The following is an 84,341-nucleotide window of genomic DNA, read 5'->3' on the forward strand; positions in this document are numbered from 1 at the left end:
TTCTCTTATGAAATTTATCCGTACATTAGATAAAAACATGGAATTCCTAGAAATGGATCCAGAAATGGCACAACGTTACTTAAACGAAGGTTTCTCTGGTGGAGAGAAAAAACGTAATGAAATCCTTCAATTAATGATGATTGAGCCAAAAATCGCAATCTTAGATGAAATCGACTCAGGTCTTGATATCGATGCATTAAAAGTTGTATCTAAAGGTATTAACGAAATGCGCGGCGAAGAGTTCGGTTGCCTAATGATTACGCATTACCAACGTTTATTAAACTACATCACTCCAGACTTCGTTCACGTTATGATGAACGGTCGTATCGTTAAATCTGGTGGCCCTGAGCTTGCACAACGTCTAGAAGCTGAAGGTTACGACTGGATTAAAAAAGAATTAGGTATTGAAGACGAAACAACAGAGCAAGAAGCGTAAGAGAGGAGCATAAACATGACAATCGGTACATTACCTTTCGATCAAGAAACAATCCGTCAACGCGCAAGCGAAGTAAACGAAGCTGCTTGGTTGACTGAGTTCCGCTTACAAGCTCTTGCACAAGCAACTGAACTTCCAATGCCAACGCCTGATAAAACGAAAATTGACAAATGGGACTTTATCGGAAAAGGCGACGCTGCTAAGCAAGAGCCTGTAAGTTCTTTAACTGAACTTCCAGAAGCAGTGAAAAACTTAATCGATGAAAATAACAGCGTATTAGTACAACGCACTGGTACAACTGCATTCGTTTCTTTAGCAGACGAAGCAAAAGAAAAAGGTGTTATTTTTACAGACATCGTAACAGCAGCAACTGAGCATGCTGAACTAGTACAAAAGTACTTAATGAAAGACGGCGTGAAAGTAGACGAGCATCGTCTAACTGCACTTCATGCTGCATTAATCAACGGTGGTGCATTCGTATATGTTCCGAAAAACGTTGTTCTTGAAACTCCACTTCAAGCTGTATTCTTAGTAGACGGCGAAGAAGCTAACGTATATAACCACGTACTATTCGTAGCTGATGCGAACAGTACTGCAACTTATGTAGAAAACTATGTTGCAAATGAAAATGCTAAAGGTATTGCAAATATCGTAGCAGAAGTAATCGTGGAACAAGGCGCACAAGTGAAATTCGGTGCGGTTGATCTATTAGCAAAAGACGTAACAACTTACGTTAACCGCCGCGGCGTTGTAGGACGCGACGGCCGTATTGATTGGGCTCTAGGCCTTATGAATGACGGAAACACAATTTCAGAGAACGTTACGAACTTAATGGGCGACGGTTCATATGCTGATACGAAAACAGTAACAATTGGCCGTGGTAACCAAACACAAAACTTTACAACTAAAGTTGTTCACTTCGGTAAACATTCTGAAGGTTGGATTTTAAAACACGGTGTACAAAAAGATAGTGCAACATCTATCTTTAACGGAATTGGTAAGATTGAACACGGTGCATCTAAATCAAATGCACAACAATCTTCTCGCGTTCTTATGTTAGATGAAAAAGCTCGCGGTGATGCAAACCCAATTCTTTTAATCGACGAAGATGATGTAATGGCAGGTCACGCAGCTTCAGTAGGTCGCGTAGATCCAGTCCAACTATACTACTTGATGAGCCGTGGTATTCCAAAACGCGAAGCAGAACGTTTAGTCATCCATGGATTCTTAGCACCTGTAGTTAATGAGCTTCCAATTGAAGGAGTAAAGGCACAGCTTGTTGAGGTAATTGAAAGGAAAGTTCGCTAATGAATATTCATGAAATACGCAAACAGTTTCCAATTCTTGATCAAAAAGTGAACGGCAAACAACTTGTTTATTTCGATAGTGCAGCAACTTCTCAAAAACCAATTCAAGTCATTGAAACGTTAGAACGTTACTATAAAGAATATAATTCTAACGTGCATCGCGGTGTTCATACGCTCGGTACGAAAGCTACCGACGCGTATGAAGGTGCACGTGAGAAAGTTCGCAAGTTTATCAATGCGAAATCAATGGAAGAGATTATTTTCACGCGCGGAACGACAACTGCATTAAATACAGTAGCGGCTAGCTATGGTCTTGAAAATGTAAAAGAGGGCGATGAAATCGTTATTTCTTACATGGAGCACCATAGTAATATCATTCCGTGGCAACAAGTTGCGAAGAAAACTGGTGCAACTTTAAAATATCTTCCGCTTCAACCAGATGGGACAATTTCAATAGAAGATGCTCGTCAAACAATTACACCGAATACAAAAATCGTTTCTATCATGTATGTTTCTAACGTACTTGGAACGATTAACCCTGTAAAAGAAATCGGAGCAATTGCACACGAAAATGGCGCAATTATGGTCGTTGACGGTGCACAAAGTACACCTCACATGAAAGTAGATGTACAAGATTTAAACTGTGATTTCTACGCATTATCTGCTCATAAGATGTGTGGCCCTACAGGTATCGGCGTATTATATGGTAAAAAAGAATTGCTAAACAATATGGAGCCAATTGAATTTGGTGGTGAAATGATTGATTTCGTAGATTTACAAGAATCTACTTGGAAAGAGCTTCCGTGGAAGTTTGAAGCAGGTACACCGATTATCGGTAATGCAATCGGACTTGGTGCGGCAATTGATTTCCTAGAAGAAATCGGTCTTGATAATATTGAAAAGCATGAGCATGAATTAGCGCAATACGCTTTAGAAAGACTATCAGAAGTAGATGGCGTTACAATTTATGGTCCAAAGAATCGCGCTGGTCTTGTTACATTTAATATTGAAGACGTACATCCTCACGATGTAGCGACTGTATTAGATGTAGAAGGCATTGCAGTTCGCGCAGGACATCACTGTGCACAACCGCTTATGAAGTGGCTAAAAGCTTCTTCAACAGCACGTGCGAGCTTCTATTTATATAATACAAAAGAAGAAATTGATACATTTGTTGACTCGCTAATCAAGACAAAGGAGTATTTCACAAATGTCATTTAATAATTTAGATACGTTATATCGTCAAGTTATTATGGATCATTATAAAAATCCTCGTAACCATGGCGTATTAGAAGATAGTGTTACCGTTAACTTGAACAATCCAACTTGCGGCGATCGTATTCAACTTACGATGAAAGTAGAAGAAGGTATTGTGCAAGAGGCGAAGTTTGAAGGCGAAGGATGTTCAATCTCAATGTCTTCAGCTTCAATGATGACACAAGCAGTAAAAGGTAAGAAAATTGAAGAAGCACTTCAGCTTTCGAAAATTTTCTCTGACATGATGCTAGGAAAAGAGTACGATGACAGCATCGATTTAGGAGATATTGAAGCATTACAAGGCGTATGCAAGTTCCCTGCACGTATTAAATGTGCAACATTAGCGTGGAAAGCGTTAGAAAAGGGCTTAAACGAAGATAAGTAATGTTAAAGGTTCCTAAAAACGAGGTTATCTAAGGAGGGACACACCAACATGGCGAAGCAACTGCCAGATATCGGCGATTATAAATATGGTTTCAAAGACAAAGACGTTTCGATTTTCCGTGCTGGACGCGGTTTAACAAAAGAAATCGTTGAAGAAATTTCACGTATGAAAGAAGAACCACAGTGGATGTTAGACTTCCGTTTAAAATCACTGGATAAGTTCTACGAAATGCCAATGCCACAATGGGGCGGCGACTTAAACGACTTAGATTTCGATGAAATTACGTACTACGTAAAACCATCTGAGAAATCTGAGAAGTCTTGGGATGAAGTACCTGATGAAATTAAAGCAACATTTGATAAATTAGGTATTCCAGAAGCTGAGCAAAAATATTTAGCTGGTGTATCTGCACAGTACGAATCTGAAGTTGTATACCACAACATGAAAGAAGACCTAGAAGCTCTAGGAATCGTCTTCAAAGATACAGATAGCGCATTAAAAGAGAACGAAGATATTTTCCGTGAACATTTCGGAAAAGTAATCCCACCAACAGACAACAAATTCTCTGCATTAAACTCTGCAGTTTGGTCTGGTGGATCATTCATCTACGTTCCAAAAGGTGTTAAAGTTGATACACCACTTCAAGCGTATTTCCGTATTAACTCTGAAAATATGGGACAATTCGAACGTACGCTTATCATTGTAGACGAAGGCGCACACGTACACTACGTAGAAGGTTGTACAGCACCTGTTTACACTACTAACTCACTTCACAGTGCGGTAGTAGAAATCATCATTAAAAAAGATGCTTATTGCCGTTATACAACAATCCAAAACTGGGCGAACAACGTATACAACCTAGTTACAAAACGTGCGGTTTGTGAAGAAAACGCAACGATGGAATGGATTGACGGTAACATCGGATCTAAATTAACGATGAAATACCCAGCAGTTATCTTAAAAGGCGAAGGCGCTCGTGGTTTAACATTATCTATCGCGATTGCTGGTAAAGGCCAACACCAAGATGCTGGTGCGAAAATGATTCACTTAGCACCAAACACGTCTTCAACAATCGTTTCTAAATCGATTGCGAAGCATGGTGGTAAAGTAACTTACCGTGGTATCGTACACTTCGGACCAAAAGCGAAAAACTCTCGCTCTAACATCGAGTGTGACACGTTAATCATGGATAACCAATCTACATCTGATACAATTCCTTACAACGAAATCAAAAACGATTACGTTTCACTTGAGCACGAAGCGAAAGTATCTAAAGTATCAGAAGAACAATTATTCTACCTAATGAGCCGTGGTATTTCTGAGCAAGAAGCTACAGAAATGATCGTAATGGGCTTCATTGAACCATTCACTCGCGAACTTCCAATGGAATACGCAGTTGAAATGAACCGCCTAATCAAGTTTGAGATGGAAGGTTCTATTGGTTAAATAGAAATGCGGAGCCGACTGTTCAGACCCGTTGACTAAGGTTCTTTCGCACAGAAGATGCTTTTTATCTTCTCGTGCGGAAGGTTCTTAGACATGAGGGTCTAGGAGGCAAAGCTGGATAATATATGTATGAAGAAAGCGCCCTGCTGTGCAGGGCGCTTTTTTGTTTTGCGGATTTGTCTTGGCTTGGGAGAGGATACCCGGGTGGGTGTTCAGTTAAATATATCAGCGATTTTTCAAATATATCGACCATAAACAGGAATATATCAGCGATTATTTCAATATATCAACGTTTCGACAAGGAATATCGATTTGTCGACAAGATAAGACAAAAGAAAATCCTCACATACCCCAAACATTTTATAAGAACAGAGAACGACTAGGTTTAAGAGAAAGATACTGACAAATCCACTTGAACAACCACCCACTGAATTCTCTATTAAACTTTTTGACAAATCCACCCCTCCCTTCACTATCTGGAATTCTTTCCTGCATTAGCAAAAGTTTCTCATATAAAAAGGACAATCTTTTGCTTTTTCTCACAATGCGAGTACAATGTAAAATAGCAAGAAAAGACGAAAAGTATTTACAGGATTATTGTGTGCGCATAGCGTAAATGGCAGTAAGGAACTGAGAGGAGGTTTTTTCTCTGAATACAAATAAAGAAACAATCATCCACCTTTATCATACAAACGATATACATAGTCATTTTGAAAATTGGCCGCAAATTTCTCGGTTTGTTCTAGGGGAGAAAAAGCGAAGACAGGAAGCGGGAGAGACTGTTTTGACGGTTGATATCGGCGATCATGTGGATCGTTTTCATAGTATTTCGGAAGCGACGAATGGACTTGGGAATACGAAGCTTTTGAATGAGGCGTTATATGATTATGTAACGATCGGAAATAATGAAGGAATTACGTTAGCGAAGGAGCATTTGAATCGGCTCTATGATGATGCTGGATTTGAAATACTTGTCGCAAATTTATTTGAAAAAGAAGGGGTACGTCCGTCATGGGCAAGGCCTTATAAATTGCATACAACGACGGATGGGATTACCATTGCTTTTATCGGATTAACGGTAGCTTATCCAGAGTTTTATCAGATGCTCGATTGGCATATTGAAGATCCCATTATTCATTTAGAGTCTATTTTAGAAGAAGTGAAAGATGAGGCTCATATTACGGTTGTCCTTTCTCACCTTGGAAAAAGTATGGATGAGTATATGGCAGAGCATTATGATATAGATGTTATTTTAGGAGCACATACGCATCATTTATTTGAGCGTGGTATTCTACTGAATAATACTTTACTTTGTTGTTGTGAAAAGTGGGGGCGTTACGTTGGTCACGTGCAGCTTACTGTGGATATAGAGATGAAGAAATTGCTGAAAAAAGACGGTAGAGCGATTAAGACGGAACGTTTAGGTGCTTATAACGAGCCGTTATCCACAATTGAAATACTGCAGGAAGAAAGTGAGCATATAATGGCAGAGTCTGTCGTTCATTTAAAAGAGTCATTACCGGTTGATTGGTTTCATGAGACGCCGTTTTCTCACATGTTAGCAAGTGCGCTGAAAACATGGTGCAATGCAGAGATTGGCATGGTGAACGCTGGTGTACTTCTTGAAGGGTTAGAAGAGGGTGTTGTAACGCGCGGAGATATTCACAGAATTTGTCCACATCCAATTAATCCGTGTGCTTTGAAAGTTCCAGGAAAGATATTAAGAGAAGTTATTTTGAAAGCACGTAAGCCGAATATGGAGAATCTTGAGGTGAAAGGATTCGGATTTCGGGGAAAAGTGATGGGGAAAATGATTTACGCTGGTGTAGAAGTCATTCCAGATACGATTCCCGGGAATAAAATTTTACTCGAAGATGTATTAATTAACGGGGAATCGCTGGAATTAGATCGTATATATACAGTAGGAACGATTGATATGTTTACATTTGGCTACTTATACCCAGAGCTATCCACACTTTCTGACAAACAATATTATATGCCAGAACTACTTAGAGATGTGTTAACAGATATGTTAATAACTTATACATCTTCCGTTAAACTATAGGCTAGTTAACTTGTAACACTCATTTTTCTCTTGTCATACAGATAAGAAAGAGAGGAGTGTGAACTATGGTTAATGTGGAGCCAATTATAATTGATAATTATACGTTTATTGCAGTTAGCGTGAAACTTCCAAAGACGAATTTGCTAGCTGTAATGAGCGATAAAGGATATATTATGTGTGGTGCATTAGATGTAGGTCTTTTAAATGAGAAATTAGGTGATCGAGGAATTATTGCTGGCCGTGCGGTTGGTGTAAGAACGATTGAACAACTTCTTGAAGCGCCACTAGAATCGGTAACGACTGGAGCTGAAGCATTAGGCATTCCAGCAGGTACGATTGGAAAAGAAGCATTATTAAAAATGAGATAAGCATATATCGTCCCTCCTTCTTGCATAGAAATGATATAAGAAGGAGGTTTTTTTATGAGTATATTTCGCTCGAAAAACTCGCGGTTTCGAAGGGGACCTATTGCCTTTCGGTATATACTGCTTATGTCGTTTATTCTTTTTGTTATATTACTTACGCAAGGGTTGTGGATTGTGAATAATAATATTCAGCCGATCTTAATTAAATATGGGGAAGTAGAGACACATAAAATGGCGACGGCAATTATGACGAAGGCAGTAAAGGATCGAATTAATGAAGGATTCGATGTAGATTCATTAATGAAAGTACAGAATGATAAAAACGGAAAAGTATCCACAATTAATTTAAATACAAAGCAAGTAAATGAAATCGTAACATCAACGACCACATACATAGAAAAATATTTGCAGCAAGTAGAACAAGGGAAGTTGAAGGAGCTAGGTATTGCTGAAAAAAACGGCGCGACTATGGCAGTTCCTTTTGGGCGTGTAACTGATAATGCACTTCTTGGTAATATAGGACCAGATATTCCGATTCATTTCACGCCAGTTGGACATGTGAATACAGATATTAAACAAAAAATTGAGCCGCATGGGATTAATACTACAGCGATTCAAATTGTTATGGAAATGGAAGTAACATTGCAAGTGATTATTCCATTTCATACGAAAGAGATAAAGGTGAAACAAAATGTTCCGATTGCGACGCGTATCGTTCAAGGGGAAGTGCCTACGTATTATGGAAGCGGAAGTGTTGCTGTACCTGATAAAAAGAAAACAGATAGTTAGTTGCATATAAAGTGAAACTCGGCTCAGTCAGGCTTTTACTGGATAAAAAATAACCGTAGCAATGCAGCTACGGTTATCGTTTTGTATTTGCTCGTTCTTTGCGCTCCCAAAGGCTTAAATGCATGTATGGATCGAAGGCCCATTCTGTATAGCCATTGTCTTTATACATGCCAAAATGTAAGTGGGGCGGAAATTTTCCGGCTGTGCCAGGAGGTCCATAACCAGTGCTACCAACAAATCCGATTACTTTCCCTGGCTCAACAATTTGTCCAAGCTGTATTTCTTTTGAAAACCCGCCTAAATGAGCGTAATAATGGTAATTGTTATGAAGGTCGCGAATACCAATGCGCCATCCACCAAGGCGGTTCCAACCTTTCGTTTCAATAATGCCATAGCAAGTCGATCTTACTGGCACGCCATATCCGGCAAAAATATCGGTTCCTTCATGAATCCTTCTGCCGCCAAAACTTCTTCCAGCGCCGAAAGTACTACGGTAGCTATGGTCACTACGGATCGGAAGAGGAAAAGCATTTCCTTCTAAATTAATACGTCCATAATGTTTATAAATTTGGGCGTATTCGCTAATTAAATCAACTGTTTTGGCACGTCTATAATATTCCCAGAGCATAATTTTAATACGGTCTTCTGATGTTCCTTGTTTCCTTAAAATAGTCGCTGCGGTATGCAGAAGATCACGGTCGCTATTTGCATTTGCAAATCCATCTTTGTCACCATCTAAACCTATTCCGCCAAATAGAGAAATTGTATGGGGAAGAGTATCGTTACTATTAATAGGTCCAGCCCATATTTCTGGTTTGAAATAAAGGGAAATGATGGCATCTGGTTTTTTCGGAATATCTTTTCTTACGCTCCGTATATTTCTTTCATATTGATCCATTGCAGCTAAGTAATACCATGGAATGCCTGAAGACTGCTCGGTTTCTTTATATAGTGCCATGCGCTTTTCGTATATGCTTTGCTGATTATCTTCACCGTAAGCGATGTTTTGGTGGAGAAGAAAACAAATAGAAAGCAAAAGAGAAATTTTTCGAAGCATGAAATAGACTCCTTTCACAACATCACTCTTTTTAGTGTGGGATATACGGAGTATTTCATTATAGGGAACGATTGGAAAAAATCTTAGAATCTTCATTTGAGCAAATCGCTTTCATACGTTAGAATAGATATGTTACATTGAAAGAAGCGAACACGGTAAACTATTTCATATTGTGCGGAGTTGATAACCATGACAAAACAAACAGAATATAAGCGCAAGCCCGAATGGTTGAAAATTAAGTTAAACACGAATGAAAACTATACAGGCTTAAAGAAAATGATGCGTTCTAAAAATCTTCATACAGTTTGTGAGGAAGCAAAATGTCCGAATATTCATGAATGCTGGGCTGTAAGAAAAACAGCAACATTTATGATTTTAGGTGCGGTTTGTACACGTGCTTGTCGTTTTTGTGCGGTTAAAACAGGCTTACCAACTGAGCTTGATTTACAAGAACCAGAACGCGTGGCAGATTCAGTAGTACAAATGGGCTTAAAGCACGTTGTTATAACAGCGGTTGCACGTGATGATTTAAAGGACGGGGGAGCAGCTGTTTTTGCTGAAACAGTACGAGCAGTACGTCGTAAAAACCCATTCACGTCTATCGAAGTATTACCATCTGATATGGGTGGAGTAGAAGAAAACTTAAAAATGTTAATGGATGCAAAACCAGATATTTTAAACCATAACATTGAAACAGTACGTCGATTATCTGACCGAGTTCGCGCTAGAGCAAAATATGAACGTTCATTAGAGTTTTTACGTCGAGCGAAAGAAATGCAGCCTGATATTCCAACTAAATCGAGCATTATGGTGGGCTTAGGTGAAACGAGAGAAGATTTAATTGAAGCAATGGATGACTTACGTGCAAACAATGTGGATATTTTAACTCTTGGGCAATACCTACAACCATCTAAGAAGCACTTACCAGTTCTTAAATATTACCCACCAGCAGAATTTGCAGAGCTTAAAGAAATTGCACTTAGCAAAGGATTTAGCCACTGTGAAGCTGGCCCACTTGTGCGTTCTTCTTACCATGCGGATGAGCAAGTACGTTCTGCAAAAGAAAAAACAGCAGAAGCTAAATAATGAAAAAAGAGAGCTAACGATTAGCTCTCTTTTTGTTTATACTCTAAAACGGTATTTGGACATGTTAATAAAATCTTTTTTAATTCTTCTGTGGATAATTCAATTGTAAATTCAGGTACACCAGGTGTAATTAAAATTTTATCGTACGTATAAATAGCGTTATCCACAATAATTGTTACATCGTGTGAATATCCGAAAGGAGCCACACATCCCGGCGTACAACCAGTTTTGTCTCGCAGTTCATCAGGAGAACAGAGAGATAAGCGTTCTCCTGTTAGTTCTTTCATCTCTCCCCGGTTGAGCCTTGTGCCCTCTAACGTAAAAAATACGTAATAATCTCCAGACTTTGATTTTAAAAATAAGCTTTTACTTGGAGTGCCTTGTAAGCCGAGTCTCTCACGTACAATCCGATCTGTCTCATAATCGAGTACTGGTTCGTGTTCAAATTTTTCATAAGAAACATTTGTTTTATGTAGTAGAGCAAGTACATCTTCGTACATATGGAGTGATACCCCTTTCTATTATTAGTACAGTTTCTTCTCGTGGCGTCAACTGAATGTTTTGGAAAGGGATATTACTTAGACGATGCTTCCCATAAGCGTTTTATGATACATTGTTCGTCGATTGTAATTTCGTAAATATCAGGATTCGTTAAAGTTCTCCATTCATTAAAGCCAATCGTATGATTAAAATGCTTTAAAATGAGCGTAAGTAAATTGCCATGTGTAACAAGTAGTGTTGTTGTATGGTTTAATTGTAAAACGTCTTGAATAAGCGATATGGCACGGTCTGTTGCTTGTTTTGTTGACTCTCCGCCTGAAAAGGCAATATCTATATTTGTAAAAGTAGATTCTAGTTTTTGCATCCAATCATCCATTGGAACGTTGCTCAATATGCGTTCAGTTAATCGTTCATCTTCTTGGATAGATAAGTTAGCTTGGAGCGCATAGGGCCGAATGGAATCGATAGCTCGGACAAACGGGCTTGAAATAATATGATCGATTTGTAGATGATTTTCTAAGAGGAATGTAGCAAGGGTATTTGCTTGGTCTTTTCCATCGGTCGTTAATTCAGCATCACGTTTTTGCCCAGTTGCTGAACAATGTCGTATTACAATAATTTTCTTCATAATTCATCCCCATCTTTCAAGTTGACGCTATATACTTCGACAAATGTGGAAATAATTCCTTTTTCTTGTAAAACGGCATATGGATTTAAATATGTGGAAAAGTAATGTGGATAATGAACATTTGAGGTGCAATCATGAATAAAATGATATGTATTGTAGTTAGTCTTTGTTTTTTAATACACTTGTCCACAACTTATGCAGAGTCGAATCAAAAAGTAAATTATCCAAGCAATCGAAATAAGTCATTTGTGAGTGAGGATATTTTTTATAAACAGTTAGATAAGAAAATCTATAAAGAATACAATAATGCAGCATATAGTGTTCGAAAAAAAATCTTATTTAAAGAAGTGCCCGATGAAGAATTTTCTTTCCTACAAAAAACAGCCGTGGGTTGTCGGAGTAGTGTGATGCTTCAAGATTTTTTTGTTCATCCTGATCGCCAAGTTTATTTTTTTGCTTCCTTTTCTCAAAATGAAGTAGAAGAGTTTCATAAATATATCGTTATAGATGCAGAAACAAAGAGGGAGCTGCAAGAAGGAAAAAGCTATCATCATTGCGACAATCCATAAAAAACAAACCACCAATCGGTGGTTTATTTTTTACTCCGGTACACTCATTAATTTCGCTTTCATTTTGCGAATAAGAACGACAGCGCCAATTGTACAAAGAAGTGTAATTCCTTCTGCAACGAAGATATTGATTGTTTTTGTTTGGTAAAGTGCCGCGAAAAAGTCTACAAATGCGTGGAATAGTATAGCGTATACTAGGAAGATATATTTCTTCTGTTTTACTGCGTATAAAACAAGCATTGTAAAGGCAATTTGAAGCACGAGTGCCATAATTCTTTCTAAGCTACCAAGGAAGTATAAGTAGGCAGGTTGCTGAATTAACATGTCCTGTAAAATGCTCAGCTCGGGTTTTTGTTCAATCAGTCGAGCGAAGCTACCATCGTTAATAGAATTAGCAAAGATTAATGCTTGTAATGCAGAAAAACCGCCAATTAAAATAGATTCAATTCCGCCGTGACCAATTCCATAAGCGAAGCCATCTTTATATTCTAGATATTTTTTTAGTAAGAAGAAGAAGGCAACGAAGCGTCCTAATTCTTCAAAAATACCAGCAGTCAATCCGCTATAAATTGCGAAGACAAACGGATTTTCTAAAAATGGAGCGATTGTTGGATTACCGCGCATAAATAGGTGGAATGGTGTTTCAAGAATTTGGGTAAATCCGATAAAGATAAGAACACCAATGCCGACTACTTTCCAATTCATATTATATTTTTTACGGAAATAAACGAGTACAATAATTGGGACCAGAATCGAGACAATGAGTTGAAAGATGATGCTGGCAATTACAGTATTTGAAACCATACTTTCACCGCTTTCTAATATATGTACATAACTATTATGCATCAAATATAGGAGAGATGAAACTTTTTAAGATAAAATGAATTTACTTATTGACTCTAACGTTGCGTCATACTTTATCGTATGTACTAAGGGGGAGATACAAATGACAATGAGAGTAAAAGAAGTAGCTGATTTAGTTGGAATTAGTGTGCGCACACTGCATCATTACGATGAAATTGGGTTGTTAACCCCAGACGAGACGACAGAGTCTGGATATCGTCTGTATTCCAATGAAAATTTAGAGACATTGCAGCAAATTTTGTTTTTTAAAGAGCTTGGCTTCCCTTTGAAAAAAATTAAAGAGATTATCATGAGTCCATCATTTGATCGCGAAGAGGCACTAGAGCTTCATAAGAAAATGCTTCTTGAAAAGCGTGCTAGATTAGATAAGGTGATTGCGACGATTGATAAAACAATTCAGCATACAAAAGGAGAGATTGAAATGACGAACAAAGAGAAATTTGAAGGATTCGATTTCAGCCATAACCCATATGAAGAAGAAGCACGTGAAAAATGGGGAGACGCAGCTGTAGATAAAGCAAATGAATATGCAAAAGGTATGTCAAAAGAGAACCAAGAGGAGTTTAATGCTATTTATAGAAATTTAGCAGCGCTTAGACACGGAGCACCAGATTCTAAAGAGGCACAAGAAGCAATTGGGGTGTGGTACGATTACTTGCAAAACTTCGGTGAATATTCATTAGATGCTTTTAAAGGACTTGGTCAAATGTACGTCGCTGATGAGCGCTTTACGAAAAATATCGATAAGTTTGGTGAAGGGTTAGCGCAGTTTATGTGTGATGCGATGGAGGTTTATGCGGATCGTAATAAAAAATAAAAAGTAAAACAGGTGGAGATTTTCTCCACCTGTTTTACTTTTTAATCATATCATTCAAAGTCTGATCTCCCGTATTGTTCAAATGAGGATTTTTACTCATTTCACGTTTTAGCATATCGAGGCTTTGCGTATATTCTGTATCATTTAATGCGCCAGATTGAAGACCTTGAATTTGGGAAATCAACTTTTGGTCTGTTGATACATATGCTTTATAATAGCGAGGGACGATGGACAAAGCAGCTCTATATACTTGATCCGCTACGAGTTTTGGATCCGTTGTGTTTGCACGGTATACAACAAATACTTCATCATCGGTAACGAGCGTAGCAGCGTTTGTAACGTCAGGAAGTTTGACTGTCATGCTTGTAATCATTTCAGCGACTTTCTCACGGTTAATGGCCCCTACTTGTTTGTTAGACACTTCATGCTTTTGTTTAGATGAATAACCGACTCTCGTTAATCGTGTATTTGTATTTTCCGTATGATACATGTCGTTTTTGTTGGAAACAAGAACACGGCTTCCTTCTTCACGTTCCATTTCGGCTTTATTCGTTGATTGGCAGCCTGCAAATAAGGAAAGAGTGAGGAGAGAGAGTATAATTTGTTTTTTCACGATGTATCACCTCCTTCTCCATAGCATGCACTAATTTTCAATTTTTTGTATTTGAAATTGTTGGTTGTTATGCTTTGTGATACGATAAAAAGAAGAATGCTTAGAGAGGAAGTTAATGATGGAGCAAAAGCAAGAGATTCATGCTACGGTGAGCATTAATAATGTGCAGTACGAAGTAATTAAAAACTTTCGTGACGGTTTTAGTGAAGAAGCATTTAAAGAGCGCTATGCAGAAATTTTAAATAAATATGATTATATCGTTGGAGACTGGGGATATGAGCAACTTAGACTGCGCGGATTCTTTGATGATAGTAACCAGCGTGCGACATATGATACGAAAATTAGTACGTTAACGGAGTATTTATACGAGTACTGTAACTTCGGTTGTGCACACTTCGTATTGCGAAAAGTGAAGAAATAAAAAAATCCTCTTACGATTGTAAGAGGATTTTTTGCATTATAAACAAATCGAGATATAATCTCCTTGAGATAGTATTGTATTTGGTTTCATTTGTTGTCCGTTCAATTGAATATCTCCGTTTTTAATTTTATCCACAATGCGTGTACGGCTCCAGTCAGAAATATATGTGGATAAGGCTTTATCCATTCGGTGGGAACCGAAAACGATATCTAATACAATTGTAATTTCAGCTACGCCACTTTCTTTATGCTGTGTAATGGAAATAGTAGTAGTTGTTTCCGTTTGATCTTGCTGAGGCATATCGACTGTTTCCACATGATCAGTAAATGATTTATAAATACGCAGTTTTTGATTCCACGTATGATCTTTCGGACATTTATAAATGGCAAAGCGGTATATGTTTTTTCCGTTGGCGTTATGCCTACGAATATTTGTGTCGGTAAATAGGGTAGTGCGTCTGCAATTTTTACAATACTTTTCGATTGTGTTTTGTTCATTTTCATATAAACTCCAAGAAAGTTGTACTTTCTGCATTTTCCTTCACCTCTTATAGTAGTGGCAAAGGAACGTAATACAGCTATTTGGATGTCTTGTAGTATGAAGACATGAGAAAAAGACAAAAATAAAAGGAGGTTCCCTTAGGAACCTCCGTAAACATCATACTACAGATGCGTTACGTTCCTTTGTAATGGGAATGGGCAGACTACTCCCTTGAAAAAGCGTGGTGCTTTTTTGAGAGTAATGCTATCCAATTGCTGGTCCATTACAAAGTAAATGTTGGCATACGTAGATAACGTCCTTTCTATCCAAATAGATTTATTCTTAATTATAACATATTAGTTTGAAAATTAAAAATAATTACAATGAAAAAACACCAGCTAAAACAGCTGGTGCCTAAGATAAATTATATAAGTTCAAATAAAAATGAGCGTAGTTCTTCTGCAATTTCTTCAGTCATAGAAAATGCGTGCTCTAAGTAGCCTGGTTCGTTTAAATCGTCAGCGCCGATGATTGCAAATTTATTGCGCTGCATATCAAGGACAATTGTTTTACCGTAATGACGATCGGAGTATAATAGCGCTAAATCGTGACGCTCATTTTCTCCCATAAAGCTAACGAAACGAGTTTTTGTAGCGACAGTATCGTCGTACAGAAAGAAACGTTCTTCCATACACATGGCTCCTTTATTAAATATCTAAGTTTAAGTGTGGTTTATGATCTAAATGGTGATGCGTTTTAATGAATCGTACTGTTCTTGTTTTGTAACGCATTACGATAGAGTATGTTTCAGCTAAATCTCCACCAAGGAATTTAACACCGTCTAATAACTCACCAGCAGATACACCAGTTGCTGAGAAGATTGCATCATCCCCAGATACTAAGTCATCTAACATAAGAAGTTGACGAGGATCTTCTAATCCCATTTCACGACAACGAGCTTCTTCTTCTTCGTTCATTGGAACTAAACGAGCTTGCATTTCACCTTCAAGGCATTTTAATGCTGCTGCAGAAATAACACCTTCTGGAGCTCCGCCAATACCTACGAATAAGTCGATACCCGTTCCAGGTAGTGCTGTTGCGATTGACGCACCAACATCACCGTCACCAAATAATTTTACGCGTGCACCTTTTGCACGAACACGGTCAATAATATCTTGATGACGTTCACGTTCTTGAACGATAACTGTTAGATCGCGAATCTTTTTATTGTTAGCTTCTGCTACAATTTCAATTGTTTTTTCAATTGGATCATCTAAGCTAATTTTACCAGCTGCTTTTGGACCAACCGCGATTTTTTCCATGTACATATCAGGAGCATGAAGAAGGTTCCCTTTGTCTGCGATTGCAATAACTGCCATTGCATTTGCAAGACCTTTTGCAACGATGTTTGTACCTTCTAATGGATCAACGGCGATGTCTACTTCTGGACCGTTACCTGTTCCTAGTTCTTCACCAATATACAACATCGGTGCTTCATCAAGTTCTCCTTCACCAATTACAACTGTACCTGCCATGTTTACTGAATCGAACATATCACGCATTGCTGTAGTTGCTGCATCATCTGCTTCATTTTTCTTTCCGCGGCCCATCCACTGTGCGGATGCTAAGGCTGCTGCTTCTGTTACACGGACAATTTCTAGTGCGAGTTCACGTTCCAAGATTCCATTCCTCCAATTTCAAAAATCATACAAATATAACTATAACAAATAACGGAGAAAAGGTGAATTCGAAAAATTGTCGATTTTTTCAGAAGAAAGCGTTACAATTAAAATGTAAATGCTTTAATTTCCAGGTAGGTGACATTCATGTATTTTGTAGACAGAAAGAAAATAGAACAAATGCTAGTATGTTTAGAACGAGCAACAAGTACATTTCAAGAGAAAAAGATATATGAAACCGAGTTTGAATTTTACGCATTAGAGCGCATAGCCCATCTTATTATTGATTGTGTATTAGATGCCGGGAATGCGATGATTGATGGATTTATTATGCGCGATCCAGGAAGCTATGAAGATATTATTGATATTTTAATGGACGAGCGAGTGATAAGTGAAGAAGATGGACAAGGGATGAAAGAAATTATCCTTCTTCGAAAAATGCTTACGCAAGACTATATTCAAATGAATCATGATGAATTATATAAGACGATTCAAAAACATATTGCAGTGGTAGAGAAATACCCAGCAAATATTCGCAGTTATTTAGAAAAGGAATTAGGACCTGTATCTGCATTTGTACCAGAATAATTATGCTTATAAGATCCCCAGAGAATGCCTTTTGGGGATCTTATATTGTATGTGAGAAAGAAAAGGGAGAAGGGTGAAGTATGGGGGAAGCACGTACGACGAAAGACGAAATTGTACAATTGTTGAAAGTAAAGGGAGAGCACACGGTAGCTGAACTAGCTGACGTTTTAGAGATTACAGAAATGGCGATCCGAAGACATTTAAGTAATCTTGAGAAAGACGGACTCATTTATTCTAAGATGGTAAGGCAACATGTCGGAAGACCAACTTATTTGTATGGATTAAGTGAAAAGGGAGAAGATACATTCCCGAAAGAGTATAAGCAATTTGCGATTGATATGCTAGAAGATTTAGCTCGAATGGGTGATGAAAAAATACTTCGTTACGTTTTAAAAGAGAGAACGAAGCGAATGGAAGAACAGTTACAAAAGAGAGTGAGTAATCAAAAGAATTTAGCATATAAAGTGCAAGAGATAGCAGCTATGCAAGAGAAAAACGGTTATATGGTTCAAATAAAGAGAGATGGAGAGAATTCTTTCGTAATTGAAAAACAAAACTGTCCGTTAAAGGAAATTGCAGAGAGATTCCCGCAAGTATGTAAAGATGAAAAAGAGATGTATAAGCGTTTATTTGCAGGAGCAGATGTAAAGACGTTAGCAAATATGTGTGAGGGCGATTGTAGTTGTTCTTACCAAGTAAAAGAGAAAAAATGAACGTTATGGGGCGCTTTTAGGTAAAGCGTTTTTTTCTTTGGAAAAAGCGGGTAATATAAGAGTGGTATGATAAGGTGAGAACGTTAGCATAGAAGGAGAGACATAATCGATGTATAAAGGTTACTTAATTGACTTAGACGGTACGATGTATCGCGGGGAAGAACAAATTGAAGAGGCAAGCGACTTCGTAAAAGCATTAGGAGAGCGCGGCATTCCTTATTTATTCGTTACGAATAACTCAACGCGTAAACCAGAACAAGTGGCAGAAAAACTTGTTCGTTTCGATATTCCAGCGAAAGCAGAGCAAGTATTCACAACGAGTATGGCGACTGCGAACTTCATTTATGAACGTAAACAAGACGCAACTGTATATATGATTGGTGAAGAAGGCTTACACGATGCACTTGTGGAAAAAGGATTTGAACTTGTGGATGAAAATCCTGATTTCGTTGTTGTTGGTTTAGATCGTGACATCACATATGAAAAGTTAGCAAAAGCGTGTCTTGCTGTGCGTAACGGCGCAACGTTTATTTCCACAAATGGAGACATTGCCATTCCGACTGAGCGCGGATTATTACCAGGTAACGGCTCATTAACATCAGTTGTAGCAGTATCAACAGGTGTGGATCCAATCTTTATCGGAAAACCAGAATCAATCATTATGGAACAAGCTTTAAAAGTACTTGGCATAGAAAAAAAAGAAGCATTAATGGTTGGGGATAACTACGATACAGACATTTTAGCAGGAATAAATGCTGGCATGCATACCCTTCTTGTCCACACTGGAGTCACAACTGTGGAGAAGTTAACAGAATACGAAGTACAACCAACGCAAGTTGTGCATAACTTGACGGAGTGGATTGAGAAGATGTAATGAAATGCAGGTAACCGAAGAGGTTACCTGTTTTTTATGCATAATTGCATATGTACTATAGGTATATAGAATGTAAAATTTAAATGTATTGATATAAAGGAGGGATAAGAATGTACTGGATGTCATGTATTATGCTTGTTTTTACATTATGTGTTTTGTTCTTTGTTCTATGGAAAATATATAAAATAAATGAAATGAAAAAAAGCGCAGGAAAACTTATTGCAATGTATCCTCGGGTGAAAAGACGTTGGATTGCATTACTTGGACCAGCATATTTCATTGGACAATGTATGTATATATATGCTCAGTACGTAAGTGGCGATATTGATACAGTTGAACAGTTTTTTATTCAGCTAGGTATTCATGCTGTAGCAAGTTGTTTTATGACTTTAATAGCTATACACCTTATTAAAAGTGTACAAATATATGAAAAAGGTGTAATAGATGGATTAAACTTTTATTCATATGAAGAATTGAAAGGCTATAAAACATCAACATGGGAAAATCCAAAAGAAAATATATTTTTATATCGTGGGCGAGAAAAAATGAATGACAATGTGAATTTACTTATTAGACAGGAAGATATGAACGAATTAGAAAGCATTCTTCAAAGATATATTCCGAAATTAATGATGAAATAAAAAAACTCCGGTTTTAACAACCGGAGTTTTTTATTAGAACGCACGATTCACAACGTCTTTAACCTCTTCAAGATATTGTTTACGCACACTGTCATCCACAGAAGGAACACTTGTATAGAATGTATGCTCAATTGTTTCAATGCCTGTAAATTCAAAAATACCAACATCCGCTGTTTTCTTCATTGCATCAAACATGCCGCCTGCTGTGTATGCCTCTTTCGTATTACCCATTGTAGATAATAACAATCCTTTTTTACCGCTTAATAACTTTTCAATACCGTTTTCACCGTAAGCATAAGCAAATCCATGGCTAAACACACGGTCAACGTATCCTTTTAAAATAGCAGGAAGTCCCGCCCACCAAACTGGATAAATAAATGTAATGCTGTCAGCCCAAGAGATATGCTCTTGTTCTTCTTTAATATCTTCTGGTGTATTTCCTTTAGAAAATGAGATGAAATCGGAAGCGCCTAATACTGGATTAAAGTTTAATTCGTATAGATCGCGAACGCGTACTTCGTGACCTTTTCCTTCTAATTCACTTTTTACCGTTTCTAAAATCGCATGGTTGAAGCTTTCTGTATTCGGGTGTGCATAAACGATTACATGTTTCATTTTTCTTCCTCCTATTTGTGGATATGTGAATAGTTATTTGTATATCTGTAACTATTATGGTTACTACCTTTATAGAAGTCAAGTAATACATATGTATGTATAAAAAGACGCCCGAAAATCGCCTTTTTATACCCCGCTCATACAAAGTACAAAAAAGACAAATAAAATAATGACAATACCAATGCCGAAGTTAAATACGAGAGTACTATCCATATATGTAGCCTCCTTGTTTGAAAGTAAAAAGCACTCTAGTTAAGAGTGCTTTTTTATTTTGAATCTACTTTATAACTTTTAGAAAGTGATTCATGCGTGTAATGATTTACATTATTTTATGTATTTATACTTTGAAATGAGTAAGTCCTTGTTGGATATAGAAAAAAAGACACTCGTGGAGTGTCTTTTAAGATGACAAAATGTGCCAATTGCTTGAGGTTGATAAGACGCTAATTTCCGTGTTAACGCCTTTTCTTTAATCAAGAAGTGTAGCAACAGCGATTCAAATAGATTGTACCATTTGTTTAATTGTGGTGCGTATGCAATTGTGCATATTATGATCATGAGGTAGGTAATGAACTGTGAATAATTTGAAGTGATTTATTTACGATTTCTTCTGCGGCATATATGCCGATTGCGTCTGTTTTTAAAATATGAGGTTGTAAGTTATCATGCATTGCCCCTAACTCACCATGAAGTGGTGCGAAGGCATGGTTCGCCTTTTCAAGCATGCATAAATCAAGTAAAGAATCCCCAGCTGTAATAATCGTATCTATTTGCAAAATTTCTTTTATATATTGCACGGCGTCCCATTTGTTAATTGGTTTTGGTACAAAGTATAGCTTTCTACCTTGAAGTGAATGATTCCAGCCTTGTTTGTCTAACCAGGAAGTGAAGGATGATAATTCATCATAAGGAATGTTCTCCCGTTTAATAATGCAATAATGGAATAGATCATCAGCTGTTTTTTGTGATATAACCCAATCTTTATGAGCTATTTGTCCAAATTCCTTTAGTATGTCGTTTCCCTCTATACATTCAAACGATAGTCTTTCTTTTACTATCCTGTTCCAAGTACCATCTTGTTTACCGTTATGAAGGATATTACCGCCGTTACTTGTAATGGCGTATTCGGGAATGATTTCGTCTTGGAATAAAGAAATACGCTGAAACTGCTCAATAGTTCTTGTTGTAACTGGGATGAAATGTGAGTGCAGTTGCAATTTTTTTAGTAGTGAAATGGTTTTATGTGATATGAAAGAAATTTCTTTCCCATCTAAAGTTTCAATGAGTTGAATTGATTCATCTTCTATAGGGGCACGAAACGATTTCCGGGAATAAATAAGCGTCTGATCAAGATCACTGGCGAAAATCATATCGTTTCCCTCTTAAGAGGCTTAATGAGCCCGCAACATGAATAAGCCATATTCTCATAGATTTCAATAGGGACATTCTTTTCTTTAGCAAGAAGTAAAATATGCTTTAAATCGGGATTGTTTTGCTTACGTATTAAAATTTTCCACGGTATTCTCCGGAGTAATACGCGAGTTGTTTCACCGACTCCTGGTTTAATTAAGTTAATATCGTCAATTTCAAAGTGATTTTGGATAGACTGTATATCTTTTAATCCTTGCCAAGAGGGATCAGTGTAAGTTGAAGTAATATAACGTAATTGATTATCTATATGAGAATGAACAGAAGGGAATAAATCTGTTACCTCATCAACGAAGAAATTTGATAAGTCTTCTTGCTCTAGCTCTTTATAATATTTAACACCATGAAAATCATTTGGACCGATATAGGTGTCATTTAGTACAGTGCGGCTAATGAGTCCAGAGACTGTTGCATTTAAGCAAGCGCTAGGAATAAGAAAATCTTCACGTGTACCGTAAATTGAAGTACAGTAACCGGGATCAGCAAGCACAGCCATACAATGAGAAATGTGTGTATTATTTCGTTCGTTAAATGTGTGTACTGCATATTCTAATTCTTTTTTTATTGCACCTTTTCCAGTCCACCCATCAATGAATTGAATTGTTTCTTTAGGGTGATGTTCCAAAATATAATGGAGTGCATTTTCATCAATACCGCGTCCGCGAACAATAGAAATACAATAGTGAGGTACGTCAAGGTTGTATTGATAGCGTATGTAGCGTTTGATAAGAATGCCAATAGGTGTACCAGCACGAGCTAATGAAACGAGGACAAGGTTAGTTCCTTTAGTTTGTATAATCTGTTCGGCGACAACTCCAACAGCGATGGCTAGTTTGTGTTTGTATTGTTGCAGGGAAGAAAAGAATAAATCCATATACGCTTTAGAGGGTTTATATTCCATTGGTAACATTTCGGAATAATGTGTGCCAGCTTGAATTGCTTGTTCTCTAGTTTCCGTGGAACTTTCTTTCATTAAATCACTAATATCTTTTAATAGAAAAATAGCATCATTTGGATTGTAACTACTAATATGAGAATTTACTTTTACCATAATTATCAACCTTCCTTTTCTATGCTATTTGAAAATGAGACGATATGAATAAAAGGAATAACTGTTTGTAACTGCTGTAGAAGAGGAGATAGGGCTTCTTCCCCTAAATCACGCTCAATGAAAACAAATACTTCATCGTAATCATGAGGTGAAATATTATAAAAGTAATTTGTAATAGTAGAATCTTCAGGACTTGGATATGAGAAATGATTATGAATGGCGTAGTTCACATCATTTGAAACAGAATGGATAGGGCTTCTTGTTGTAGATTGATATAAAATATTTTCACCCATTTCAGCAGCAATTTTCATTGGGATATACATAAATTCACCCGTTCCGAGACAGAGTGTTCGTTTTCCAATTCTTTCTCTTTTTAAAGTTTTTCCTGCTTCTTGGGCGAAAGAATGAATGTGCTTTTGTTCATATGCTGAAATGCCAAATCGCCCAGTATATTTTATATAATTTGATGTATAGGGTGATTTTAGGCAGGTAAGGGTATGTTTTTTGAAACCAGGTTTTGTTTCTTCAATTTGAATCTCTTTTTTTGCAATATTTAATGGTTGGCCAGTTGTATGAATACTGCCTTCTAATAAAGAAATAACATGAACCTTAATTTGAAGTTCTTCTTCTAATTGTTTAAATTGTTTTCTATTAGTATGAGAACGCCAGTCTAACAAAGAAGCAATTATATATTCTTCTCGTGGGAATTTATTTTGAATAGATCTAATAATATTTAATGCTGTTTTTCCTGTTGTCATCTCATCATCTACGAGAACAATTGGATTGTTGTTTTGAAAAAAGCTTTCATCTACATAACAACGGTGTGATGTTGCATGAGAATGTTCTTCCTCAAATGTAATGACAGATTCTAGGTGGGGTATCGATTCCCTAGTTGTATGTACATACTTTGCATTTTGAAAGCATTGAAACATAGAATGACCAAGTGATGTCGCTGTTTCAGCGAATCCGATGAACAAAACTTCTTCTTGCAGAGGATATTGATAACGAAATACTTCCTCTGGGATTTCATCAATTTCTAATGAAATGAGATTTAAAATTTCTTTTTGAAATGGATGAGAAATATTATGTAGTATTTCCATATATCTTGCAGCGAGAGCAACTCCACTTGATAGAGAGACTGCAGGTTTAATAGGAAGATGCTTTCCAAGGATTGTACTCACAAATAAAAAACTACGTTTCTTATTTATTCTCGCAGCCATTTGAAAAAGATTGTCTAGCGCTAAATTATATGGATTATCACGTACTTCTACATGAACTTGTATATTATTTAAAACGTTATACGTGTTGCTTTGCGTTTGTAATAAGGAGATCGGTGAATTGTTTGTTTTCATGTAGCACCCCGTAAATATTAGATTTTAAAATGGTTTTGCGAGCCCACCCATAATGAGGTTTTACTTCATTCATTTTGTTAGAAAAACTGCTTTTTAGCACTCCATTATACGTATCTGCATTTTGTAAAATTAATCTCGCATCTAAATAATCTTCCATTGTGACAATGTGCATTGCCTGTACAACTTTAATATGAGATGGGTGAATAACTGTCTTTCCGATTAAGCCATTTGCATGGTCAAGTGATACCTCTTGAATAAGCCCTTCTTCATGATCATTAGAAAAATATTCCCATACACATCCTGAAATAATATATTCATTTGTTGCCCTTGAGAAAACGTTAATAATGTCTGAAATACAATCACGGACAACAGTAATATGATAGATAGGTGTGTATTTATTACGCCGAATACTAAATATACTTGAAAAATCAGTAGCACCAATACGTACATTTAAGATGTAATCGTGATAAGAATCTAGTAAATCCTTTATTTGTAATAATGATTCTGCCCGTGTTTCCTTATACATAATTTCGGGTGATTCTAAAATCGGCATGCCATATAGCGATAATGAGTATAACTCGTTTATATATGCAAGCTGATCGATATAAGTCTTTCCGTTAATCGGTGTGAATTTTGGAAAGACAAAACCACATAAACAATGAACGGCACTACCTAATTCAGTAACAATTTTCTTCATTTGACTTGGCTGTCGAACTCTAATAAAAAGGAGTGGGATGTCTGCTTGATTTAGTATGTTGGCACTGACTAAGTTAGCGATTTGCTGTATTTGAACGACGATGTTTTGCTCTGCAAGTTTTACTTCCTCATCGCTGATAGCGTCCTCTAGACAAAGAATAATTGAGATAGCATCCACATGTTTCCTTCTAATTATATCTTCCGCAATCGTTTCTTTCGTGCCAGGAGTATATAGTGTAGCGCCTAGTGCGTAAGCTAGTTGTTCTTTTCCTATATTTTTTGAAAAACTAAGAGGTTCTTTATAGAAAAAATTTTGCCGTTCTTCTGAGGAGAGATAAGAAAAGTAATTCAAATTGTCACCACCTTATTTATAATGATTCTGTTTAATCGTAACATAATAAGAAAAATCTTCCATAAAAATGAAGCAAGAAATTAAAAAATATATTGAGAAAGATGAATTATAAGATGAATATCGAATATTGTTAATAGAAATATAATAGGGGGAAAGAGAAAGTGGATATACATAAATTAACAGAGGTAGAAGCAAATGAGATAAATACTTGGACGTACGAGGAACCATATAATTTATATAGTTTTTCAGGCGAGAAAGAAGTAATGGAAGAGCTATTAGATGGAACGTATTATGGCTGTTGTGATGATCAAGGAGACCTCATCGGTTATTTTTGTTTTGGAGCAAATGCACAAGTACCAGGTGGAAGAGATGCTCATTTATATGGTGGAGAAGATGTGATTGATATTGGACTTGGCATGAAGCCGGCGTTAACTGGGAAAGGAATGGGGAAAGAATTCTTCCAAGCTGGAATAGCGTTTGCCACGAAAGAGTTTAATGCAAAAATGTTTCGATTAAGCGTAGCGACATTTAATACAAGAGCGATTACGTTATATAAAAATATCGGATTTAAGCAAGGGCCTATTTTTTTGAGTCGCGGAAGAGAATTTATGCTGATGGAATATGAAAGACCGTCAGCATGAACCTGACGGCCTAGAAAACACTATTATTCTGAGTGCTCAGCTCGGTGTGCTAAACGGCTTGAAGCAGCGGCAGCGATTCCGCCAACGATATCATCAAGGAACGTGTGCACCTTTCCAGTTGATTTATCATTTAAGTATTCTAAAATACCAGGTTTTAATTTATCAATATATCCAAAGTTCGTGAAACCGATAGAGCCGTACACATTCACGATAGAAAGTGCGATAACTTCATCAATTCCGTATAAGCCTTCGTCACGTTTTACAATATCTTGTAACGGTTCACTTAGCATTCCCTTTTCAGCAAGGACATCAAGCTCGATACCAGTAATCAGTGCGTTTTGTACTTCACGTTTTGATAGTACACGTTCTACATTGTAACGGCATTCTGACATCTCTAAATTTGGATGATATTTTTTTTGAAGAAAATGAACAAGTTCAGCAATATCGTCAATTGTTACACCGCGTTCTTGTAATAGTTTTAATGCTCTTTCTTGTAGTTGATTTGATTCTTTCATGTTTATCACCTTTTTTTCTTTTTAGTATTTGTATACGTTTCGTTGCTTTATCATGTGCATAGGAATGAAAGGCGAGCACAAGCTCATATATATAAAGAAAAACCATAGGTGGCGACTGCGATGATTCAGCATATTTATGAGCATTATCACATGCATGTTAAAGAATTAATCCCCCTTGGCCCCTATAAAAGCTTTTGGATTCGCAACAAAATTTATGTACTTGTTCCAATTGGAGAAATGGAGGAAGAAGTACTTGTAGAGATGAAAAAGCTCAGTGATTATATGAACCAGCAAGGGGATATAACTGTAGCGACTTTCGTTCCGACTATACACGGCTACTATGTAAGTGAGATAGAAGAACAAAATTATTGCTTATTAAAAGGTATGCGCACGTTAGAACGACATGCTATGTCATTAGGAAGTGAGCTTTCTATATTCCATAAACGAGGTGCATTCTTTCCAGAAGAAATTGAGCAATTAAGCCGAATTGGTGAATGGAAAGCGTTATGGGAAAAAAGGCTCGATCAATTAGAAAAGTTTTGGCAATCACAAGTGATGAACCACCCTTCAGATGTATTCGATCAATTGTTTATTGAATCCTTCCCGTATTACTTAGGAGTTGCAGAAAATGCCATTCAATATGTTGTCGATACAGAAATGGATGATACGCCGCAACTAACGGATGCAGCAACAATTTGCCAAGAACGATTCACACCTTTATTATGGCATCAAACGAAGCGGCTCAAACTCCCTTTTGATTGGGTGTATGATCACCCGAGTCGAGATATTGCAGAATGGATCCGCCATATGACGATAGAAAAAAAGAAAGACTGGGAGCAAACAATCGTTCAATTTGTTACAGATTATGAACGGAATTATTCGCTATCCTCATTTGGCTGGCGCTTATTATTTGCAAGGCTCCTGTTCCCGCTTCACTATTTTGAAACGGTCGAACGATATTACCAAACTGGAAACGAAGAACAAAAAAGCATATATAGAGATCGCTTAGAAGCCATTTTACACGATGTGAACCGCTCAGAGCAATTTATGAAGCATTTTTATGGCTCACTTCGTTTACCAGTAGATAAGCTTGGGATTAGAAAATTAGATTGGTTATCTTAAAAATATAAAAAAGAGACCGAGTGAGGTCTCTTTTTTATATACCACAATTTTATGTAATACATTATGCCCCTACCTGCTGATCTGTACATATATTTAAAACGAATTGATGCCTTTCGAGCTTTTCATTTACTTTACCCAATAATTCTTGCTGGATTTCTTTAAATAAAAATTGATAGCTTGTATTCCACGTTGGTATAGCGGATGAAAGGCCTAATAAATACTCTTTTTTCTTTTCTAGTTCTTGAATTGTTAAAAAAGTGTTCCCCATTTTTGGCATGTGTCGTCCCCCTATGTTTTTTACTTTATATGTGTGAACGATTCACTATATAGTATTAATTATCGCATTTTTTGAGAGGGATTTCCAATTTTGTTTTATGATGTTAACGGATAAATGTGATTTGAATAAAAAAAGGAGACCAAATTTGGTCTCCTTTTAGCAAGTGACTTTGAACGAGCCGCTTCCGCTTTTAATTAAAATACTTGTTCTACTTCGATAACGCCTGGTACTTCTTCAAGTAACGCGCGCTCGATACCAGCTTTTAGTGTGATTGTAGAACTTGGGCAGCTTCCGCATGCACCCATAAGGCGTAGTTTTACGATACCTTCTTCAATGTCTACTAATTCAACGTCTCCGCCATCGCGAAGTAAGAATGGACGTAATTTATCTAATACTTCTAATACTTGTTCTTGCATATGTGGGTTTTCCATTTTTATCGACTCCTTTCATCAGTTTTATTATAATCAAGATAGAGGGGAAAATCTATTTTTTCTCTTCTTGTTTTATTGTCGAAATTTTGTATCGTGTTTTTTCAGTATAGGGGTATGGAATAAGTTTGTAAAATGATGTGCTTATGTAATAAGACATCTGAATATACTGTTGGGACAAGAAGTGGGGGAGAAGAAATGGTTAATGTTCAAGTGTATGGGACGAAAGTAATTTGTGCGAGCTGCGTTGGAATGCCATCTTCAACAGAAACGTTTGAGTGGTTACAAGCGGCAATTGGTCGTAAATATGAAGGACAAGAAAATAAATTTAATTTCGAGTATATTGATTTCCAAGAAGAACAAGAAGATGCGGATAAAAAAGCATTCGCAGAGCGCGTAGTGGAAGAAGATTTATTTTATCCGGTCGTTCTTGTAAATGGAGAAATTGTTGGAGAAGGAAATCCTCGTTTGAAGGATGTTTACGAAGAAATCGAGAAATATTTATAAAACAAGAAGTCTTTGCGAATTTGCAAAGGCTTTTTTTATTGGAGGGATAGATATGAAAAATGGAGTGAAGCATGCGTTACCAACGGAAGTAGAGCAGTTAATGGAGCGGTACACAGTAGAATTAAAAGAAATTTTTTTGGATGAAAAAATAGTCGGGGTATATATTTACGGATCCATCGCACTAGGTGCATTTCATAAGGAAACGAGCGATGTTGATTTTGTTACAGTGATAAATGATTCCGTGAATGAAGCTGAAAAACAGCAGCTTGTGGAACTACATAAGAAACTTAGTGATAATATGCTAGGTAAAAGAATGGACGGTATGTATATTCCGCTTGCTGACTTAGGGAAATACAATGATGAAATGAACGAGTACGTGTATTGTGCAGATGGTAAAGCTAATGTTGGTCATTGGGACATTAATGCGGTCACATGGTGGACGTTGAAAAATCAAGGCATTACAGTTACCGGAAAAGAAGCAGAAGATCTTCCGCTGCAAATACAATGGAATGATGTAGTAAATACGATGAAATACAACGTAGAACAGTACTGGAGTGAAAAGGCGAAGAAGCCATATTTATTTTTTATAGAAGAGTGGGTAGAATCAGCTGTCGTTACGATGGGACGTATTTTATATACACTAAATCATAAAACAATCGTTTCAAAAGATAGAGGCTTGCAATACTTGTCAGAACGTTCAGCGGAAGAATGGGAGCTTTTATTAAAAGAAGTAGCGAGAATACGGCAGAACCCAAAAGAAAAGCGAATGCTCTCAAGGTGGAGAAGGGCAGATATGACGAAGAGGTACTTACTGCATTTAATTGAGATGTGTAGAGAGAAATGGTAGGGAAGAAAATGGACAATACAGTGGGGTGTATTGTCTTTTTTATTTTGTAGTAGATAGAAAAGTATTTACAAGTATTGTGTGGAGGAAAAATAATAGAAAAAAATATGCGCATGGGGGAAGATGATGAGTAAATATAAATTACATATAGATAAAGAACAACTATGGAAAGGCTGCGTTTTAAATTCGATTGCCCATGCAATTAATGTAGCGCATTGTCCAGATTTCTCACATGAAAGTTCATGGGATGGATTTAACTATAGTATGCAAGATAGCCAAGGCGGACAAGGGGCAATTACGTTTCATCCGAATTACACGATTGTATGTCTTCAAGATGTGAATAGTGAGAGAATGGATGAGTGGATTGATGCGAAAAGTTATTTTGAAGGGGCACCTTCGGAAGTAATAGATATTGCGAAAGAAGAAGCACTTCAATACGTATTAGAAGAAGTAGAAGGCGAAACAGTTCCTTTTATTACAACTGCATTTTGGATTGAGGATAGTGGTGCGTATTCAATTGATTCATTTGAAGAGATGGAAGAGCACGGTGGATTCTTATTAGAAATTCCATTACTTGATACAGAATCAGCAATGGAAAGACTGGAAGAAGAGTATGAACTGACAGAGGAACAAATAGAGCTTTTACAACTCGTGTATGAGAAAAAAATCCAAAGGCCAAATGAGGAAATTAAGTTGTCTAAAGAAGAAGTAGCAATGATTGGAACGGAAGATAGCGAAGGATTGGAAGCTAGTAAGGAGTCATTTGCAGAAATGAATATTACTTGGGAGTTGTAGGATAGGATATAAAATTGTGATAAAGGACTAGTAGAAAGAACAATGTGAAATTACATTGCACTTTCTACTAGTTTTTTCATATACATATCAACTTCGTGAAAGAATATGGGCTCTTTTTCCTTAGTATTCAGATGCACGGTGCAATGTAAATATTGCTGTAAGTAGCGATTAGCTTGTTCGTACTGTTTTAATTTGTAGAAAGAAAAACAGGTAAGAAGTAGAAACGCTTTTTCTTCTAATATTGGAACGACAGCTAGTACCGGAGTAATGGAATGTATATTTATTTCCACTAAATTTTCATAAGATGTCCATGTTTGAAACCAGTCGAAAATAGTAGAAAGGTAATTCGGAATGTTGATAGTTTCATGTGAAACATTATGCAATAGCTGGTTCTGTTTGATATGTATAGGCTCTATTCTCGTTTGTAGAATGCAATCGAATATTGAAATGTTTTCTTTTATTTGTAATTGGTGCGTAATAAGCTGCGGGAGACCGATAGGGTGGACTCCTATATTTATATAAAAGTCATCTCCAAACTGGCTTTTTTGTATGTTAATGAGCTTATAAAATCCGTTTTCAGCTTTGAAAAATGTATGTCTTTTTTTCTTAAAGCCGAGTGGTTTTAAAGTGGCGTGTAAATTTGTAATAAAATCTTGCTCCTTTTTAGAGCCAGGCTTATTCTTCGTCATATTCATAAGTAGTTAAGTTTTGTAAGAAACTTTCAAAGTTAGGTGCTAATTCAATAATTTCCTCAAACTCATTATCGATAAATATAACTGGAGGATTTTCAGCTACATTTCGATAGTCTAATGCAATCCATGTATGTCCATCACCAGATAAAAGTATGATATTCTCAGGCATTTCCCATTCTCGAATTAAATAGCGGCTCTCTAAAATACTAGATTCATTTTCATCAAAAGAAATACCATATAAACCAGATACATTAACGTGATCGTCTGCCCAAGAATTTGGCTTTGAAGTAGGGTGAACATCGAGACGAAGAGTTCCCCCATTTTGTTCTTTTAGAAGGTTTATATATGATTCTGGAAGCTTTACGTTCAGTACTTCTTCTGCTTTTTTGATTAGTTCATCGTTAATGGGTGCTAGTTTTAAATAGTCATCGTCTGCCCAAATTGTACTCTTCATATTCGATCACCTCAAATAATAGTTTTAAGAATCTTATGTCATATATTATAGTTAGTTTAGATAACATGCAATAGAGGGAGGGACGGAGTATGGATGTGTATGAATACCTCGATCACGTAAATTCTAAAGAAGATTTATTAAAATTTCTTGTATACCTCCAAAAGGATTTTAAAGTGAATAGAGATGAATGGGAGAATGTAGAGGTAGAGACTTATTTAGAGGCATTAAATAGTTGGTTAGGTTCTTGTGAATCGGTTTATATAAATCAAGGAGAGAAGTTTCCAGAAAATATTTCATGGAAGTTTATTGCTCAAATGTTACTTGCGGCAGCTCATTATGAATAAAATTAGATTTTTAAAAGATAGAATGGAGAAGATATCTTGATTAACCATAATAAAATTAAACAACTTTTAGCACATGTAGATCGTGCTGATGATAATGAAATTGAGCTAGAGTATGAATCTGAACCTATGACGATAGAATTGTTTAATAGTGAAGAAATAGAAGAAGGGCAACTTGGTTATAGTTTTGATGAAGAAGGACAAAGCTTAGTCGGGAATGAAGAAGGAGATTGGAAAGAAGGATGGATTGTAATAGGGATAGATTCATATCTTGGAGACCCGATTTTTGTAGATAGTAATGATGAGAACTGTCCAGTTTATACAGCTATGCACGGTGAGGGAGAATGGGAGCCGGAATGTATAGCGGAGCGTATAGAAGATATTATTGAGAAAGTGAAGGGGAATGTGCGAGAAATAAAATAGTATTTCAATGTGATTAAGAGGGAGGAAATGTAGTATATATTCACTAAAAAAGATGTATAAAAATGATTTTGATGCATCCTTTTTAGTGAATATATAAAATAATTAACTTAGTGTATTAAATATATGATACATGATTATTTTAATATATTTAAAAGTAAAATGAAATAAGAAACGGATAATTGTCGGAATATATTCGATTTCCGTTCATTTTTATGAAATATGTGTACTTTTTGTTAGATTCCTTCATTTTGTGCATATACAATAAATGTATATAGAAATAAGAAAAGGATGATGTACGTGAAGGACACTGTTTTAAAAGAAACGATTTCTCCACAAGAATTACATAAAGTTGTTCAAAAGAATACAGCTTATTATGACTTTAAGTGGGGGAAAGTAGAAAATCCAGCGCAAGGGAATACATGGAATTGGGTAGCCTTTTTCTTCCCAACTTTTTGGTTAGCTTATCGAAAAATGTATAAGTTATTTATTATATTTGCGTTATTGGCTATACCTAGTATATTTATACCCCCTTTTATAGATATTCCAGATGGGATTTATGTAACATTTAGTTTAGCTCTTCAATTAGGAATGATGATATTTACTGGATGGCAAGGAAACCGTTTATATTATAAGCATGCTGTTCGTGTTTTTCGTAAGGGAGAAGATGCGTCTGATCATGAGAAGGCGTATTTCTTACAATCAAAGGGTGGCGTGAGTATTGCTGGTATGATTGGTTTACAGATTATAGTCGGGATTGTGTTTGGGTTAGCTGCGTTCGGGCTGTCCTTTTTACCAACTGAACCGAATATTAAAAACGTTGTTCGTTCAAGTGGTGAAGGGGTTACGTTAGAGATTATGACTGATAATCCAACTTGGAAGTTTGTGAAGAAAGAAAAAGATTATGACGTAGTAGAGTTTACTGGTTATGATTATACAGAGAAGAAAAACGTGAAAATTAAATTTGCTGTTTATTTCGATGAAGATTATTTCGAGTGGCAAGAGGTATATGAAAATAATAAGAAGTTAAGTGAAGAAGAAGTGGAAGAATATCAAATTTACATTGAAGAAAATAATTTGGGTTTCTAGAGAGAACTCGTTCATTTTGAAAAGAAGAATCTTGTGAAGGTTCTTCTTTTGTTTATTAGGGGGAGAGAAATGATTTCAGCATGGATAGAAGCTCTAATAGGATCTATTAGTTTAAGTACGGGTTTACACACGAAAAAGATTGATGTTAACATACGTTACTTGCAGCAGTATGAATGGTTTCGAATGATATATGAAGACGAGAAGTATCGAAAGTTATTTATTACGAACTACAAAGTTCGCTCATATTTACAAAGTAAGCTAAGAGTTCGATTGCTCGTAAAAAATAAAAATGCACAACGAAGATTTTTAAAATTAGTAGAAGAGCAAATAGAAAAACGGCATACAAATTGAAATTTTGTAAAATACAATAAAAAATGAGAATTTGAGGTAGGGTTGTCAATAACGTGAGACTATGGCACTATAAAGAAATGCTATACAAATTTTATTTATCGAGATGTAAACATCAATTTTGATTTTTACGTATAAATAATGAACGGAGGAAATGAATTTATGGCTACTTTACCAAATTGTCCAAAATGTAATTCAGAATATACGTATGAGGATGGCGTTCTTTTCGTATGTCCAGAATGTGCTCATGAGTGGGGCCAAGAAGCAGAAGCTGAAAATAATGATGGTGCAAAAGTTGTAAAAGATGCGAACGGAAACGTTCTTCAAGATGGCGACGCTGTTACTGTTATTAAAGATTTAAAAGTAAAAGGAACTTCTTCAGTTGTGAAGATCGGTACGAAAGTAAAGAGTATCCGTCTAGTTGATGGCGATCACGATATCGATTGCAAAATCGACGGTTTCGGAGCTATGAAGTTAAAATCACAGTTCGTTAAGAAGGCGTAAGTAAATAGAAGAGGAGGCGAATAGCCTCCTCTTTTTATTATGTCACTTTTTGTCGGTAAATCGATATTTCGTACAAAATCGTTGATATATTCTGAGTTATGATAGATATATTTGAAAAATCGTTGATATATTGCAAGTTATGATAGATATATTGAAAAAATCGTTAATATAATTTCACTCACCGAGAACGATGCATCATTTACTGAGCGAAAGTTACGATTTACCTCGCATCATAGTCAACCTCTTTCAACTGACATCGCTTATTAAAGAACGTTTTATATCCAAGCTGTAAAAAGATAATGACAGCAAAGGCAGTACTTCCAGAAATACCGAGTATGATGGCGATTTGATATTGAATGGCTGTGAATGGTGATACACCGGATAATATTTGACCAGTCATCATGCCTGGTAAGCTTATAATTCCCATTCCGACCATAGAATTAATTGTTGGTAAAATAGCAGAGTCAAAAGCGTCTCGAATGAGCGGAGCAGCTGCTTCTTTCGGTGTTGCGCCGAGCATAAGTGCACCTTCAATTTGACCTCTTTGCGATTTCATATTGTTTAAGAACGTATTTGCACCAAGAGAAACACCAGTCATGGCATTCCCAACTAACATTCCTGTAATAGGGACGATATATTGCGGAGCATACCAAGGGTCATGACCGATAATAACAAAGATAAATAGTAGAAGTGGCCCAATTGATCCGGCAATCATGGAAAGGGCGGCTACTCGTTTTAATTCTTTAGACATTGGGATGTTAACCCGTTTATAAATATTAAAAATTGCAAAGGTAGTAATAGAAGTGATGAGAGCGATTGTATAAAATGGATTACTGTTTTCAAATACGTATGTAAGGACATATGCAACAAGTACGAGCTGAATCGTCATACGGAATGTTGCGAGCGCGATTTGTTTTTCGCGAGGTATTCCTTTTAATTTTACAAGTCCAATTAAAATAAGAATGAAAATATAGGCAGCTGCAAGTTGCCAAATTTGGAGTTCAATAACGCCCTTCAACTGAGAGCACTTCCTTTCTAGTTGCACCCTTTGTTTTGCTAATTTCAATAATATCGTCTGCAATTTCTTCTGGAAGTTGTTGCGAGTGTGTGATGAAGATAACTGTTTTTTTCTTTTTTCGTGCTAGTTCAGTAAATTGTTTCATAACGCGGCGTTCTGTATCACTGTCTAATGCTGAAGTGGGTTCATCTAATAAATAGACAGGCGGATCCATAAGTACGATACGTGCAAAGGCAAGTCTTTGTTTTTCACCGCCGGATAATGAGGAGGTGCTATCTTCTAATTGCTTGTCTAAGCTAACGGTTTGTAATGCACTCCGCAGGGCATCATCATTTGGAAATGGTTTTTCAGAAAGACGAAGTCCCATTAATAGGTTGTCTTTAACGGTTCCATCAAAAATAGGTGGAGTTTGCCCAAGCATAACTACGTCCCGACGTAATTGAATAGGGTAATAATCAGAAATTAACTTTCCGTTATATTCAATTGTACCGGATGTTGGGGATTGTAAATCGTTTAACATGCGAAGTAATGTGCTTTTTCCGCTTCCGCTTTCACCGATAATACAAGTAATCTTTTCTTTTTGAATCTGTAAATAAGGAATGTGTAGTATATCTTTATATATAACGTCTTTTAATATAAACATAAATCGCTCCTTTCTGATTCTAGTTATATCGTATCAAAAAAAGAGGGGAAAATGGTTATAACGAACAACGTTTTTTCTTCGTCTTGAGTTTTATTAATAAGTTAAGTAAACGATCTAATTCTTGGCTGAAAGAAATCACTTTATCATGAGTGAATCCGTATCGTTCAACGAGATAGATTAGCTCTTTCTTTTTTGCTTCTATTCGATTGTTTAGTTTCGATAAGTTCATAAGTGGAATGTAATGCCTCCTACAAAAGTATTTATCACATAAAAAATAAGACCGAATGAATTCGGTCTTAAAGGAAGTAATAAAACAACTTACAAATAGCATACAATGTTTATCAATATTTTTTAATATAAAAATGAAAAATAAATCATTATAAATATTGAGAAAGATGTGTCTGATAATTTTTAAAAACTGATGCAAAGAGGCTGCCTACATCGTAGACAGCCTGTAAAGTATTAACCTTTATGATATTTGTACATCCAAAGAAGACCAGATTTTAATAATCTCGGTACACGTCCCATTAATGGTTGGTTTGCTAGTAAACCAAAGCCGTGCTTCTTACCAAGAGATCCTAGAACACCTTTTAATTTAATAACAGGTAGTTCATCCGGGAGTGGTTCATTATTCCAACGTTTTAATAATATTTGGACAATTTGTTCTCCTTGACCTTCAGCCAGTTGGGCAGATGGTGCATGTGGAAGTGCTGCGCAATCTCCTACAACGTAAACATGATCGTTATTTGGAATATTATGATATTTAGTTAAGACAACCCGTCCGCTACCATCTTGTTCAACTGGAAGGTTTCGAACAACTTCATTTGCTTGAATACCAGCTGTCCAGACGATTGCATCACATTCAAGTGGTTCATCGTGGTTGTACACAATATTTGGTTCTACTTTTGTAATGTTAGAGTTTCGTATAATGTTAACTTTATGCTTTACAAACCATTCTTCTACGTATCTACTTAATTTCTCTGGATATGGGAATAAAATTCTATCTTTTCGATCAAATAAATAGATTTTTAAATCAGAACGGCTTTCACGAAGTTCACTTGCTACTTCAACGCCACTTAAGCCAGCACCAACGACAGCTACTGTTGCATTTGGTTCTAGACTATTTAATTGTTCATATGTCTTACGTGTTTGTTCAATTGATTGTAGACTATGTGTATATTCTCTAGCTCCAGGAACGTTATGATATTTATCTTCACAGCCAAGTCCGATAATTAAATCATCATATTGGATCGCTTCGCCGCCATCAAGATGAACAGCTTTTTCTTCGAGGTCAATATTTGTTACTGTGCCGTATTGAATATTGAGGCGTGGGTGTTCAGGAAACGGTATACGAATATGCGTTTCTGAAATAGTACCCGCAACTAATGCATAATATTCAGTTTTGAAGCAATGATATGGTACTTTGTCGATTAATGTCACTTGTACATCATCTGGAAGTTGGTTGCTTGGAAGTAGCCTTTGCAGAATTCTCATTCCACCGTAGCCGCCACCTAGTATTACGAGGTGTTTCATGATGGATTACCCCTTTTCTGTTGAAATATCCCCTAATCATAAAATTTTATATTAATAAAATATTTTGACTTTACTCAATCAAATTATATCGAATTTGTGAACAAATAACAATGCATGAATGAATACTCTGTTGTACAATAAGAAGAAAAGTAAACTGTTTTTCTTTTTAAGTTACTCTTTCATTGTAAGTAGCATGTTATATAGAAGAAATCATCTACTTTGAAGTGAAGTAATGAAGTAACTAAATAGTTTAGACTGTGTAACGAAAACAACAAGAAACAGCTTAGTTTTCTTCTTATAGATAAAGTGAAAAGGTAATTTGTTTTGTAGTACAGGGGGGAGAATTTTGATTAAACCATTAATTGAATTTTGTGTAGGTAACCTTGCAAGTGGTTCACAAGCAGCTCTAGAAAAATTAGAAAAAGATCCGAATTTAGATGTAATGGAGTATGGTTGTTTAGGATATTGTGGCATTTGTTTTGAAGGACCATTTGCACTTGTAAATGGTGAAGTTGTACAAGGTGCAACAGTAGAAGAGCTTGTTAATAATGTATATGAGTATTTGGATGAAAATCCAATGTTTTAAGGTGTTGCGAATTAGCAGCACCTTTTTCATTAGATAAAACTTTATTTCGTGGGGAAGACTAATACTCAGTATTAGTCTTCCCCAATCGAAAATAGTAGGATAAATAAAAAAAGGCCCTTTTTAGAAGGGCTTTTTTCTTACACAAATTGTGTAAGAGTGGCTCATCGCCAAACGTTGTCAAATATGAGAAACGGGGGACATTCATATTGTGTTCTAAAAGCATGCATTTTATACTTAACATAACAAATTATTTTTGGAGTGAATATAAATGAGCCAATTTTCTTTTACAAAAATGCATGGTCTTGGCAATAGTTATATATATGTAAATATGTTTGAAGAGCAAATTCCTGAAGAAGATTTAGCCCTTGTGGCCGAAAAGGTTTCAAATATTAATACTGGTATTGGAGCAGACGGGATGATTTTAATTTGCCCTTCAGACGTAGCTCCGGTGAAGATGCGTATGTTTAATAATGATGGTTCTGAAGGAAAGAGCTGTGGTAACGGTTTACGCTGCGTAGCGAAATATGCGTATGAGCATAAACTAGTAGAAGAAACAGTTTTCACAATTGAAACGTTAGCTGGTATTGTAACGGCTGAAGTAACAGTAGAAGATGGTGTCGTGACATTAGCAAAAATCGATATGGGAGCACCTCGTCTAACACGTGCAGAAATACCGATGCTTGGTGAAGGTGAAACACCATTTATTCGTGAAAACTTCTTATACAATAATCATCGTTATGCATTTACAGCTGTTTCAATGGGAAATCCGCATGCGGTTATTTTTGTTGATGATGTAGAAAAAGCACCTCTTACAACACTTGGACCAGTTCTCGAGACACATGAAATGTTCCCAGAGCGAGTGAATGTTGAGTTTATCGAAATTTTGAATAATGACGAGATGAACTTCCGCGTTTGGGAACGTGGATCTGGTGTAACGCAAGCTTGCGGAACAGGAGCGTGCGCTGCAGTTGTAGCTGCTATTTTAAATGGAAAGATGGAACGTGGTAAGGAAATTACAGTCCATTTAGCTGGCGGCGATTTAATGATTGCGTGGACTGAAGAAGGAAACGTGTTGATGAAAGGACCTGCGGAAGTAATTTGCCGCGGAGTGTATGAGTACAAGATAGAAGCGTAAAGATGTATAATGGACTAAGAACAGAAAGGAAGGTGTATTTCATGATTGAAGTAACAGAACAAGCAGCTTTTCAAATTAAAGATATGTTAAAAGATGCTGAAGATGGAGAGAAGTATGTGCGCCTTGCTGTACACGGCGGCGGATGTAGCGGTCTTTCTTACGGCTTAGGATTTGAAGTAGAACCAAAAGAAGACGACACAGTGCTTGAGTTTTTCGGTGTTGAATTTGTTATCGATACAGAAAGTGCTCCAATTGTTAAAGGAGTAAAAATTGACTATAAACAATCTATGCTTGGCGGCGGATTCACAATCGACAATCCAAACGCAATCGCATCATGCGGATGTGGATCATCTTTCCGTACAGCATCGAATGCTGGTAAGCCAGAAGAGTGCTAAGTTTTTAGCAGAAATAGAGAAAGACCTTTTTAGCGATAGAATAAAATCGTTAGAAAGGTCTTTTCTTTTTGCGTTAAAACAGGAAATGTATGTAAAGTTACTTTAGATCTTAATTTAAATGTTATTATATATGGTATATATGATTAATGCTGTGAATTCGAGATTCATATTGTTCATTTTAAGATAAGATTATGTAGAAAAAATGTAAATGATTAGCAAAAATATACTATTTATTAGTTATATTTAATGTTAATATTTGTAACGAAGATGATTGGCGAGGGCTGATTAAAGTTTCACTTTATACAAAAAAGGGGCATGAGGGAGAAGGTTATAGCCAATTGTATAGAACTGAATACTTCCGTATTAATTAAAATACATTGATTACTAGATATTAAAAAACACCGGGGGGATTAGAGTGAGGTCATTTAAGAGAGTATTTATAGTAGGGATGGCGTTGACTACAGTATCGATTTTGGGAGCTTGTTCTAGCGATACAGACGTATTAACAAAAGCAGGAGCAAAGCAACCAGCGAAGGCGGAAGGTGAAGTACTAAAAGATCAGAAGAAAACACCTATGACTACGAGCAAACGTGAAAGTATTAAAAATGAGGATGCACCATCATCACAAAAGCGTTATATTTCTCATGATGAATCTCAAAAGATTGAGGAAGGTATGACGTATACGGATATTCTTAATACGATTGACTATGGTGGTGAGAACATAAAACATTATAATAACCATGAAAAACGCGTATTTTATACTGAAAAAGATACGGATGGTACATATGAAATTATGGTTGAATTAAATACATATGGTTATGTTGTAAATATTGAACGTACTGCTATAAAGGATGAAGATAAAGATACAGATAAAGAGAATCAGGTATTTACGAAACGTAGTGAAGAGCCTGTAAAGGAATATGAAGAAAAAAACGATCGTGTACCGTGGTATAAAGATGTAAATAACAATTCGGCAGCAGTAAGTTACAATCATTATTTGAAAATCAAAAAAGGTATGCCCGCGAATCAGGTAAAAGCTGCAATTGGACAGCCACATGTGATTGAGAAATATAAATCTTATTCAGTATATGACTATACTGGTTATGGTGGAGAAGGATCATTACGTGTAATCTTTGAACCGAATGGAACTGTTACGGATGTAGTGGAAGACGGTTTACCACGATAATAAATTAGTTACGGGAAGAATTGTAGTAAAGTTGTCTTTGATTTTATAAAGTTTTTGGGAGCATCTCCGAATATAGGTGAAAAAATAATTCTCTTAGCCATGTTAACTACAGTATTAGTATTTACCGAAGTTTCTTCCAAATTCAATAGCGTTATCGTGGATGTTGTTGTCGTATTATCTTTGTTGATATATACCGCAGTAGGGCAGAAATTGTAACTGGACGCGGAGGAGTAGCAGCTTCCTTTTAAAAGAAGGAGGAAAATATGATGGAGGATATTCTTGAATTTATAGGGAGATACGTAATTAAACCTATTATTAGTTTAGTGAGATATCTTGTAATAGAGATTATAATTGAGGGCATAATAGAAGGCGTAATAAACGGTATAAGGAAATTACGTGATAAGTGGCGAAATTGGCGTGAAAGACGTTATTGGCGGTAGTGTAGCTGATGAGCGTGAGAAACAAAAACGTTATACAGAAGCTTAATGGAATGACAATTTCTAAAGTGAAGAAATAATTATTATCTTACAAAAGTGTAATGTTCATGTCATGTTTTTGAATTTCTTCTTTAAGCTCCGGGCTTTAAGATAAGAATATAAGAAAAAACATATGAGGTGAAGGAAATGAAAAGATACATTGCACTATTTAGTATTTTAGTTGTATTTGCAAGTTTGTTAGTTGGTTGTGATTTAAACCGTATGGGTAAAGATGAGTATTATGTTCAAATTACAGTAGATGGAAAAGAATTTGATAGTAAAGCTAGTAATGGGCAGAAATTTAAAGATTATGAATATAAGCTGACTGGCTTTGATAAAGACGGTAAAGAGAAAGAATTAGAATTCATAGCTCAAAAAAATCTTCGTAAAGAAGCATTCCTACGCGTATACCACTCAGATAAAAAAGGTGTAACAGCTTGGGAAGAAGTGAAAAAAGACGAGCTTCCAGCGAAAGTGAAAGAAAAACTAAGTGTGAAATAAGACAGATAAAAAGGAATTGACGAACAGGGTCAATTCCTTTTTTTGTTTTCAAATTCTTCTTCTGAAATGACTTTAAATCCGTGTCTTTTAAATAAAGCAGTTGTCACTCCGAAACCAGTTTGCTTATTACCGTTAAATTCTCCAGTGTAAATCGTAGAACTACCACAAGATGGGCTGCGTTCTTTTAAAATAATATATTCTGGGTGTAAATCTTTAATTTGTTCTAATGCTTTATAAGCACCATTTACGAAAGCTGCTGTGACATCTTCACCATTTTTTGTTATCACTTTCGCTTTTCCGTCTAAAACGTCGTCGCCATTCCCGCCAATAATTTCAGCGGAAGGACGAGGTGTTGGTAGTCCTCCTAATACTTCAGGGCAAATGAGGACTGTATCTTCTTTTTGCAGAAGCTCCTCTATTTTTGAAACGAGATTGTCATTCCCGTCATAACGGCAAGCAATCCCACCTAAACAAGCGCTAATTACGATCATATTTTCATCTCCATTAAAAAATATTAACTATCACGCCAATTTCGCTTCCTGCCTCTTACTTATAAATGAGGTGATATAAATGGGAAGCTTATATAATTTAATGAAACCATATAGTGAATTTCGAAGTAAAGAAGAGTTTAATACATATCAAAAACAAGTTTTGAAGTGCTACCGATTTCAATTGAATAAAACTGATTCTATCATTATTCATTTTTTAGGAAAATATGCGGTGAATGAGAAACAAAAAACAGTAGGAGTCGCTTGTCCATTAATGGGGACGATTGCGACGAATGTTGGAAAGAGTATTCGTACAGTACGCCGTTCAATTGCAAAGTTAGAGGAACTAGGAATTATAAAGCGTGTTGCAACAAAAGAAAGGCATAAACGCGGCGGGTATAGTGCGAACTTATATGTATTTCTTACATCTGCGATTGACCGCATGGATGACCGTATGAAAATGTCCGCTTGTAAAACTGAGGATAATGCAACTGGCTGTAGTAAAAATGAGCAAAAAATTGCTGGGGAAACAATTCTTTCTAAAAACATTTCACAAATAAAAGAGAAAAGAAAAGGAACGTATGAGCTTGATGAGACGTATTGCCGTCATGATATACCGAAGCCTTTTATATACGCACTGGTGCCGATGACGAGTAATCCGAAGAAAATTAATATATTTTGGAGTAAGGTCGAGCTTGCGTATAAAAAGAGTGGGTTACTAGAACAAGGTGTTTTACTGGAGCAAATATTAGCTGACGAAGAAGTGTATGGAAATTTAATTTGGCGCGTGAAAAGTGTTGTAAGAGCATATAAATATGGGGAAATTCGTAAAGACATTGGGGCACTTTTATACAGTACAGTGCGAGATTTATTTTTAGAGGTTGGATTAGAATGGGGAGCAGCATTAAGGAGAAGTAAGGGAATATCACTATTTGATCCATTCAAAAAAGAGCCATGCGTATAATACATGACTCTAAGTGGCTAATCGAACTTCCTTACAACTGGAACACGAATCGCTACAAATAGTACGAAGACGATAACAGCTATTGCACCACTTTTCATAACGGTTACGATTGGAATTCCCATTGCAAGTGCAAGTGATGTGAATGCATAAGAGAGCGGGATAAAGCCCATTGATGATAGCATAAGTAAACTCATTACGCGTCCCATCATTTCTTCTTTTACTGTCGATTGAATCATTGCCATAAGCGGTACAATCGCCATTGCGATTGTAATACCATAAAACATGCCGGCTAATAGTGCTTGCCAAAGTACGGTACTAAAGTTGATAGCTAAGAAGAATATACCAGACAATAGCATCATGATAATACAAAATAGACCGCGTCTACGATTAATATTTTTTAAACCGACAATGACAGCACCGATTGCCATTCCGCCACCTACAGATGCTTCTAAGTAACTAAACTGGAGCGAATCACCATGCAGAACGTTTTTAACAAAAAGAGGGAAACCAACTTGCATCGGGCCGATTAAAAATAAGTTTAAAAAAGCGCTACAAATAAGGAAAGTTGAAAGGAATGGCGATTCCTTTACATATAAGATTCCTTCTTTAATGGAAGTGAACATACCTTTATCTGTATCTTTTTGTTCTGGCATCGTAAATTGTATTTTTTGAACGAGTATGGCAGCGACAATCAGTAATAAAATCGTAATGGAAAAGATTGTCTCATAGTTCGTAAATTTAATGAGAATACCACCAAGTACAGGGCCTAAGATGACCGATGCTTGGTTCGTCATTTGTGTAAGTGAATTTGCTTGTGTTAACCGGCTTTTTTCTACCAATTCCGGTAAGATAGATCCATCCGCTGACCAGAAGAAAGCATCAGCAAGTCCAAAGAATAAAGCGAATAAAGCAAATGTATATAGTGTTACATCACCGACAATGAACCATGTGAGAATGGTTGCGACAAGAATCGCTCGAATGATATTGGAGTAAAACATAATGTTTTTTTTCGGGAATTTATCAGCTACAGCGCCGCCGACAATCATAAAAATAAGCCTTGGAACACTAAGGGCTACGAAAACAACACCGAGTGAAGCTTCAAGGTTTAATGTTTTTGCTATGTACCACGTTTGTGAAAAAGTAAAAAAGGCTAAAGCAAAGCTTGAAAAAAGAGTAGCTGCCCAAAGAAAAAGGAAATTCGTATTTTTTAATAACGGTTTTCCGCTTCCTTCTAAAGCAGTTTTATTTTGTTGTAGTTCCTCCATATTGCTTCCTTTCTATGTGACGAATTTAAACTAAAAAACTTATTAACAATCGTTTTATACAGTTTCTAATATTTCTATACTGCACTTTCTCATTGTAGACAATAATAATGAATTTGCCCAGTAGCTATTTAACGACAAAAAAAGATGCCGAATGGGCATCTTTTTTTAGGCTAACGCAATATAAATATCCAATTGTGCATGATTTGGGTCTAATGCTCTTTCATCGTAAAGCTCAAAATCTGTTGTGAAGGCACGTTTATTTTCTTTCGACCATTTCCAAATATATTCCCAAGCTTCACAAACGACTTCAGCAACTGGTCCCTTTCTTGTTGTAAATACCGCATATGTAGCGGCAGGTATTGTTAAAGTTGTCATATTTTCAGGAACGTCTTCTAATGAAGAAACGGGCGTACCGATTGTAAATGTATATGTACCAGTTTCATCTGACTCGTAGTTTGAGTAGAAAGCGGATGTTTCTTTCGTTTGTTGATTTGGGATGTGATGCATCATTTGTTCTTGAAAGTATTGGTTCCAAAGCCCGGGAATTTGTCCTTCAGTAGATGCCTCTTTTTCATTAGTCGTCGTAACCGAAACGCCGATTGCGTGGAAAGCTTCTTTTTTTACGATAATGGGTTCGTGTAGCATAAAAAATTCCTCCCTTTAAAAAGAACGTTTGTTCTTATTTAATATAACATATTTTTACATGTAACGGTTGTTATTTTTAGAAAATTTTAATCATAAAAAACAAACTGAAAATAACTAAAAAATGGTAAATTTTCTATTGTATGTATAAATAGGATGAGGAGTATGTTAAAATTTTTAAGTATCCTTTAACTGTTATATAAACCTATACAGCACGGTGTTTTTACTATATTAAAAGTATGGTAAAGGTTTGTATAAGTGTCCGGTATATATGCTATTTTTGATAAATTAAAATAGTAATATTCTATGAGATTTATATTGTTGACATTGGGATTTCAACGATACATTTTCGTAGGTCGGATTGTTGCGAGTGGATATATATTGCTATGTATTCGGCTACTAAATGAAAGGGTTACTGAAATGAAGTAGGCGGATAGCAAGTATATAGAAAGGAGAAAGGTAGAAAATATGAAGCAAGTATTGAAGTGTTTTAATGTCGTAACAATGATCACACTTCTTCTATCCATCATATTGCCTTCGCCCAGTGCTTTTGCTACAGAGATAAATAAAAAAAGCTGGGATGAGTTACAAGGAAATGATGTGAAAATTAAGGCAGATCAAGTGAATGCTGAAATGTATAAGGGAGAAGTAGCGGAGAGGGAGCACGTATTTCAATATAATATTGAAAATACGGGAGATACACCAATCCGAGAATTAGTAATTAAACAAAATAATGACAATGGAATTGAGTTTCTTTCGCAATCTGTGAAAGTAAACGGAGAGAAGTTACTTGAAAATAAGGTAGCGGATTTCTATGTAGAGGAAAAAGATAATGGAGGAAAGGTTCTTTCTTCTAATCTTAAAATTCAAGATTTAAAATCACATGAAAAAATGACTGTATTAATAAAAGCTCGTCGTGCGCAACATTTTAATAAAGAGTATAAGCAAAAAATTAGTGTGCAAAAGGATCAACTACAAATAGGAAACATGTCTGTAGATGTTGAAGGGCTTCCTTCTGAAGAGAAGTTAGAAGCTAATACCGATGATGAGGCTGACAGTAGTAAGAAAGCTATCGGATCAACAACTGATTCAAAAACTAAAGAAGTGGATGGAAAATTAAAAGTATCTGTAGAAGATAAAAATACATCTGCACAAAAAACAGAAATAGAGAAGATAAAACAACCTGAGGCTGAGAAGCAACTAGAAAAAGAGAAAAAGCAATCACCTTTAGCAGTAAAGCAGAGTGATGCAGAAGTACAAGCTGCATCAGAAAATGCTTCGAAGGTTCAAATCCAAACAGGAGATAAACAAGGATTTGGAGACCCGTTGTATTCTACAATTGCTCCTGGTAATTTAGTACAGACTGGTAATGTGACGCTTGGTTTAACAGATAATCATTATACTAGGCAAAGTGTTGGTGGCAAAACCAATAAAAAAGCTGTAGATGTTGATAATGATGATACTACATTTAATTCGTCAACAGGTGCATTTCCTAACATTCCTGCTGGAAGTAAAGTGAAAAAGGCGTATTTGTTTTGGACAGCTGCTATGGGGACTCCGAGTGATGCAAGGACAGATTATAGAGTTAGCGATGAAGATGTAAGACAACCCGTTAAAATGAAGATGGGAAATAAGCAATACGCTGAAGTAAGTGCTGATAGTATACGAAAAGCGGATTCTTTACCGTATATTGCAAATCACTATGGCAGTGGTGCAGGATACGTAGCGTATGCAGATGTAACAAATGTAATTGCACAGCAAGGTATTTCTCAAACGGTGACAGTTGCAAATGTGCCACAAATTAAATTTGAAAAAGGCAGTGGATATTACTGGGGTAACTGGAATCTTATCTTAGTTTATGAAAACTATAAAGAAACAGTAAAAGACATGAAGATTTGGGAAGGGCTAGTCTCTCAAAAAAGTACAGCCTGGACAGATATTAATGTTAATAAAATAAACACACCAAAAGAAGGTGCTTTTAAGGCGAAATTTAGTTATTTTTCATCGCAAGGTGATCCAGCTGATAATGATGGATATGCCTATGATTATGGAGAGTATGATTTTGGGTTAGGGTATCAAAAGTTTAAAAATATTAAAGGTAAAGATAATGATGTTAATGACTCATCTATGACAGAAGTACAAGTAGATGGTACTAACGAATTTGTTACGAAAAAATACCCAGGATATAATCCAGATTGGACAAATTCTTTCAGTACAGATATTCATACGTATCACCTTGAAGGACCCACTCAAGTGAAAAATGATTTAAAAGAAGCAAAAATGCGTTTTAGAGCATATGGTGGTGGCGGTGATATTTACGTATTAAATAACGCTACATTCGTTACAGAACATAATGCTCCAAACTTACAAGTTGATAAAAAGGCATTAGATAGTGCCGGAAAAGAAATTAAGGACGTTAAAGTTGGTGAAGAGTTTACGTATCAAATTGAAGTGAAAAATGATACGAAAAATAACCAAGCGCCGGTATCAAATGTAAAAGGTTTTGATAAATTAGATGATCGTTTAGAGTATGTTCCAGGGTCTATACAATATGTTTCTGGAAGTAATAAAGGAAATAAAACAGATAATGCAAGCGATGATGAAGCAGAGTTTGTAAATAATCAAATTGATTTCCGTGTTGGTGAGGGTGCAGATGCTAAAAACGGTGGTGTTTTAAAGCCTGGTGAAAGTACCGTTATTACATTCAAAGTAAAAGTGAAAGATTCTGTACAATCAGATACAACAGTAAAAAATGTCGTTGTTGTAAAGGGACAAGATAGTGCCGAGATAAAGTATGAAACTGAGGACGATGCAAATGTTACGGTTACTACCCCAAAAGAAGTTCCAGGGGAAATAGAGGCGAGAAAAATAGCTTCTAATAAAACACCGAAGTTAGGTGAAGAGGTAGAGTATCGTATTACATTTAAAAATAAGACAAAAGATGGACGTCTAGATGTATTGACCATTGAAGATGAATTACCAAGTAGTCTTGAATACGTGAAAGATAGTTTGAAAGCAGAAGGTGCAAAACCAGAGCCAGTAGAGCTGAAGTTTGAAAATGGAAAAGTAATTGCAAAGTATCCAGAAATTATGGATATGGAAGAAAGAAGTATCGTCTTTAAAACAAAAGTAAAAGAAACTGCAAAAATTGGTGAAGAAATTGTTAATAAAGCAACCGTTAGAGATAAAACAAATCCACCAAAGAATCTAGAAGAGAAGATTACACCACAGCATAAGGCCGGTAAAATTGCTGCAAAGAAAAAAGCAACAAATAAGAAGCCGAGGCTAGGAGAAGAAGTTGAATATCAAATTAGCTTCAAAAATACGGTGGAAAACGGAAAACTAGATGCAGTTACAATAGAAGATGAAATTCCAGCTAACTTAGAATTTGTTCAAGGCAGTGTGAGAGCTGAAGGTGCTGCACCAAATCCAGTAGAGTTAAAAGTAGAAAATGGTAAGATAATCGCAAAATATCCAGAGATTACGGATACAAAAGAGCGAAGCATTGCCTTTAAAGTGAAAGTAAAAGAAGAGGCAAAAGCGGGAGAAACGATTGTTAATAAAGCGGTTGTGAGTGAGCCAAATGGACAAACTGAGCATCCAGAGGAAAAGATTACGCCGGATTATAAATACGGTAAAGTGGATGTAGAAAAAAGCGTAACGAATCAAACACCAAAACTAGGAGAAGAAGTGGAATACCGAATTACATTTTATAATACGGTAGAAAACGGAAAACTAGAAAAGGTGCTAGTAGAAGATACACTACCTAAAGGTGTTGAATACGTGAAAGATAGTTTGAAAGCTGAAGGTATAAAACCAGAGCCAGTAGAACTAAAAGTGGAAGATGGCAAAGTAATGGCCAAGTATCCAGAAATTACGGATACAGAAAAAAGAAGTATTGTTTTTAAAGTGAAAGTAAAAGATTCGGCAAAAGTAGGGGAGGCAATCGTAAATAAAGCAATTGCAAAAGATCCGAAAAATGAGCCTGTTGAATCAAAGGTTGTTATTACACCGCAAAGTAAAAAAGGTGAAATTGCTGCTACAAAGGTAGTTAATAATAAGAAGCCAAAGTTAGGCGAAGAAATCGAGTACCGCATTAGTTTTCATAATACGGTTGAGAACGGAAAACTAGAAAAGGTGCGAGTGGAAGATACAATTCCAAAAGGTCTTGAATATGTAGAAAATAGCATCAAGGCCGAAGGAGAAGCACCTGAACCAGTAGAATTAGCTGTTGAAAATGGGATAGTCAAAGCTAAGTATATCGATATTATGGATATGAAAGAAAGAAGTATCGTCTTTAAAGTAAAGGTGAAGGAAGAAGTAAAAGTAGATAAAGAGATTGTCAATAAAGCAATTGTTGATGATACGAAAAATCCACCGATTGAACCGGAGGAAAGAATTACTCCGCAACATAAGGATGGAATAATTGATTCGAAGAAGACAGTAGATAATCCATCACCAAAACTAGGAGAAGAAGTAGAATACCGAATTAGCTTTAAGAACACGGTAGAAAATGGAAAACTAGAAAAGGTAATAATAGAGGATACAATTCCTAACGGTTTAGAGTATGTAAAAGGCAGTGAAAAGGCTGAAGGTGATAAACCAGCTCCATTAAAGTTAAGTGTGAAAGATGGAAAAGTTATTGCTGAATACGACAATATTACGGATATGAAAGAAAGAAGTATTGTCTTTAAGGTAAAGGTGAAGGAAGAAGCGGAAGTGGGGAAGGAAATCATCAATAAGGCAATTGTTGATGATATGAAAGATCCGAAAGAACCAGAAGCGAAAATTACACCATTACACAAAGATGGAAAAATTAAAGCGAAGAAAATCGTAAATAATGAAACACCGAAGTTAGGAGAAGAAGTAGAATACCGAATTAGTATGAAAAATACGGTAAAGAACGGAAAGCTAACAGACGTGACAGTAGAGGATACTTTACCAGAAGGTTTAGAGTATGTAGAAAATAGTTTGAAAGCAGAAGGTGCCGGAATAGATTCAGTAGAGCTGAAATTTGAAAACGGTAAAGTAATGGCAAAATATCCAGAAATTACGGATACAGAAGAAAGAAGTATCGTTTTTAAAGTGAAAGTAAAAGAAGAAGTAAAAGTCGGTAAAAAAATCATTAATAAAGCAACTATTGATGATTCGCAAAATAAGCCAGTTAATCCGACAGCGGAAATTACTCCTCAGTATAAAGATGGAAAACTTGAAGCAAAAAAGATAGTAAATAATGAAACGCCGAAGTTAGGAGAAGAAGTGGAATACCGAATTAGCTTTAAAAATACGGTAGAACATGGAAAGCTAACAGAGGTAAAAATAGAAGATGATTTACCAAATGGATTAGAGTATGTGAAAGATAGTTTAAAAGTAGAAGGTTCTAAGCCAGATCCAGTGGAATTAAAATTTGAAAACGGTAAGGTAATGGCAAAGTATCCTGAGATTACAGATACAAAAGAGAGAAGTATTACCTTTAAAGTGAAAGTAAAAGGTAAAGTGAGCGATTCAATTGTTAATGAAGCGATTGTGAGCGATACGAAACATCCGCCAGAAACACCGACAGCAGAAATTATTCCGCAACATAAAGACGGAAAAGTGGAAGCGAAGAAGACGGTAAATAATGAAACGCCGAAGTTAGGAGAAGAAGTAGAATACCGAATTAGTTTTAAAAACACGGTAGAAAACGGAAAGCTAGCAGAGGTAAAAATAGAAGACAATTTACCAAATGGATTAGAGTATGTGAAAGATAGTTTACGAGCGGAAGGTACTAAGCCGGATCCAGTAGAACTGAAAGTGAAAGATGGAAAAGTAATCGCCAAATATCCAGAGATTACGGATACAGAAGAAAGAAGTATCGTCTTTAAAGCGAAAGTAAAAGAAGAATTTAAAGTTGGTGAAGGCCTTGTCAATAAAGTGGTTGTTGATGATACAAAAGATCCAACAACTTCAGAAGTAACAATTACGCCAGAATATAAAGACGGTAAGCTTAAAGCAGAGAAATTTGTAAACAATAAAAAACCGAAATTAGGAGAAGAAGTAGAATACCGAATTAGTTTTAAAAACACGGTAGAAAACGGAAAACTAGCAGAGGTAAATATAAAGGATGCATTACCAAATGGTTTAGAGTATGTGGAAGGCAGTATCACGGCAGAAGGTTCTAAACCGAAACCAGTAGAGCTACATGTGAAAAATAATAAGGTAATGGCAAAGTATCCAGAAATTACAGATACAGAGGAAAGAAGCATTGTCTTTAAAGCGAAGGTAAAAGAAAGCGTAAAAGTGGGAGAAGAAATCGTAAATGAGGCAATTGTAGATGATACAAAGAATCTGCCAGAAGAGCCTTATGTACCGATTACACCACAATATAAAGATGGGAAAATTGAGGCAAGAAAAGAAGTAAGTAACCATGAACCGAAGTTAGGTGAGGAAATCGAATATCGAATTATTTTTAATAACACGGTGAAAGATGGAAAACTAGCAGAGGTAAAAATAGAAGATAAAATTCCAGCTGGATTAGAGTTTGTAGAAGGAAGCGAAAAAGCTGAAGGTGAAGAGCCAAAACCAGTGGAGTTGAAAGTAGAAAATGGTAAGGTAATGGCAAAGTATTCAGAGATTATGGATACGCAAGAAAGAAGTATTGTCTTTAAAGTGAAGGTAAAAGATTCGGTTACAATAGGGAAGGACATTACAAATAAAGCGATTATCCATGTTGATGATCCGAACCATCCAGTAATTGATCCGACAGCAAAAATTACACCACAATATAAAGATGGTAAAATTGCTGCTCATAAAAAGGTGAATAATCATAAACCGAAGCTAGGTGAAGAAATCGAATATCGAATTTCATTTAATAATACGGTGAAAGATGGAAAACTGGCAGAGGTGAAAATTGAGGATGAAATTCCGTTTGGTTTAGAGTATGTGAAAGATAGTCTAAAAGCAGAAGGTGATAAGCCGGCCCCAGTAGAGTTGAAAGAAGAAGCTGGTAAGGTTAGTGCGAAGTATGAAAATATCACTGACATGAAAGAAAGAAGCATTATCTTTAAAGTGAAGGTGAAAGATTCCGTTGAAGTGGACAAGGCAATTGTAAATAAAGCAATTGTTGATGATACAAAAAATCCACCAGAGCGACCAGAAGTAGATATTACACCGCAGCATAAAGATGGTAAATTTAAAGCTAATAAAAAGGTAAGTAAAAAAGATCCAAAGCTAGGAGAAGAAGTAGAGTACCGAATTAGTTTTAAAAATACGGTAGAAAACGGAAAACTAGCAGAAGTGAAAATTGAGGATCAACTACCAAATGGATTAGAGTATGTGAAGGATAGTTTAAAAGCAGAAGGTAATGAACCAAATCCGGTAGAGTTAAAAGAAGAAGCTGGAAAAATTACAGCGAAGTATGAAAATATTACTGATACAGCTGAGCGTAGCATTATCTTTAAGGTAAAAGTAACAGAAGCAGTAAAAGTCGGGAAGAAAATCGTGAATACGGCAATTGTGGATGATGATCATCCGAAGAATCCTCCGCAAAAACCAGAAGCGATTATTACACCGGAGTATAAGAATGGAAAAATAAAAGCTGAGAAAACAGTAAATAACCCAGCTCCAAAATTAGGAGAAGAAGTAGAGTATCGAATTACGTTCCGTAACGTAGTTGAGCACGGAAAATTAGCGAAGGTGAAAATTAAGGATGAATTACCAAACAGTTTAGAGTTTGTAGAAGGTAGCGAAAGAGCTGAGGGGGATAATCCAAAACCGTTGCATGTAAAAGTGAAAAACGGCATAGTACTCGCAGAATATCCAGAAATTACGGATACGAAAGAAAGAAGTATCGTCTTTAAAGCAAAAGTGAAAGAAAAAGCTAAAATTGGAGAAGCGATTGTGAATACGGCGGTTGTGGAAGATACTATAAATCCACCAGAGAAACCGAATGTCGCGATACAACCTCAACATAAAGAGGGTGTATTACAAGCTGAAAAGACAGTGAGTAACCATGAACCGAAGTTAGGAGAAGAAGTAGAATATCGAATTAGTTTTGAAAATACAGTAGAAAACGGCAAACTAACTGAGGTAAAAGTAGAGGACGAAATTCCAGCTGGTTTAGAATACGTACAGGATAGTATAAAGTCTGATGGGCCGGAACCAAATCCAGTAGAACTTAAAGTTGAGAATGGAAAAGTAACAGCAAAGTATCCAGAAATTACGGATACGAAAAAAAGAAGTATCATCTTTAAAGTGAAAGTACAAGAAACGGTACAAGTAGGAAAAGAAATTATAAACAAGGCGGTTGTGGATGATAATAATCCGACAAATCCACCAGTTGAGTCACTTATACCAATTACACCTCAATATAAAGATGGGAAACTAGAGGCAAGGAAAGAAGTAAGTAACCATGAACCAAAGCTAGGGGAAGAAATCGAATATCGAATTACTTTTAACGGCACAGTAGATGGCGGGAAGTTAGTTGATGTAAAGATTGAAGATGAAATTCCGTCTGGTTTAGAGTATGTGAAAGAAAGTCTGGAGGCCGTAGGTGATAAGCCTGTGCCAACAGAACTTAAAGTCGAGAATGGAAAAGTAACAGTGAAGTATCCAGAAATTATGGATACGAAAGAAAGAAGTATCATCTTTAAAGTAAAGGTAAAAGAATCAGTAAAAGTTGGAGAGGAAATAACAAATAAAGCGATCATTCATGTAGATGATCCAGATCATCCAGTTATGGAACCGACAGCGACAATAAAGCCAGAATATAAAGATGGTAAGTTAAAAGCGACGAAGACAGTAAATAATAAAGAACCGAAGCTAGGAGAAGAAGTAGAATACCGAATTAGTTTCAAAAATACGGTAGAAAACGGCAAACTAGCAGAGGTAAAGGTAGAAGATGAAATTCCAGCCGGTTTAGAGTACGTGCAAGATAGCATTAGATTTGAAGGGGCTGAACCAAATCCAATAGAGTTAAAAATGGAGTTTGGAAAAGTAATAGCAAAGTATCTAGAAATTACAGATACGAAAGAACGTAGTATTATTTTTAAAGTGAAGGTAAAAGCAGCACCAAGTAAAGGGATAACAAATAGAGCGGTAGTGGACGATAAAATAAATCCACCACTTGAGCCTACAGTTACAATTTTACCGAAAACAAAAGAAGATCTTAAGATACCAGAAGAGCCGAAGGAACCAGAAGTGAAACCAGAAGAGCCGAAGGAACCAGAAGTGAAACCGGAAGAGCCGAAAGAACCAGAAGTGAAACCGGAAGAGCCGAAAGAACCGAAGGAACCAGAAGTGAAGCCGGAAGAGCCGAAGGAACCAGAAGTGAAACCAGAAGAGCCGAAAGAACCGAAGGAACCAGAAGTGAAGCCGGAAGAGCCGAAGGAACCAGAAGTGAAACCGGAAGAGCCGAAGGAACCAGAAGTGAAACCGGAAGAGCCGAAGGAACCAGAAGTGAAACCGGAGGAACCGAAAGAACCAAAAGAACCAGAAGTGAAACCAGAGGATCCGAAAGAGTCGAAGGAACCAGAAGTGAAACCGGAAGAGCCGAAAGAACCGAAAGAACCAGAAGTGAAGCCGGAAGAGCCGAAAGAACCGAAGGAACCAGAAGTGAAGCCGGAAGAGCCGAAAGAACCGAAAGAACCAGAAGTGAAACCGGAGGAACCGAAAGAGCCGAAGGAACCAGAAGTGAAACCGGAGGAACCGAAAGAACCAAAAGAACCAGAAGTGAAGCCAGAAGATCCGAAAGAGCCGAAGGAACCAGAAGTGAAACCGGAGGAACCGAAAGATCTGAAGAAACCAGAAGTGAAACCGGAGAAACCGGAAGTAAGACTGGAAAAGTTAATTAAAGAACCGCAAGTAAAAGTAGAAAAAGAATTACCGAAAACAGGGGGAGCACATTCATGGATGATGTCAGTTGGTGCGGGAATTTCATTCTTAGTTGGCGGAGTATTATTCGTATTAGGTAGAAGAAGAAAACAATAATTTTTTAGACGAAAAGCACACTGAGTTCGATAGTTTATTGGACTCAGTGTGCTTTTATGTTATATAAAAGGAAAGCTCCTTCCACGTATGGAAGGAGCTTTATTTTTGCATATTAAAACATACTTGAGCTATGCATCGGTTGAAGTTTTGCATTTGGATCGAAGTAAGCTTTTGCATTGTTTACTGCTGTCGGTGCTTCGCCAAATCCACAAGCGATAAGTTTTACTTTTCCTTCATATGTACAAATGTCACCAGCAGCGTAAATGCCAGGAATATTTGTTTCCATTTTTGAATTTACAAGGATGCTGTTTTTTTGTATATCTAAGCCCCAGTTTTTAATTGGGCCAAGAGAAGAAACGAAGCCGTAGTTTACGATTACGTCATCAACATCGATGATAATTTTTTCCTCCGTTTTTACATGTTGAAGAACGACTTGTTCAATCTTGTCATCACCAATGAGTTCTACTGGAACGTATGGTGTACTTACTTCTGCACGAGAATTCATTAAGCTTTCTACGCTATGTTCATGCGCACGGAATTTATCACGACGATGAACGATTGTAACTTTTTCAGCAATCGGTTCTAACATCATTGTCCAGTCTACTGCTGAGTCGCCACCGCCAAATACTACGACGCGCTTACCAGCAAATTTATTCATATCATCAACGAAATAATGTAAGTTTTTCTTTTCGTATTTCGCTGTACCTTCTAATTCTAAGCGGCGTGGTTGGAAAGCACCATTGCCAGCAGTAATAATAACTGATTTAGAATAGTGAGTTTGCTTATTCGTAACAAGTTTAAATATACCGTCAGCTTGTTTCTCAAGCGTATCGACAGCTTCTTCTAAACAAACAGTTGGGTCAAATTTCTTCATTTGCTCTTTTAAGTTATCAACTAATTCTTGTGCGCGCACTTTTGGAAATCCAGCCACATCATAAATGTATTTTTCAGGGTAGAGTGCGGATAATTGTCCGCCAAGTTGAGGTAAGCTTTCAATGATTTTTACACTTGCTTGTCTCATACCGCCATAAAATGCTGTGAACAGTCCCGTTGGACCACCACCAATAATTGTTATGTCGTAAACTTTTTGATTTTCTGCCACTTTCATTCCCCCTATAGATGGAATTTTGATATTGATTTCATATATTGTTCATATGTACACGAAAATCCTGCAAATGATGACACTTTCAAATAAATGATAGCATATTTGAGTTCATAATACTTCTGAAAACGACTGAATTGTGTGTAAGTTTTCGCATCGGTTCTTTTTTATTGTATAAAATATACAGAAAGGAAAATACATGAAAAAAAGGCTAAAAAACCCTTGAAAACGCTATGTTATTTTAAAATATTGATAATTCTCCAGACGCTTGAATTCTGGAATAAAACCGACTAATATAGGGAAGTATTATGTTAAATTTCTATGACAAAATTCGTACGATTTTTTGACTGCGTTTTGTTATGATATAGAATGTGATAAATTCCACATTCTTGACAAATAGAGTTTTTAGTACTTGGTATTATTTTTTATTACTATTATATAAAGAAAAGGGTTGTGATTTGGTGAAGACTCCAAAAATCGTAGTTTTAGGTGCAGGTTATGGCGGGATGATTACGACTGTTCGTCTGCAAAAAGCATTATCTGTAAATGAAGCTGAAATTACGCTAGTAAACAACAACAGCTATCACTACCAAGCGACTTGGTTACATGAGAGCGCAGCTGGTACATTACAAGATGAAAAAATCTGTCTAGATATTCAAGACGTTATTGATACAAATAAAGTGAACTTTGTACAAGACACAGTAGTAGAAATTAAAGCTGCTGAAAAACGCATTATCTTAAAAGATGGTGAGTTAGAGTATGATTACTTAGTAATTGGTCTTGGTTTCGAATCAGAAACATTCGGAATTACAGGATTAAAAGAGCATGCATTCTCAATCGCTAACATTAATGCAACTCGTGAAATTCGTGAGCATATGGAAGCTAGTTTCTCTAAATATGCAACTGAACAACGCGATGAGTTAGTAACAATCGTTGTTGGTGGTGCTGGATTTACTGGTATCGAGTACGTAGGTGAGCTTGCAAACCGTGTTCCTGAACTTTGCAAAGAGTATAATGTACCACGTGAAAAAGCACGTATCATCTGTGTAGAAGCTGCTCCAACAGCACTTCCAGGTTTCGATCCAGCGTTAGTAGAATACGCTGTAAAACAGCTTGAGAAAAAAGGTGTAGAATTCCGCATCGGTACAGCAATTAAAGAAGCAACTGAAGAAGGTATTATCGTTGCGAATGGCGATGACACTGAATTAATTAAGTCTGAAACAGTAGTTTGGGCTGCAGGTGTTCGTGGTAATGGTATTGTGGAAGAGTCTGGCTTTGAAGCAATGCGCGGACGTGTAAAAGTTGATGAGTACATGCACGCTCCAGGATACGAAGATGTATTCATGGTTGGTGACGCAGCGTTAATCATTAATGAAGAAATTAACCGTCCTTACCCACCAACAGCACAAATTGCAATTCAACAAGGTTACAATATTGCACACAACTTAACTGTATTAGTTCGTGGCAAGGGCGAAATGAAGAAATTCGCATTCGATAATAAAGGATCTGTATGTTCTTTAGGTCATGACGATGCAATGGGCGTTGTTATGGGTAAAAAGTTAACAGGTTGGAAAGCTTCCTTCATGAAGAAAGTAATCGATAACCGTTACCTATTCTTATTAGGTGGACCTTTATTAGTTCTTAAAAAAGGTAAATTAAAGTTCTTTTAATATATAGTAGAAAAAGCAGAAACGGCTAAGAGCTGTTTCTGCTTTTTTCATATTAAAAATATAGTATAATATATAAAAGAGAAAGAATATTCTGTCCGTTCTGATGGAGGAGGTTATTACATCATGGAGAAACGAGGGAAGGTATGGCTAGCCGTTAGTGGTTTAGTAGCTACAAAAGATGGTAGGTGGCTATTTGTTAAGAAGAAATACAGTGGATTAAAAGGGAAATGGTCTTTACCGGCTGGTTTTGTAAATGAAGGTGAGACGGTTGATGAAGCTGTGAAACGCGAAGTGTTAGAAGAGACAGGCATTGTTGCTCATGTGAAGGGGATTATTGGTGTTCGATCGGGTGTTATTCGTAATGAGATTAGTGATAATATGATTATTTTCCTTTTGGAACCTGAAGGAGAAAATATTATTGTACAGGAGAAAGAATTGTCTGAAGTGGCGTTCTTACATCCGGATAAGATTGTAGACGATCCGAATACGTCTGTGCTTATTAAATATTTGTTAGAAGGAAGATCAGAACTACATCTTGAAGTGGACAAAACATTAAATCCAGGTGAACCATTTGGTTATACAGCTTATCACGTATTTACGGCACGTGCGAAGGAGAGGGGAAAAGAGTGAGTATACCGGTACTACTTATTTCAATGATGTTATTCTTTATTTTGTTCTTTGGAATTGGATTTTTACTCAATATGATTTTGCGAGCTACTTGGGTAATGGTTATTGTGTATCCGATTGTTTGTATGCTTATTATTAATAAAGCGAGTATGTGGGATTATTTTTCAAAACCGAAAGAAGCATTTTCTTCATTTGGGACAAGTGTATCGCACTTAGGACAAGCAGACGTATTTATTCTATCTACTGGATTAGTAGGGGCTGCTTTAGCAGGAGTCGTAATCAAGAAACTTCGGAAAAGCGGATATCAAATGTTTTAATCTCCAATTAAGTTGGAGATTATTTTTTTGCATATTCCTTCATCGTATAGGGAATGATTAACGATGAAGGAGTGTGGAATATAAAAATGTTAAAACGATATTGTATTCGCATTATGATGACTTGTTTACTTGCAATTGCATTATGCGTAACATGGAATGCTTTCACAGGAGTTTCTTTATTAGAGATTGTAAAGATATATGAAGGAATGAGTGCAAAAGAAGTACATGCAGCAGAAGTTAAGAGAAATGTTGCTCCGAGTAAAGAAGTGATAAATGCTTTAGAGCAGGCAAACGACTGGTCTAAATATCGTTCAATTGAAATGACTGCAACAGGTTATACATCGGGGATTGAGTCAACTGGTAAGAGGCCAGGGCATCCAGAGTATGGTATTACATATTCAGGTGTCAAAGTGAAAAGGGATTTATATTCCACAATTGCTGCGGACTTACGCGTATTCCCGATTGGAACGATTCTCTTCGTGCCAGGTTACGGGTATGGTGTAGTAGCTGATAAGGGCGGTGCAATAAAAGGAAACCGTCTTGATCTATATTATGATACGGTGAAAGATGTTTATAGCCAATGGGGTAAGAAAAAAGTAAATGTGTACGTAGTAAAAGTAGGAAATGGTAAGTTTACAGAAGAAGAGTTAACGATGTTAAATCAAGACGAAACGATGCAAGTGTTTCGTGGTCAATATTTAAAACAAAGATAGTCTAGTCGTAATTACGCTAGACTTTTTTTCTTGGCTTATTTCATGATAGAGGAGATTTTGGATCTGCGATTTTACACGCCATATAACTGTAGTTAGAATTATCGCATTTTATCGAAAATAAAGTTATAATGGTGGTAGAGAAATTTAGGGGGTCTGAACATGTTTCAAGTACAAAAAGAATTAGCAGGTCATGAAGCGGTAATTGTTGCTTTATTTGAAGAAGAGAAAATGAGTAGTTTTGTACAAGAACTGGACAAAGCGTTTGAAGGGCAATTACAAGTTTTACTAGAAGAGAAAGAATTATCTACGAAGAAAAAGGCCATTTCGAAAGTACATAGCTTAGGGAAAACAAATGTGAAACGTTATTACTTTGTTGGTTTAGGAAAGAAAGAATCTTACACGACAGAAACGTTACGTGCGGCTCTTGGTAAGGCGTTTAAAACACTGCAAGCAGCAAAAGTACGAGATGCAGCAATCTTACTTGATTCTTTCGTAACAGAGAAATTAGACGCGATTGATGTCGCTCATATTGCGGCAGAGGTACAAGGCCTTGGTACATATGAGTTACAAACGTATAAATCAGATAAAAAGGATCGTGTAGAGTTAGAGAAGTTCACGGCTATTACAGCGGAAGATGCACAAGAAATTGAAGCAGCATTAACAGTTGGCTACGTACATGGACGTGCAACAAATTCAGCTCGTACACTTGTAAATATGCCGCCAAACGTATTAACAGCGACAAAGCTTGCTGAGTATGCTGTTGAATTAGCGGAGAAATATGATATGGACTATAAAGTTCTTGAGAAAGAAGAGATGGAAGACCTTGGTATGGGTGCGTTACTTGCAGTAAACCAAGGTAGTGTAGAGCCACCAAAAATGATTGCTCTTATTTATAAAGGAAAAGAAGAGTGGACAGATGTCATTGGGTTCGTTGGAAAAGGTATTACATACGATACTGGTGGTTATTCTTTAAAACCACGTGAAGGCATGGTTGGTATGAAAGGTGATATGGGCGGTGCAGCTGCTGTATTAGGTGCGATGGAAATTATCGGTGAACTTCGCCCAGAACAAAATGTGATCGCTGTTATTCCTTCAACTGATAACGTTGTAAGTGGTACGGCATTTAAGCCAGACGATGTAATCACATCTATGAGCGGAAAAACAATTGAAGTATTAAATACGGATGCAGAAGGTCGTCTAGCTTTAGCTGACGGTATTACGTATGCGAAAAAACTTGGTGCAAACTACCTTGTTGATGTTGCAACATTAACAGGCGGTGTAATTGTTGCACTTGGAAACTATACGACAGGCGCAATGACAAATAATGAAGAGTTATTTGAGCAAGTGCTAGAGGCTTCTATGGAAACAGATGAGCCAATTTGGCAACTACCGATTTTTGATCGTGATAAAGAACGTGTGAGAAACAGTAAGTTTGCTGATTTAAATAACTCACCAGGCCGTGAAGGACATGCGGTTATGGCAGGTACATTCTTAGGCGAATTCGCTGAAGATACACCATGGGTACACTTAGATATCGCTGGAACATCAGAAACAAAAGGTGCGCACGACTTAGGTCCAGCTGGAGCAACTGGCGCAATGGTACGTACACTTGCAACACTTGTGGAGCGTTTTGGAGAAGAATAAGAGTATAAGTGAAGACTGTTCCGATATTTTGGAACAGTCTTCTTTTTTATAGGTTTGTTTATCCCACTATTTGCCGGGTAGTAAGACCCATAACTCAAAATTCAGCGAAAGGAAAGCAGTTAGGTCGGATTGCCGGTAAACGCTCGATTGGTGAGGGCTGATTAAAGTTTCACTTTATAAAGAAATCGTATACAAAACCCCATTTAAAGCAAAAGAAGTACGGCCCGTTTCTTCAGAGACAACTAATATAAGTGCATCACTCTTTTCAGATAAGCCAATTGCAGCTCTGTGACGTGTTCCTAGCTCAGGATCAACTTCTGTACTTTTCGTTAAAGGAAGAATATTAGCAGCTGAGACAATATGATTATTTTTTACGAGAACGGCACCGTCATGAAGAGGGTTACCTGGATAAAATATTGATTCGAGTAATGGCGCAGTTAAATGAGCGTTTAATGTCGTTCCAGTTTGAATGAGAGCTTCAAGCGTCTCGTTTCGTTCCACGACGATAAGAGCACCATGTTTTCTGGCGCTTAAATGTTGGATAGCTGTCGTAATAAAAGATGAACTTTCCGTATAAGGTGATAAATATGCCTGAATATAGTATGTAGCTGCCAATGTTTGTACATTTGCTAACATATGATGAATATCTTCCATTTTGCATAAAATACATTCGTCTTCTTTATCGATTGCGTTCCTCATAATCGATAGTTCTTTTTCAGCAATTTCAATCATTTGCTTTGTTTGTATTTTGAGCTCTTCTGACAAGCCCCATTCGTGCATAATCCTCATTCCCTTTAGTGGAGTATTTAACAATAGTGTATACAAATATTCCTAGTAAAATCCTGTTAGATTTTATAAAATATTGAGATACAGCATGTTTTTTTCATATAATAAAGGTATGACGAGCGAGAGGAGAGAGAAGAATGAATTGGAAACAAGAATTTAGTCGCTGGCTTTCTTACGCACAATTAGATGCAGAATTAAAAGAACAGCTAGAAAATATGAAGCAAGATGAGAAGAAAATCGAGGATAGCTTTTATAAAAATCTAGAGTTTGGCACAGGTGGTATGCGTGGTGAACTTGGTGCTGGTACGAACCGTTTAAATGTATATACAGTTCGTAAAGCAACAAAAGGATTAGCAAGCTTTATCGAAAAGTTAGGTGAGGAAGCGAAAAAACGCGGTGTTGTTGTAGCCTATGATTCTCGTCATAAATCACCTGAGTTTGCAATGGAAGTTGCTGCTACACTTGGTGCACGCGGTATCACAACATATGTGTTTGAAAGCTTACGTCCAACGCCAGTACTTTCTTTCGCAGTTCGTCATTTACATACAGTAAGTGGAATCGTTCTTACGGCAAGCCATAATCCACCTGAATATAACGGATACAAAGTATACGGTGAAGATGGTGGACAGTTACCTCCAAAAGAGGCAGATGAGTTAATTAGCTACGTAAATGCAGTAGAAGATGAATTAACAGTTGAAGTCGCTGATGTAGAGCAATTAAAAACTGACGGTTTATTACATATTATTGGACAAGAAGTAGATGATGCATATGCTACAGAATTGAACAATGTCATCATTAATAAAGAAATGGTGGAAAAGGTCGGTAAAGACTTAAAAATCGTCTTTACACCATTACACGGAACATCAAATATTTCTGTACGCCGTGGTTTAAAAGAAGTTGGATTTACAGATGTAACAGTTGTAAAAGAACAAGAGTTACCAGATCCAAACTTCTCTACAGTAAAATCACCGAACCCAGAGGAGCACGCAGCGTTTGAGTATGCAATTCGTGACGGTGAAAAGGTAGGCGCAGATGTATTAATCGCAACTGATCCTGACGCAGACCGTCTTGGTGTAGCAGTGCGTAATCATAATGGTGAGTTCCAAGTATTAACAGGAAACCAAACAGGTGCATTAATGCTTGATTACTTACTATCTCAAAAGAAAGAAAACGGAACGCTTCCAGAGAACGGTGTCGTATTAAAAACAATCGTAACGTCTGAAATTGGTCGTACAATTGCAAAAGCATACGGTTTAGATACAGTTGATACGCTAACTGGATTTAAATTTATCGGTGAGAAAATTAGACAGTATGAAGAAAGCGGACAATATGAATTCCAATTCGGTTATGAGGAAAGCTATGGTTATTTAATCCGCCCATTCTGCCGTGATAAAGATGCAGTACAATCTGTTCTATTTGCATGTGAAGTAGCTGCATACTACAAATCACAAGGGAAAACGTTATATGACGGTCTATTAGAAGTATTTGAGAAGTACGGCTTCTTCCGTGAAGACCTTGTATCGTTAACGTTAAAAGGAAAAGATGGAGCGGAAAAAATCCAAGAGATGATGGCAACGTTCCGTGAAAATCCTCCGAAAGAAGTGGCGGGCTTAACAGTCGTAGCAGTTGAAGACTATAAAGCGAGCGTTGTTACATCTTTACAAGATGGACATAAAGAAGAGATTCACTTACCGAAATCAAATGTGTTAAAATATCAATTAGAGGATGGTTCATGGTTCTGCCTACGTCCATCTGGAACTGAGCCGAAGATTAAGTTTTACTTTGGTGTGAAAGATAGTTCTTTACAAAATAGTGAACAAAAGTTACTTACTATTAAAGAAGACATTATGAATCGTTTATAATACAAAGTAATTTTAAGTAGTAAGGAACAAAAGGGAGCGAAATCTCCCTTTTGTTTTATGTAGGAAATGATTGCTATTGATTCCGACAGGAGAGAGGGTATTTTGTGATGAAAAAAGTAAGAAAAGCGATAATCCCAGCAGCTGGATTAGGAACACGTTTTTTACCAGCAACGAAAGCAATGCCGAAAGAAATGTTACCGATAGTAGATAAACCAACGATCCAATACATTGTAGAAGAAGCAGTGAAATCGGGAATCGAAGATATTATTATTGTTACTGGTAAAACAAAGCGCTCTATCGAAGATCATTTTGATAACGCATTTGAACTAGAACAAAACTTATTAGAGAAGAAAAAATATGAGTTGCTTGAAAAAGTACAAGCTTCTTCAAAAATGGTAGATATTCATTACATCCGTCAAAAAGAGCCGAAGGGACTAGGACATGCTGTTTGGTGTGCACGTAAATTCATTGGTGATGAGCCATTTGCAGTGTTACTAGGTGATGATATTGTCCAAGCTGAGAAACCGTGTTTACGTCAATTAATGGATGAGTATGAAAAAACACTTTCTTCTGTTATTGGTGTACAAACTGTTCCAGAGTCGGAAACACATCGCTATGGAATTATCGATCCATTAGAACAAGAAGGTCGTCGTTACCAAGTTCGCAATTTCGTTGAGAAACCAGCACAAGGTACAGCTCCTTCAAACTTAGCGATTATGGGGCGCTACATTTTAACGCCTGAAATCTTTATGTTCTTAGAACAGCAACATGTCGGTGCTGGTGGTGAAATTCAGTTAACAGATGCAATCCAAAGCTTAAATGAAATCCAACGTGTATTTGCCTACGATTTCGAAGGAAAGCGCTACGACGTAGGTGAAAAGCTAGGATTCGTTCAAACGACAATCGAAATGGCTCTGCAACACCCAGAATTACGTGATGACATGGTTGCGATGATGAAGAAAATTTTAGAAGAACAAGCGGATCAAGAGTCATAATAAAAAATGAGTTATTTCAGTATACTGAAATAACTCATTTTTTTATTATGAAATCGTCGAATGAGAATGCTGATAAGCAGAACGACGCACAGCATAATATATGCGAGGTGCGATAATAGCACCGATAATTGTAAATGCAATATCTTTTACTGCAAACCACATCATAATCATCCAAGCAGCTTTATAGCTCATATTACCGCCCATAAAGAGATTGACTGCCCCGTACATGTAAGTAGTACCGATTATATAAGTTAAAATAATTCCTGTGAAAGAGGCAATTGCAAATGTAATGAATGTTGGTCTTTCTTTTTGTTCTACTAGTTTTCCGGATACGTAAGCAACGATAATAAATGCGATAATAAAACCACCAGTAGGATCTAAAAGTGCTCCAAATCCAGCTTTGAAGTTAGCGAAGATTGGTGCGCCGGCTACGCCAACGAGCATATATACAGTCATGGATAAGGCACCAAGTCTACTTCCAAGAAGAAGACCTGCTAAAATTGCGAAAAATGGTTGCATAGATAATGGGATGCCTGCTACTTGAAGGAATGGTGCCCAAGATACAATATTTGCACCGATTGCCATAAGAGCAACGAACATGGCAGCTAATGCTAAATCTAAAACATGAAATCTCCTCATAATGTTAACCTCCTGTTGTTTTTAGGTTAACATTATCGTAGCGAAAATATTTACTTGTTGTCAATCAAAATATTTTGATAAGAAGGCTTTAAATAGTCTCTTAGCAACGTATATGGAATACGAAATTGCGGAATTCCACTTGAATAGGGAGCAATCTCATATAAAGGGAAATAAATGACGAGATTGTCTGGCTCTAAAAAGAAGTGGAATTTTTTCATACTCATTACTTTTTCAGTTGCATCAGGAAAATAAATGCTTTCATTTTGTTTAATTTGTCGTACAATCTCCGCACGGATTACATCTTTATATTTATCCTTTTGTTCAAATAAATCGTCTAAGTGCAGTACCTTTTTTTCGTTTAAATCGAATGTATTTGCCTTCCACGTATAAAGACCGTGTGCTCCGCCAGTATATTGATAGTAATTCACATATAGGCTAAGAAAAGGTGGTTTGTTTAAAGAGACTTTATAATCAACATTTGCTACGTACGGATGAAATGGTGTACTAGATCCTTCTGTCTCTTTATAATATTTTTTTGCTTCTTTTTCTAATTTGGTTTTAAATTTGTCAGTGGATTTTTTGTAGTATAAATTGAGTTTATTTTGAAATTTAGAGTCAGAAAATTCGTGAAAAGAAGGCCTGTTTATTTGATATTCTATATAAGGTTTCTTACCTTTTTGCGTTACAGTCTTAACATCGATTGTCAGGTTAGATGCTTTGGCTGTTATTGCACAATTTGGTACAATAGTCAGCAAGGAGAACATAAGCAGTAATATACAAAATTTCTGTTTCATTTAGGTGAAGCCTCCTTATATAAGTGTTATAAGTAGTTTGAAAATAAATAGGTAAAATTATACATTTAATTAAAGTAAGAGAAGGGGGAAGCGATATGGCAAAAACTTTAATGGATTCACTTGGAATTGAGTTGTTAGAGATGACAGAAGATAAGGTGGTTGCTACGATGCCTGTTGATGAGCGTACGCATCAGCCATTTGGATTTTTACATGGTGGTGCATCGGTTGCATTAGCAGAAACAGTGGCAAGTGTTGGTTCATATAATTTAATTGATCAAGAAAAATGTATTTGTTTCGGATTAGAAATTAATGCGAACCACATTCGCTCAAAGAAAGATGGAATTGTAACAGCGATTGGAACACCAATACATAGAGGACAATCGACAATGGTTTGGGATGTTCGCATTATTGATGAAAATGATGATTTACTATGTATATCAAGATGTACAGTAGCAATTAAAGAAAAACGTGAAAAATAAAAAAGAGGCGCTCTTATGAGCAGCCTCTTTTTCTTATAATTAGAACTGGATTTTCTTCTCTAAGAAACCTTTTAGTTCGCTAATTGGCATACGAACTTGTTCCATTGTGTCACGGTCACGTACTGTAACAGCTTTGTCTTCAACTGAGTCGAAGTCGTATGTGATACAGAATGGTGTACCGATTTCGTCTTGACGACGGTAACGTTTACCGATAGAACCAGTTTCATCAAAGTCTACCATGAAGTCTTTAGCTAATTCTGCGAATACTTCAGTAGCACCTTCAGATAGCTTTTTAGATAATGGTAAGATAGCTGCTTTGTATGGTGCTAAAGCAGGGTGGAAACGAAGAACTGTACGAGAATCGTTTTCTAATTGCTCTTCTTCATATGCATCACATAAGAATGCTAATGTTACGCGGTCTGCGCCTAAAGATGGCTCGATGCAGTATGGTACGTAACGCTCATTCGTTTGTGGATCGATATAGTTAAAGTCTTCGTTTGAGTGTTCCATGTGACGTTTTAAGTCGAAGTCTGTACGAGATGCAACGCCCCAAAGTTCGCCCCAACCGAATGGGAATTTGAATTCAATGTCAGTTGTTGCATTACTGTAGTGAGATAACTCTTCTTCACCGTGGTCACGAAGACGCATGCTCTCTTCAGACATACCAAGTGAAAGTAACCAGTTTTTACAAGTTTCACGCCAGAATGCGAACCACTCTAAATCTTCACCAGGCTTACAGAAGAATTCAAGTTCCATTTGTTCGAATTCACGTGTACGGAATGTGAAGTTACCAGGTGTGATTTCGTTACGGAAACTCTTACCGATTTGGCCGATACCAAATGGAAGCTTTTTACGCATAGAGCGTTGAACGTTTTTGAAGTTTACGAAAATACCCTGTGCTGTTTCAGGACGAAGGAAGATTTCGTTTGTGCTAGACTCTGTAACACCTTGGAATGTTTTGAACATTAAGTTGAACTGACGGATTTCAGTAAATTCTTCACTACCGCAATCAGGACATTTTACTTCATGTTCTTTCATTAAGTCAGCCATTTGGTCGAAAGTAAGACCGTCAACAACCATTTCGATGCCTTTTGCATCTAAAGCATCCTCAATTAATTTGTCAGCACGGTGACGAGCTTTACATTTTTTACAGTCGATCATTGGATCGTTGAAGTTACCAACGTGACCAGAAGCGATCCAAGTTTTAGGGTTCATTAAAATAGCTGCGTCTAAACCAACGTTGTGTGGAGATTCTTGAATGAATTTTTTCCACCAAGCTTTTTTAACGTTATTTTTTAATTCGATTCCAAGTGGACCGTAATCCCAAGTGTTTGCAAGACCACCGTAAATTTCAGAACCAGGGAAAACAAAACCGCGATGTTTCGCTAAGTTTACAACTTGTTCCATTGAATACATAAGAAAATCCTCCTTTTGAAAGTTAACGTATTGGCGATGACATACTCTGATACTTTGGAAACGGGCAGTATATGTTAAAAAGAACATAAAAAAACGCTCATCCCAAGGCTTATTTGCCTAGGGACGAGCGTTTGCCCGCGGTTCCACCCTAGTTGATACACAAAAGGTGCATCCACTTTATCATGTATTGCTCGAGACTGCCGTTTCCTTGCGTCTTCAGGCTTTCACTATCCCTGAATCGCTTTTTATGCAAGTACTTATAAGTCCGTCATCGCTACTTATATTAATAATAATGAACATATTCTAACACGTTCTTTTTTAAATCTCAATAGAGGAACGCGTCTATCTATGATAGAGTCTCGCCTATTTTTTCATTATTTATTCCGTAATTTTGCTTAATATGCTTAATTGCTTCACGCTTACTTAATGGAGCGAGCTCATTGTTTTGCACGTATTCCCAAACTACATCCTGATTTGTTTTTGCATATTCACGAAGGACCCAGCCAATTGCTTTTTGAATGAAAAATTCTTTTGAAGAATGTAGTTGTCCAATAATCCAGAAAAGAAGTTCTTCATCCATCTTTTGTTTATATTTGAGTTGGAATAAAATAGTGGCACGTTGTAACCAAATGTTATCTGATGCAATCCATTTTGGGATATAGGCAGAAATCAATTCTGGATGTTGTAAAAAGATATTACCTAAAAATGTAGGTACGATGCTATCGACAGTGTCCCACCAAGATTTTGTTACAATCAATTCTTCTAAGAAGGGGATATGTGTTTCGTTTATATGCTTTTTATATTTTTGCATAATATCAAGTGCAGCCGCTTGGAATTCACGTTCTGGTAAGTCCCAAAGTTCACGTACGATAATTTGGAAGTCTCTTTTATCTGGGAGAGTATGTATTTGAATGATGTCTTTTAATAATTGGCGTCTTTCCGGTGTTTGAATACCTAGAAATGGGAAGTGATTTTTCATATAACGAGCCATGGGTTCTGCTTTTTCAAGATTTTGATGAGCTGTAAAATGCTCTTGTAATGCTTTTACAAATGGATGCATACGTGTTTCTCCTCTCTTATTCTCTTTCTTCTCTTATTATACAAAGAGTTTGGATAAATTTTAAAACATAACTTGCAATGTAATGAAATATGTTGAAAGTAGAGAGGAGAGGATAAGATGGAGGATCAAGGCGTACTAGCAGGTTTCTTTGCTCTTAGTTTTGCGTTTATTCTTGTTATATTGATTTGGGCAATTATTTCATATTTGTTAACGGCTTTTGCACTTTATTCGATGGCGAAAAATGATGGTGCAACGGACGGGGTGCTTGCGTTTATTCCGTTTTTGAATAGTAAGACGTGGGGGGACTTAGCAAAAGATAAATTACCAGATTTTTTGAAAGAAGAAGCAGGGTGGAAAGTATTCGGCATATATGTTGCATGTTTCATTTTTAATTTCGTACCAATTATAAGTTTACTAGCAACAGCTGTATCGATTGTATTGTCCATTTATCTTATCTACGCTATTTTAGACAGATACGGAACGAACTCTATATTATTTACGATTATTCATGTAATCACATTTTCGGTGTTCTTACCGATTCACTTATTTATTATTCGAAATGAACCGGTGAGATATAAAGAGTAGATTTTTCATTTTTGTTGATAAGTAGCTATAAGTAAAAAAGCGCCCTGATTATCAGAGCGCTTTTTCTACTACATAAGGTAGCGTAAATAAATATAAATGTGAGAAATGATTAATGAAACGATCATAATTGGGAAACCGACTTTTAGGAAGTCCATGTAACTAAATTTATGTCCTTCGCGGCTCGCGATACCTGCAACGATTACGTTAGCAGAAGCTCCGATTAATGTTCCGTTTCCGCCCAGACAAGCACCTAGTGCTAATGCCCACCATAATACATCGATTTGTGCGTCAGATGGTGATAAGCCTAGCCCAACTGCCATATCGTTAATAAGTGGAATCATTGTTGCGACGAATGGGATGTTATCAATTGTTGCAGAGGCGATACCAGATACCCATAAAATAAGGATGGATGCGTAAGAAATATCTCCGCCTGTTATACCAATTACTTTTTGAGCTAACATTTTGATAAGACCGATATCGATAAGTCCTCCAACAAGTACGAATAACCCTGCGAAGAAGAAGATTGTTACCCACTCTACGCTTGCAAATACTTCTTCAATTTCATGCTCTTTCACACCAATTAACATAAGTACAGTAGCACCAGTTAAGGCGATAATAGCGGCATCGATATGGAAAATAGAATGAGTCATGAAACCTACAATCGTAAGTCCAAGTACCGTTAAAGATTTTTTCATTAATACTGGGTCTTTAATGTATTGTTTTTCATCTAAGCTCATTAATTTTTTAACTTGTACAGGATCGGCAATTAATTGTTTGCGATACATGAAGTAAAGTATTATCGCTGTAACTGCAATAATAATAATTACAATAGGTGCTAGATTCAATAGGAAAGCATTGAAGTCTAAATGCTTATTTGCAGAACCAATCATAATGTTAGGTGGATCACCAATTAATGTTGCTGTTCCTCCAATGTTTGAAAAAATAATTTCAGAAAGTAAATAAGGAACAGGATTTACTTGCAGTATGCGCGTAATAGATAAAGTAACTGGAACAACAAGAAGTACAGTTGTAACGTTATCTAAAAATGCGGAGCCAAGCGCGGTAAGTAAGGAAAGTGAAATTAAAATTTTAATTGGATTTCCTTGTGCCCCTTTTGCTGCTTTAATGGCAACGTATTGGAAGACACCTGATTTACTCGTAATGTTCACCAAAATCATCATACCGATGAGTAGCGTAATCGTTCCCCATTCAATATGTTTCGTAAAGGCGTTATGTAAATCGACGCCCCCCACAATTACCATGAGTGCTGCACCAAGAAGTGCGATGACAGCGCGATTAATTTTTTCAGAAATAATAATGGCATATGTAATTAAAAAGACTGCGATAGCAAAATAATACTGCCAGTTAGCGAGTTCTTGCGTTGTTTCGTGCAAAAATCTCATCTCCTTTCATTCACTTTTTCTTAGTGTGTCAAAAATGCTCTAGAAGAAACACACATAACGTCATTATAAAGTAGGAAAATGGCGGATGTAAATGAAAGGAGAGATTTTGTCATATTTTCTGCATAGGTCATTTTTTCTTATTTTTTAAAATATTTGTGGGCATTTGACATATATATAAGATACATCCAATCTGAATATTTAAAATGGAATTAGCATTCGAGCTTGTTCGTGTAGGAGTGTCAAATAGAAAGGAATGACAAAAATGATAAGGAAGGGATCGTATGGATGAACAACGATTTTTATTTTTAGACTTTGAGTTTACGATGCCCCAGCATAGAAAGAAACCGAAAGGATTTTTTCCAGAGATTATTGAGGTAGGACTCGTTTCAGTTGCTGGCTGTAAGGTAGAAGATACGTATTCATCACATGTTAGGCCGAAAACATTTCCCTCTTTAACGGATCGATGTAAGAAGTTTTTAGGAATAAAACAAGAAGTCGTGGATAAAGGGATTTCATTTCCTGAACTCGTTAAGAAGCTTTCAGAATACGAAACGAAATGTAAACCGACAATTGTAACGTGGGGAAATATGGATATGAAAGTGCTGAAGCATAATTGTGAAATGGCAGGGATAGCTTTTCCATTCTTCGGACAGTGTCGTGATTTATCGCTTGAGTATAAGAAGTTTTTTGGAGAAAGAAATCAAACAGGATTATGGAAAGCAATTGAGGCGTATGGAAAAGTAGGGACAGGGAAGCATCATTGTGCGCTTGATGATGCAATGACGACGTACAACATTTTTAAACTAGTAGAAAAAGATAAAGAGTATTTAGTAAAACCAGCACCTCCAACATTAGGAGAACTTGTTGATTTTTCAAAAGTGTTAAAGAAAGTGAGCACACAGTAACGACCAAATTGCACATTATGTAATTTGGTCGTTTTGTTTTTTAGAGTTTGTAGTCTTTCTTTAACTGTTCTAATGTTTCTAGACTACGCTCTGCAAAAGGTGAATCATCTTCAGAAAATGAATTCATTTGAGTTTCTAATGCTAATTTTAGTGAATCTGTATAATCCGGAATTTCTCCTTCATATTTCTTCACCATTTGTTCTGGAATGTTCGTTTGCTCACGAAAAGCTAAAGCACGTCTTTCGTGGAAAAATGGTACGTCAGCTTGTTTTACGTTATGTAAGTCACCTTGCACCGGATGTTTTAAAACAGCTAATACTTTTACGACGTAACTGCCAGGGCGGCTATTTGTAACCTCGCCAATGTATTTTCCTGTTTTATAAATACCAGTAACGATTTCACCAATTTCAAATGTTTCTCTCATATTTTTCACCTCAAGTTTATAGTAAGGAAAGTGAGGGAAGGAGTCAAAGAAATCCTTCGTTTTCAGAACGCCCCTTGAGAATATGGGTAGGTTGCACTATAATTTAAAATGATATAACAGAAAATTCTGATGTTTTATAAATCCTATAATAAGGAGTGTTCTATATGATGCCTTTATATTTTCCGGAAGATAAAACAGAATATATTATTCCGGGGATTGTTTGCGTTCTATTTATTATCGGTGCTATTGCCACGTGGCGCATGTTTATTCGTATATCAAAAAGAGAAGCAGACCGATTACAGAAAGTTGAAGAAAAACTATTAGCTGAAAAGAAACAGTAACTCATTTTTGTATGTTTCCTTCTATGCTCGGACAATCTAAGGGCAGAATATATTTTGGAGGGAATAAAATGAAAAAACGGCTTTTTTTCAGTTGTTGTTTACTATTTCTGATGGCAGGTTGTGACCAAGGAAAGCCGAAAGAAATTGACGTGAAATTACATAATGCTTCAGGTGATGAAGTGGGGACTGCGAAAGTAACTCAGCAAACAAGCGGAGTGAAAATTAAGATTAAAGGGGAAGGTTTCACGCCAGGCCCGCACGGCATACATGTGCACGAAATTGGTGAGTGTAAAGCACCACGATTTGAATCATCTGGGAATCATTTTAATCCTGATAATAAAAAGCATGGACTCCTTAATCCGAAGGGTGCAGAAAACGGTGATTTACCGAACGTAGTTGCAGATGGTTCTGGAAAGATTAAAGCAGAAATCGATGCACCTCACATTACACTTGAAGAAGGGAAAACGACGATTCATAGAAAAGATGGAGCGTCTATTATTATTACAGAAAACCCTGATGATGGTATGACTCAACCGACAGGTAAATCAGGGGATCGAATTGCTTGTGGCGTAATTGTAAAAAAAGCATCGGATATGAAGAAAAAGTAAAAGCTACCGTGAATGGTAGCTTTCTTTGTGAAATGTAATTGAAAATATATCAGCGATTATTGGAATATATCGACTGTAACTCAAATTATATCGGCGATTATTGGAATATATCGACCGTAACTTGAAATATATCAGCGATTATTGAAATATATCGACTTACCGACAAAATATGATAAAGGAGTCTGCCCAAGAATGATTAGGGGCAGACTCCTTTCTTATTATGAAAACGTATGACGCAGTCTGTTTAAAATTTCTTCTAAAACAGATCGTGGACAGCCGATGTTAATTCGAATATGTTCTTCGCCACCTAACCCGTATTTCTCACCAGGTTCAACGATGATTTTTCCTTTTTCCTCAAGTAGTGCGGTACGCTCGTTTTGAGAAAGCTTTAGACGAGAACAATCAATCCATAATAAAAAGCTACCTTCTGGCTTCGTTACGGAAAGAGCAGGTATGTGAGTTTTAATATATTCACAAGCAAATTGAGCATTATCTTCTATATATAATCGAATTTCGTTTAGCCAATCATTACATTCTGTATAGGCGCTTTGCATCGCTGTATAAGCGAAGATATTTAACCCGTGGAAGCCTTGTCTATACTGGATAGCTGTAAAGGCATGACGGAGCTTTTCGTTTGGAATGATAATGATCGACGCTTGTAATCCAGCGATATTAAATGTTTTACTTGGAGCCATGCAAGTGATAGTGCGCTCTGCTAATTCTTCAGATAAGGAAGCGAACGGTGTATGTGTATGGTCTGCATAAATGATATCGGAATGAATTTCATCCGCCACAACGATTACGTCATATTTAGTACATAACGATCCGAGCTGCACAAGTTCCTCTTTCGTCCAAACGCGTCCGATTGGGTTATGAGGGCTACAAAGAAGCATGAGTTTGATGCCTTGCTGAAACTGCTTTTCTAAATGCTTGAAGTCTATCACATATGTATCATTTTGTTTCTGTAATGGACTCACGCATAACTGCCTGTTGTTTGTTGTGACCATTTCAAAAAATGGAGGATAAATAGGTGGTTGTACGAGAACAGATTCGTTTTCTTTGGTGAAAGCCTGTATGCTCGTACTAAGAGCTGGAACGATTCCGGCGCTAAAGACAATCCATTCTTTTTGAATATCCCAGTTGTATTGTTGTTTTGTCCAGTTACAAATAATATCTCCAATATTTTCGGGAGGAAGTGTATAGCCAAAAATCGGATGTTCGATTCGTTGTTTTAAGGCAGTTTGAATTGGTTTTGGTACTTCAAAATCCATATCAGCAATCCAAGCATGGATAAGTTCTTCGTTTTTATATGTATCCCATTTTATACTATGCGTTCCACGTCGATTGATTGCTTTATGAAATAGTTGCATAAGTTTGCTCCCTTCTTCTGTAAAACCAATAAGTTATGAAAGTTCTCTCTCTTCTTATAGAATAGCTGATGTGATAGGATAAAGAAAAGTATTAAAAAGTGAAAAGGCGGGAAGCGAATGGGTACATATGAAAAGATGATAGAGGTTGTGAAGAATTGGGATCCGTTTCAAATGGGACCGGAGTTTTATGAAACAGAAGCGAGCGATGTTGTGAGCGTCATAAGTGTGTTTGACGATCCAAAATATATCGCAAAGAAGATTCAACATATATACTTTATGTCTTTTGAGGAAGTACCTGCGCTTGAAAAATGTGAGAAATTAGCTGTGGAATTACTTGTAATAAAAGAAGGCGGAAGCTGTTCATTATAGGCTGTCGGGATTTCCGACAGCCTTTTTTATATTATCCCGCTATTTGCTGGGTAGTAAGACCTTCACCTCAAAATTTAGCGGAAGCAAAGAAGTTAGGTGGAGGCTGATTAAAGTTTCATTTTATTGCGCGGAAAAAGCGATAATTTCTTCATAAACATGTTCAGGCTTTTCTTCAGGTAGTAAATGTCCTGTATTTTCGTAAGAAATAAATTTTGAATTCGGTAAATCTTTGTGTAGACGATGACCTACATGTACAGGGACGACGCGGTCTTTTTCACCCCAAATGAGTAGGATAGGTGTTTCGATTTTTTGTAATTCAGTTGAAGATAAGTCACCTTCACGGTCTCGTATCATGCGAGTTAAAGCGGGAAATATACGGTCGTCATAAAAAGGAGCGGAGTAACCTTTTTTCATTTCATCGTCAATTAATGAGTGATCATGAACGACATTCATTAAGTTATGAACAATGCCGCGCCTTATAATCCAGTTCTTTACGTATAAATGAAAGAACGGTAAATAAGAAGAGTATAGTAAAGGTAAGGTTGCGCGCGCTAAATAGCTCGAGCTACATAGTAAAATCGTCTTTGAAATGAGTTCAGGACGTATACGGTTTACATAGAGAGAAATTTGCCCACCCATAGAATGCCCAACTAATACAATGTTTGAGAGAGATAAATGTTCAATTAAATCAATAATAATCGTTGCTAAATTGTGATAAGAATACTTAAACAGATGAGACTTATCACTTTTTCCGAACGGTGGCAAATCAAGAGCAATGACTGTTCCTTCCTTCGATAGTAAAGGAATTAGACGGCGGTAACTGAATGAGGAAGATAAAAAGCCGTGAACGAGTATGAAAGTAGGACGTTCTGTTTTATTATCATGTTCATACAATTCGTAATGAACAGTAGTGCCGCGAGTGGAAAAAGTGAAATAAGGACAAGTATATTTATGATTCATTTTTTGTCACTCCATTGATTTTTGTTCATATCATCTCCAAGGAAGAAGAAAATATGTTAACAAAAAAAGGCAAGATGACGATGTCATCTTGCCTTTCGTTTATTCAGTATTACCCGCGAACAATATTAGGCGGTGTTTTTCCTTGTAACCCTGCAACTAAATTTTCAGCGGCGGTCATGGCCATTTGCTGACGAGTTTTTAATGTTGCAGATCCGATATGTGGTAAAGTCACAACATTTTGTAATGATAAGAGTGGATTATCTTTTTGAATCGGCTCTTGTGTAAATGTATCGATACCTGCTGCAAAGATTTTCTTTTCTGTTAAAGCATGGATTAACGCTTTTTCATCTACTGTTTTGCCGCGAGAAGCATTAATGAAGATTGCTGTGTCTTTCATTAATGAAAATTCCTTTTCTCCAATAAGGTGATATGTTTCATCTGTTAATGGAGTAAGAAGAACAATAAAGTCAGACTGATTCAGTAGCGTCTGTAAATCACAATATGTAGCATCGAATTTTTGTTCAGCTTCTTCTTTACGACGGCGGTTATAGTAAAGAACATTCATATCAAATCCGAATTTTGCTCGTTTTGCAACGGCTTCTCCAATTCGGCCCATACCGATAATACCAATTGTGCTATGGTGTACATCTAGTCCGAAGTGTTCTTTTCCGATTTCAGCGTTCCATTCACCATTTTTCACGTAAGAATCGAGTTCGCAAACGCGGCGCCCAGCTGATAGCATAAGGGCGAAAACGAGATCAGCTACTGTATCATCTAATACGTATGGTGTATTTGTTCCGATAACATTTCGGTTTTTCATCGCTTGTAAATCAAAATTATCGTAACCGACAGAAATGTTGCTCACTACTTTTAAGTTAGGAGCTACTGTCAGTAATTCTTCATTAATAGCAGATCCGAAATTTAATAACCCATCTTTATCTTGTATTTTCTCTAATAGAATATCACGAGGTACTTTCTCATTTTGATCCCATTTTTCATAATCACAGTGTTCTGATAAATAGTTTTCTACAAATGTTGGAACTGGTTCAGCAATATAAACTTTTGGTTTCACGGTTCCATCCCCTTTCGCTTTATCCCGCATTTTTCCGCTGATTAAAGTTTCACTTTATTTTGACATAATTCAATAGAAAAATCTTCTTTTCAAACTTGAAAGGGTATTTGTATAATTTAGACACAAACGAAAAGGAAGGATGATTTATATGGTGACAGAAAAAGAATTAGAATTATTAGCTTGTCTTGAAAAGAGTAGTCGATTATCTGTAGATACATTAGCGAAGCTGTTAAATATAGAAGTAGAAGAAGTAAAGAAGATGGTTGCGAGATTAGAAAATGAACAGATTATTGTGGATTATGTAACACATATTGATTGGACGAAAGTGAAAGAACATACAGGTTTAACGGCAATGATCGATGTGAAAGTTACGCCAAAGCACGGCGTTGGATTTGATGCGGTTGCTGAGCAAATTTATCGTTATTCAGAAGTGAAATCCGTTTATTTAATGTCAGGGACATATGATCTTTCTATTACATTAGAAGGGAAAACGATGGGGGAAGTAGCGATGTTTGTTTCTGAGAAATTAGCAACAATTGAATCTGTCGTTTCTACAACTACTCATTTCATTTTGAAGAAGTATAAACATGAGGGTGTTATTTATGAAAAAGACGATGATGATAAGCGAATTGTGGTGACACCATGAAGCAATTTGAACTATCTAGATCAGCAGAATCTTTAAAACCATCTGGTATTCGAAAATTTTTTGATTTAGCAGCAAATATGAAAGGTGTTATTTCCCTCGGGGTAGGAGAGCCAGATTTTGTTACCCCTTGGAATGTAAGGCAAGCATGTATTCGTTCTTTGCAACAAGGGTATACGTCATATACAGCAAATGCAGGATTATTAGAGCTCCGTCAAGAAATAGCAAAGTATCTAAAAAAACAATTTGCAGTATCTTATGACCCAAGTGATGAAATCATTGTTACAGTTGGAGCGAGCCAGGCGTTAGATGTAGCGATGCGCGCCATTATAAATCCTGATGATGAAGTGCTCATTATTGAACCAAGCTTCGTTTCTTATGCACCACTTGTGACATTAGCTGGAGGAGTTCCAGTTCCTGTGGCGACTACTTTAGAAAATGAGTTTAAAGTACTACCAGAACAAATTGAAGCAGCTATTACAGCGAAAACAAAGGCGATTTTGCTTTGTTCACCAAATAACCCGACAGGTGCAATGCTAAATAAATCCGAGCTTGAAGAAATAGCAGTGATTGTTGAGAAGTACAATCTAATTGTATTATCTGATGAAATTTATGCAGAGCTTGTATACGACGAAGTATATACAAGTTTCGCGAGTATTAAAAATATGCGTGAGCATACGATTTTAATTTCGGGATTTTCAAAAGGGTTTGCGATGACAGGATGGCGTCTCGGTATGATTGCAGCTCCTGTTCAATTTTCAGAATTAATGCTCAAAATCCATCAGTATTCAATGATGTGTGCACCGACGATGTCTCAGTTTGCAGCACTTGAGGCGTTACGGGCAGGGAAAGATGAAGTGATTCGAATGAGAGATAGTTATAAGAAGCGTCGTAACTTCATGACGAAATCTTTCAATGAAATGGGTTTAACGTGTCATGTGCCAGGCGGAGCATTTTATGTTTTCCCTTCTATATCTTCAACAGGATTATCTTCAGCGGAATTTGCAGAACAGTTATTGCTGGAAGAAAAAGTGGCTGTTGTCCCTGGTAGCGTATTTGGCGAAAGTGGTGAAGGTTTTATTCGTTGTTCTTATGCAACATCGCTTGAACAACTTATGGAAGCAATGAAGAGAATGGAACGGTTTGTAGAGAATAAAAAAAGGACAAAACGTAATACGTTTTGTCCATAAAAGGGGGGGAATACTAGAAAGCCATGTGTTAGTATTCTATCCCAATATTGGATAATTATACTTCTTTAAGGGAAATTTTTCATGAATTTTGAATGAGTTCTGTCATAGTGGTATAATTTACTAATATAAGGTATACGCATTCTAGATAACGTTATCTAGAATGCGTACTAACCAATCGGATATTTAAAATAAATATATCTGCTTTGCTCTCTATAATTGTAGAGAGAATGGTAAACGTATGGGAGTGTTTCATATGTCAGAACAATATACAACAGGAGTGGTTGTAACAGGGAAAGTGACTGGAATTCAAGATTACGGTGCGTTTGTAGCGTTAGATGCAGAAACACAAGGGCTTGTGCATATATCTGAAATTACAAATGGATATGTAAAGGATATTCATGACTTTTTAAAGGTCGGCGATACAGTAGAAGTAAAGGTACTTTCAATTGATGAAGAGCACAGAAAAATGAGTTTATCGTTAAAAGCGGCGAAAAGAAAACAAGGAAGGATTCTTATACCGAACCCATCTGAAAACGGATTTAATACGCTGCGAGAAAAGTTGGCAGAATGGATTGAAGAGTCCGAGTTAACAAAGTAAAAGAGGAACGCATATGAGCGTTCCTCTTTTACTTTATCTTATGATATATATTTGCAAATATGATTGCATGCAATCATATTCGTATGTCGGAGGTGAAAGGACATACTGATTATCGAATTTCGTTTGTTTCTGGGTGCGTACCAAGATTTTCAGATGGTTTAAACAGTAAACCAAGGTTGATAAGCCCAGATATACCAACGATGCCGTAAATAATACGTGCAAGAGCTGAATTTTGTCCACCGAAAATGGCTGCTACTAAGTCAAACTGGAAAAACCCGATTAGTCCCCAGTTCACAGCGCCAATTACAGTAAAGACTAATGCGATACGTTGTAAAGTACTCATGAAAAAGCCCCCCTTAATTGTGAAGCATGAGCAAGCGATGAGTTAATTAACTCTTTTATAGAATGGGGTAGTTATGTTGTTTTTATACATAAAAAATGTTTGAAAGAAGATGTATATACATCTATACCGAAAAATGCGAATTTTTATGCAAAAAATGAACTTTTTCTAAAAAATATATATTGGTTACGTTTACAATGTTTGAATCGCTTGATTTACAACTTCAGTTTCGCTAAAGTGAATACAGAAATACATATCCATAATTGGAGGGAAAAAGATGAGTACACATGTAACGTTCGACTATTCTAAAGCGTTATCCTTCATCGGTGAACATGAAATCACTTATTTACGTGATGCAGTGAAAGTAACACATCACGCAATCCACGAAAAAACTGGAGCTGGGAACGATTTCCTTGGGTGGGTAGACCTTCCGCTTCAATATGACAAAGAAGAATTTGCTCGCATTCAAAAATGCGCAGAAAAAATTAAAAATGACTCTGACATTTTACTTGTTGTAGGTATCGGTGGTTCTTACTTAGGAGCACGTGCAGCAATCGAAATGTTAAACCATTCTTTCTACAATACGCTTTCTAAAGAACAACGTAAAACTCCACAAGTGCTATTTGTTGGACAAAACATTAGCTCCACTTACATGAAAGATTTAATGGACGTATTAGAAGGTAAAGACTTCTCTATTAACGTTATTTCCAAATCAGGTACAACAACAGAGCCAGCACTAGCATTCCGTATCTTCCGTAAGTTATTAGAAGAAAAGTATGGAAAAGAAGAAGCTCGCAAACGTATTTATGCAACTACAGATAAAGCGCGTGGTGCATTAAAAACATTAGCTGATAACGAAGGTTACGAAACATTTGTTATTCCAGATGATGTTGGAGGTCGTTTCTCTGTATTAACGCCAGTTGGTTTATTACCAATCGCAGTAAGTGGCTTAAATATTGAAGAGATGATGAAAGGTGCAGCTGCTGGTCGTGATGACTTCGGAACATCAGAACTAGAAGAAAATCCAGCTTACCAATATGCAGTAGTTCGTAACGCTTTATACAATAAAGGAAAAACAATTGAAATGCTTGTTAACTATGAACCAGCACTTCAATACTTCGCTGAGTGGTGGAAACAGTTATTTGGTGAAAGTGAAGGAAAAGATCAAAAAGGTATTTTCCCATCTTCAGCAAACTTCTCAACTGATTTACACTCATTAGGTCAATACGTTCAAGAAGGTCGTCGTGACTTATTTGAAACAGTTCTTAAAGTAGGTAAATCTACACATGAACTAACAATCGAATCAGAAGAAAACGATTTAGACGGATTAAACTACCTTGCTGGTGAAACTGTAGACTTCGTAAACACAAAAGCATACGAAGGTACATTACTTGCACATAGCGACGGGGGAGTACCAAACTTAATCGTCAATATTCCTGAATTAAATGAGTACACATTCGGTTACCTTGTATACTTCTTCGAAAAAGCATGTGCGATGAGCGGCTACTTATTAGGCGTGAATCCATTTGACCAACCTGGAGTAGAAGCATATAAGAAAAACATGTTTGCTTTACTTGGTAAACCAGGATTTGAAGAATTAAAAGCAGAATTAGAAGAGCGTTTAAAATAATAAAAAGCGACCGGAATCCGGTCGCTTTTTATTATTTTATCGAAAAGTCCATCAGTATATTCAAACTAAAGTGGGTATGCTAAAGGAAAAGTCTAGGAGGGATGGGCTTGATTCCGATTCAATCAAATTTAGAAGGACGTACATATGCGTTATATAAGTTAGAAGAGATTATGAAACCACTTGGATATAGCATTGGTGGTAATTGGGATTATGATAAAGGATGCTTCGATTACAAAATCGATGAAGAAGATGGGTATCAATTTTTACGAGTTCCATTTACAGCCATTGATGGAGAACTAGATGTACCAGGCGTAATAGTTCGTCTTGGAACGCCGTATATTCTTTCGCACGTATATCAAGACGAACTAGATGATAATGTGAATACTTTAACAGCTGGAACAAGTGGAATGGATCAATTTGCTGAGCCGAAAGATCCAGATGGAGATGTGAAAAGAAAATATATCAATATTGGGAAAGTGCTCATGCAAGAATTAGAGCGTCATTTTACTAATGGTGAATAACAATGAGTATGTCGCTTTCAATGAGAACAAAGGAATGAACTGGATTAATCATATATTGTTCGTCGCGCTTTATACCTAGTAAGAGAATGTTTTGCTTTAAAAGAGTATAGCTACAATTGGCAAAAGTTTGTCCGGTGCAGGACGATGGAAGCTCCATCAGTTGTAATTTATTATCAGAGATTTCGTCGTAAAGTGAAAATAGTACACCTGAAATGGAAGGGAATAAAAGAGAAGCGGTAAATACATAGCTCGTTAATTTATTTCCTTCTATAATTTCTGACACGCCAGCTCTTGTTGCATTTTGTATTTGTTCAGAAGTAAGAAGTTCAGCGATGCAGTGAATGTTTGGGTTGAGCCCTTTTGCAGTTAAAATATTTAAAATGGACTGTGTATCCGCTAAGCTTTCGTTTTTTTCTTTATCAGCTGTTATTAATATGGTGTGTGCCGTTGCAATATTAGCCTTTAATAAAGTTTGATCGTGATGCGGACAACCTTTTATAAATTCTAAATGATGAAATGGTTTTGGGAGTAAAGAAAGTGTTTCATCAATTAAAACGATATCAAGGTTTGGTTGTAATACGTGCATTTGCTTTACAACATGTTTTGCGCGCTCATTCCAGCCAACGATAATCATATGACCGTTAGAAGTAGCGGCTTCTTCACCTTTAATTTTCATATATTGTTTATTAATCATTTCAGTAGCAAACAGCACCATATAATAAGAACAAAAGCCAGTTCCTAATAAAATAATACTTATACCTATTAGTTTTCCTATCGTCGTATGGGGAGCAAAGTCGCCATATCCAACTGTAAAAATGGTAACGATTGACCACCAAATTCCGTCAAACCATGTAGTGAAATGAAAAGGTTCTAATCTATGTATAAGAAAACCGGAAAAAGCAGTCAGTACAATAATAAAACAAATTAAACGAAAAATAATGGAATCACGAAATGTATCTACTAAATTCGGACGGGATTTCAATTGCCTATTCCTCCTTACTTTGTAGGACTACATTCATTGTTGCCATTATAGAAAAAAGAAAAACTCTCTAATTAAAGAGAGTTTGTTTTACGTTACATACTTTCCACTTCAGTTTGTTGGACACTTTCAAGATGCTGGAGAGCATAGTAAACATCAGCGGTATGTCTTTTTTGATCAATGGACAGTTTAAGATGTAAATAGTGAGAACCGTTTTCTAATGTTTTAAGCTTCATATTCTTAACTTTTATATCCATTTCTTTTATTTCTTCAATTACGATTGGGATATTGTCCATATTTCGTACAACAAGTTTCACAGCGATATCACGTTGACGAAATGATCTAGGGCCTACATATTTCATTGCGAGTGGTATAAGTTCGACACTAATCATAAGGAAACACATTCCGAATATCGCTTCAATATAGAATCCGGCCCCAACAGCAATACCAATACCAGAAGCACCCCAGATCATAGCGGCAGTCGTGAGCCCTGCAATGCTATCGTTGCCTCTTCTTAAAATTACGCCAGCACCTAAAAAACCAATTCCTGATACAATTTGAGCGGCAAGTCGAAGTGGATCCATATTCATATGATCGGTATGTGGTAAGTTATAAGCTGCTTTAATAGAAACAATCGTTAGGAGGCAACTAATAATAGAAATAACTAAACACGTTTTTAAACCAAGTGGTTTCCGTTTTAATTCGCGTTCTAAACCAATGGCAAATCCTAAAATAGCCGAGAGACCTAGTTTGATTAATAAATCGGTATAGTCCATATATATTCCTCCTTGTATGATATGCTATATGAATAAAACGCTTATTATAGAAAGAAACGTCTTTTGATAGAGTAACTTTATATAAAATATATGTAGGAATTGCTCATACATGAAAGAGATATTTCGTTTAAGTATATGATATAAAAAAAGAAATGTGGGCAGTTTTAAAAAAAGTTTATAAAAGGTGTTGCATTTCATTTTTCACCATGATATATTAATAACCGTCGCTGATGCGGAAACGCAGAAAACGACAAAAAAGAAATTGAAAAACTTAGTTGACATCGAAAAACGAAGATGTTAACATAAGGAAGTCGCAAATGAGCGACCAAGTAGTTCTTTGAAAACTGAACGAAACAAACAACGTGAAACGTCAATTTTTATTTTAGATGCTAGACAAACTAACTTTATTGGAGAGTTTGATCCTGGCTCAGGATGAACGCTGGCGGCGTGCCTAATACATGCAAGTCGAGCGAATGAATTAAGAGCTTGCTCTTATGAAGTTAGCGGCGGACGGGTGAGTAACACGTGGGTAACCTGCCCATAAGACTGGGATAACTCCGGGAAACCGGGGCTAATACCGGATAACATTTTGAACTGCATGGTTCGAAATTGAAAGGCGGCTTCGGCTGTCACTTATGGATGGACCCGCGTCGCATTAGCTAGTTGGTGAGGT

The 84,341-nt window shown here is 36.5% G+C and carries 90 protein-coding genes, 1 rRNA gene and 1 pseudogene (1 of these 92 cut by a window edge); 53 read left to right on the forward strand and 39 right to left on the reverse strand.

The genetic code is table 11. The features are described 5' to 3' along the window. The 8 genes from sufC to yunB all read left to right on the forward strand — a co-directional run. On the forward strand, nucleotides 1-436 hold the 3' portion of the coding sequence (gene sufC / locus HFD78_RS10435) for a Fe-S cluster assembly ATPase SufC (protein ID WP_000929160.1). It extends 350 nt beyond the left edge of the window; only the last 436 of its 786 coding nucleotides appear in the window; the start codon falls outside the window, past its left edge; it ends in the stop codon at nucleotides 434-436. Between the two features lie 15 nt (nucleotides 437-451). Next, nucleotides 452-1,744 (forward strand): Fe-S cluster assembly protein SufD, encoded by a 1,293-nt coding sequence (sufD, locus tag HFD78_RS10440; RefSeq protein ID WP_000152167.1) that lies wholly within the window; start codon nucleotides 452-454, stop codon nucleotides 1,742-1,744. After that, nucleotides 1,744-2,964: a cysteine desulfurase SufS gene (gene sufS, locus HFD78_RS10445; RefSeq protein ID WP_001020762.1), complete on the forward strand. Its 1,221-nt coding sequence runs from the start codon at nucleotides 1,744-1,746 to the stop codon at nucleotides 2,962-2,964. Before sufD ends, sufS begins: the two co-directional genes overlap by 1 nt. Further along, nucleotides 2,954-3,385: a Fe-S cluster assembly sulfur transfer protein SufU gene (gene sufU / locus HFD78_RS10450; protein ID WP_000009523.1), complete on the forward strand. Its 432-nt coding sequence runs from the start codon at nucleotides 2,954-2,956 to the stop codon at nucleotides 3,383-3,385. Before sufS ends, sufU begins: the two co-directional genes overlap by 11 nt. 48 nt (nucleotides 3,386-3,433) lie before the next feature. Continuing rightward, nucleotides 3,434-4,831, forward strand: coding sequence for a Fe-S cluster assembly protein SufB (sufB, locus tag HFD78_RS10455; protein WP_001118827.1), 1,398 nt, complete (start codon nucleotides 3,434-3,436; stop codon nucleotides 4,829-4,831). Nucleotides 4,832-5,504: 673 nt separating this feature from the next. Then, nucleotides 5,505-6,896, forward strand: a complete 1,392-nt coding sequence (locus HFD78_RS10460; RefSeq protein WP_080008988.1) for a bifunctional metallophosphatase/5'-nucleotidase — start codon at nucleotides 5,505-5,507, stop codon at nucleotides 6,894-6,896. Nucleotides 6,897-6,961: 65 nt separating this feature from the next. Continuing rightward, a complete protein-coding gene (locus HFD78_RS10465; protein WP_000248466.1) occupies nucleotides 6,962-7,264 on the forward strand; it encodes a YunC family protein in 303 nt (100 codons plus the stop codon). A gap of 54 nt (nucleotides 7,265-7,318) precedes the next feature. Beyond that, complete coding sequence (gene yunB / locus HFD78_RS10470; RefSeq protein WP_033668087.1) at nucleotides 7,319-8,050, forward strand: sporulation protein YunB; 732 nt, start codon at nucleotides 7,319-7,321, stop codon at nucleotides 8,048-8,050. A gap of 73 nt (nucleotides 8,051-8,123) precedes the next feature. On the opposite strand, the gene HFD78_RS10475 is transcribed toward yunB, so the two are convergent. Further along, entirely contained in the window at nucleotides 8,124-9,107 is a 984-nt protein-coding gene (locus HFD78_RS10475) for a M23 family metallopeptidase (RefSeq protein WP_000944665.1), read from the reverse strand. Nucleotides 9,108-9,296: 189 nt separating this feature from the next. On the opposite strand from HFD78_RS10475, the gene lipA reads away from it, so the two are divergent. After that, the gene (lipA, locus tag HFD78_RS10480; protein ID WP_000166372.1) at nucleotides 9,297-10,193 is read left to right on the forward strand and encodes a lipoyl synthase; all 897 of its coding nucleotides are present in this window, start codon (nucleotides 9,297-9,299) and stop codon (nucleotides 10,191-10,193) included. Between the two features lie 20 nt (nucleotides 10,194-10,213). On the opposite strand, the gene HFD78_RS10485 is transcribed toward lipA, so the two are convergent. Next, nucleotides 10,214-10,693: a YbaK/EbsC family protein gene (locus HFD78_RS10485; protein WP_000272747.1), complete on the reverse strand. Its 480-nt coding sequence runs from the start codon at nucleotides 10,691-10,693 to the stop codon at nucleotides 10,214-10,216. 74 nt (nucleotides 10,694-10,767) lie between these two features. After that, the gene (locus tag HFD78_RS10490; RefSeq protein WP_000721050.1) at nucleotides 10,768-11,322 is read right to left on the reverse strand and encodes a histidine phosphatase family protein; all 555 of its coding nucleotides are present in this window, start codon (nucleotides 11,320-11,322) and stop codon (nucleotides 10,768-10,770) included. Nucleotides 11,323-11,456: 134 nt separating this feature from the next. On the opposite strand from HFD78_RS10490, the gene HFD78_RS10495 reads away from it, so the two are divergent. After that, complete coding sequence (locus tag HFD78_RS10495; protein WP_001038440.1) at nucleotides 11,457-11,891, forward strand: hypothetical protein; 435 nt, start codon at nucleotides 11,457-11,459, stop codon at nucleotides 11,889-11,891. Between the two features lie 30 nt (nucleotides 11,892-11,921). Here the strand turns inward: HFD78_RS10495 and HFD78_RS10500 are convergent, their stop codons facing one another. Then, nucleotides 11,922-12,737 carry a YhfC family intramembrane metalloprotease gene (locus tag HFD78_RS10500; protein ID WP_002196989.1) on the reverse strand — a complete coding sequence of 272 codons (816 nt, stop codon included), beginning with the start codon at nucleotides 12,735-12,737 and terminating at the stop codon, nucleotides 11,922-11,924. Nucleotides 12,738-12,837: 100 nt separating this feature from the next. On the opposite strand from HFD78_RS10500, the gene HFD78_RS10505 reads away from it, so the two are divergent. Continuing rightward, nucleotides 12,838-13,572: a MerR family transcriptional regulator gene (locus HFD78_RS10505; RefSeq protein WP_000178769.1), complete on the forward strand. Its 735-nt coding sequence runs from the start codon at nucleotides 12,838-12,840 to the stop codon at nucleotides 13,570-13,572. Between the two features lie 34 nt (nucleotides 13,573-13,606). Here the strand turns inward: HFD78_RS10505 and HFD78_RS10510 are convergent, their stop codons facing one another. Beyond that, nucleotides 13,607-14,185: a YhcN/YlaJ family sporulation lipoprotein gene (locus HFD78_RS10510; RefSeq protein WP_000744038.1), complete on the reverse strand. Its 579-nt coding sequence runs from the start codon at nucleotides 14,183-14,185 to the stop codon at nucleotides 13,607-13,609. A 118-nt stretch (nucleotides 14,186-14,303) separates the two neighbouring features. Here HFD78_RS10510 and HFD78_RS10515 point away from each other — a divergent pair, with 118 nt between their 5' ends. Next, nucleotides 14,304-14,606, forward strand: a complete 303-nt coding sequence (locus HFD78_RS10515; RefSeq protein ID WP_000435943.1) for a YutD family protein — start codon at nucleotides 14,304-14,306, stop codon at nucleotides 14,604-14,606. A gap of 36 nt (nucleotides 14,607-14,642) precedes the next feature. On the opposite strand, the gene HFD78_RS10520 is transcribed toward HFD78_RS10515, so the two are convergent. From HFD78_RS10520 to glpX, 3 genes are all read right to left on the reverse strand, one after another. Beyond that, complete coding sequence (locus HFD78_RS10520) at nucleotides 14,643-15,140, reverse strand: cytoplasmic protein (protein WP_098255164.1); 498 nt, start codon at nucleotides 15,138-15,140, stop codon at nucleotides 14,643-14,645. A 370-nt stretch (nucleotides 15,141-15,510) separates the two neighbouring features. Beyond that, nucleotides 15,511-15,777, reverse strand: a complete 267-nt coding sequence (locus HFD78_RS10525; protein WP_000392606.1) for a DUF3055 domain-containing protein — start codon at nucleotides 15,775-15,777, stop codon at nucleotides 15,511-15,513. A gap of 16 nt (nucleotides 15,778-15,793) precedes the next feature. Next, nucleotides 15,794-16,765: a class II fructose-bisphosphatase gene (glpX, locus tag HFD78_RS10530; RefSeq protein ID WP_000439090.1), complete on the reverse strand. Its 972-nt coding sequence runs from the start codon at nucleotides 16,763-16,765 to the stop codon at nucleotides 15,794-15,796. 147 nt (nucleotides 16,766-16,912) lie between these two features. Here glpX and HFD78_RS10535 point away from each other — a divergent pair, with 147 nt between their 5' ends. From HFD78_RS10535 to HFD78_RS10550, 4 genes are all read left to right on the forward strand, one after another. Further along, nucleotides 16,913-17,353, forward strand: a complete 441-nt coding sequence (locus tag HFD78_RS10535; protein WP_000273999.1) for a DUF86 domain-containing protein — start codon at nucleotides 16,913-16,915, stop codon at nucleotides 17,351-17,353. Between the two features lie 80 nt (nucleotides 17,354-17,433). After that, entirely contained in the window at nucleotides 17,434-18,066 is a 633-nt protein-coding gene (locus HFD78_RS10540; protein WP_000503350.1) for a helix-turn-helix transcriptional regulator, read from the forward strand. A gap of 109 nt (nucleotides 18,067-18,175) precedes the next feature. Next, nucleotides 18,176-18,940: a TIGR01457 family HAD-type hydrolase gene (locus HFD78_RS10545; protein ID WP_000276465.1), complete on the forward strand. Its 765-nt coding sequence runs from the start codon at nucleotides 18,176-18,178 to the stop codon at nucleotides 18,938-18,940. 110 nt (nucleotides 18,941-19,050) lie between these two features. Next, nucleotides 19,051-19,581: a hypothetical protein gene (locus HFD78_RS10550; protein WP_000289910.1), complete on the forward strand. Its 531-nt coding sequence runs from the start codon at nucleotides 19,051-19,053 to the stop codon at nucleotides 19,579-19,581. A gap of 33 nt (nucleotides 19,582-19,614) precedes the next feature. Here the strand turns inward: HFD78_RS10550 and HFD78_RS10555 are convergent, their stop codons facing one another. From HFD78_RS10555 to HFD78_RS10575, 5 genes are all read right to left on the reverse strand, one after another. Continuing rightward, nucleotides 19,615-20,196 (reverse strand): NAD(P)H-dependent oxidoreductase, encoded by a 582-nt coding sequence (locus tag HFD78_RS10555; RefSeq protein ID WP_000683436.1) that lies wholly within the window; start codon nucleotides 20,194-20,196, stop codon nucleotides 19,615-19,617. 554 nt (nucleotides 20,197-20,750) lie between these two features. Beyond that, on the reverse strand, nucleotides 20,751-21,566 hold the full coding sequence (locus tag HFD78_RS10560) for an HAD family hydrolase (protein WP_000575383.1): 816 nt from the start codon (nucleotides 21,564-21,566) through the stop codon (nucleotides 20,751-20,753). Then, nucleotides 21,563-22,675 (reverse strand): cysteine protease StiP family protein, encoded by a 1,113-nt coding sequence (locus tag HFD78_RS10565; protein ID WP_000241504.1) that lies wholly within the window; start codon nucleotides 22,673-22,675, stop codon nucleotides 21,563-21,565. The genes HFD78_RS10560 and HFD78_RS10565 overlap by 4 nt, the downstream gene beginning before the upstream one ends. 5 nt (nucleotides 22,676-22,680) lie before the next feature. Beyond that, nucleotides 22,681-24,027: a phosphoribosyltransferase family protein gene (locus tag HFD78_RS10570; protein WP_000856303.1), complete on the reverse strand. Its 1,347-nt coding sequence runs from the start codon at nucleotides 24,025-24,027 to the stop codon at nucleotides 22,681-22,683. Beyond that, nucleotides 23,972-25,075 carry an HpcH/HpaI aldolase/citrate lyase family protein gene (locus tag HFD78_RS10575; protein WP_001106091.1) on the reverse strand — a complete coding sequence of 368 codons (1,104 nt, stop codon included), beginning with the start codon at nucleotides 25,073-25,075 and terminating at the stop codon, nucleotides 23,972-23,974. The genes HFD78_RS10570 and HFD78_RS10575 overlap by 56 nt, the downstream gene beginning before the upstream one ends. Before the next feature lie 161 nt (nucleotides 25,076-25,236). On the opposite strand from HFD78_RS10575, the gene HFD78_RS10580 reads away from it, so the two are divergent. Beyond that, a complete protein-coding gene (locus tag HFD78_RS10580; protein ID WP_000351155.1) occupies nucleotides 25,237-25,716 on the forward strand; it encodes a GNAT family N-acetyltransferase in 480 nt (159 codons plus the stop codon). A gap of 23 nt (nucleotides 25,717-25,739) precedes the next feature. On the opposite strand, the gene HFD78_RS10585 is transcribed toward HFD78_RS10580, so the two are convergent. Further along, nucleotides 25,740-26,231, reverse strand: coding sequence for a phosphatidylglycerophosphatase A family protein (locus HFD78_RS10585; protein WP_000665094.1), 492 nt, complete (start codon nucleotides 26,229-26,231; stop codon nucleotides 25,740-25,742). Between the two features lie 120 nt (nucleotides 26,232-26,351). Here HFD78_RS10585 and yutH point away from each other — a divergent pair, with 120 nt between their 5' ends. Beyond that, nucleotides 26,352-27,353: a spore coat putative kinase YutH gene (gene yutH, locus HFD78_RS10590; protein ID WP_000614218.1), complete on the forward strand. Its 1,002-nt coding sequence runs from the start codon at nucleotides 26,352-26,354 to the stop codon at nucleotides 27,351-27,353. 61 nt (nucleotides 27,354-27,414) lie between these two features. On the opposite strand, the gene HFD78_RS10595 is transcribed toward yutH, so the two are convergent. Continuing rightward, nucleotides 27,415-27,630 carry a hypothetical protein gene (locus HFD78_RS10595; RefSeq protein ID WP_001125495.1) on the reverse strand — a complete coding sequence of 72 codons (216 nt, stop codon included), beginning with the start codon at nucleotides 27,628-27,630 and terminating at the stop codon, nucleotides 27,415-27,417. Nucleotides 27,631-27,824: 194 nt separating this feature from the next. Next, complete coding sequence (locus HFD78_RS10600; protein WP_000431159.1) at nucleotides 27,825-28,061, reverse strand: NifU family protein; 237 nt, start codon at nucleotides 28,059-28,061, stop codon at nucleotides 27,825-27,827. Nucleotides 28,062-28,256: 195 nt separating this feature from the next. Between HFD78_RS10600 and HFD78_RS10605 the strand changes: the two genes are divergently transcribed. The 3 genes from HFD78_RS10605 to HFD78_RS10615 all read left to right on the forward strand — a co-directional run bounded on the left by HFD78_RS10605 (nucleotide 28,257) and on the right by HFD78_RS10615 (nucleotide 30,204). Next, nucleotides 28,257-28,565: a YuzD family protein gene (locus HFD78_RS10605; RefSeq protein WP_000248588.1), complete on the forward strand. Its 309-nt coding sequence runs from the start codon at nucleotides 28,257-28,259 to the stop codon at nucleotides 28,563-28,565. A gap of 52 nt (nucleotides 28,566-28,617) precedes the next feature. Continuing rightward, nucleotides 28,618-29,412 (forward strand): nucleotidyltransferase domain-containing protein, encoded by a 795-nt coding sequence (locus HFD78_RS10610; RefSeq protein ID WP_002196985.1) that lies wholly within the window; start codon nucleotides 28,618-28,620, stop codon nucleotides 29,410-29,412. Nucleotides 29,413-29,535: 123 nt separating this feature from the next. Next, on the forward strand, nucleotides 29,536-30,204 hold the full coding sequence (locus tag HFD78_RS10615; RefSeq protein ID WP_000049687.1) for a hypothetical protein: 669 nt from the start codon (nucleotides 29,536-29,538) through the stop codon (nucleotides 30,202-30,204). Between the two features lie 50 nt (nucleotides 30,205-30,254). Here the strand turns inward: HFD78_RS10615 and HFD78_RS10620 are convergent, their stop codons facing one another. Then, on the reverse strand, nucleotides 30,255-30,893 hold the full coding sequence (locus tag HFD78_RS10620; protein WP_033667190.1) for a DUF4304 domain-containing protein: 639 nt from the start codon (nucleotides 30,891-30,893) through the stop codon (nucleotides 30,255-30,257). Then, nucleotides 30,880-31,350: an SMI1/KNR4 family protein gene (locus tag HFD78_RS10625; RefSeq protein ID WP_000843107.1), complete on the reverse strand. Its 471-nt coding sequence runs from the start codon at nucleotides 31,348-31,350 to the stop codon at nucleotides 30,880-30,882. The genes HFD78_RS10620 and HFD78_RS10625 overlap by 14 nt, the downstream gene beginning before the upstream one ends. A gap of 89 nt (nucleotides 31,351-31,439) precedes the next feature. On the opposite strand from HFD78_RS10625, the gene HFD78_RS10630 reads away from it, so the two are divergent. The 5 genes from HFD78_RS10630 (at nucleotide 31,440) to phnA (ending at nucleotide 34,052) form a co-directional block, all read left to right on the forward strand. Continuing rightward, nucleotides 31,440-31,694 (forward strand): DUF7660 family protein, encoded by a 255-nt coding sequence (locus tag HFD78_RS10630; protein WP_000383681.1) that lies wholly within the window; start codon nucleotides 31,440-31,442, stop codon nucleotides 31,692-31,694. A gap of 36 nt (nucleotides 31,695-31,730) precedes the next feature. After that, on the forward strand, nucleotides 31,731-32,114 hold the full coding sequence (locus tag HFD78_RS10635) for a hypothetical protein (protein ID WP_000607080.1): 384 nt from the start codon (nucleotides 31,731-31,733) through the stop codon (nucleotides 32,112-32,114). A gap of 288 nt (nucleotides 32,115-32,402) precedes the next feature. After that, a complete protein-coding gene (locus HFD78_RS10640) occupies nucleotides 32,403-33,200 on the forward strand; it encodes a DUF2628 domain-containing protein (protein WP_114159709.1) in 798 nt (265 codons plus the stop codon). A 69-nt stretch (nucleotides 33,201-33,269) separates the two neighbouring features. Further along, the gene (locus HFD78_RS10645) at nucleotides 33,270-33,551 is read left to right on the forward strand and encodes a hypothetical protein (protein WP_116291562.1); all 282 of its coding nucleotides are present in this window, start codon (nucleotides 33,270-33,272) and stop codon (nucleotides 33,549-33,551) included. Nucleotides 33,552-33,710: 159 nt separating this feature from the next. Beyond that, nucleotides 33,711-34,052: an alkylphosphonate utilization operon protein PhnA gene (gene phnA, locus HFD78_RS10650; protein WP_000212737.1), complete on the forward strand. Its 342-nt coding sequence runs from the start codon at nucleotides 33,711-33,713 to the stop codon at nucleotides 34,050-34,052. 220 nt (nucleotides 34,053-34,272) lie between these two features. Here phnA and HFD78_RS10655 read toward each other — a convergent pair whose 3' ends face one another. The 4 genes from HFD78_RS10655 to HFD78_RS10670 form a co-directional block, all read right to left on the reverse strand. Then, nucleotides 34,273-35,070: an ABC transporter permease gene (locus tag HFD78_RS10655; RefSeq protein ID WP_000679246.1), complete on the reverse strand. Its 798-nt coding sequence runs from the start codon at nucleotides 35,068-35,070 to the stop codon at nucleotides 34,273-34,275. Further along, nucleotides 35,054-35,713 (reverse strand): ABC transporter ATP-binding protein, encoded by a 660-nt coding sequence (locus HFD78_RS10660; protein WP_000470265.1) that lies wholly within the window; start codon nucleotides 35,711-35,713, stop codon nucleotides 35,054-35,056. The genes HFD78_RS10655 and HFD78_RS10660 overlap by 17 nt, the downstream gene beginning before the upstream one ends. Before the next feature lie 55 nt (nucleotides 35,714-35,768). Next, nucleotides 35,769-35,942: an aspartyl-phosphate phosphatase Spo0E family protein gene (locus HFD78_RS10665; protein WP_001054089.1), complete on the reverse strand. Its 174-nt coding sequence runs from the start codon at nucleotides 35,940-35,942 to the stop codon at nucleotides 35,769-35,771. Between the two features lie 233 nt (nucleotides 35,943-36,175). Further along, nucleotides 36,176-37,246 (reverse strand): NAD(P)/FAD-dependent oxidoreductase, encoded by a 1,071-nt coding sequence (locus HFD78_RS10670; protein ID WP_000682077.1) that lies wholly within the window; start codon nucleotides 37,244-37,246, stop codon nucleotides 36,176-36,178. A 346-nt stretch (nucleotides 37,247-37,592) separates the two neighbouring features. Between HFD78_RS10670 and HFD78_RS10675 the strand changes: the two genes are divergently transcribed. The 6 genes and pseudogenes from HFD78_RS10675 (at nucleotide 37,593) to HFD78_RS10695 (ending at nucleotide 41,525) form a co-directional block, all read left to right on the forward strand. After that, nucleotides 37,593-37,832 carry a YuzB family protein gene (locus HFD78_RS10675; protein ID WP_000595026.1) on the forward strand — a complete coding sequence of 80 codons (240 nt, stop codon included), beginning with the start codon at nucleotides 37,593-37,595 and terminating at the stop codon, nucleotides 37,830-37,832. Nucleotides 37,833-38,100: 268 nt separating this feature from the next. After that, the gene (dapF, locus tag HFD78_RS10680) at nucleotides 38,101-38,967 is read left to right on the forward strand and encodes a diaminopimelate epimerase (protein ID WP_000077397.1); all 867 of its coding nucleotides are present in this window, start codon (nucleotides 38,101-38,103) and stop codon (nucleotides 38,965-38,967) included. A gap of 41 nt (nucleotides 38,968-39,008) precedes the next feature. Beyond that, a complete protein-coding gene (locus tag HFD78_RS10685) occupies nucleotides 39,009-39,362 on the forward strand; it encodes a HesB/IscA family protein (protein ID WP_000573825.1) in 354 nt (117 codons plus the stop codon). 415 nt (nucleotides 39,363-39,777) lie between these two features. Beyond that, entirely contained in the window at nucleotides 39,778-40,548 is a 771-nt protein-coding gene (locus HFD78_RS10690) for a hypothetical protein (RefSeq protein WP_098349034.1), read from the forward strand. 411 nt (nucleotides 40,549-40,959) lie between these two features. Further along, nucleotides 40,960-41,028, forward strand: a pseudogene (locus HFD78_RS29425) (methyltransferase); the annotation flags it as partial. A 143-nt stretch (nucleotides 41,029-41,171) separates the two neighbouring features. Further along, the gene (locus tag HFD78_RS10695) at nucleotides 41,172-41,525 is read left to right on the forward strand and encodes a YxeA family protein (protein ID WP_000833145.1); all 354 of its coding nucleotides are present in this window, start codon (nucleotides 41,172-41,174) and stop codon (nucleotides 41,523-41,525) included. A 29-nt stretch (nucleotides 41,526-41,554) separates the two neighbouring features. Here the strand turns inward: HFD78_RS10695 and HFD78_RS10700 are convergent, their stop codons facing one another. Further along, nucleotides 41,555-42,016, reverse strand: coding sequence for a 2-thiouracil desulfurase family protein (locus HFD78_RS10700; protein ID WP_000635484.1), 462 nt, complete (start codon nucleotides 42,014-42,016; stop codon nucleotides 41,555-41,557). A gap of 79 nt (nucleotides 42,017-42,095) precedes the next feature. Here HFD78_RS10700 and HFD78_RS10705 point away from each other — a divergent pair, with 79 nt between their 5' ends. Then, nucleotides 42,096-42,977 carry a helix-turn-helix domain-containing protein gene (locus HFD78_RS10705; RefSeq protein ID WP_000535260.1) on the forward strand — a complete coding sequence of 294 codons (882 nt, stop codon included), beginning with the start codon at nucleotides 42,096-42,098 and terminating at the stop codon, nucleotides 42,975-42,977. 17 nt (nucleotides 42,978-42,994) lie between these two features. Here HFD78_RS10705 and HFD78_RS10710 read toward each other — a convergent pair whose 3' ends face one another. Both HFD78_RS10710 and HFD78_RS10715 read right to left on the reverse strand, forming a co-directional pair. Then, on the reverse strand, nucleotides 42,995-44,242 hold the full coding sequence (locus tag HFD78_RS10710) for an MFS transporter (protein WP_098542512.1): 1,248 nt from the start codon (nucleotides 44,240-44,242) through the stop codon (nucleotides 42,995-42,997). Between the two features lie 165 nt (nucleotides 44,243-44,407). Next, the gene (locus HFD78_RS10715; RefSeq protein WP_097862953.1) at nucleotides 44,408-44,887 is read right to left on the reverse strand and encodes a GyrI-like domain-containing protein; all 480 of its coding nucleotides are present in this window, start codon (nucleotides 44,885-44,887) and stop codon (nucleotides 44,408-44,410) included. Nucleotides 44,888-45,352: 465 nt separating this feature from the next. Between HFD78_RS10715 and HFD78_RS10720 the strand changes: the two genes are divergently transcribed. Continuing rightward, on the forward strand, nucleotides 45,353-54,850 hold the full coding sequence (locus HFD78_RS10720; RefSeq protein ID WP_191968072.1) for an isopeptide-forming domain-containing fimbrial protein: 9,498 nt from the start codon (nucleotides 45,353-45,355) through the stop codon (nucleotides 54,848-54,850). 112 nt (nucleotides 54,851-54,962) lie between these two features. Here HFD78_RS10720 and HFD78_RS10725 read toward each other — a convergent pair whose 3' ends face one another. Continuing rightward, the gene (locus tag HFD78_RS10725) at nucleotides 54,963-55,952 is read right to left on the reverse strand and encodes an NAD(P)/FAD-dependent oxidoreductase (protein ID WP_000829788.1); all 990 of its coding nucleotides are present in this window, start codon (nucleotides 55,950-55,952) and stop codon (nucleotides 54,963-54,965) included. A 461-nt stretch (nucleotides 55,953-56,413) separates the two neighbouring features. Between HFD78_RS10725 and HFD78_RS10730 the strand changes: the two genes are divergently transcribed. From HFD78_RS10730 to pepA, 5 genes are all read left to right on the forward strand, one after another. Continuing rightward, entirely contained in the window at nucleotides 56,414-57,622 is a 1,209-nt protein-coding gene (locus tag HFD78_RS10730) for an NAD(P)/FAD-dependent oxidoreductase (RefSeq protein WP_000856612.1), read from the forward strand. Between the two features lie 123 nt (nucleotides 57,623-57,745). Continuing rightward, nucleotides 57,746-58,252 carry an NUDIX hydrolase gene (locus HFD78_RS10735; RefSeq protein ID WP_000415321.1) on the forward strand — a complete coding sequence of 169 codons (507 nt, stop codon included), beginning with the start codon at nucleotides 57,746-57,748 and terminating at the stop codon, nucleotides 58,250-58,252. Further along, nucleotides 58,249-58,566, forward strand: a complete 318-nt coding sequence (locus HFD78_RS10740) for a YuiB family protein (protein ID WP_000027011.1) — start codon at nucleotides 58,249-58,251, stop codon at nucleotides 58,564-58,566. Before HFD78_RS10735 ends, HFD78_RS10740 begins: the two co-directional genes overlap by 4 nt. Before the next feature lie 86 nt (nucleotides 58,567-58,652). Beyond that, complete coding sequence (locus tag HFD78_RS10745) at nucleotides 58,653-59,279, forward strand: 3D domain-containing protein (RefSeq protein ID WP_000920098.1); 627 nt, start codon at nucleotides 58,653-58,655, stop codon at nucleotides 59,277-59,279. 159 nt (nucleotides 59,280-59,438) lie between these two features. Further along, nucleotides 59,439-60,923 (forward strand): cytosol aminopeptidase, encoded by a 1,485-nt coding sequence (gene pepA, locus HFD78_RS10750; protein ID WP_000487949.1) that lies wholly within the window; start codon nucleotides 59,439-59,441, stop codon nucleotides 60,921-60,923. Nucleotides 60,924-61,097: 174 nt separating this feature from the next. On the opposite strand, the gene cdaS is transcribed toward pepA, so the two are convergent. Then, nucleotides 61,098-61,703, reverse strand: coding sequence for a sporulation-specific diadenylate cyclase CdaS (gene cdaS, locus HFD78_RS10755; protein WP_000545253.1), 606 nt, complete (start codon nucleotides 61,701-61,703; stop codon nucleotides 61,098-61,100). A gap of 143 nt (nucleotides 61,704-61,846) precedes the next feature. Here cdaS and HFD78_RS10760 point away from each other — a divergent pair, with 143 nt between their 5' ends. Next, complete coding sequence (locus tag HFD78_RS10760; protein WP_001104224.1) at nucleotides 61,847-63,571, forward strand: phospho-sugar mutase; 1,725 nt, start codon at nucleotides 61,847-61,849, stop codon at nucleotides 63,569-63,571. Between the two features lie 107 nt (nucleotides 63,572-63,678). Further along, nucleotides 63,679-64,566: a UTP--glucose-1-phosphate uridylyltransferase GalU gene (galU, locus tag HFD78_RS10765; RefSeq protein ID WP_033668372.1), complete on the forward strand. Its 888-nt coding sequence runs from the start codon at nucleotides 63,679-63,681 to the stop codon at nucleotides 64,564-64,566. 45 nt (nucleotides 64,567-64,611) lie between these two features. Here the strand turns inward: galU and HFD78_RS10770 are convergent, their stop codons facing one another. Further along, nucleotides 64,612-65,205: a biotin transporter BioY gene (locus HFD78_RS10770; RefSeq protein ID WP_001252163.1), complete on the reverse strand. Its 594-nt coding sequence runs from the start codon at nucleotides 65,203-65,205 to the stop codon at nucleotides 64,612-64,614. Nucleotides 65,206-65,255: 50 nt separating this feature from the next. Next, entirely contained in the window at nucleotides 65,256-65,999 is a 744-nt protein-coding gene (locus tag HFD78_RS10775) for a DUF3298 and DUF4163 domain-containing protein (RefSeq protein ID WP_000810318.1), read from the reverse strand. 95 nt (nucleotides 66,000-66,094) lie between these two features. Here HFD78_RS10775 and HFD78_RS10780 point away from each other — a divergent pair, with 95 nt between their 5' ends. Continuing rightward, the gene (locus HFD78_RS10780) at nucleotides 66,095-66,478 is read left to right on the forward strand and encodes a hotdog fold thioesterase (RefSeq protein WP_001140612.1); all 384 of its coding nucleotides are present in this window, start codon (nucleotides 66,095-66,097) and stop codon (nucleotides 66,476-66,478) included. 39 nt (nucleotides 66,479-66,517) lie between these two features. On the opposite strand, the gene HFD78_RS10785 is transcribed toward HFD78_RS10780, so the two are convergent. Together HFD78_RS10785 and HFD78_RS10790 are read right to left on the reverse strand one after the other, a co-directional pair. Continuing rightward, nucleotides 66,518-67,894 (reverse strand): glycine--tRNA ligase, encoded by a 1,377-nt coding sequence (locus HFD78_RS10785; protein ID WP_000287147.1) that lies wholly within the window; start codon nucleotides 67,892-67,894, stop codon nucleotides 66,518-66,520. Between the two features lie 346 nt (nucleotides 67,895-68,240). Further along, complete coding sequence (locus HFD78_RS10790; protein WP_000553303.1) at nucleotides 68,241-68,954, reverse strand: DNA alkylation repair protein; 714 nt, start codon at nucleotides 68,952-68,954, stop codon at nucleotides 68,241-68,243. Nucleotides 68,955-69,071: 117 nt separating this feature from the next. On the opposite strand from HFD78_RS10790, the gene HFD78_RS10795 reads away from it, so the two are divergent. Then, nucleotides 69,072-69,539, forward strand: a complete 468-nt coding sequence (locus HFD78_RS10795) for a hypothetical protein (protein ID WP_000390061.1) — start codon at nucleotides 69,072-69,074, stop codon at nucleotides 69,537-69,539. Between the two features lie 68 nt (nucleotides 69,540-69,607). Here HFD78_RS10795 and HFD78_RS10800 read toward each other — a convergent pair whose 3' ends face one another. After that, nucleotides 69,608-70,933 (reverse strand): ArsB/NhaD family transporter, encoded by a 1,326-nt coding sequence (locus tag HFD78_RS10800; protein WP_191968073.1) that lies wholly within the window; start codon nucleotides 70,931-70,933, stop codon nucleotides 69,608-69,610. 290 nt (nucleotides 70,934-71,223) lie between these two features. Here HFD78_RS10800 and kapD point away from each other — a divergent pair, with 290 nt between their 5' ends. Beyond that, nucleotides 71,224-71,847 (forward strand): 3'-5' exonuclease KapD, encoded by a 624-nt coding sequence (kapD, locus tag HFD78_RS10805; RefSeq protein WP_000344358.1) that lies wholly within the window; start codon nucleotides 71,224-71,226, stop codon nucleotides 71,845-71,847. Between the two features lie 40 nt (nucleotides 71,848-71,887). Here the strand turns inward: kapD and kapB are convergent, their stop codons facing one another. Further along, nucleotides 71,888-72,271 carry a kinase-associated lipoprotein KapB gene (kapB, locus tag HFD78_RS10810; protein WP_001209340.1) on the reverse strand — a complete coding sequence of 128 codons (384 nt, stop codon included), beginning with the start codon at nucleotides 72,269-72,271 and terminating at the stop codon, nucleotides 71,888-71,890. Nucleotides 72,272-72,435: 164 nt separating this feature from the next. On the opposite strand from kapB, the gene HFD78_RS10815 reads away from it, so the two are divergent. Both HFD78_RS10815 and sodC read left to right on the forward strand, forming a co-directional pair. Then, nucleotides 72,436-72,612, forward strand: a complete 177-nt coding sequence (locus tag HFD78_RS10815) for a hypothetical protein (RefSeq protein ID WP_000982755.1) — start codon at nucleotides 72,436-72,438, stop codon at nucleotides 72,610-72,612. A 68-nt stretch (nucleotides 72,613-72,680) separates the two neighbouring features. Beyond that, entirely contained in the window at nucleotides 72,681-73,220 is a 540-nt protein-coding gene (gene sodC / locus HFD78_RS10820) for a superoxide dismutase [Cu-Zn] (RefSeq protein WP_000746503.1), read from the forward strand. 218 nt (nucleotides 73,221-73,438) lie between these two features. On the opposite strand, the gene HFD78_RS10825 is transcribed toward sodC, so the two are convergent. Further along, entirely contained in the window at nucleotides 73,439-74,590 is a 1,152-nt protein-coding gene (locus tag HFD78_RS10825; RefSeq protein WP_001175818.1) for a MalY/PatB family protein, read from the reverse strand. Between the two features lie 117 nt (nucleotides 74,591-74,707). On the opposite strand from HFD78_RS10825, the gene HFD78_RS10830 reads away from it, so the two are divergent. Beyond that, a complete protein-coding gene (locus tag HFD78_RS10830; RefSeq protein ID WP_000537645.1) occupies nucleotides 74,708-74,959 on the forward strand; it encodes a YugE family protein in 252 nt (83 codons plus the stop codon). A 120-nt stretch (nucleotides 74,960-75,079) separates the two neighbouring features. Here HFD78_RS10830 and HFD78_RS10835 read toward each other — a convergent pair whose 3' ends face one another. After that, nucleotides 75,080-75,919, reverse strand: a complete 840-nt coding sequence (locus HFD78_RS10835) for an alpha/beta fold hydrolase (RefSeq protein ID WP_001015858.1) — start codon at nucleotides 75,917-75,919, stop codon at nucleotides 75,080-75,082. A gap of 109 nt (nucleotides 75,920-76,028) precedes the next feature. Next, the gene (locus HFD78_RS10840; RefSeq protein ID WP_002005894.1) at nucleotides 76,029-77,021 is read right to left on the reverse strand and encodes a 2-hydroxyacid dehydrogenase; all 993 of its coding nucleotides are present in this window, start codon (nucleotides 77,019-77,021) and stop codon (nucleotides 76,029-76,031) included. Between the two features lie 118 nt (nucleotides 77,022-77,139). Between HFD78_RS10840 and HFD78_RS10845 the strand changes: the two genes are divergently transcribed. The 3 genes from HFD78_RS10845 to yugI all read left to right on the forward strand — a co-directional run bounded on the left by HFD78_RS10845 (nucleotide 77,140) and on the right by yugI (nucleotide 79,422). Beyond that, a complete protein-coding gene (locus HFD78_RS10845) occupies nucleotides 77,140-77,637 on the forward strand; it encodes an Lrp/AsnC family transcriptional regulator (protein WP_000255698.1) in 498 nt (165 codons plus the stop codon). Then, on the forward strand, nucleotides 77,634-78,824 hold the full coding sequence (locus HFD78_RS10850) for an aminotransferase (protein ID WP_000808539.1): 1,191 nt from the start codon (nucleotides 77,634-77,636) through the stop codon (nucleotides 78,822-78,824). The genes HFD78_RS10845 and HFD78_RS10850 overlap by 4 nt, the downstream gene beginning before the upstream one ends. A gap of 253 nt (nucleotides 78,825-79,077) precedes the next feature. Then, nucleotides 79,078-79,422 carry a S1 domain-containing post-transcriptional regulator GSP13 gene (yugI, locus tag HFD78_RS10855; protein ID WP_000003764.1) on the forward strand — a complete coding sequence of 115 codons (345 nt, stop codon included), beginning with the start codon at nucleotides 79,078-79,080 and terminating at the stop codon, nucleotides 79,420-79,422. 109 nt (nucleotides 79,423-79,531) lie between these two features. On the opposite strand, the gene HFD78_RS10860 is transcribed toward yugI, so the two are convergent. Continuing rightward, a complete protein-coding gene (locus tag HFD78_RS10860; RefSeq protein ID WP_000105788.1) occupies nucleotides 79,532-79,765 on the reverse strand; it encodes a DUF378 domain-containing protein in 234 nt (77 codons plus the stop codon). Between the two features lie 274 nt (nucleotides 79,766-80,039). On the opposite strand from HFD78_RS10860, the gene HFD78_RS10865 reads away from it, so the two are divergent. Both HFD78_RS10865 and HFD78_RS10870 read left to right on the forward strand, forming a co-directional pair. Next, nucleotides 80,040-81,392: a glucose-6-phosphate isomerase gene (locus HFD78_RS10865; RefSeq protein ID WP_000103658.1), complete on the forward strand. Its 1,353-nt coding sequence runs from the start codon at nucleotides 80,040-80,042 to the stop codon at nucleotides 81,390-81,392. Between the two features lie 107 nt (nucleotides 81,393-81,499). Beyond that, nucleotides 81,500-81,913: a YugN-like family protein gene (locus HFD78_RS10870; RefSeq protein WP_000612334.1), complete on the forward strand. Its 414-nt coding sequence runs from the start codon at nucleotides 81,500-81,502 to the stop codon at nucleotides 81,911-81,913. On the opposite strand, the gene HFD78_RS10875 is transcribed toward HFD78_RS10870, so the two are convergent. Both HFD78_RS10875 and HFD78_RS10880 read right to left on the reverse strand, forming a co-directional pair. Next, nucleotides 81,900-82,895 (reverse strand): potassium channel family protein, encoded by a 996-nt coding sequence (locus HFD78_RS10875; RefSeq protein WP_000842320.1) that lies wholly within the window; start codon nucleotides 82,893-82,895, stop codon nucleotides 81,900-81,902. The genes HFD78_RS10870 and HFD78_RS10875 overlap by 14 nt on opposite strands. 92 nt (nucleotides 82,896-82,987) lie before the next feature. Further along, the gene (locus HFD78_RS10880; protein ID WP_000386676.1) at nucleotides 82,988-83,668 is read right to left on the reverse strand and encodes an MgtC/SapB family protein; all 681 of its coding nucleotides are present in this window, start codon (nucleotides 83,666-83,668) and stop codon (nucleotides 82,988-82,990) included. Nucleotides 83,669-84,072: 404 nt separating this feature from the next. Between HFD78_RS10880 and HFD78_RS10885 the strand changes: the two genes are divergently transcribed. After that, nucleotides 84,073-84,341, forward strand: a 16S ribosomal RNA gene (locus tag HFD78_RS10885); the annotation flags it as partial.

This window comes from Bacillus sp. EKM501B, from assembly GCF_011800505.1.
Lineage (GTDB): Bacteria > Bacillota > Bacilli > Bacillales > Bacillaceae_G > Bacillus_A > Bacillus_A cereus.

What these genes read in the sequence shown, in the direction of transcription:
- dapF (WP_000077397.1), top strand. Translation starts at nt 38,101, where the DNA reads ATGAGCCAATTTTCTTTTACAAAAATGCATGGTCTTGGCAATAGTTAT.
- HFD78_RS10880 (WP_000386676.1), bottom strand. Translation starts at nt 83,668, where the DNA reads ATGGACTATACCGATTTATTAATCAAACTAGGTCTCTCGGCTATTTTA.
- HFD78_RS10645 (WP_116291562.1), top strand. Translation starts at nt 33,270, where the DNA reads ATGATTTCAGCATGGATAGAAGCTCTAATAGGATCTATTAGTTTAAGT.
- pepA (WP_000487949.1), top strand. Translation starts at nt 59,439, where the DNA reads ATGTTTCAAGTACAAAAAGAATTAGCAGGTCATGAAGCGGTAATTGTT.
- cdaS (WP_000545253.1), bottom strand. Translation starts at nt 61,703, where the DNA reads ATGCACGAATGGGGCTTGTCAGAAGAGCTCAAAATACAAACAAAGCAA.
- HFD78_RS10545 (WP_000276465.1), top strand. Translation starts at nt 18,176, where the DNA reads ATGTATAAAGGTTACTTAATTGACTTAGACGGTACGATGTATCGCGGG.
- HFD78_RS10560 (WP_000575383.1), bottom strand. Translation starts at nt 21,566, where the DNA reads ATGATTTTCGCCAGTGATCTTGATCAGACGCTTATTTATTCCCGGAAA.
- HFD78_RS10490 (WP_000721050.1), bottom strand. Translation starts at nt 11,322, where the DNA reads ATGAAGAAAATTATTGTAATACGACATTGTTCAGCAACTGGGCAAAAA.
- HFD78_RS10685 (WP_000573825.1), top strand. Translation starts at nt 39,009, where the DNA reads ATGATTGAAGTAACAGAACAAGCAGCTTTTCAAATTAAAGATATGTTA.
- HFD78_RS10640 (WP_114159709.1), top strand. Translation starts at nt 32,403, where the DNA reads ATGATGTACGTGAAGGACACTGTTTTAAAAGAAACGATTTCTCCACAA.
- HFD78_RS10535 (WP_000273999.1), top strand. Translation starts at nt 16,913, where the DNA reads ATGTATTTTGTAGACAGAAAGAAAATAGAACAAATGCTAGTATGTTTA.
- HFD78_RS10475 (WP_000944665.1), bottom strand. Translation starts at nt 9,107, where the DNA reads ATGCTTCGAAAAATTTCTCTTTTGCTTTCTATTTGTTTTCTTCTCCAC.
- HFD78_RS10865 (WP_000103658.1), top strand. Translation starts at nt 80,040, where the DNA reads ATGAGTACACATGTAACGTTCGACTATTCTAAAGCGTTATCCTTCATC.
- galU (WP_033668372.1), top strand. Translation starts at nt 63,679, where the DNA reads ATGAAAAAAGTAAGAAAAGCGATAATCCCAGCAGCTGGATTAGGAACA.
- HFD78_RS10825 (WP_001175818.1), bottom strand. Translation starts at nt 74,590, where the DNA reads ATGCAACTATTTCATAAAGCAATCAATCGACGTGGAACGCATAGTATA.
- HFD78_RS10665 (WP_001054089.1), bottom strand. Translation starts at nt 35,942, where the DNA reads ATGAACTTATCGAAACTAAACAATCGAATAGAAGCAAAAAAGAAAGAG.
- HFD78_RS10630 (WP_000383681.1), top strand. Translation starts at nt 31,440, where the DNA reads ATGGATGTGTATGAATACCTCGATCACGTAAATTCTAAAGAAGATTTA.
- HFD78_RS10625 (WP_000843107.1), bottom strand. Translation starts at nt 31,350, where the DNA reads ATGAAGAGTACAATTTGGGCAGACGATGACTATTTAAAACTAGCACCC.
- HFD78_RS10495 (WP_001038440.1), top strand. Translation starts at nt 11,457, where the DNA reads ATGAATAAAATGATATGTATTGTAGTTAGTCTTTGTTTTTTAATACAC.
- HFD78_RS10555 (WP_000683436.1), bottom strand. Translation starts at nt 20,196, where the DNA reads ATGAAACATGTAATCGTTTATGCACACCCGAATACAGAAAGCTTCAAC.
- HFD78_RS10660 (WP_000470265.1), bottom strand. Translation starts at nt 35,713, where the DNA reads ATGTTTATATTAAAAGACGTTATATATAAAGATATACTACACATTCCT.
- sufS (WP_001020762.1), top strand. Translation starts at nt 1,744, where the DNA reads ATGAATATTCATGAAATACGCAAACAGTTTCCAATTCTTGATCAAAAA.
- sufD (WP_000152167.1), top strand. Translation starts at nt 452, where the DNA reads ATGACAATCGGTACATTACCTTTCGATCAAGAAACAATCCGTCAACGC.
- HFD78_RS10760 (WP_001104224.1), top strand. Translation starts at nt 61,847, where the DNA reads ATGAATTGGAAACAAGAATTTAGTCGCTGGCTTTCTTACGCACAATTA.
- HFD78_RS10585 (WP_000665094.1), bottom strand. Translation starts at nt 26,231, where the DNA reads ATGAAAGAATCAAATCAACTACAAGAAAGAGCATTAAAACTATTACAA.
- HFD78_RS10840 (WP_002005894.1), bottom strand. Translation starts at nt 77,021, where the DNA reads ATGCGGGATAAAGCGAAAGGGGATGGAACCGTGAAACCAAAAGTTTAT.
- HFD78_RS10860 (WP_000105788.1), bottom strand. Translation starts at nt 79,765, where the DNA reads ATGAGTACTTTACAACGTATCGCATTAGTCTTTACTGTAATTGGCGCT.
- yutH (WP_000614218.1), top strand. Translation starts at nt 26,352, where the DNA reads ATGATTCAGCATATTTATGAGCATTATCACATGCATGTTAAAGAATTA.
- HFD78_RS10540 (WP_000503350.1), top strand. Translation starts at nt 17,434, where the DNA reads ATGGGGGAAGCACGTACGACGAAAGACGAAATTGTACAATTGTTGAAA.
- HFD78_RS10500 (WP_002196989.1), bottom strand. Translation starts at nt 12,737, where the DNA reads ATGCATAATAGTTATGTACATATATTAGAAAGCGGTGAAAGTATGGTT.
- HFD78_RS10695 (WP_000833145.1), top strand. Translation starts at nt 41,172, where the DNA reads ATGAAAAGATACATTGCACTATTTAGTATTTTAGTTGTATTTGCAAGT.
- HFD78_RS10595 (WP_001125495.1), bottom strand. Translation starts at nt 27,630, where the DNA reads ATGCCAAAAATGGGGAACACTTTTTTAACAATTCAAGAACTAGAAAAG.
- HFD78_RS10830 (WP_000537645.1), top strand. Translation starts at nt 74,708, where the DNA reads ATGGGTACATATGAAAAGATGATAGAGGTTGTGAAGAATTGGGATCCG.
- HFD78_RS10795 (WP_000390061.1), top strand. Translation starts at nt 69,072, where the DNA reads ATGGAGGATCAAGGCGTACTAGCAGGTTTCTTTGCTCTTAGTTTTGCG.
- HFD78_RS10850 (WP_000808539.1), top strand. Translation starts at nt 77,634, where the DNA reads ATGAAGCAATTTGAACTATCTAGATCAGCAGAATCTTTAAAACCATCT.
- HFD78_RS10710 (WP_098542512.1), bottom strand. Translation starts at nt 44,242, where the DNA reads ATGGAGGAACTACAACAAAATAAAACTGCTTTAGAAGGAAGCGGAAAA.
- HFD78_RS10565 (WP_000241504.1), bottom strand. Translation starts at nt 22,675, where the DNA reads ATGGTAAAAGTAAATTCTCATATTAGTAGTTACAATCCAAATGATGCT.
- yunB (WP_033668087.1), top strand. Translation starts at nt 7,319, where the DNA reads ATGAGTATATTTCGCTCGAAAAACTCGCGGTTTCGAAGGGGACCTATT.
- HFD78_RS10485 (WP_000272747.1), bottom strand. Translation starts at nt 10,693, where the DNA reads ATGTACGAAGATGTACTTGCTCTACTACATAAAACAAATGTTTCTTAT.
- HFD78_RS10835 (WP_001015858.1), bottom strand. Translation starts at nt 75,919, where the DNA reads ATGAATCATAAATATACTTGTCCTTATTTCACTTTTTCCACTCGCGGC.
- HFD78_RS10515 (WP_000435943.1), top strand. Translation starts at nt 14,304, where the DNA reads ATGGAGCAAAAGCAAGAGATTCATGCTACGGTGAGCATTAATAATGTG.
- HFD78_RS10550 (WP_000289910.1), top strand. Translation starts at nt 19,051, where the DNA reads ATGTACTGGATGTCATGTATTATGCTTGTTTTTACATTATGTGTTTTG.
- yugI (WP_000003764.1), top strand. Translation starts at nt 79,078, where the DNA reads ATGTCAGAACAATATACAACAGGAGTGGTTGTAACAGGGAAAGTGACT.
- kapD (WP_000344358.1), top strand. Translation starts at nt 71,224, where the DNA reads ATGGATGAACAACGATTTTTATTTTTAGACTTTGAGTTTACGATGCCC.
- HFD78_RS10770 (WP_001252163.1), bottom strand. Translation starts at nt 65,205, where the DNA reads ATGAGGAGATTTCATGTTTTAGATTTAGCATTAGCTGCCATGTTCGTT.
- sodC (WP_000746503.1), top strand. Translation starts at nt 72,681, where the DNA reads ATGAAAAAACGGCTTTTTTTCAGTTGTTGTTTACTATTTCTGATGGCA.
- sufU (WP_000009523.1), top strand. Translation starts at nt 2,954, where the DNA reads ATGTCATTTAATAATTTAGATACGTTATATCGTCAAGTTATTATGGAT.
- HFD78_RS10465 (WP_000248466.1), top strand. Translation starts at nt 6,962, where the DNA reads ATGGTTAATGTGGAGCCAATTATAATTGATAATTATACGTTTATTGCA.
- HFD78_RS10670 (WP_000682077.1), bottom strand. Translation starts at nt 37,246, where the DNA reads ATGAAACACCTCGTAATACTAGGTGGCGGCTACGGTGGAATGAGAATT.
- HFD78_RS10780 (WP_001140612.1), top strand. Translation starts at nt 66,095, where the DNA reads ATGGCAAAAACTTTAATGGATTCACTTGGAATTGAGTTGTTAGAGATG.
- HFD78_RS10785 (WP_000287147.1), bottom strand. Translation starts at nt 67,894, where the DNA reads ATGTATTCAATGGAACAAGTTGTAAACTTAGCGAAACATCGCGGTTTT.
- HFD78_RS10700 (WP_000635484.1), bottom strand. Translation starts at nt 42,016, where the DNA reads ATGATCGTAATTAGCGCTTGTTTAGGTGGGATTGCTTGCCGTTATGAC.
- HFD78_RS10845 (WP_000255698.1), top strand. Translation starts at nt 77,140, where the DNA reads ATGGTGACAGAAAAAGAATTAGAATTATTAGCTTGTCTTGAAAAGAGT.
- HFD78_RS10735 (WP_000415321.1), top strand. Translation starts at nt 57,746, where the DNA reads ATGGAGAAACGAGGGAAGGTATGGCTAGCCGTTAGTGGTTTAGTAGCT.
- HFD78_RS10745 (WP_000920098.1), top strand. Translation starts at nt 58,653, where the DNA reads ATGTTAAAACGATATTGTATTCGCATTATGATGACTTGTTTACTTGCA.
- kapB (WP_001209340.1), bottom strand. Translation starts at nt 72,271, where the DNA reads ATGAGAGAAACATTTGAAATTGGTGAAATCGTTACTGGTATTTATAAA.
- sufB (WP_001118827.1), top strand. Translation starts at nt 3,434, where the DNA reads ATGGCGAAGCAACTGCCAGATATCGGCGATTATAAATATGGTTTCAAA.
- HFD78_RS10525 (WP_000392606.1), bottom strand. Translation starts at nt 15,777, where the DNA reads ATGGAAGAACGTTTCTTTCTGTACGACGATACTGTCGCTACAAAAACT.
- HFD78_RS10705 (WP_000535260.1), top strand. Translation starts at nt 42,096, where the DNA reads ATGGGAAGCTTATATAATTTAATGAAACCATATAGTGAATTTCGAAGT.
- HFD78_RS10775 (WP_000810318.1), bottom strand. Translation starts at nt 65,999, where the DNA reads ATGAAACAGAAATTTTGTATATTACTGCTTATGTTCTCCTTGCTGACT.
- HFD78_RS10715 (WP_097862953.1), bottom strand. Translation starts at nt 44,887, where the DNA reads ATGCTACACGAACCCATTATCGTAAAAAAAGAAGCTTTCCACGCAATC.
- HFD78_RS10815 (WP_000982755.1), top strand. Translation starts at nt 72,436, where the DNA reads ATGATGCCTTTATATTTTCCGGAAGATAAAACAGAATATATTATTCCG.
- HFD78_RS10520 (WP_098255164.1), bottom strand. Translation starts at nt 15,140, where the DNA reads ATGCAGAAAGTACAACTTTCTTGGAGTTTATATGAAAATGAACAAAAC.
- HFD78_RS10615 (WP_000049687.1), top strand. Translation starts at nt 29,536, where the DNA reads ATGAGTAAATATAAATTACATATAGATAAAGAACAACTATGGAAAGGC.
- HFD78_RS10600 (WP_000431159.1), bottom strand. Translation starts at nt 28,061, where the DNA reads ATGGAAAACCCACATATGCAAGAACAAGTATTAGAAGTATTAGATAAA.
- HFD78_RS10570 (WP_000856303.1), bottom strand. Translation starts at nt 24,027, where the DNA reads ATGAAAACAAACAATTCACCGATCTCCTTATTACAAACGCAAAGCAAC.
- HFD78_RS10505 (WP_000178769.1), top strand. Translation starts at nt 12,838, where the DNA reads ATGACAATGAGAGTAAAAGAAGTAGCTGATTTAGTTGGAATTAGTGTG.
- phnA (WP_000212737.1), top strand. Translation starts at nt 33,711, where the DNA reads ATGGCTACTTTACCAAATTGTCCAAAATGTAATTCAGAATATACGTAT.
- HFD78_RS10620 (WP_033667190.1), bottom strand. Translation starts at nt 30,893, where the DNA reads ATGACGAAGAATAAGCCTGGCTCTAAAAAGGAGCAAGATTTTATTACA.
- HFD78_RS10610 (WP_002196985.1), top strand. Translation starts at nt 28,618, where the DNA reads ATGAAAAATGGAGTGAAGCATGCGTTACCAACGGAAGTAGAGCAGTTA.
- HFD78_RS10790 (WP_000553303.1), bottom strand. Translation starts at nt 68,954, where the DNA reads ATGCATCCATTTGTAAAAGCATTACAAGAGCATTTTACAGCTCATCAA.
- HFD78_RS10720 (WP_191968072.1), top strand. Translation starts at nt 45,353, where the DNA reads ATGAAGCAAGTATTGAAGTGTTTTAATGTCGTAACAATGATCACACTT.
- HFD78_RS10605 (WP_000248588.1), top strand. Translation starts at nt 28,257, where the DNA reads ATGGTTAATGTTCAAGTGTATGGGACGAAAGTAATTTGTGCGAGCTGC.
- lipA (WP_000166372.1), top strand. Translation starts at nt 9,297, where the DNA reads ATGACAAAACAAACAGAATATAAGCGCAAGCCCGAATGGTTGAAAATT.